This is a genomic window from Pseudogracilibacillus sp. SO10305 (assembly GCF_037072005.1).
GTDB classification, from domain to species: domain Bacteria; phylum Bacillota; class Bacilli; order Bacillales; family Amphibacillaceae; genus Pseudogracilibacillus; species Pseudogracilibacillus intestinigallinarum.
Genome location: NZ_JAXHDE010000008.1, coordinates 1 through 115,343, shown reverse-complemented (window position 1 = coordinate 115,343; position 115,343 = coordinate 1). Strand labels below are relative to the sequence as shown.

Annotated in this window: 104 protein-coding genes, 1 tRNA gene and 2 riboswitches (1 of these 107 running past the window's edge); of the genes, 27 read left to right on the top strand and 78 right to left on the bottom strand. The window is 35.4% G+C overall.

Going from position 1 to position 115,343, the window contains the following annotated elements; genetic code table 11:
• From SPD45_RS08340 to SPD45_RS08310, 7 genes are all read right to left on the bottom strand, one after another.
• On the bottom strand, positions 1-1,364 hold the 5' portion of the coding sequence (locus SPD45_RS08340) for a glycosyltransferase family 2 protein (protein WP_336267287.1). Its footprint begins 742 nt before the window's first position; 1,364 of the gene's 2,106 nt are visible here — the first part of the coding sequence; it begins with the start codon at positions 1,362-1,364; the stop codon falls past the left edge of the window.
• Positions 1,365-3,281 (bottom strand): glycosyltransferase family 2 protein, encoded by a 1,917-nt coding sequence (locus SPD45_RS08335; protein ID WP_336267286.1) that lies wholly within the window; start codon positions 3,279-3,281, stop codon positions 1,365-1,367.
• Positions 3,282-3,432: 151 nt separating this feature from the next.
• Entirely contained in the window at positions 3,433-5,001 is a 1,569-nt protein-coding gene (locus SPD45_RS08330) for an ABC transporter ATP-binding protein (protein WP_336267285.1), read from the bottom strand.
• A gap of 34 nt (positions 5,002-5,035) precedes the next feature.
• The gene (locus SPD45_RS08325; RefSeq protein WP_336267284.1) at positions 5,036-5,812 is read right to left on the bottom strand and encodes an ABC transporter permease; all 777 of its coding nucleotides are present in this window, start codon (positions 5,810-5,812) and stop codon (positions 5,036-5,038) included.
• Positions 5,813-5,844: 32 nt separating this feature from the next.
• Positions 5,845-6,615 carry a glycosyltransferase family 2 protein gene (locus SPD45_RS08320; protein ID WP_336267283.1) on the bottom strand — a complete coding sequence of 257 codons (771 nt, stop codon included), beginning with the start codon at positions 6,613-6,615 and terminating at the stop codon, positions 5,845-5,847.
• Positions 6,612-7,772, bottom strand: coding sequence for a glycosyltransferase (locus SPD45_RS08315; RefSeq protein WP_336267282.1), 1,161 nt, complete (start codon positions 7,770-7,772; stop codon positions 6,612-6,614). The genes SPD45_RS08320 and SPD45_RS08315 overlap by 4 nt, the downstream gene beginning before the upstream one ends.
• On the bottom strand, positions 7,765-8,892 hold the full coding sequence (locus SPD45_RS08310; protein ID WP_336267281.1) for a glycosyltransferase: 1,128 nt from the start codon (positions 8,890-8,892) through the stop codon (positions 7,765-7,767). The genes SPD45_RS08315 and SPD45_RS08310 overlap by 8 nt, the downstream gene beginning before the upstream one ends.
• A 258-nt stretch (positions 8,893-9,150) precedes the next feature.
• Here SPD45_RS08310 and SPD45_RS08305 point away from each other — a divergent pair, with 258 nt between their 5' ends.
• Complete coding sequence (locus SPD45_RS08305) at positions 9,151-10,464, top strand: nucleotide sugar dehydrogenase (protein WP_336267280.1); 1,314 nt, start codon at positions 9,151-9,153, stop codon at positions 10,462-10,464.
• Positions 10,465-10,506: 42 nt separating this feature from the next.
• Here the strand turns inward: SPD45_RS08305 and SPD45_RS08300 are convergent, their stop codons facing one another.
• On the bottom strand, positions 10,507-11,946 hold the full coding sequence (locus SPD45_RS08300) for an APC family permease (protein ID WP_336267279.1): 1,440 nt from the start codon (positions 11,944-11,946) through the stop codon (positions 10,507-10,509).
• A gap of 172 nt (positions 11,947-12,118) precedes the next feature.
• Positions 12,119-13,225, bottom strand: coding sequence for a glycosyltransferase family 4 protein (locus SPD45_RS08295; protein WP_336267278.1), 1,107 nt, complete (start codon positions 13,223-13,225; stop codon positions 12,119-12,121).
• Positions 13,226-13,400: 175 nt separating this feature from the next.
• Between SPD45_RS08295 and SPD45_RS08290 the strand changes: the two genes are divergently transcribed.
• The gene (locus SPD45_RS08290; RefSeq protein WP_336267277.1) at positions 13,401-13,667 is read left to right on the top strand and encodes a hypothetical protein; all 267 of its coding nucleotides are present in this window, start codon (positions 13,401-13,403) and stop codon (positions 13,665-13,667) included.
• Positions 13,668-13,747: 80 nt separating this feature from the next.
• On the opposite strand, the gene SPD45_RS08285 is transcribed toward SPD45_RS08290, so the two are convergent.
• The 30 genes from SPD45_RS08285 to SPD45_RS08140 all read right to left on the bottom strand — a co-directional run bounded on the left by SPD45_RS08285 (position 13,748) and on the right by SPD45_RS08140 (position 46,284).
• Positions 13,748-16,810 carry an efflux RND transporter permease subunit gene (locus tag SPD45_RS08285; RefSeq protein WP_336267276.1) on the bottom strand — a complete coding sequence of 1,021 codons (3,063 nt, stop codon included), beginning with the start codon at positions 16,808-16,810 and terminating at the stop codon, positions 13,748-13,750.
• Positions 16,807-17,670 carry an efflux RND transporter periplasmic adaptor subunit gene (locus SPD45_RS08280; RefSeq protein ID WP_336267275.1) on the bottom strand — a complete coding sequence of 288 codons (864 nt, stop codon included), beginning with the start codon at positions 17,668-17,670 and terminating at the stop codon, positions 16,807-16,809. The genes SPD45_RS08285 and SPD45_RS08280 overlap by 4 nt, the downstream gene beginning before the upstream one ends.
• A 125-nt stretch (positions 17,671-17,795) precedes the next feature.
• Complete coding sequence (locus SPD45_RS08275) at positions 17,796-18,242, bottom strand: competence protein ComK (RefSeq protein ID WP_336267274.1); 447 nt, start codon at positions 18,240-18,242, stop codon at positions 17,796-17,798.
• Between the two features lie 204 nt (positions 18,243-18,446).
• Positions 18,447-18,869, bottom strand: a complete 423-nt coding sequence (fabZ, locus tag SPD45_RS08270) for a 3-hydroxyacyl-ACP dehydratase FabZ (protein WP_336267273.1) — start codon at positions 18,867-18,869, stop codon at positions 18,447-18,449.
• 20 nt (positions 18,870-18,889) lie between these two features.
• Positions 18,890-19,141, bottom strand: coding sequence for a DNA-directed RNA polymerase subunit beta (locus SPD45_RS08265; RefSeq protein WP_336267272.1), 252 nt, complete (start codon positions 19,139-19,141; stop codon positions 18,890-18,892).
• Positions 19,142-19,187: 46 nt separating this feature from the next.
• The gene (locus SPD45_RS08260; RefSeq protein WP_336267271.1) at positions 19,188-20,009 is read right to left on the bottom strand and encodes a flagellar hook-basal body protein; all 822 of its coding nucleotides are present in this window, start codon (positions 20,007-20,009) and stop codon (positions 19,188-19,190) included.
• Positions 20,010-20,020: 11 nt separating this feature from the next.
• Positions 20,021-20,836 carry a flagellar hook-basal body protein gene (locus tag SPD45_RS08255; RefSeq protein ID WP_336267270.1) on the bottom strand — a complete coding sequence of 272 codons (816 nt, stop codon included), beginning with the start codon at positions 20,834-20,836 and terminating at the stop codon, positions 20,021-20,023.
• Between the two features lie 38 nt (positions 20,837-20,874).
• Positions 20,875-21,873 (bottom strand): rod shape-determining protein, encoded by a 999-nt coding sequence (locus SPD45_RS08250; protein ID WP_336267269.1) that lies wholly within the window; start codon positions 21,871-21,873, stop codon positions 20,875-20,877.
• Between the two features lie 295 nt (positions 21,874-22,168).
• Positions 22,169-22,450, bottom strand: coding sequence for a sporulation transcriptional regulator SpoIIID (gene spoIIID / locus SPD45_RS08245; protein WP_336267268.1), 282 nt, complete (start codon positions 22,448-22,450; stop codon positions 22,169-22,171).
• Between the two features lie 1,262 nt (positions 22,451-23,712).
• The gene (locus SPD45_RS08240) at positions 23,713-24,564 is read right to left on the bottom strand and encodes a M23 family metallopeptidase (protein WP_336267267.1); all 852 of its coding nucleotides are present in this window, start codon (positions 24,562-24,564) and stop codon (positions 23,713-23,715) included.
• A gap of 117 nt (positions 24,565-24,681) precedes the next feature.
• Positions 24,682-25,680 (bottom strand): stage II sporulation protein D, encoded by a 999-nt coding sequence (spoIID, locus tag SPD45_RS08235; protein ID WP_336267266.1) that lies wholly within the window; start codon positions 25,678-25,680, stop codon positions 24,682-24,684.
• A gap of 132 nt (positions 25,681-25,812) precedes the next feature.
• Entirely contained in the window at positions 25,813-27,138 is a 1,326-nt protein-coding gene (gene murA, locus SPD45_RS08230) for a UDP-N-acetylglucosamine 1-carboxyvinyltransferase (RefSeq protein ID WP_336267265.1), read from the bottom strand.
• Between the two features lie 344 nt (positions 27,139-27,482).
• Entirely contained in the window at positions 27,483-27,713 is a 231-nt protein-coding gene (locus tag SPD45_RS08225) for a DUF1146 family protein (protein WP_336267264.1), read from the bottom strand.
• 142 nt (positions 27,714-27,855) lie between these two features.
• Positions 27,856-28,257 carry a F0F1 ATP synthase subunit epsilon gene (locus tag SPD45_RS08220; protein ID WP_336267263.1) on the bottom strand — a complete coding sequence of 134 codons (402 nt, stop codon included), beginning with the start codon at positions 28,255-28,257 and terminating at the stop codon, positions 27,856-27,858.
• A gap of 119 nt (positions 28,258-28,376) precedes the next feature.
• A complete protein-coding gene (atpD, locus tag SPD45_RS08215; protein ID WP_336267262.1) occupies positions 28,377-29,786 on the bottom strand; it encodes a F0F1 ATP synthase subunit beta in 1,410 nt (469 codons plus the stop codon).
• 62 nt (positions 29,787-29,848) lie between these two features.
• A complete protein-coding gene (gene atpG / locus SPD45_RS08210; protein ID WP_336267261.1) occupies positions 29,849-30,706 on the bottom strand; it encodes an ATP synthase F1 subunit gamma in 858 nt (285 codons plus the stop codon).
• 98 nt (positions 30,707-30,804) lie between these two features.
• Positions 30,805-32,316, bottom strand: coding sequence for a F0F1 ATP synthase subunit alpha (gene atpA / locus SPD45_RS08205; RefSeq protein ID WP_336267260.1), 1,512 nt, complete (start codon positions 32,314-32,316; stop codon positions 30,805-30,807).
• An 18-nt stretch (positions 32,317-32,334) separates the two neighbouring features.
• Positions 32,335-32,880 (bottom strand): F0F1 ATP synthase subunit delta, encoded by a 546-nt coding sequence (locus SPD45_RS08200; RefSeq protein WP_336267259.1) that lies wholly within the window; start codon positions 32,878-32,880, stop codon positions 32,335-32,337.
• A complete protein-coding gene (gene atpF, locus SPD45_RS08195) occupies positions 32,877-33,341 on the bottom strand; it encodes a F0F1 ATP synthase subunit B (RefSeq protein ID WP_336267297.1) in 465 nt (154 codons plus the stop codon). The genes SPD45_RS08200 and atpF overlap by 4 nt, the downstream gene beginning before the upstream one ends.
• Positions 33,342-33,468: 127 nt before the next feature.
• A complete protein-coding gene (gene atpE, locus SPD45_RS08190) occupies positions 33,469-33,681 on the bottom strand; it encodes a F0F1 ATP synthase subunit C (protein ID WP_336267258.1) in 213 nt (70 codons plus the stop codon).
• 73 nt (positions 33,682-33,754) lie between these two features.
• Positions 33,755-34,477 (bottom strand): F0F1 ATP synthase subunit A, encoded by a 723-nt coding sequence (gene atpB / locus SPD45_RS08185; RefSeq protein WP_336267257.1) that lies wholly within the window; start codon positions 34,475-34,477, stop codon positions 33,755-33,757.
• A gap of 21 nt (positions 34,478-34,498) precedes the next feature.
• A complete protein-coding gene (locus tag SPD45_RS08180) occupies positions 34,499-34,861 on the bottom strand; it encodes an ATP synthase subunit I (RefSeq protein ID WP_336267256.1) in 363 nt (120 codons plus the stop codon).
• A 353-nt stretch (positions 34,862-35,214) separates the two neighbouring features.
• A complete protein-coding gene (locus SPD45_RS08175; protein ID WP_336267255.1) occupies positions 35,215-37,326 on the bottom strand; it encodes a S8 family peptidase in 2,112 nt (703 codons plus the stop codon).
• 57 nt (positions 37,327-37,383) lie between these two features.
• Positions 37,384-38,085 carry a zinc ribbon domain-containing protein gene (locus tag SPD45_RS08170; RefSeq protein ID WP_336267254.1) on the bottom strand — a complete coding sequence of 234 codons (702 nt, stop codon included), beginning with the start codon at positions 38,083-38,085 and terminating at the stop codon, positions 37,384-37,386.
• 350 nt (positions 38,086-38,435) lie between these two features.
• Positions 38,436-39,023, bottom strand: a complete 588-nt coding sequence (locus SPD45_RS08165) for a hypothetical protein (RefSeq protein WP_336267253.1) — start codon at positions 39,021-39,023, stop codon at positions 38,436-38,438.
• Between the two features lie 137 nt (positions 39,024-39,160).
• The gene (metE, locus tag SPD45_RS08160; protein ID WP_336267252.1) at positions 39,161-41,449 is read right to left on the bottom strand and encodes a 5-methyltetrahydropteroyltriglutamate--homocysteine S-methyltransferase; all 2,289 of its coding nucleotides are present in this window, start codon (positions 41,447-41,449) and stop codon (positions 39,161-39,163) included.
• A 49-nt stretch (positions 41,450-41,498) separates the two neighbouring features.
• Positions 41,499-43,343, bottom strand: coding sequence for a bifunctional homocysteine S-methyltransferase/methylenetetrahydrofolate reductase (locus tag SPD45_RS08155; protein WP_336267251.1), 1,845 nt, complete (start codon positions 43,341-43,343; stop codon positions 41,499-41,501).
• 16 nt (positions 43,344-43,359) lie between these two features.
• Entirely contained in the window at positions 43,360-44,469 is a 1,110-nt protein-coding gene (locus SPD45_RS08150) for a PLP-dependent transferase (protein WP_336267250.1), read from the bottom strand.
• Positions 44,470-44,518: 49 nt separating this feature from the next.
• Entirely contained in the window at positions 44,519-44,695 is a 177-nt protein-coding gene (locus SPD45_RS08145; RefSeq protein ID WP_336267249.1) for a DUF2292 domain-containing protein, read from the bottom strand.
• Between the two features lie 109 nt (positions 44,696-44,804).
• Positions 44,805-44,907: riboswitch (SAM riboswitch) on the bottom strand.
• Between the two features lie 87 nt (positions 44,908-44,994).
• Positions 44,995-46,284 carry an NCS2 family permease gene (locus tag SPD45_RS08140; RefSeq protein ID WP_336267248.1) on the bottom strand — a complete coding sequence of 430 codons (1,290 nt, stop codon included), beginning with the start codon at positions 46,282-46,284 and terminating at the stop codon, positions 44,995-44,997.
• A 479-nt stretch (positions 46,285-46,763) separates the two neighbouring features.
• Between SPD45_RS08140 and SPD45_RS08135 the strand changes: the two genes are divergently transcribed.
• Positions 46,764-47,333, top strand: coding sequence for a hypothetical protein (locus tag SPD45_RS08135; protein ID WP_336267247.1), 570 nt, complete (start codon positions 46,764-46,766; stop codon positions 47,331-47,333).
• A gap of 110 nt (positions 47,334-47,443) precedes the next feature.
• Here the strand turns inward: SPD45_RS08135 and SPD45_RS08130 are convergent, their stop codons facing one another.
• Positions 47,444-49,714: a transporter substrate-binding protein gene (locus tag SPD45_RS08130; protein WP_336267246.1), complete on the bottom strand. Its 2,271-nt coding sequence runs from the start codon at positions 49,712-49,714 to the stop codon at positions 47,444-47,446.
• Positions 49,715-49,978: 264 nt separating this feature from the next.
• Here SPD45_RS08130 and SPD45_RS08125 point away from each other — a divergent pair, with 264 nt between their 5' ends.
• Together SPD45_RS08125 and SPD45_RS08120 are read left to right on the top strand one after the other, a co-directional pair.
• Entirely contained in the window at positions 49,979-50,161 is a 183-nt protein-coding gene (locus SPD45_RS08125; RefSeq protein ID WP_442962008.1) for a hypothetical protein, read from the top strand.
• Positions 50,154-51,566, top strand: a complete 1,413-nt coding sequence (locus SPD45_RS08120; RefSeq protein ID WP_336267244.1) for an amidase — start codon at positions 50,154-50,156, stop codon at positions 51,564-51,566. The genes SPD45_RS08125 and SPD45_RS08120 overlap by 8 nt, the downstream gene beginning before the upstream one ends.
• Before the next feature lie 112 nt (positions 51,567-51,678).
• Here the strand turns inward: SPD45_RS08120 and SPD45_RS08115 are convergent, their stop codons facing one another.
• Positions 51,679-52,659, bottom strand: coding sequence for a diaminopimelate dehydrogenase (locus SPD45_RS08115; protein ID WP_336267243.1), 981 nt, complete (start codon positions 52,657-52,659; stop codon positions 51,679-51,681).
• A gap of 139 nt (positions 52,660-52,798) precedes the next feature.
• On the opposite strand from SPD45_RS08115, the gene SPD45_RS08110 reads away from it, so the two are divergent.
• Positions 52,799-53,320 carry a type 1 glutamine amidotransferase domain-containing protein gene (locus tag SPD45_RS08110; protein ID WP_336267242.1) on the top strand — a complete coding sequence of 174 codons (522 nt, stop codon included), beginning with the start codon at positions 52,799-52,801 and terminating at the stop codon, positions 53,318-53,320.
• A 42-nt stretch (positions 53,321-53,362) separates the two neighbouring features.
• On the opposite strand, the gene SPD45_RS08105 is transcribed toward SPD45_RS08110, so the two are convergent.
• The gene (locus SPD45_RS08105) at positions 53,363-54,028 is read right to left on the bottom strand and encodes a phosphatase PAP2 family protein (RefSeq protein ID WP_336267241.1); all 666 of its coding nucleotides are present in this window, start codon (positions 54,026-54,028) and stop codon (positions 53,363-53,365) included.
• A gap of 188 nt (positions 54,029-54,216) precedes the next feature.
• Positions 54,217-54,861, bottom strand: coding sequence for a PAQR family membrane homeostasis protein TrhA (gene trhA / locus SPD45_RS08100; RefSeq protein WP_336267240.1), 645 nt, complete (start codon positions 54,859-54,861; stop codon positions 54,217-54,219).
• A gap of 135 nt (positions 54,862-54,996) precedes the next feature.
• Here trhA and SPD45_RS08095 point away from each other — a divergent pair, with 135 nt between their 5' ends.
• On the top strand, positions 54,997-55,614 hold the full coding sequence (locus SPD45_RS08095; protein WP_336267239.1) for a hypothetical protein: 618 nt from the start codon (positions 54,997-54,999) through the stop codon (positions 55,612-55,614).
• Positions 55,615-55,625: 11 nt separating this feature from the next.
• Here the strand turns inward: SPD45_RS08095 and wrbA are convergent, their stop codons facing one another.
• Together wrbA and SPD45_RS08085 are read right to left on the bottom strand one after the other, a co-directional pair.
• Positions 55,626-56,234: an NAD(P)H:quinone oxidoreductase gene (gene wrbA / locus SPD45_RS08090; protein WP_336267238.1), complete on the bottom strand. Its 609-nt coding sequence runs from the start codon at positions 56,232-56,234 to the stop codon at positions 55,626-55,628.
• Positions 56,235-56,299: 65 nt separating this feature from the next.
• Positions 56,300-56,644: a DoxX family protein gene (locus SPD45_RS08085; protein ID WP_336267237.1), complete on the bottom strand. Its 345-nt coding sequence runs from the start codon at positions 56,642-56,644 to the stop codon at positions 56,300-56,302.
• A gap of 211 nt (positions 56,645-56,855) precedes the next feature.
• Here SPD45_RS08085 and SPD45_RS08080 point away from each other — a divergent pair, with 211 nt between their 5' ends.
• The 4 genes from SPD45_RS08080 to SPD45_RS08065 all read left to right on the top strand — a co-directional run bounded on the left by SPD45_RS08080 (position 56,856) and on the right by SPD45_RS08065 (position 60,681).
• Positions 56,856-59,183 carry a xanthine dehydrogenase family protein molybdopterin-binding subunit gene (locus SPD45_RS08080; RefSeq protein ID WP_336267236.1) on the top strand — a complete coding sequence of 776 codons (2,328 nt, stop codon included), beginning with the start codon at positions 56,856-56,858 and terminating at the stop codon, positions 59,181-59,183.
• Positions 59,170-60,018, top strand: a complete 849-nt coding sequence (locus SPD45_RS08075; RefSeq protein WP_336267235.1) for an FAD binding domain-containing protein — start codon at positions 59,170-59,172, stop codon at positions 60,016-60,018. The genes SPD45_RS08080 and SPD45_RS08075 overlap by 14 nt, the downstream gene beginning before the upstream one ends.
• 2 nt (positions 60,019-60,020) lie before the next feature.
• A complete protein-coding gene (locus SPD45_RS08070; RefSeq protein ID WP_336267234.1) occupies positions 60,021-60,494 on the top strand; it encodes a (2Fe-2S)-binding protein in 474 nt (157 codons plus the stop codon).
• 114 nt (positions 60,495-60,608) lie between these two features.
• Positions 60,609-60,681 (top strand) — tRNA-Ala (locus SPD45_RS08065).
• A 1,134-nt stretch (positions 60,682-61,815) separates the two neighbouring features.
• On the opposite strand, the gene SPD45_RS08060 is transcribed toward SPD45_RS08065, so the two are convergent.
• Positions 61,816-62,340, bottom strand: coding sequence for a YceI family protein (locus SPD45_RS08060; RefSeq protein WP_336267233.1), 525 nt, complete (start codon positions 62,338-62,340; stop codon positions 61,816-61,818).
• 232 nt (positions 62,341-62,572) lie between these two features.
• A complete protein-coding gene (locus tag SPD45_RS08055; RefSeq protein ID WP_336267232.1) occupies positions 62,573-63,697 on the bottom strand; it encodes a YeiH family protein in 1,125 nt (374 codons plus the stop codon).
• Between the two features lie 161 nt (positions 63,698-63,858).
• Between SPD45_RS08055 and SPD45_RS08050 the strand changes: the two genes are divergently transcribed.
• Entirely contained in the window at positions 63,859-64,572 is a 714-nt protein-coding gene (locus SPD45_RS08050) for a DsbA family oxidoreductase (RefSeq protein ID WP_336267231.1), read from the top strand.
• Positions 64,573-64,637: 65 nt separating this feature from the next.
• On the opposite strand, the gene SPD45_RS08045 is transcribed toward SPD45_RS08050, so the two are convergent.
• A complete protein-coding gene (locus SPD45_RS08045) occupies positions 64,638-65,789 on the bottom strand; it encodes an AI-2E family transporter (protein ID WP_336267230.1) in 1,152 nt (383 codons plus the stop codon).
• A 184-nt stretch (positions 65,790-65,973) separates the two neighbouring features.
• Between SPD45_RS08045 and SPD45_RS08040 the strand changes: the two genes are divergently transcribed.
• Positions 65,974-66,126 (top strand): hypothetical protein, encoded by a 153-nt coding sequence (locus tag SPD45_RS08040; RefSeq protein ID WP_336267229.1) that lies wholly within the window; start codon positions 65,974-65,976, stop codon positions 66,124-66,126.
• A 75-nt stretch (positions 66,127-66,201) separates the two neighbouring features.
• Here the strand turns inward: SPD45_RS08040 and SPD45_RS08035 are convergent, their stop codons facing one another.
• Positions 66,202-68,754, bottom strand: coding sequence for a CBS domain-containing protein (locus SPD45_RS08035; RefSeq protein ID WP_336267228.1), 2,553 nt, complete (start codon positions 68,752-68,754; stop codon positions 66,202-66,204).
• A 403-nt stretch (positions 68,755-69,157) separates the two neighbouring features.
• Here SPD45_RS08035 and SPD45_RS08030 point away from each other — a divergent pair, with 403 nt between their 5' ends.
• Positions 69,158-70,804, top strand: a complete 1,647-nt coding sequence (locus SPD45_RS08030; protein WP_336267227.1) for a glycerol-3-phosphate dehydrogenase/oxidase — start codon at positions 69,158-69,160, stop codon at positions 70,802-70,804.
• A gap of 447 nt (positions 70,805-71,251) precedes the next feature.
• Here SPD45_RS08030 and SPD45_RS08025 read toward each other — a convergent pair whose 3' ends face one another.
• On the bottom strand, positions 71,252-71,929 hold the full coding sequence (locus SPD45_RS08025) for an MgtC/SapB family protein (protein ID WP_336267226.1): 678 nt from the start codon (positions 71,927-71,929) through the stop codon (positions 71,252-71,254).
• Between the two features lie 117 nt (positions 71,930-72,046).
• Between SPD45_RS08025 and recQ the strand changes: the two genes are divergently transcribed.
• On the top strand, positions 72,047-74,194 hold the full coding sequence (recQ, locus tag SPD45_RS08020) for a DNA helicase RecQ (RefSeq protein WP_442962007.1): 2,148 nt from the start codon (positions 72,047-72,049) through the stop codon (positions 74,192-74,194).
• 104 nt (positions 74,195-74,298) lie between these two features.
• Here recQ and htpX read toward each other — a convergent pair whose 3' ends face one another.
• From htpX to SPD45_RS08000, 4 genes are all read right to left on the bottom strand, one after another.
• Complete coding sequence (gene htpX / locus SPD45_RS08015; protein WP_336267225.1) at positions 74,299-75,180, bottom strand: protease HtpX; 882 nt, start codon at positions 75,178-75,180, stop codon at positions 74,299-74,301.
• 90 nt (positions 75,181-75,270) lie between these two features.
• On the bottom strand, positions 75,271-75,663 hold the full coding sequence (spx, locus tag SPD45_RS08010; protein ID WP_336267224.1) for a transcriptional regulator Spx: 393 nt from the start codon (positions 75,661-75,663) through the stop codon (positions 75,271-75,273).
• Positions 75,664-75,688: 25 nt separating this feature from the next.
• A complete protein-coding gene (locus tag SPD45_RS08005) occupies positions 75,689-76,303 on the bottom strand; it encodes a TetR family transcriptional regulator (RefSeq protein WP_336267223.1) in 615 nt (204 codons plus the stop codon).
• Positions 76,304-76,484: 181 nt separating this feature from the next.
• Complete coding sequence (locus SPD45_RS08000; protein WP_336267222.1) at positions 76,485-77,060, bottom strand: YpjP family protein; 576 nt, start codon at positions 77,058-77,060, stop codon at positions 76,485-76,487.
• Positions 77,061-77,278: 218 nt separating this feature from the next.
• Positions 77,279-77,393: riboswitch (TPP riboswitch) on the top strand.
• 112 nt (positions 77,394-77,505) lie between these two features.
• Here SPD45_RS08000 and thiD point away from each other — a divergent pair.
• Genes thiD through thiE form a run of 3 tightly spaced genes read left to right on the top strand, consistent with a single transcriptional unit; the run spans position 77,506 to position 79,694 of the window.
• Positions 77,506-78,312 carry a bifunctional hydroxymethylpyrimidine kinase/phosphomethylpyrimidine kinase gene (gene thiD, locus SPD45_RS07995; protein ID WP_336267221.1) on the top strand — a complete coding sequence of 269 codons (807 nt, stop codon included), beginning with the start codon at positions 77,506-77,508 and terminating at the stop codon, positions 78,310-78,312.
• Entirely contained in the window at positions 78,309-79,061 is a 753-nt protein-coding gene (gene thiM / locus SPD45_RS07990) for a hydroxyethylthiazole kinase (RefSeq protein ID WP_336267220.1), read from the top strand. Before thiD ends, thiM begins: the two co-directional genes overlap by 4 nt.
• A gap of 12 nt (positions 79,062-79,073) precedes the next feature.
• On the top strand, positions 79,074-79,694 hold the full coding sequence (gene thiE / locus SPD45_RS07985) for a thiamine phosphate synthase (RefSeq protein ID WP_336267219.1): 621 nt from the start codon (positions 79,074-79,076) through the stop codon (positions 79,692-79,694).
• A gap of 211 nt (positions 79,695-79,905) precedes the next feature.
• Here the strand turns inward: thiE and bioB are convergent, their stop codons facing one another.
• From bioB to deoC, 3 genes are all read right to left on the bottom strand, one after another.
• Positions 79,906-80,907, bottom strand: a complete 1,002-nt coding sequence (bioB, locus tag SPD45_RS07980) for a biotin synthase BioB (protein WP_336267218.1) — start codon at positions 80,905-80,907, stop codon at positions 79,906-79,908.
• 18 nt (positions 80,908-80,925) lie between these two features.
• Positions 80,926-81,507, bottom strand: a complete 582-nt coding sequence (locus SPD45_RS07975) for a biotin transporter BioY (protein WP_336267217.1) — start codon at positions 81,505-81,507, stop codon at positions 80,926-80,928.
• A gap of 227 nt (positions 81,508-81,734) precedes the next feature.
• Positions 81,735-82,406, bottom strand: a complete 672-nt coding sequence (gene deoC / locus SPD45_RS07970) for a deoxyribose-phosphate aldolase (RefSeq protein ID WP_336267216.1) — start codon at positions 82,404-82,406, stop codon at positions 81,735-81,737.
• A gap of 109 nt (positions 82,407-82,515) precedes the next feature.
• On the opposite strand from deoC, the gene SPD45_RS07965 reads away from it, so the two are divergent.
• The 3 genes from SPD45_RS07965 to SPD45_RS07955 all read left to right on the top strand — a co-directional run bounded on the left by SPD45_RS07965 (position 82,516) and on the right by SPD45_RS07955 (position 85,031).
• The gene (locus tag SPD45_RS07965; RefSeq protein ID WP_336267215.1) at positions 82,516-83,187 is read left to right on the top strand and encodes a response regulator transcription factor; all 672 of its coding nucleotides are present in this window, start codon (positions 82,516-82,518) and stop codon (positions 83,185-83,187) included.
• Positions 83,184-84,560, top strand: coding sequence for a sensor histidine kinase (locus SPD45_RS07960; RefSeq protein WP_336267214.1), 1,377 nt, complete (start codon positions 83,184-83,186; stop codon positions 84,558-84,560). The genes SPD45_RS07965 and SPD45_RS07960 overlap by 4 nt, the downstream gene beginning before the upstream one ends.
• A 75-nt stretch (positions 84,561-84,635) precedes the next feature.
• Positions 84,636-85,031 carry a hypothetical protein gene (locus SPD45_RS07955; protein WP_336267213.1) on the top strand — a complete coding sequence of 132 codons (396 nt, stop codon included), beginning with the start codon at positions 84,636-84,638 and terminating at the stop codon, positions 85,029-85,031.
• Positions 85,032-85,071: 40 nt separating this feature from the next.
• On the opposite strand, the gene SPD45_RS07950 is transcribed toward SPD45_RS07955, so the two are convergent.
• From SPD45_RS07950 to SPD45_RS07940, 3 genes are all read right to left on the bottom strand, one after another.
• Complete coding sequence (locus tag SPD45_RS07950) at positions 85,072-86,394, bottom strand: anthrax toxin lethal factor-related metalloendopeptidase (RefSeq protein WP_336267212.1); 1,323 nt, start codon at positions 86,392-86,394, stop codon at positions 85,072-85,074.
• A 240-nt stretch (positions 86,395-86,634) separates the two neighbouring features.
• Positions 86,635-87,801, bottom strand: coding sequence for an SH3 domain-containing protein (locus tag SPD45_RS07945; protein WP_336267211.1), 1,167 nt, complete (start codon positions 87,799-87,801; stop codon positions 86,635-86,637).
• A 161-nt stretch (positions 87,802-87,962) separates the two neighbouring features.
• The gene (locus SPD45_RS07940; protein ID WP_442962006.1) at positions 87,963-88,790 is read right to left on the bottom strand and encodes a squalene/phytoene synthase family protein; all 828 of its coding nucleotides are present in this window, start codon (positions 88,788-88,790) and stop codon (positions 87,963-87,965) included.
• 142 nt (positions 88,791-88,932) lie between these two features.
• On the opposite strand from SPD45_RS07940, the gene SPD45_RS07935 reads away from it, so the two are divergent.
• On the top strand, positions 88,933-90,189 hold the full coding sequence (locus SPD45_RS07935; RefSeq protein ID WP_336267210.1) for an AAA family ATPase: 1,257 nt from the start codon (positions 88,933-88,935) through the stop codon (positions 90,187-90,189).
• Between the two features lie 6 nt (positions 90,190-90,195).
• Here the strand turns inward: SPD45_RS07935 and SPD45_RS07930 are convergent, their stop codons facing one another.
• Positions 90,196-90,687 carry a hypothetical protein gene (locus SPD45_RS07930; RefSeq protein WP_336267209.1) on the bottom strand — a complete coding sequence of 164 codons (492 nt, stop codon included), beginning with the start codon at positions 90,685-90,687 and terminating at the stop codon, positions 90,196-90,198.
• A 133-nt stretch (positions 90,688-90,820) separates the two neighbouring features.
• Between SPD45_RS07930 and SPD45_RS07925 the strand changes: the two genes are divergently transcribed.
• The 4 genes from SPD45_RS07925 (at position 90,821) to thrB (ending at position 94,640) form a co-directional block, all read left to right on the top strand.
• Positions 90,821-91,270 carry a YaiI/YqxD family protein gene (locus tag SPD45_RS07925; RefSeq protein ID WP_336267208.1) on the top strand — a complete coding sequence of 150 codons (450 nt, stop codon included), beginning with the start codon at positions 90,821-90,823 and terminating at the stop codon, positions 91,268-91,270.
• 112 nt (positions 91,271-91,382) lie between these two features.
• Positions 91,383-92,675 (top strand): homoserine dehydrogenase, encoded by a 1,293-nt coding sequence (locus SPD45_RS07920; RefSeq protein WP_336267207.1) that lies wholly within the window; start codon positions 91,383-91,385, stop codon positions 92,673-92,675.
• A gap of 2 nt (positions 92,676-92,677) precedes the next feature.
• Positions 92,678-93,742, top strand: a complete 1,065-nt coding sequence (gene thrC, locus SPD45_RS07915) for a threonine synthase (protein ID WP_336267206.1) — start codon at positions 92,678-92,680, stop codon at positions 93,740-93,742.
• A gap of 1 nt (position 93,743) precedes the next feature.
• Positions 93,744-94,640 (top strand): homoserine kinase, encoded by an 897-nt coding sequence (gene thrB, locus SPD45_RS07910; RefSeq protein WP_336267205.1) that lies wholly within the window; start codon positions 93,744-93,746, stop codon positions 94,638-94,640.
• Between the two features lie 90 nt (positions 94,641-94,730).
• Here thrB and SPD45_RS07905 read toward each other — a convergent pair whose 3' ends face one another.
• The 13 genes from SPD45_RS07905 to SPD45_RS07845 all read right to left on the bottom strand — a co-directional run bounded on the left by SPD45_RS07905 (position 94,731) and on the right by SPD45_RS07845 (position 109,316).
• Complete coding sequence (locus SPD45_RS07905; RefSeq protein WP_442962005.1) at positions 94,731-95,039, bottom strand: cupin domain-containing protein; 309 nt, start codon at positions 95,037-95,039, stop codon at positions 94,731-94,733.
• A gap of 44 nt (positions 95,040-95,083) precedes the next feature.
• A complete protein-coding gene (locus SPD45_RS07900) occupies positions 95,084-96,229 on the bottom strand; it encodes a Gfo/Idh/MocA family protein (RefSeq protein ID WP_336267203.1) in 1,146 nt (381 codons plus the stop codon).
• A 39-nt stretch (positions 96,230-96,268) separates the two neighbouring features.
• A complete protein-coding gene (locus SPD45_RS07895) occupies positions 96,269-97,288 on the bottom strand; it encodes a TRAP transporter substrate-binding protein (protein ID WP_336267202.1) in 1,020 nt (339 codons plus the stop codon).
• A 39-nt stretch (positions 97,289-97,327) separates the two neighbouring features.
• Complete coding sequence (locus SPD45_RS07890; RefSeq protein ID WP_336267201.1) at positions 97,328-98,608, bottom strand: TRAP transporter large permease; 1,281 nt, start codon at positions 98,606-98,608, stop codon at positions 97,328-97,330.
• Between the two features lies 1 nt (position 98,609).
• Complete coding sequence (locus SPD45_RS07885) at positions 98,610-99,113, bottom strand: TRAP transporter small permease (protein ID WP_336267200.1); 504 nt, start codon at positions 99,111-99,113, stop codon at positions 98,610-98,612.
• A gap of 113 nt (positions 99,114-99,226) precedes the next feature.
• Positions 99,227-100,246: a TRAP transporter substrate-binding protein gene (locus SPD45_RS07880; protein ID WP_336267199.1), complete on the bottom strand. Its 1,020-nt coding sequence runs from the start codon at positions 100,244-100,246 to the stop codon at positions 99,227-99,229.
• A 135-nt stretch (positions 100,247-100,381) separates the two neighbouring features.
• A complete protein-coding gene (locus SPD45_RS07875; RefSeq protein WP_336267198.1) occupies positions 100,382-101,170 on the bottom strand; it encodes an aspartate dehydrogenase domain-containing protein in 789 nt (262 codons plus the stop codon).
• Positions 101,171-101,174: 4 nt separating this feature from the next.
• Positions 101,175-102,881, bottom strand: a complete 1,707-nt coding sequence (locus SPD45_RS07870) for a dihydroxy-acid dehydratase (RefSeq protein ID WP_336267197.1) — start codon at positions 102,879-102,881, stop codon at positions 101,175-101,177.
• 46 nt (positions 102,882-102,927) lie between these two features.
• Positions 102,928-104,355, bottom strand: a complete 1,428-nt coding sequence (locus SPD45_RS07865; protein ID WP_336267196.1) for an NAD-dependent succinate-semialdehyde dehydrogenase — start codon at positions 104,353-104,355, stop codon at positions 102,928-102,930.
• 33 nt (positions 104,356-104,388) lie between these two features.
• Positions 104,389-106,056, bottom strand: a complete 1,668-nt coding sequence (locus SPD45_RS07860; protein WP_336267195.1) for a thiamine pyrophosphate-dependent enzyme — start codon at positions 106,054-106,056, stop codon at positions 104,389-104,391.
• 12 nt (positions 106,057-106,068) lie between these two features.
• Positions 106,069-107,253 (bottom strand): pyridoxal phosphate-dependent aminotransferase, encoded by a 1,185-nt coding sequence (locus tag SPD45_RS07855; protein WP_336267194.1) that lies wholly within the window; start codon positions 107,251-107,253, stop codon positions 106,069-106,071.
• Between the two features lie 254 nt (positions 107,254-107,507).
• Positions 107,508-108,293, bottom strand: a complete 786-nt coding sequence (locus tag SPD45_RS07850; RefSeq protein WP_336267193.1) for an SDR family NAD(P)-dependent oxidoreductase — start codon at positions 108,291-108,293, stop codon at positions 107,508-107,510.
• 33 nt (positions 108,294-108,326) lie between these two features.
• Positions 108,327-109,316 (bottom strand): aminopeptidase, encoded by a 990-nt coding sequence (locus SPD45_RS07845; protein WP_336267192.1) that lies wholly within the window; start codon positions 109,314-109,316, stop codon positions 108,327-108,329.
• A 210-nt stretch (positions 109,317-109,526) separates the two neighbouring features.
• On the opposite strand from SPD45_RS07845, the gene SPD45_RS07840 reads away from it, so the two are divergent.
• Entirely contained in the window at positions 109,527-110,219 is a 693-nt protein-coding gene (locus SPD45_RS07840; protein WP_336267191.1) for a FadR/GntR family transcriptional regulator, read from the top strand.
• A gap of 191 nt (positions 110,220-110,410) precedes the next feature.
• Here SPD45_RS07840 and SPD45_RS07835 read toward each other — a convergent pair whose 3' ends face one another.
• From SPD45_RS07835 to SPD45_RS07820, 4 genes are all read right to left on the bottom strand, one after another.
• The gene (locus tag SPD45_RS07835) at positions 110,411-111,841 is read right to left on the bottom strand and encodes a M81 family metallopeptidase (protein ID WP_336267190.1); all 1,431 of its coding nucleotides are present in this window, start codon (positions 111,839-111,841) and stop codon (positions 110,411-110,413) included.
• A 40-nt stretch (positions 111,842-111,881) separates the two neighbouring features.
• Positions 111,882-113,180 carry a TRAP transporter large permease gene (locus SPD45_RS07830; protein ID WP_336267189.1) on the bottom strand — a complete coding sequence of 433 codons (1,299 nt, stop codon included), beginning with the start codon at positions 113,178-113,180 and terminating at the stop codon, positions 111,882-111,884.
• Between the two features lie 167 nt (positions 113,181-113,347).
• Positions 113,348-113,857 (bottom strand): TRAP transporter small permease, encoded by a 510-nt coding sequence (locus SPD45_RS07825; RefSeq protein ID WP_336267188.1) that lies wholly within the window; start codon positions 113,855-113,857, stop codon positions 113,348-113,350.
• 33 nt (positions 113,858-113,890) lie between these two features.
• The gene (locus SPD45_RS07820) at positions 113,891-114,916 is read right to left on the bottom strand and encodes a TRAP transporter substrate-binding protein (RefSeq protein ID WP_336267187.1); all 1,026 of its coding nucleotides are present in this window, start codon (positions 114,914-114,916) and stop codon (positions 113,891-113,893) included.
• Positions 114,917-115,343: the final 427 nt, after the last annotated feature.

Here is a 115,343-nt window from a genome sequence, read left to right as displayed (position 1 = left end):
GATCCAGCTGCTTGCCTAGGTAATGACAAGGGCCCTGTTTCCAAATCAACTACAGCTTCATTTCCAAAAGCGAGCGTCATTCTTCTTTTATATTCTCCATCAGCTGCAAAACGAACACTGTCCCAATAACCAATAGTTTCTAGCACTTCCTTTCTTCGAAACATTAAAGAGGACATATTCGAAAACAAATAACGTCCTCTTGTTCCTCGTCGATAAAATAATAAATCTTCTGTTAATCTAGATAGTTGAGATGTGTTAGCGATTATAGTCGGATTTATTATTAAATGTTTTACTTGAATCTCCAACTTCTGTATATGAGACCAGTCATCCGCATCATTGACTGTTATATATTCACCATTCGCTATTTCTAATGCAAGATTCCTTGCTACATACGGTCCACTATTTTCAGGAGTTTGCAAGACCTTAATTCTCTTATCTTTTTGTTCATATTCTTTCGCTACATTGAAAGTGCCGTCTGTGCTACAATCGTCTACAATAAGCACTTCAATATTCTTCCATGTTTGATCTAACAAAGACTCAATTGCTGTCTTTATCTCATTTTCACAGTTATATGCAGGCAAAATAACCGATATCTTAGGGCCATTTAAAACTTGGTGATCCATATCTTTTGTTTGTAAATCATCATAAGATACGTTATCTCCTTGACCAAAAAAGATCGGTTGTAAGCTATATTGTTCATATACTTTGTTTACATGTATTAATTTTTCATTGATATCACTTATTGTATTCGCTAATGCTAAGGAAATGTCTGGGTGACTATCCTTGTTTTGTAATTTTGTTAGCAAGAGTTTAGCTTCATCTAACTTATTTAATTGTTCATAGCACTCAGCTTCTACTATGGTCATCTGTCTAAATAATTCCGTATTCGTAACGTTTTTCTTTGCTTGCTGAATATAAGTTAAAGCTGTGTTAGTATGATATATACTTTTCTTATTAGCGTAGTATAATCCTAACTCCCAAGCAATACTTGTTTTCAAATATTTATTTGTAGTTTTTTGATACATTACTGTTAGCTCTCTAACTACTTCTTCTACAAAACCATCATTATACAACAATTTTATATAAGGTTTTAAATCATTCATTGCTTGCTTCTGTTTATACACTTTACTATATAATTGCTTTCTGTTTCGTCTTCCTAATAGATACGAACCAATGGTACGTATTTTGCGCTTAAATAAGGATGGACGAAACAACTCCAGTAACGTACTTTTCTGTATCTTTTGAAATTCAAGTTCTTTTTTAGAGTGAAGTAGTTTTTCTCTCTTTAATTCGTCTTCAATTTCGTTCACTTTCCTAGAAATTTTCTCATATTCGTTTAAAAGTTCTTCGTTTTTCTTTTTCATTTATACACACCAATTTTCGTCAGAAATTATCCATTGTTTATCACGCATTTTATCCCTTACACTCTTGTCTAATGGGATAATCGATGGCTCCTTTTGATGTAATAATTGAATAGCGTTCAAACTTCTCTCTACCGAGTTATCCATTTGGAAAACTATAAGTGAAACTTGTTCTGCACGAACAGATGGAATATAAGTTTGCTTGTATAGCATGGGTTCATGTCCGATATATATTATTTCATTTGTATTAATTTTTTCTCCATAAACTAACATCTGTACATGGACACCATCGATATAAGGTCTAATCTCTTCTGATACATGTAATGGTATTTGTAAATTATATGTGTAAAGTTGAATAATCCCAATACGGTTTATTTCATTACTCTTTAAAGCTTTCTCAATAATTTTCTTGATTCTTGGTAATTCATTCGTGTCACGTAAGTCCGTGGCAATAACAAGATCGAACTGGCGCATCTGCTCTTGTTTTTCCTCCCTAATCGGCCACATTGGTTCTGGCACAGGAAAAGGTCGTACCGTTTGTGGATAAGAGTATTTCCATTCATTTGTATTTCTATGAAAGTATTCTAGACTTTCTACATATTCTTTTCTTACACCCATGAAAAATCCATTGTATCCAAATGCTGAATTACTTGTCAAAGATGATAAGGATTGTCTTGGTAAAGATAAGGGACCTGTTCTTAAATCTACATAACTTTTTTTACCGAATGCACGAATTAAACGGCGTTTAAATTCACCGTCCGCAGCAAATCGCACACTATCCCAATATCCTATTGTATTTAAGATAGGTTCTCTTCGAAACATAATAGAGCTCATGTTAGGAAAAATATATCTTCCTGGAGTACCACGACGATATAACATTAGATCTTCCGTTAGGCGGGCATGTTCTGATGTATTCGCTATAACATCTGCGTTCTGCATCAAATGTTTTACTTGTAATTCAAGTTTCCTTGCATGTGACCAGTCGTCCGCATCATTAATTGTCACAAACTCCCCTGTCGCGACTTGTAATCCTATATTACGCGCAATATATGGGCCACTATTAATAGAAGTTTGGAATACTCTCACCCGATCATCTTTAGCTTCATATTGCTTGGCAATTTCATAGGTTTTATCGGGGCTACAATCATCCACAATAAGTAATTCCAAGTTCCTCCACGATTGTGTTAGTATCGACTCTATTGCAACGTGTAATCCTTCTTCTGCACGGAATGCTGGCAATATAACGGATATCTTACCAGTGTTGCTATCTACACGCTTTGGAAGCGTCTGCATCTGCAAAGAATCATAATCTACCACAGAAAAGTCTGAAAGTGTAATATGTTCTAATTGATACATGGTGAATGCTTTATTGATTTGTTCAAAGCGCATTTCCAATCTTGTTTCTAAGTTAGCAAGTCCTAAGTATAAATCAGGATGCGCTTGTATACTAATTTGTTCCTGTAAGCTTGCTTTTGCTTTTTCTACTTCACCCAAATGCGCCAAACTTTCCGCTCTTATAATAGCTATGCGCTGTAATTTTTGAGCATCTTTTTCTCCAACTTCTGCTTTCTCCAAATAATCAAGAGCTTTTTTTGCATGATCCTTTGTATAATGGTTAGCATGCCACAGGGCTAATTCCCAAGCAATCAACCTTTTTACAAAAGAATCTTTGGAATCATTATATTCACGATGCAAATCACTTAATGCTTCCTCTGTAAAACCTAATGAATATAGATGATCTTTCAGATTTTTTATATGCAATTTTTGTTGATGTTTTTTACCAAATTGAGTAAGTTTTCGAATATTTTCTTTTTGTTTATCAGAAAACATATTCGACAACTTATTTTTTTGTTTTTCTGATAAGACAGTATATAGAATCCAATCTACGGCCCCTACTAATCGTTGTCGTATTTTCGCCAATTTATTTGCCACCTCTTTGACACTTGCTATTCAACATGTTTTCTTAGTATTTTCACAATAAATTATTTACTGCCTTTATCGATATTACTTTCTTCATCTCAGATCTTTTCTGTCTTTTGTTCAGTAGATTTCTTCTTCGTTATTTTTTGTGTTATTTTTTTGGTGCAGTCTTTTTCTTTAAGCCTGTTCTCTTCTTTCGTTTCGGAACATTAACACCCATCGCTTCACGGTATAATTTCACTGCTTCTTCGGCATCTCCATCAAAACGAAGTCGGCCCTTGTCAATCCATAATGCACGTGTACATACTTGTTCTACAAAATGCATACTATGAGTCACAATAATAACCGCTTTTGCACGTTCCATCATCTCTTGAATTCGTTCTGTCGCCTTTTGTCGAAATGCTAAATCCCCTGTAGATAATGCTTCATCGATGATAAAAATATCTGGTTTTAACACAGCTGCAATACTAAAGCCTAGGCGTGACTTCATACCACTTGAATAGTTCTTCATAGGTCTATCAATCATTCGCTTAATACCAGAGAATTCTACAATTTCATCGTATTTTGTTTCTATTTCCTCTTTTGGAATTCCTAATAACATTCCATTCAAATATATATTATCTGATCCGGTCAATTGGGGATTAAATCCTGTCCCATACCCTAACAGCGAAGATGTCTGTCCATTTATTTGCAAATCTCCTTCATCCGGCTTATAAATATTCGTCATCAACTTACATAACGTACTCTTCCCAGCACCATTATGTCCTATTATTCCAACAACTTCTCCTTCTTTTATTGTAAAGTTTAAGTTCCTTAATGCCCAATGTTTTTCTTTTCTATTTAAATCAAATGAAATTCCTAAGTTTTTAGCTTCCATAACTGTGTTATTCCGTACAATCGTTTTTGTTTTTTCTAATTCCAAGCTTCGTTTCTTTTTCGGCATTTTTGGTACAGATGCACGATAATTTGCAATAACTTCTTTAGGTTCGCCAACTTCTTTTATTTGTCCTTTATGCAACCAAATAAGACGATCACAATTACGTTGTGCATAACGTAAACTATGTGTCACTATAATAACCATTTTGGCGTTAGTTACTAACTCTTTTAATTTTTCTGCAGCTTTTTTACCAAATTTAATGTCTCCTGTGTTTAAAGCCTCATCTAAGATTAGAATTTCAGGTTGTAAATTAGCAGCAACACTAAAACCTAAACGAGCTTTCATTCCACTCGAGTAATATTTCATCGGTTGATCGATAAATTCTCCGATTTCCGAAAATGCATGGATTTCATCTATATATTCATCAATTAAATTTTTATTTATTCCTAGCATCATTCCATTTAAGTAAACATTTTCTCTACCCGTTAATTCTTTATTAAATCCCATACCTAAAGAAAACAATGCGGTTACTTTTCCGTCTACATGCAATGTCCCTTCATCATGCTGTAAAATACCTGTGATCACTTTACTGATTGTCGTTTTACCAGCACCGTTCGAACCTATAATCCCTAAAATCTCACCTTTATAACCTGTAAACGTCACATTGCGTAATGACCATATTTTTTCCTTTTGCTTATCTTCTTTATTTTTTTTAAAACTTAAAAGATCTAACAATCTTGATTTATAGTCATCAGTATTTACCTTTGGGTCATAAAACAGACCTATATCTTCTGCTTCAATGACATGTTCGCGCTCTGTTTCCTTTACATTATTATTTAACATATTTGAAAACCTCTTTTTCCTTAGTTTTCCCTCATTACAATGCTTTTATAATTTTATGTTCATTATTTTTAAAGTAGTTCAACATAAATATAATTGTAATAATCGATGCAACAAAGATAATACCTAACGATATAAAGTTAGGTAGTTGATGATACATCAAAACATCTCTAAATGATGTTACTAAATGCGCAATCGGGTTAATCGCAACCGCCCAACCATACTCGGGTGGTAAACGTCCACCTTCCCAAATAATAGGGGATGCGTAGAAGAATATTCGAATGATATGTGTTAATAAATTATCAATATCACGAATAAACACCGTAACGAAACCTAAAACAGAACCTACTGCCAGCAAAAATGTATACGTAATAATAATAATGAGTGGCAATAAAACAATATGCCATGTCGGTACTTCTGCATACAAAATTAACGCAAGTGCTACTACAATTAAACCGAATAAAAAATTCACCAGTTGTGTAATTGTAAACGACAACGGAAATATAAACTTCGGTAATGCTACCTGATTTATAATCGAACTATATCGTAAAATCGATTTGGCTGATGCATTAATAGTTGAACTAATCCATCTCCATACGATAAGTCCGATTATTAAAAATAGTGCATAATTTGGTCCACCACGATCTAAAATAATGACAACTAAGAAATAATATACAGCGATACTTAACAACGGATCAAGTAACCACCAAAAATAACCTAAATAACTATTTCGATGTTCTGCCTTTAATCCTGACTTGACTAAGTAAAGTAACAGGTCTTTTCTTTTCCTAACTTCATTAATATAATTCTTCAATTTTTTCCTACACCGCCTAATATAAAACGAGTTTACTTCACAATGCGAAACTTAATTACTTGTAAAACAGATCGAATGGCATAATGAGAAAAATACCAAGCTGCTTTTATAAATGTGTGTCCTTCAATATGACGATATAAATTCCAATTTTGTTTCGCTACTTTTAGTTTATTACTTGAAATTGAGTTTTCTACCAAACGATATTTTGATAGCACCTCATCTAACCCATATGCAGTATGGCCTTTTCTTAATAATGTTAACCAAAATGCATAATCTTGTCTTGTTCGTATATTCACCATTCTCTCGTTGCCAATCGCCTCACGATTCAACATTACTGTTAAACAGCCGATGACACAATGTTTCATTAATTTTTCATACGTAATTTTCTTAGGAACTTTCGAATAACCATTTGTTAATGTCCCGTCTTCATACATACGTACATATTTGGTAAATGAAAAAGTAAGATTATTTTCTTCCATAAATTGAACTTGCTTGGATAATTTTTCTGGTAACCATACATCATCGCTATCAAGAAAAGCAATATATTTACCTAACGCTTGATCGATTGCTGTATTCCTTGCTATTGCAGAACCACTATTTTCTTGTAAACGAATTATTCGAATACGAGCATCTTGATCAATAAATCTTTGTACAATTTTCACTGTATTATCTGTAGATTTATCATCTACAATTATCATTTCCCAATTATCGTATGTTTGATTGCGTACAGATTGAATGGACTCTGCAATAAATCTTTCTGCATTATAAGAAGGTGTAATAACAGAAACTAGTGGTTTCTTCATATTTTTACTTCCTTATTTAATAATTGATCATACCAATCTAATAGTTTACCTTCTTCTACTTCCCAATTCAACTCAGAAGCCACTGCCTTTTTTCCGTTTTTCCCCATTTCATAACCTATTTCTGGATTGTCTATCAACTTTTGTAGAGCTTCATTTATTTCTTGTTCATTATAAGGATCTACTACTATACCGCATTCATATTTTTCAATAAATTCCTTCCAAACTGGAAAGTTAGAACAAATAATTGGTAAACCCACATTCATATATTCGAAAAACTTCGTTAACTCTTTTTTCATATAATGTTCTGTAGGTGGGAACACAGCTATACCAGCTAACCAATTTTCTTTTGTATACATCTTTTCCATTTCTTCTTTTACAATGAATTGATCAACCCCCATGATTTGGATATTGTCTTTATTTTCTTTAGCCACATCCATAATTTGATGTGCAATAGATTTCACACATTTTCCAACATATTGTACTTTAATATTTTGATTTATGTTAGGAATATTTGCATGGATAAATGCTCCTCTATCTCCATTTACATTGCCTGTATATAGTACTTTATTCGATAATGGTTTGGCTGTACGATCATATTCAAAAAACTTCTTATCCATTAATGGGTAATTTAAGATACATGTCCCATTCGGGTATATATCTTTATAATATTTTTCAGCTAAACTCTTCTCCATATTTCTTGTGAAAAACTTTTCAATTAGTTTATAACCTCTTGCTGCCACTTTGCGTAATGTTGGTGTTAAATATTTTTTTTGTAAAATACTCGTTACGTAGTCTTCATGTATGTCATAAATAACGGTATTGTTCTTTCGTTTTAACCATGAAGCAGCTATGATTAATTCCGGATCATGAAATACATAAATATCTCCTTTTGCCTCTTTCGCTTTTTTGTATGCATCCCACACACCGAATAACATTCTTTTCAATCGACTTTTATACGTTTTTAATCGAATATGATTAATATTATTCACTTCTGTCTTATCTCTCGTATCCTGTGCAATTAATGTGACCTCATATCCATTTTCGGCCAAAGACATACATTGTTTATAATAAATTCTAGGATCATAAGGGTGATGCACTGTCGTTATATGAACGACTTTCTTTCTTGTTCCCTGATGATATATTTGTTTTTTATTCATTGTTAACTCCTTTTACCTGCTGAAACATCGTTTCATACTGTGAAACAACTTTAGCTGCATGAAATTCATTTGCACGTTGTACCCCTAACGTAATAACATATTGACGTTCTTCTTCACAATATCTCATTGCCTGCGCTATTTTTTCAGCTACATCGTTTACGTTACCTACTTCACATAACAGCCCATACTTACCATTGTCTAAAACCTCTTCCGCACCTGGTTTACAGTTTGTTGACACGACAAGTGTTTCTGTAGCGAGCGCCTCGACTAACACATGTCCAAAGCCTTCTGTTGTCGATGTCAAAACAAATAAATCAGCTTGTTTAAATATCGCATATGGATTTTCCTGAAAGCCAACAAAATAAACGTGATTATCTATTCGTAAATCCTTCGCCTCTTTTTTTAAGCTCATTTCTAACTCGCCTTCACCTAAGATGATTAAGCAACTATTATTTGTATCTTTCACTTTCGCAAATGCACGTAATAATGTAAGTTGATCTTTTTCTTTTACAAATCGTCCCGCCGTAACTAATACTTTATCATAGCTTTGAATAATCGTATTTATTTCATTTGTTAACGGTTGTTTCATTTCATGATTAATATGAACTAAATCAACAGGGTTATAAATAACATCTATTTTGTTCTCTCGTACTTTATATCGGTGTATTAAGTTATCTTTTACACCATAAGACAATGCAATAACCTTATTTGCAAATTTATACAATAGTCCGGCAACCACTAATTTGAAATTTTCCTTTTTGCTTGTATCACCTAATAAAGCTGCTTCTCTAACAACTACTTTCGTTTTAGTAAGGGAAAGTATTTTTGCTAAAATCGCTACGATATTATACGTTAATACTGTACTAAACAAAATATCTGGCTTTTCTTTTTTTAACAACTTAGCTAATTCAAAGATACTTGACCTTAATCGATTAGTACGTAATTTCACAAATCGAACATCTTCATGTACAAATTGGTCATAATCATAGTCGAAATTTAGCGTTACTAATGTGACATCAAATTTACTTTTATCTATATAATTAACGATATTTAATAATGTTCTTGCAGCTCCACCGCCACCAAGCCGGTAAATAAAAAAGAATATTTTAATTTTTTTCACGGATGACTACCTTCCTTCTACTCTACATCCATCTACATATTATATACTATTTTCATGTGAATTTATATTAAGACAACCAATGTTATCTAATTGTAATTGACGCTACATAATTTTTTCTTCTATTATTTTTTTGTGATAAAATCTAGATGAACACAAGTACTATTCATACAACTCTTATTCTTTTTCATTGTATAATAATGGAGTAAGAGTATAATGTTGTTTAACACTTTAATTAATATATAAAGGTTGGGATTTATTATGGTTCTTTTTGAAGAACTTCAACAAAGAAAAGAAAAAATATCTGTCATTGGTCTTGGTTATGTTGGATTGCCATTGGCAATTGAATTAGCCAAAAAATATGACGTAATCGGTTTGGATTTAAATAAAGAAAAGTTAAATATGTACAAGCAAGGCATAGACGTCACTGAAGAAGTTGGAGACAAAGAAATCAAAGAAACGGCGATGGAATTTACATATGATGAGAACGATCTACAAAGAAGTAAATTTCATATTGTTGCAGTACCTACACCAATCAATATTGATAAAACACCAAATCTAAAACCTATTATTGGTGCAAGTGAAATGATTGGACGCAATTTAACAAAAGGATCCATTGTTGTTTATGAATCAACTGTGTACCCTGGAACTACTGAAGAAGTATGTATCCCTATTCTAGAGAGAGAATCCGGCTTAATTTTCGGTAAGGACTTTAAAGTCGGTTATTCACCCGAACGAATTAATCCAGGTGATAAAGTAAATACATTAACAAAAATCACAAAAATTGTCTCTGGTTCAGATGCTGATGCATTACGTGAAATCTCAAAAGTGTATGATTACATTATTGAAGCAGGTGTGTATGAAGCAGAATCTATTAAGGTTGCTGAGGCTGCAAAAGTAATCGAAAACTCACAACGCGATATTAATATTGCTTTTATGAATGAATTATCGATTGTATTCGATAAAATGAACATCGACACGAAAGCAGTATTAGCTGCTGCAGGTACAAAATGGAATTTCTTGAACTTTACCCCTGGGCTAGTAGGCGGTCATTGTATCGGAGTAGACCCATATTATTTTACGTATAAAGCAGAGCAGTTAGGATACCATTCGCAAATTATTTTAGCTGGACGAAAAGTAAATGATAATATGGGAAAACACGTTGCAAATAGCGTTATCAAAAAAATGATCCAGGCAAATTTAGATGTAAAAAAGGCCAAAATTGCTGTATTAGGATTAACTTTTAAAGAAAATGTTCCTGATGTACGTAACACAAAAGTAATTGATATTATTAAGGAGTTAGATGATTATGGAGTTCACTATGTTGTCCATGATCCTCATGCTGAGCAAGAAGATGTTAAACAAGAATATAATATCGATTTAGTTGGCCAGGAAGTATTAAAGGATTTAGATTGCATCATCCTTGCTGTACCTCATGATGAATATAGGGATACTTATACAATTGAAAAATTAAACACTTTATATCAATCAGATAAGAAAGTCTTAGTAGACATTAAAGGTATTTTTGATCGTGAACAATGTGAAGAGTTAAATATCCATTATTGGAGTCTATAATAAAAAATCTACAAGTAAAATGTACTTGTAGATTTTTCTTTTTTATTCTTTTTTATCCAAAATTAAATAGTCTAATTCTTTCTTCGGAATGGCATTGTATTCTTTTCGCTTCATCACATAGAATATAATTCCAAGAACTACCCAAATCACTAGAGAAATAAAAGATTCTTTCCCCATAAATGCTGGAGATTGTGGAATTAATAAAAGTAAAATAAAAATAAAACTTACAACCATTCCGACAAAGGCTACCAACTTCTTCACAGGTCCAACTTCCGCTTCTTCCATTATGCTAGAACTTTGATTATTCCATTTGAATAGTCTGAAAGCTGTAAAGCAAGTATAAAAATATGCAATAGATACTCCAATAGATGACATATCAACAACCCAAGTTAATGCTTGACGCCCAAACCACGGAGCAATCGAGGCCAATATTACGGTAACGATAATCGCAATATAGGGTGTATCATATTTTTTATGTAATTTCTGAAATGGCGCTGGCAAAACTTTGGCACGTGCCATTGCAAATAGTAATCGACTTGATGTCATAATAAACCCATTTAATCCAGTAAAAATCCCCATCGTTAATGCAATTACTAAAATGAGTAAACCACCAACACCTAATAAGTCTTGAATAACAACTCCCGTACCCCATAAATGGTTAGCATTTGCCACTTCTTGCCAAGGAGCAGCCATACCTGTTGCTAATATCATTAAACTATAAATAATAGTCGCAAATACTAATGCCAAAATGATTAACATAAATGCTTTTTTAGCTGGAAACGCAAATTCCTCAGCCGCTTGTGGTACAGCATCAAATCCAACAAACGCCCATGGGGCAATCGCAACAATTGCAATTACAGCAGCAAAACTTGTCTTATTATCGACGAACAATGGTGCTATATTATCAATTGGTGTAGGTGATTTTATTCCAACAAATAATGTTAAAATAACTACTGCTGCTACCATTACCATCGCAAATACAAATTGCACTTGTCCGGTTAAGCCTGTACCACGTATATTTAAATAGCCAAAAATAATTAATGCACCTGTTGCGATAATTATTTCCATCAAATATACTTCCCAACCAGCAACAGTATATAAAAATACATTTTCAATGATTGCCGGAAATACATATTTAATCATTAAAGAAAATGCAGAAGCATTTAATGCAACAATACATAAATATCCTAACGTCAAAAACCAACCACTTATAAATGCTTGAGTTCGTCCAGCACTAATATAAGCATAGGCAAATTCTCCACCTGAAACAGGGAAACTACGAATTAGAAATCCATAACTGACTGCTATGAGCATCATCAATAATGCACCGATGGAAAAACCAATAATCACACCAAATGGACCAGCAGTTTCCATCCAATTAATTGGTTGAACAAATGCTCCCCAACCAATAGCAGATCCGAGGGCTATTGCCCATACCCAGTGTGCTTTTAATGACTTATTTAATGTTGTTCTCTTTTCCATAAACGCCTCCAAAAATAAACATATTTATTTTTTTACATATAATCGATAAGTATACAGGAATATTTAATGCAAAACTAGTACATCTTTTAAAATTTAATGTAAATTTAATACAAATAATGTTTGCATAGTAAAAAACCGAATCGAACAGGCTTATCCCATTCAATTCGGTCAATCAATTTTCACTATTGTCGTCTTGCTTCAATTTACTTTTTTCTTCATCCTTCCCTGCCATTTTCAATAACTTGTCCACGACAGGTCTTTTGCCACCCATCACTATTCCAGCAATTTCTGCTAATAAATGAACGAGAATAAAGACGATGATGGCAACAATTAAAGAAATTTGAAGTGGTGCTTGTTGGAATACGATTGCTAACACTCCGAAAACTAAACTGAACCCATACATAATAAGTACCGCTTGTCGGTGGGAAAATCCAGCACGAAGTAACTGATAATGAATATGTTTATTATCTGCTTGCATAATATGTTGTTTATTTAATGCACGACGAATGATAGAAAATGCTGTATCCAAAATCGGCACTGCAATTACAATAATTGGAATGATAAAACTAAATAAGGCAACATTTTTAAATAAACCTAACATAGAAATAACTGCAATCATATAGCCAAGAAAGTTCGATCCAGTGTCTCCCATATAAATTTTTGCCGGGTAAAAATTGTGATATAAAAAACCAAGATTTGCTCCAATTAAAACAACACAAAGATATGCAGCAAAAATTTGTAAATCAACGATTGCCATGATTAAAATACTTACAAGTCCTATCGTGGAAACACCAGTTGCAAGCCCGTCAAGGCCGTCAATTAGGTTAATCGCATTAGTTATCCCTACAACCCATAATATGGTAATCAACACACTAAATGGCCCTAATTCAATCATCCCAATAAATGGTAAGGTGATTTTTTCAATAACTAAACCAGATGACAGGAGAAAAGTCGTTGCAGTTAATTGACCTGTTAATTTAATGATTGGACGGACACTATATTTATCATCAATAATTCCTGTAACAACAATAACAATTGCCCCCATAAAGATGGCTTGTAAATGAATATGTTCAGGTTGTAAATATAATAAACCGAGGGCGGCACCGAGAAAAATTGCTAAACCTCCAATACGTGGGGTCGGATGAACATGGATTTTCCTTCGGTTTGGAAAATCAACTATATTAAATTTAAATGCTAACTTTTTTACAGCAAAAGTTAAAAAAAATGTAGATATAAGTGCGATAAATGAAGCTATCGCTAAATCAACAAAATTAATCATCGGTAATCCCTCTAATATATGCTTTTAATTTTACGTCTAGGTTAAATTATAGCTAATTTCTTACACTAGTTGCAAATATAAGTTGCATCTTCTCTTATTTGTAACATAACTGAGATAATCATCATATGTATATGTAGATAACTTCCATAGGAGGTGGCCTACTATTTTTTCGACAATGAAATTAACATTGCTTGCACTTGCCGCTAAATATCGTGTTCAAGTCCTTCAGTATACCCCTGGACATTTAATCATCCAAATTCATCAATGGCATTTATTAGAACAAAAACTTCCTGTTATTCAACAACTTATCGATCATGACCCTCATATTCTAGCTTATTCCATAGACGGCAAAACACTCGAAATAATGTTTGATGAAGATGCAATTTTTAAAGAAGAAATTGTACAAAAATGGTTTAGCTATATACGTACACTTGATTTATAAAAGTTGCACACATAAAAAGAAGGTTTGGACTTCTTTCTTGCTCAGCTAAACTTACTTATCGTCCAAACCTTCTCTAATAATCATTTTATATTGCTATCACGTCGCATAATTTTTTTCGTTAAATCATCAAAATACGTATATACGACTGGAATGAGCAATAATGTAAAAATACTTGAAATCGATAATCCAAATATAATAGTAATAGCTAATGGTTGTTGCATTTCTGCCCCTTCTCCTAATGCGAGCCCTAACGGTATCATTGCTAATACAGTTGTTAAAGTCGTCATTAGAATAGGCCGCAATCTACTTCTACCCGCTTCTATAATAGCTTCATATCGATCCATACCGCGTCTTCGTAAAATATTAATATAATCTACAAGGACGATGGAGTTGTTCACGACGATTCCGGCAAGCATAATTAACCCGATAAATGCCGGTATACTAAATGACAATCCACTTATGAGCAATCCTCCTACGACACCAATGACGGTTGCAGGCATCGAAAACATAATAATAAACGGGAATAAGAAATTTTCAAACTGAACTGCCATCACTGCATACACTAAAAAGATAGAGAAAATTAATGCTAAAGTTAAATCGGCAAAAGAATCTGCCATATCTTCCGCTTCTCCACCAATCGAATAGCTATATCCTTCTGATAGAGATAACCCATCTAAATAAGTTTCAATATCTTTCACTACACTGCTTAAATCACGATCCATAATTTCTGTTGTAACATTCATTTGCGCTTCTTGATTTTGTCTTATTAATGTTACAGGACCTTGGGTTTCTTCAAAGTTTGCTAATGATGTTAACGGTATTTGCGCTCCTTCATTCCCGATCACTTTCATATCTTCTAAATCATTGATTGTTTGTCGAGAATCTTCGGGATAAGTTAAAGAAACATTTATTTCACGACCATCATCCCGGTATACTGTTACTACTTGCCCGATAAAACGCATTTCGATTTGCGATTGAATATCTTCTACAGATAATCCGTATAATGCTGCTTTATCATCATCTACTTCTAATTGTAGTTGTGGGACCCCTAAATTCGCTTCTGATTCTGGATTATGCACGCCTTCAATCGATTGAATCCCTTCTACGACATCATCTGCTAATTCACGTAATACTTCATGTTCTGGTCCATTTAATTGAATTTCAATAGGTGCACCCATTCCAATTCCGGCACCCATCTCACTTACTGTAATTTCAGCACCAGGAATATCTTGTAAGTCTTTCTCTAATTGTTGTACGAATTTTTCGGTCGTTATGTCGCGTTCTTTCGGTGGTACGAGTTGCATCGTAAAGCTTGCTTCATTCTCACTTGATGAACTAGAAGCAAAATCTCCACCACCAGCCGACACATAACTAACATCAATAATGTCTTCATATTCGTTTAACTTTTCATTAACATGATCGATTACTTTTTCTGTCGCTTCTAAACTACTTCCAGGTCTTGTCTCAACAGTTATATCTAATTGCCCTTGGTCACCCGCAGGTATAAATTCTGCACCGATAAATGGGATGAGCCCAATACTCGCAGCAATAAGAACAATTGTCACGATGATTGATGACTTTCTAAATTTCAATACCTTTTTTAATGCACGTGTATAACCGTTGTTCACTTTTTCTAACAAGTTATCAAACCAATAACGTCTTCCGTCTTCCATCGCTTTGGACAGTAACTTGGAAGAAAGCATTGGTACAAGTGTAATAGCAACGATTAACGATGCTAATAATGAAAATGATACGGTTAAGGCGAGCGGTGTGAAAATATCGGATGCAATTCCTTCTACATAGACAATCGGCAAGAAAACAACTAATGTCGTCGTTGTCGAAGCTATAACTGCTGGTGTTAATTCAGCCGCCCCTTTAATAGCTGCATCTATTAAATTTTCGCCACGTTGACGGTACGTGTATATATTTTCTAATATAACGATAGAACTATCGACCATCATTCCAATTCCGAGCGCAAGTCCTCCAAGTGTAAGAATGTTCAACGTTTCCCCTGTGAAATACATTAAAGCGAATGTGGATATAATCGCAATTGGGATAGATAAGCCGATCACAATCGTCGCGCGAATACTTTTTAAAAAGAGTAATAAAATAAAAATCGAAATTGCTCCACCAATTAAAATGTTTTGGATAACAGAACTGACCGCTTCCTCAATGAAATCAGATGTGTCAATTACAACATTTAAATTGGCACCTTCCGGAAGTTCTGCTTCGATTTCTTCTAAGCCATTTTTTATATTTTGTGCAACTTCCACTGTATTTGCATCCGTCTTTTTTAAAATCGATAAAACGACAGACGGTTCTCCATTTATCATGGTGACACTATCTTCTTTTTCAAATGTATCTTTTATCGTAGCAACTTCAGATACTTTTACAGATGTATCTGCTTGCGTTTGAATAATCGTTTGTTCTATATCTTCAATGGAAGTAAATTCACCTGTAATTCTTACTTTTAAATCTTGGTCCCCTTTTTCAATCGTTCCAACCGAGGAAGATTGATTCGTCTCACTTAAAGCTTGCATCACTTCTTGTGGACTTACTTGATATTGAGTCATTTTTGCTTCGTTTAAAATGACTTGGATTTCCCGGGTTTTGGCTCCTTCTACCGATACAGATGCTACTCCCTCTTGTCTTTCAAAAAATGGGGATACTTCATTTTCTGCAAGTTCAGTTAATACTTCTGCATCTTTTCCGGTAATACTTACCCAAATAACAGGTAATTGATCTGGGTTAAACCGCATAATATTCGGATCACCCGCTCGATCTGGTAACATGCTTTTCACACGATCCACTCGTTCGCGCACATCTAATAATGCTTGGTCCAAATCCGTTCCATTTTTAAACATCATTACGATGACAGATGCGTCTGATTGTGATTGAGACTGAATTTCTTCAATCCCTTCTAACGAACTAATCGACTCTTCAATTGGTTTAGAGATTAAATTTTCTACTTCTTCTGGCGCGGCATCGTCATAAGTAGTGGCAATAACTGCAATTGGTAAATCAATTTTTGGAAATAAATCCACCGCTAAATTTTTAACAGATACAAATCCTAATGCAATAATCGCAAGGACAATCATTATAACACCGACAGGTCTTTTAACAGATAAAGAAACTAGTTTCATTTGTCATTCCCGTCCTTTATTACTTCAACCTCACTGCCATCTGTTAAGGTAAAATGCCCATTCACAATCACTTCATCTTTTGTGTTTACATCACCTTTAATCGCAGTATATTCTGTCTGTGTTTCTATGACTTCGACCATTATCTTTTTCGCTTTGCCGTCTTGAACGATATAAACGAAGTTTTCATCTGCTTCTTGTAAAACTGCCTCTGTCGGTACGAGCAGTCCTTTTTTCACTTTAGTTTCTTTCATTGCAATTTTTCCGGTAGTACCTGGTGAAATTTTTTCATCTTTATTGTCAATCTCGATTTCAATTGTAAATTGTCCACCTTCATTTGGTAATGGGTCCACTGGCAAAACTTTTCCTTTATACGTATCTTCATCTATATGAATCGTAACTTCTTTATCATCTTTAAATAAAGAACGGTCTGATTCGGATACTGCAACAATCATTTTTACTTTATCTACATCCGCTACAACCATTAATGGTTCTTCATTCGTCTGAAAATCGCCTTCTTGTGCACTTAACTTAGCTATTTTCCCTGCACGAGGGGCCGTTACTGACATCTCTCCCATTGGTGTCTTCACTTTTGCAATCGTATCGTCTTTTGAGACATGTTCACCGTTTTGTACGTGAAGTTCAGACACCTCTCCAGGTTGTTCGATCGTAACAGGCATTTGACTTTGCGGCATTATCATACCGTAAATTGTTTTCGTCACTTGTAAGTTGTCTTTTTTTATTTGTTCTACTTCAACAGACGTGACAGTAGTCTCTTCTTCGTCTGCATCATTATTTTGTCCACAGGCAGCTATAATCATCAATAATATTAATAAAGTCATCCATAATAAAACTTTACGCATGTAGCAACCTCCAATTAATATCACTTCTTTGTTTATCATACACTTTAATATTATGTTAGAAAAGTAATTAAATGTAATGTTCAAACTTCTTATTTAATATTAACTAACATGCGTAAAGATGTGCATCAAATAATTACTTTGTAATAAAAATACGCAATCAATTGACTCGTACGCTTTAATTGTAAATCGAATTGCTTCATCGTCATTGGTGCGATATAAGTTGTATCATCTTTAAATATAACTTTCACGTTTTTATCATACGGTTCAAAATCAGCTACATGATAATACGAAACATATGATAGTTGTGGACTTTTCACCGATCTAGTCGGAAACATAAAAACACAATGATCAGGGTCAATTGGAATTGGTATTTTATTGTTCGATTTTAGTATTTCTTTCGTAAAATCGCTTCGTCCTTCGAGAGAGGTTCCTTGTTTTAAACAAGCATTGTTCAACAACGCCTCAAGACTATGTATGGAATAATAAACTTGATCACTATCAATAATCTTTGAACGAAACTGTCCTTCTTTAATTCGCTCTATTACTTTCGTTTTGTTACTAATAGAAAACAATTTATGTACTCCTTCCCTTCGTATCATAGTGTAGGAAACATTTACAATTAGAGGTATACATTTATAATACTATTTAACTAGTGAAAGCGCTATAGATTTTAGGTAATTTAAACTATAATTATAGAAATTTTTGTCTATTCCCTTCTATTCAGATTATTTTAGGGCATAAAAAAAGAAGATATCCAAAGTGGATACCTTCTCTTGTTATTGAATCGCAAACATAATTTCCGCTTCACAAGCTACTTCGCCATCTACGGTTGCAATACCTTTTCCTTTTCCAATTGCACCTTTCATGCGTGTAATTTCAACTTCTAAACGCAATTGATCTCCAGGTTTTACTTGGCGTTTGAAACGACATTTGTCTATGCCAGCTAAGAAGCCAATTTTTCCTTTATTATCTTCCACGTTTAAAACCGCAATCGCTCCGACTTGAGCTAACGCTTCTAAAATTAATACACCTGGCATAACAGGATATTCTGGAAAATGTCCTTGGAAAAACGGTTCATTTACCGTTACATTTTTCAAACCAACGACACGCTTCGCTTCTTCGATTTCAAGCACTTTATCTACTAATAAAAAAGGATAACGGTGTGGAATAATTTCTTTAATTTGTTGCACATCTAACATATGACCACTCCTACTTTTACTTATTCTTTACTGACTATATCAATAATATGTTGCCAAGTCGATTTTTGAAAAACGTCCATCGCATTGCCGTCTCCCATAATGCTATAGCCAACAATTAAACCGAGCGCTAAAGAAATGGCAATCAATATAAACACGACAATGAGACGTAACCAAATTGGAAATTTGCGGATACGCTGTTTCTTTTTTTTCGTCGGTTTCGTTTCCTTTTCTTTTTGTTCTTCCGGTTGTTCTTTTAAAGAATTTGCTGTCATATTAATTTCACCTTAACTTCTAATCTCGTTCCTTCGCATATTATCACTATCTTAGTTGATTTACAAGACCTTGCATTTGATCTGCCATCGTAATCGAACGAGCATTTACTTGGTAAGCACGCTGAGCATTCATTAACTCAACCATTTGAAGACCTATATCTACGTTAGCCATTTCTAGCTTACCAGATTCCATGATGTTATTTTCATCTACTAATTGGGCAATTTCCGCTTCATTAAAACCTGTGTTTTGTACACGCAACTGGAATATATTATCTTCTGTTGCCTCTAACAATCTAGGTTTTGTTATATGACGAACTTGAATCGTTCCTGCATATTGTTCTGCACCATTTTCAGTTACGTATACACGTCCATCTGTCCCAATACGGATAGAATCAATGTTATTAGAAAAACGAATTGGTCCATTTTCTCCATTGATTGGATGACCATCCTTGGATACTAAAACTAAATCATTTCCTTCACTGCTTACATATAGAGATCCGTCTCTCGTATAATGTATTTCTTCTCTACCATTGACATTTGTTATTACTTGCATAAAATGTGTTGGCTGAGTAAGTGCAATATCTAATGGACGATCTGTATTTTGTAAAGAGCCTATAGAAAAATCATTATTTACTGCCCCTAGTTTAGCACCTGTTCCTATTCTAATTCCATCATTTGTACTTCTACCTACTTCATTACCAGGTTGTGTCATATTATGAATTTGCTGGAATAAAAGATCTGAGAACTCAGATGTTCTTTGTTTATATCCGGTTGTACTCGCATTAGCAATATTATGACCAATCACATCTAATTGTTGCTGCAATTGATTCATCGTTACTGCCGCCTGTCCCATCACTCGAAGTGACATCTTTCGTCCCCCTATCCTAATCTAGCAATATCGTTCACTGCTTTTCCCATACTCTCATCATACGCTTTTAAGACACGTTGGTTTTGTTCAAATACACGATATGCTGCAATCATTTCTGTCATCGATTGGCTAACATCCACATTTGAACTTTCTAATGTATGTTGTAATACGTTCACTTCTGCCTCTGTATTATTTATATTCACCGCATTACCATTTTCTAAACGGTGTAAATCATGTCCTTCTTTTACAAGATTTTGCACATTATCGATATATGCAATACCGATTGTTGTGGCGCCATCATTCGTTACAATGGACCCTTCCGGTGTGACATGAAAATCTCCGTCATTTGTCATAATGCGATTTCCGTTATTATCTAATACATACAAACCATCATTATTCGTTAAATACCCTTGACCATCTACTGTAAAATGGCCATTTCTTGTGTAACGCACATCTCCATCTGTTGCTTCCACCGTGAAAAAAGCTCCTCCCGCTTCATCCGGGAAATAACGATCTACTAATGCAAAATCAGTCGGCATTCCTGTTTCACGAATTGGTCCCTGTTCAAAATGTGGAATCGACTCTTGCGCATATACACCCGTTGTAAGTGACCCGATTGGCTCATTCGAACGTAATGTCAAACCGTTTTCCGTTGGGATATTTTTTGATTTCATTTGATGGATTAACATTTCTGGAAACGCACGTAAAGCTGCTTTATCTGCTTTATAACCAGGCGTTCTAGCGTTTGCTAAGTTATTCGAGATCATTTCTTGATTTCGTTGTTGCGCCATCATACCACTAGCAGCAGTATAATACCCACGTAACATAATCGTGCACGCCCTTTCCGAAAATTACTTCAACTTTACTAGCCGATTTTCTTATCTACTTTATCAATGTTCTGTAACATTAAACCAGTACCTTTAGCAACACAGTTCATCGGTTCTTCTGCTACTAATACTGGAACTTTTAATTCCTCTGCTAATAACTGATCAATACCGTGAATCATCGCTCCACCACCAGTTAAAATAATACCGCGGTCGATAATGTCTGCTGATAACTCAGGTGGTGTTCTTTCAAGTACAGATTTTGCAGCTTGCACGATTAATGCAACAGGCTCTCTTAATGCCTCTTCCACTTCATTCGAGCTAACTGTAATAGTACGTGGTAACCCACTTACCATGTCGCGCCCACGGATATCCATCGTTTCTGTACGACCATCTTTGAAAACTGTCCCGATATTAATTTTAATTTCTTCGGCAGTTCTCTCCCCGATTAATAATTTATATTTATGTTTAATATACTGTAAAATATCTTGGTTAAACGTATCACCAGCAACTTTAATAGACTCTGCTGTTACGATATCTCCCATAGATAATACTGCCACGTCTGTCGTTCCTCCACCGATATCAATTACCATATTACCGCTCGGTTGGAAAATTTCCATCCCTGCACCAATCGCCGCCACTTTTGGTTCTTCTTCTAAATACACACGACGACCACCAGATTTTTCTGCCGCTTCTTTAATTGCTTTTTGTTCTACCTTTGTAATGTTTGTAGGACAGCAAATAAGCATTCTCGGCTTTGATAAAAATCCTTTTACATTAATTTTGTTTATAAAGTGTTTTAACATTGCTTCTGTTATATCAAAGTCAGCGATAACACCGTCTTTTAATGGGCGAATTGCTTCAATATTCCCTGGTGTTCTACCTACCATCATATAAGCCTCTTCCCCAACTGCTAAAACTTTCCCTTGTGTACGGTCCATCGCAACTACTGCTGGCTCATTTAATACGATTCCTTTTCCCTTTACGTGAATTAGCACGTTAGCTGTACCTAAGTCAATTCCAATATCTCTTGAAAACATGAAATTTTTGTCCTCCTAACACAGATTATATATAAATTTCATAGCCTGTATATTTGTATTCTTCTAACATTACATTTTACCACAGTTTCCTACAATATACTTCTAAAATAGTACAATTTTATTGATTTATTTTAGAAATGTTGTAGTGGGAATTTTTTACATATAAGGAATCGCTTCATATCAGTACTTTCAATAGGTTTTCATAGTGTATTTTCGTATAAAATTTCACTCAATTTTCACAATAAAAAAGAAGGAACTCAAACGAGGCAGTCTGAACTCCTTTTCGAACGAAATATTACAAATATGAATCATCATGTGTATTTTGTTTTCTTTCTTTTAAGTACTTTTCTTTTGTTGCTTCTCCCCCTCTAATATGACGAATAGACTTATGATATTGCAATATTTCTTTTACCTCTTTTGCTAATGTGGCATTAATTTTTGGTAATCGTTCCGTTAAATCTTTATGAACCGTGCTCTTTGAAACACCAAACTCTCTCGCTATCACTCGAACCGTCTTTTTTGTCTCGATAATATACCTCCCGATTCGGATAGTCCTTTCTTTGATGTAATCATGCACACCGTTCGCCTCCCTATGCTCATTTCCGAGGTGTTAGATGAGACTTGATGCGGTGTTTACATGCTTTCGCTACTGCTTGTTCCATAAACGTTTCATGCACTTTTCACGCACCCCAGATATTTCATTTCGTCTTTATATATGTTTATTAATGAAACGTTTTCAATATGCTAAAAATATAAAGTTTTTACGGACAGGTTTTAGGGAGGGGTAGGTGCAACAAACAAAATTCGGATGCGATGAACGCGGAAGTGGATGCAATAAACGAAATTCGGATGCGGTGATCGCGGAAGTGGATGCAATAAATGAAAATCAGATGCGATGATCGCGGAAACAGGTGCAATAAACGAAAATCAGATGCGATGAACGCGGAAACAGATGCAATGAATGAAATTCGGATGCGATGATCACGAAAACAGATGCAATAAATGAAAATCAGATGCAATGATCGCGGAAGTGGATGCAATAAATGAAAATCAGATGCAATGATCGCGAAAACAGATGCAATAAACGAAATTCAGATGCGATGATCGCAGAAACAGATGCAATAAATGAAATTCGGATGCGATGATCGCGGAAGTGGATGCAATAAATGAAATTCAGATGCGATGAACGCGGGAGTGGATGCAATAAATGAAATTCAGATGCGATGATCGCAAAAACAGATGCAACAAACGATTTTCGGATGCGATGAACGCGGAAACAGATGCAATAAACGAAATTCGGATGCGATGAACGCGGGAGTGGATGCAATAAATGAAATTCAGATGCGATGATCGCGAAAACAGATGCAATGAATGAAATTCGGATGCGATGATCGCGGAAACAGATGCAATAAACGAAATTCGGATGCGATGAACGCGAAAACAGATGCAATAAACGAAATTCGGATGCGATGATCGCAGAAACAGATGCAATAAACGAAATTCGGATGCGATGATTGCGGAAACAGATGCAATGAATGAAATTCGGATGCGATGATCGCGGAAGTGGATGCAATAAATGAAATTCAGATGCGATGAACGCGGGAGTGGATGCAATAAATGAAATTCAGATGCGATGATCGCAAAAACAGATGCAACAAACGATTTTCGGATGCGATGATTGCGGAAACAGATGCAATAAACGAAATTCGGATGCGATGATCGCGATAACAGATGCAACAAATGAAATTCGGATGCGATGATCGCGGAAACAGATGCAACAAACACAAACGCAAACGCAAACGCAAAAAAAGACGATGCATCAGCATCGCCTTTATCATTTTATGCTAGGGAGATTAAATCGTCGTTGTTTTCCAATGATCCCTCATTTTCTTCTTCATTTTCCATAAGGGAGTCTTCTTCTTCCTCTTCATCTATTTCTGATTCCATCTCATCATTTCCCTCGACTTCTTTTTCCTCATCAAGCGACTCTAACGATAGTTCCACTAAATTTTGAAATGGTTCATCAAAAAACGATTCTGGATTCACTTCGATGCCATCTTTATGAATTTCAAAGTGGACATGAATACCACTATCCGCGTGAAATACATTCTTCCCAGCTTCACCTAATTTTTCCCCTTGTTTCACTTCAGCATTTTCTTCGACAGATGTTTCAGCTAAACTTGCATAATAAGTCTCAATCCCATTATCATGCTCCAAAATGACGATGTTTCCTAATAATGGATCTTCCTTAATTTCCTTTACCTTCCCTGAAATAGCTGCAACAACATCAAACGCTGTATCATCTTCTGCTTTCAGATGAACACCTTTACTTTCGTAATAGCGATTATTATAAAATGTAACCGACTGTTCAAGTTCATCTTCTGCACCATTCGCGTCGAAAAATTTTGTCACTGTTTTCCCTTTGACTCGTGGATCCATTGGCAGCTGAATCATTTCTTCCTCTTGCAATACTTCCTTTGCTTCTTCATTATCAAACCGCTCATTGTCATTACTGAAGATTTCATCCTTTGCAAAATCTTCATCCACGGTTGAACTTTCCTCTTTTTGAGAAAAGAATACAACAGTTAATATGATTGCAGCCAAACCAATGTATAGCGCGGGGAAAAATCCTTTCTTTTTCTTGTAACGATTCCAGCGAAATTTGAATCCATTTAAAAATTTTCCTTTCATTGTTCATCACCTCAGTCCCATTGTGAACAACAAAAGAAATATATATACCTACATTTTCCAAAAAAATGCTCGTCCTACTCTATTTACTTATAAAATGTGATGCAATAACGAAAAAAATTAATTAGATACTAAAGATGGAGCGGTATCTTGTAGCGCTTCAATATGAACATCTTTATAATAGTATGCCAAAATATCTTGATAATTTTTCCCTTCCTCCGCCATAAAATTGGCTCCATATTGGCTCATTCCAACACCGTGTCCGAATCCTTTTGTCGTAAAGATAAAATGATCACCTTTTTGTTTTACAGAAAAGTCATTTGAACGTAATTGCAATTTTTCTCGTATTTCTTTCCCTGAAAAAGCAACTTCCCCAATTTTTAATGTTTCTACCCGATTACTCTCTGTCCTTTTTACATAAATTGGAACTTCCCCGCCATTATGATTTAATTGCAATGCATTATTCATCTCTTCTAATGTAAATACTTTTTGTTCCGTGAAGTTTGGCAAGCTTTCCTCCCATTTACTTTCAACCACTTGTAAATATGGTAAATCATTCCCCCAATAATTTTTAGCAGCTTCTGTGTACCCATTACTCATCGAAAAAAATGTTGGAGTGATCGGTTCATTATTATATGTAATTACTTCGCCCGCTGTCGCTATCGCAGCTTGCTCGATTTTTTTCATTTTTTCTTCATAACTCCCACCAAAATGTTCTTTCAATTCCTCTCTATTTTTATACACTTGATGCGCGGTCGTATCTGTCATCACTGTGTCTTCTCCTTGTTGGATCATTTGTTGTACTACATACGTCCGTGCTGCGACAGCCTGTGCCTTTAATGCTTCTAAATTAAAATCGGCTGGCATTTCTGCGGCAACGACAGATATAACATATTCTTCAATCGGGACTGTTTCTATTTCTCCTGTAGCCTCTCGTTCTACTTGGACGAAAAATGAGGGTTCGCCTTCTTCTGTGTTTTCTGTTTCCTCTGTTATATTACTTTCTTTGTGCACTCCATTTTCTTTTGAAAAATTGACTACAATAGTCGGAATAAAAACGATAATAAATAAACTAAAAGCGATATAAACGATATATTTTTTCCATTTTGTTTGCTTCATAGATTCCCTCCTCTATGTATATATGTATGTACGTGATCATATTTAAGAACAAAATTTACAACGAGGAGTGTATTTTTTCCATAAAAAAACAGATAAACACTCAAAATATGAGTATTTATCTGTTTAACAAATTTATGGTAATTCGATTGCTTTATTTTCCGCGGTAAAATCAACTTCCGCAACTTGATCAGTTGACTCTTTTTCTGTAACACGTTTAACATCTGCACCAAGCTTTTGTAATTTTCCAGCGAAATCAACATAACCACGGTCTAAATGATGTAATTGTGTCACTTCTGTAATTCCTTCTGCACATAATCCAGCCAAAATTAATGCTGCTGCAGCACGTAAGTCTGTTGATTGAACTTGTGCCCCTTGAAGTGTATGTAACCCTTCAACAATGACACTACGCCCTTCAATCTTCATTTTAGCATTCATACGTCTAAATTCTTCAACATGCATAAAACGATTTTCGAAAACTGTTTCCGTTAAAACACTCGTACCTTCTGCTCCAAGCATAGCAACCATCATTTGAGATTGCATATCTGTTGGGAATCCAGGATGTGGCAATGTTTTAATATCTGTTGCCTTTAATTCTTTCGGTCCGATAACACGTAAACCTTCATCTTCTTCCGTAATTTCTACACCCATCTCACGTAGTTTAGCAATAACCGGACGTAAATGTTCTGATAAAACATTTTCGATTAATACATTTCCTTCTGTTACAGCTGCTGCTACCATAAATGTACCAGCTTCCACACGGTCAGGGATAATAGTATGTTCAGCACCACGTAATTTTTCCACACCAGTAATACGGATCGTTTCTGTACCCGCTCCGATAATTTTTGCACCCATTTTATTTAAATAATTTGCTAAGTCAATAATTTCAGGTTCTTTTGCCGCATTTTCAATAACTGTTTTTCCATCTGCTAATGCTGCTGCCATCACGATATTCTCTGTCGCACCAACACTCGGCATATCTAAATAGATTGTTGCTCCATGTAAACGTCCGTCTACACTAACTTCTACAAACCCGTTACCTACATTAACGTTTGCACCCATGGCTTCAAAGCCCTTTAAATGTAAATCAATTGGTCGCGAACCGATTGCACATCCTCCAGGTAATGCTACTTTTGCATGACCGAAACGTGCCAATAAAGGCCCTAACACTAAAACTGATGCACGCATTTTACGTACATATTCAAATGGCGCTTCTGTTTCAAGCTCTTTTGAAGCATCAATTGTTACTGTATTATTTTTAAATGTCACATCTGCATTAATATTTCGTAATACTTCATTAATTGTATACACATCATCTAATGTTGGTACATCATGTAAAATACATGTTCCTTCGCTCGCTAAAATTGTCGAAGTAATAACGGGTAAAACAGCGTTTTTTGCCCCTTCAACCCTAACATTACCTTGTAACTTATTTCCACCTTTTACAACGATTTTGTCCATCTGTCATTCTCCTTCAATATCTGTTCATACGTATTTTATGCCATTACGTACATAGTTGTTCATCACGAACGTTATATTTATTTTCAATCCATCTCAACCATTTGCTTTTTCAGTTACTATTTTTGTATATGTATTTTTTTATATATTTAAAGCAATTATATAGTAAAATTTATGCTTTAAAACTTTTTCCATCATAACTTCATACATATCTATCTATTAGTTTTCAAGAAAATCCATTATTCATTATAGCACTATTACATAACATTGTACACTAGAAGTTTGTGAATTTACTAGACGTAACAAAGTTGTTAATATTATGCAATCAACCTAAACGAATTATGAATTTAAAATAAATATAAGAGGTTTTGTGACCATTGTAAAATGTCTAACACAAAATTACTGACAGTGGCTCCAATTGCAATCGCAATAAAGATGAGTAGAATCCTTGCTTCGACAATATAATTTTTTCGTACGAGTGGTTCAAAATTAATTCCTTGCATTGCACGCCAAGTGATGGCAATAAAAACAATATGTGAAATCATACTTATAATCGAAAAGTACCCTATTTGCATCATACTTATCACCCACGTCTTTCAGAAAAATTATGAATTATTTCCCGGGAAATTGTAAAAAAGTAGAATATTTTGTCTTATGAAGATTATAACTTATGAGAAGAAAAAAATAAAAAACCTCAATACAATGTATGAGGTTTTATGTTTAGCGTTGTGCTACACTTAGTCGATTCATCGCTCTGCTTAATGCAAGTTTCGCACGTTCAACATCAACTTCTGGATTATTCGACTCAAGTAATTGTGCAGCTCTCTCTTTTGCTCGTTCTGCGCGTTCTACATCAATATCATTAGCAACTTCTGCAGATTGAGCTAAAATTGTTACTTTATCGGGACGTACTTCTAAAAATCCACCATTTACTGCTACTAAATCTTCACCATTATCTTCACGCTTCAATCTTACAGCATTAATCGTTAACGGTGCAACTAAAGGAATGTGACCAGGTAAAATACCTAACTCCCCACCTTCAGCTTTACAACTTAGCATTTGGTAATCATTTTCTAGTACTTGTCCATCAGGAGTTACAACACTTACTGTTAATGTGTTCATATCGAAACACCTCCTAAAATCAAATAGCTCCATACAGAGCCATATTGATACGTATAGATTGATAGCGCAGCTTGCTTTTTATATCGCAAACTGCGACCTATCATCTTATCTTTATATTATTACTGAGCCATTGTTTTAGCTTTTTCAACAACTTCCTCAATACGTCCAACTAAACGGAACGCATCTTCTGGAAGATCGTCATATTTACCTTCAAGGATTTCCTTGAATCCTGAAACTGTTTCATTCACCGGTACATATGATCCAGGTTGACCAGTAAACTGTTCAGCTACGTGGAAGTTTTGTGATAGGAAGAACTGAATACGGCGTGCACGTGCAACCGTTAATTTATCTTCATCACTTAACTCATCCATACCTAGAATTGCAATAATATCTTGTAATTCACGGTAGCGTTGTAATGTACGTTGAACTTCTGTCGCTACTGCATAGTGTTCTTCCCCAACAATTTCAGGGTCAAGTGCACGTGAAGTAGATGCAAGTGGATCTACCGCTGGGTAAATACCTTGCTCTGAAAGTCCACGGTCTAAGTTTGTTGTCGCATCTAAGTGTGCGAATGTTGTTGCTGGAGCCGGGTCCGTATAGTCATCCGCAGGTACATAAATCGCTTGGATTGATGTAACAGATCCTTTGTTAGTTGACGTAATACGTTCTTGTAACTGACCCATTTCCGTTGCAAGTGTTGGTTGGTAACCAACCGCTGAAGGCATACGACCAAGTAAAGCCGAAACCTCAGAACCTGCTTGTGTAAAGCGGAAAATGTTATCGATGAATAATAGAACGTCTTGTCCTTGTTCATCACGGAAGTGTTCTGCCATTGTAAGACCAGTTAGAGCTACACGCATACGTGCTCCAGGTGGTTCGTTCATTTGACCGAATACCATTGCAGTCTTTTCAATTACACCAGAATCCTTCATTTCAAAGTAAAGGTCATTTCCTTCACGTGTACGCTCTCCAACACCAGCGAATACCGAAATACCACCGTGCTCTTGAGCGATGTTGTTAATAAGTTCCTGGATTAAAACTGTTTTACCTACTCCCGCACCACCAAATAAACCGATTTTACCACCTTTGATGTACGGTGCTAATAAGTCTACAACTTTAATTCCTGTTTCTAAAATTTCTGTATCAGTTGTTAAATCATCATAATTAGGTGCTTCACGGTGGATTGGATCTCTTTGTGCGTCCTCTCCAATTTCTTCACCTAAATCGATCGTTTCTCCAAGAACGTTGAAAATACGTCCTAATGTATTATCACCAACTGGAACTGAAATAGGGTTACCTGTACTTTCTACTTCCATTCCACGTTGAACTCCGTCTGTACCAGCCATTGCAATTGTACGTACAGAGTTATCACCTAAATGTAAAGCAACTTCTAAAGCTAATGTTTTGTTTTCACCTTCATTAGAAGTCATGTTTACGTATAATGCCTCATAAATTTCAGGAAGTTGTCCGTCTTCAAACTTAACGTCTACAACTGGTCCCATAACTTGAGTTACATAACCTTTGCTCAATCGATTTCCCTCCTAACATCATTTCCATCTCATTTTGTATCATGAATGCCGATCATAAATGTTTATTCTAGTGCAGCTGCTCCACCAACGATTTCACTGATTTCTTGAGTAATAGCAGCTTGGCGCGCACGGTTATATGATAATGTTAGATCACCGATTAAATCGTCCGCATTATCTGTTGCAGCACTCATTGCCGTCATTCTCGCTGCGTGCTCACTAGCTTTTGCATCTAATAATGCACCGTACACTAAGCTCTCTGCATATTGTGGTAAAAGAACCTCTAGAATAGATTCTTCATTTGGCTCATATTCATACGTACTAGAAGATTCAGCCGCATCAATATTCGTAACAGGAATCAGTGTATCCATTTGTACTTCTTGTGAAATTGCACTTACAAAATGATTGTAAATGATTTTTAATTCGTCAATCTTTTCATCTGCGAACAATTGAACTGCACGAGAAGCAATTCCTTTAATTTCTGCATATTGTGGTTGGTCTGCTAATCCAATAACAGTGTCAGCAAGTTCGTAATCATTTTTACGACAGTAGTCTACTCCCATACGTCCAATACCGATGATTGTAAATTCATCTTGTGACTTATGACGTTCTGCGATTGTCGTATACAATTTACGAATAACATTACTGTTATACGCACCAGCTAATCCACTATCAGCAGTAACAAGAATATAACCCGTACGTTTTACTTCACGACGCTCTAACATTGGGTGAGAGACGTCAGAATTGTTACTAGCAATGTTTGCAATTACTTCTTGAATTTTCTCGCTATAAGAAGCATAACGTTTAGCGTTTTCCTCTGCACGAGCTAATTTAGAAGCAGAAACCATCTGCATTGCTCTTGTAATTTGTTGAGTTTTCTTCGTAGAATTAATTCTATCTTGGATATCTTTAAGTGATGCCAAGCTTTTCACCACCCTTCTAAAACAGAAGTGTTATTTGTATAGTTTATATTTCCATTTATTGCTGACGTTATCCAATGTACGATAACGTCAGATACTCATTACTTTTGTGTCGGTAAGAAAGTTTTCTTGAATGATTCGATTGCATTGTTCATCGCATCTGCATCTGCAAGTTGTCCTGATTCACGAATTGAATCTAGAACATCTTTAGCATTTGAATCCATCCAAACGTGGAATTCATCTTCAAAGCGTACGATATCTTCAACTGCAACATCATCTAAAAATCCTTTAGTTAATGCATATAAAATCATTACTTGTTTTTCAACAACTAATGGTTTGTGTAAACCTTGTTTTAGAACTTCAACTGTACGTTTTCCTCGTTCTAATTTAGCAGCCGTTGCCGCATCAAGGTCCGAACCAAATTGAGCAAATGCTTCTAATTCACGGAATGCTGCAAGGTCTAGACGTAATGTACCTGCAACTTTCTTCATCGCTTTAATTTGAGCATCTCCACCTACACGTGAAACAGAAAGTCCTGCGTTAATCGCTGGACGTACTCCTGAGTGGAATAAATCAGATTGTAAGAAAATCTGTCCATCCGTGATAGAGATAACGTTTGTTGGAATATATGCAGAAATATCTCCTGCTTGTGTTTCAACGAATGGTAATGCAGTTAATGAACCGCCACCTAATTCGTCATTTAATTTTGCTGCACGTTCTAATAAACGTGAGTGTAAATAGAATACATCCCCTGGGAATGCTTCACGACCTGGTGGACGACGTAATAATAGTGATAACTCACGGTAAGCTACTGCTTGTTTTGATAAGTCATCATATACTACTAATACGTGTTTACCGTTGTACATGAATTCTTCACCCATTGCTACCCCAGCATATGGTGCTAAGTATAATAATGGTGCCGGATCAGATGCTCCAGCTGAAACAACGATTGTATAATCTAATGCCCCGTAACGACGGAATGTTTCTACTGTTCCACGAACTGTAGAATCTTTTTGTCCGATTGCTACGTAAATACAAATCATATCTTGATCTGCTTGATTTAAAATTGTATCAACCGCTACAGTTGTTTTACCTGTTTGACGGTCACCAATGATAAGCTCACGCTGTCCTCGTCCAATTGGTACAAGTGCGTCGATCGCTTTAATACCTGTTTGTAATGGCTCATGAACTGATTTACGTGCCATTACTCCTGGTGCTTCAGATTCGATTGGGCGTGTTTTACCAGTTTCGATCGGACCATTTCCATCGATAGGTTGTCCTAATGGGTTCACAACGCGTCCAATTAATTCCTCTCCAACAGGTACTTGCATAATTCTTCCAGTACGACGAACTTCGTCGCCTTCTTTAATTTCTGTGTATGGCCCTAAAATAACGATACCTACGTTACTTTCCTCTAAGTTCTGTGCCATACCAACTACACCGTTCGAAAACTCAACTAACTCTCCAGCCATAACATTGTCAAGTCCGTGAGCACGTGCGATACCGTCCCCTACTTCAATAACAGTACCAACGTCAGAAATTTCAATTTCAGAGTCAAAGTTTTCAATTTGCTGCTTAATCAGCGTACTGATTTCTTCAGCTGTAATACTCATACCTTGTCACCCCTATCTCTATTTACTAGCGGAAACGATATTTTGTTTCAGACGATTTAGTTTATTACTAATCGACCCGTCATAAATTGTGTTTCCTACTCGTATTTTCATTCCACCGATTAAAGATGGATCAACTACATTATTAATTGAAACAGATTTTTTATTTAACTTTGTTGTAAATGATGATTCTAAATGTTCTTTTTCTGCATCTGTTAATGCTCTTACAGAATAAACAGTTGCATCCGCGATACCGTTTTCTTCATTATAGAAATGAGCAAAATGGTCAATTACCGCTGGAACTAAAGAAATACGATGGCGTTCAACTAATAGTTTGATTAAGTTTACGACATCTTTATCGAATTTCCCAAAAGCTTCCTCGATGATATTCATCTTGTCTGCTTGTTTAATTCTTGGATGATTTAAGAAATCAACCACTTCTTTATTATTTTGAATGACATCTTTTACAGTTGATAATGCATTTTGAATGTTTTCGACATTATTTTTTTCGCTTGCAAGTTGAAAAAGAGCATCTGCATAACGTTTTGCAACTACTGCCTCACTCATCGCTCTTCTCCTACTTCTTTAATGTATTCACTGATCAATTCATCTTGATCTTGTGCGCTAATTTCCTTTTCAATTACCTTGCTAGCAATTAAAACGGATAATGAAGCTACTTTGTCCTGAAGTGCTTGTAACGCCTTTTCTTTTTCATTCTCAATCTCTTGTTGAGCTTGAACTTTAATGCGTTCAGCTTCTTGCTTCGCAGATTCGATAATGTCTTGTTCTTGCTTTAATCCTGCATTTCTTGCATCTTCAATAATTTGCTGTGCTTCTTGCTTAGTTGTATTTAAACGTTCAACAGCTTCTTTGTTTGCCTTTTCTGCCTCAGCACGGCTTTTTTCTGCTGTCTCGATTTCATTCGCTACATAGTCTTCACGCTTTTTCATCATATCCATAACTGGTCCCCAAGCAAATTTGCTTACTAAGAACATAAGGATAAGGAAGAAAATAAGCATGACAATCATATCTACTAAATGGAATCCTCCTAGCACACGGTCCACTCCTTTCAGGTAAAAATCGTTATTTAAACATAAACGACGGCGAAGTATTTATGAGCAAATCGCTTCGCCTAATATTATTCTAACTATTAAATTATGAACCCATAACCATTAATGCAATAACTACCCCAATGATAGGAAGTGCCTCAACTAAACCGATACCGATGAACATGATTGTTTGTAACTGACCTCTTAATTCTGGTTGACGTGCAACACCTTCAACTGTTTTACTAACGATCATCCCGTTACCAATACCTGCTCCTAATGCTCCTAAACCTACTGCAATTGCTGCTGCTAAAGCTCCCATAATAATAATCCTCCTCAAGATATATATAATGTTTTTTTATAATTTCCAGTTTATATGGTATAAAGCTGGTTAATTAATGTTCTTCACTCACTTTATGTCCAATGTATACCATTGATAACATCGTGAAAATAAATGCTTGGATTCCTCCAATAAAGATACTGAATCCTGCCCAAGCTAAGTAAGGAATTGCTCCTCCAATAAATCCAATAATACTTCCACTTGTTAATCCAACAAGTAATGTAAGTAACACTCCACCTGCGAACATGTTACCAAATAAACGCAGACCTAATGTTAATGTGTTAGCAAACTCTTCGATTAGTTTGATTGGGAATAAAAACCAAACTGGTGTGAAATAACTTTTCACATAATGTCCTGAACCACGTAACTTGATCCCATAGTAGTGTGATAAAATAATTACCATTGCTGATAATGTTAATGCTACTCCTGGGTCGGCTGTTGGTGATGTCCACCATGTTACGCCGTCAATTTTAACTGTTGTAATTACCCCTAACACGTTTGCAATTAAAATGAATGTGAAGAGTGTAATTGCTAGTGGGAAAAATTGTTTCCCTGTTTTCCAATCCATCGTATCGGAAACTATACCTCTTACGAACTCTAAAAGCCATTCCATTACATTTTGTGCGCCTGTCGGTTTCATTTGAAGCTTTCTAGCTCCAACAACACATAAAACAAACACAATAACACAAGTAATGAAAATCATTAATACGTTAGCTAAGTTTACTGATAGCCACGGAATACCAAAAAGCTCGTAAACGACTGGTGCCTTATTATCCATCGTCTCACCCCTCTTTCATTTTCATTTCCTGTTGAACAATAAAAAATCTATTATAATGATAGGATATGCTATCATTAATCCAATTACAAAACCGACGATGCTCACGTCGAATCGAATAGCAAGCAATGTTCCGAGCGCGGCAGATGCCAATCTCGATATTGTTCCTATTCCTTTTCTTTTCCCATACTTTTCGGCTGATTCACCCAAAAGATCGGTCCTGCGTTGTAAAAGCCACAGATTGTAGAAACTAATTACAGCACCTAGAAGCAAACCATTCAGAAAGTATTCATAAGGTAAAAAAAGTGTCATTATAATAATGATACAAAAAAATAAATACATCCATTTTCGTTGCCTTCTTGCTACGATACGATATTCTTCTGGCATATTGTCTACTCTCTCTTCTTCAAAACGCTAAATTACGCATAAAAATAGAAGGTAAAATAAATTGTTATGTATATACTTTCACAAATCATTAGAAAAGAACATAGAAATTTTATTATACCTTAATGAATGCTACACGAAGCATTTTACAATAGCGCTATCCAGTTGTCAATTCATTCTGGACACTCTTTCTAGTATATTGTAAAAGATTTTCGATTTCTAGTTCTTTTTTGCCCGACCGTTACTATTTTTCATGAATAAGTGACAAAATTATGAACGTTTTTCACATTTTATTCGATAATTTTTGCAATCTATATAATCAGCCATTCCTAAATTTTGGAGTGGCTGATTATCCCTTATATATCAACGGTTTCGTAAACAACTTCACCATCTTGCAGTTGTATCACAAAAACAAATACAAAGCGATTTGTTAAAATTATTTCACCGTTTTGTAACTGAAATGTCCCTTCCCTTTTTCCGATTTGTAATTGATCAAAGTTAGCTATTTTTTCTTCAAGTATATAATTTTCCGTATCAAAGAGAAATATGTCTACTTTTTCTAATGTTTCTGTTGCGTAAAATTCAAATTCATATGTATCTTCTTCTGAAGTGGACGGTTGTTCTTTTATTTGAAATCCATCAATTTTTTTCTGTTGCGTTTCATTTAACATATACATATAAGGTAATTCAAATGTATCATTGTTATTCTGCAATGTTATATACCCTTCATATATGCCATCTCTTATTTGTGTTCGATTCATTTTTAGCTGAATAGGGATCGTCTTTTTCTCATTCGGTCCAACCGTAAAATTCATCGGTAGATGCCATGTCACTCCTTTTTCTTTCTTTGGCATATGAAATCGGAACGTTTCTGCTTCATCTCCAATGTTTTCGATTTCCAATTCTATTATACGCTCATCCATGAAGCGATGGATTTTCCCAAAAGATAACAATGGATTGTGAATAATAATACTCGTATGAATCGCTTCATCTATTTGAACGAGGCCTGCCCCTTGCTCGATCGGTCGTTTATCTGCTAATTTTCTAGCAGTCGTTTTTAATGCGCCAATAATTTGTTCGTTCGTCCAAGTCGGTTGTGCTTCTTTTAATATTGCCAACGCTCCTGCAATATGTGGTGCTGCCATACTCGTACCATTTAACATCTCATATCCGCCTGGAATAGTACTCAATATTTGTACTCCTGGAGCAAGTAGATCTGGTTTCATTTGCCAATTCATCGCTACGGGACCACGAGAACTAAAGGGGGCAACATCTTCTTTTGCTGTTTCTGTTTTCACGTGTAAAAACATTCGCTCTTTTTGTCGTAATTTGTCAGCATTTTCGACAATCGCAATTGGAATGTCGTAATTTGCAAAAAATGATTCTTCATATAACTGTGCTTCGATAATTATTCCTCTTGGCATTTTATTGGATGTTTCCATATCTTCTAATTCAGTTTTGTTCGTTTCATTAATCAACAGGAGATCTGTGTAGTTTAATGTTTCGGATATGTAATGAGTCGTTTCTTTTTGCCAAAATTCTAAGCCTGTCATCGGAAAAATGGCTGTTTTTTCCTTCGTCCGTTCATTCCAAAGGCTTACTTCTGTCATTGGGTGTTTATACGCTCCGACAGAGATTGCTGTTGGCGCTGTAGCAGGAGCGCCGATCGTCCAATCATTTGGCCCATCATTTCCATTAGCAACCACAACCATTACCCCATGCTCTGTCGCTTTGTTTACTGCCTTACTCGTCGGGAAATCGGGTACATTGATTGTATTTCCGAGTGATAAATTTAATATATCTACTCCATCTTCCAACGCTTTTTCCATCGCTGCAATTACTTGGACAGAAGTACCAAAGCCATTTGGTCCTAATGCACGATACGCGTAAATATCACTTTCAGGTGCTACTCCTTTTATTTCCCCATTCGCCCCTACAATGCCTGCAACATGTGTCCCATGTATCGTTTGGCCGAATCCTTCTTCTGTTTCTGCCGGTTCATCGTTATATTCGACGACATCTGATCCACCTTGAAAATTATCTTTCAATGCTTCGTGCTCCAAATCTATTCCCGTATCGATAATGCCAATTTTTATCCCTTTACCTGTATATTTCGTCTCATTAAATTGTGCTGGATTATATGCATTTTGAAATACCTCTTTATTAGGTACAGCTTCATATAACGCTTTATATTGTTGGTTCTGATGAGTAGCTTGGATGAAAGGTTCTTGTTGGAGCTTTTCTAACTCTTCCTTCGTACCTTTTACTGCTACAGCTTGCAATAAAATATCAAATGTTTCAATTACTTCCATTCTAGGGTGATGTCGTTTTATATAATGTGCTGCTTTTTTCGGTGATGTTGTAACTTCCATTATGTAAACTGTTTTTTCTTCTGCTGCTGTTGTTTCTAAATTATCTCCAAATGAAATGCAAAGCGTAATGATAAGAACTACAATTAATTTTCGCATGAAAAAACCTCCATTTCTTTTATTATGTTTACCAAGAAAATGGAGGTTATGTAATTTTTAATAAATGTCTACGATATACCATTTGCTTTTAATTTTTAATAATTCAAAATCAAAGTATATAGAATCTGATTCCCCTTCTGTTTTAGAAGAAATTCTCACATCTGCCTCGACATATGCAATGCTATCTGATTCAAAATCAACTTCACCAACCCCTAAAAACTCAAAACGAGTATCAGCAGGTAAATCAGTAAAGTCAACATCTTCCATCAATTCTTTACGATTTGATGGACGAATTAATGCTTCCATTTTTTCATTTTTATGTGCGTCCATTGCAGAAATAAAATTTTCCACCGTTTCTTCTGGTGTTCCTTGGGCATTATTGAATACAAAGAAATATAATGCTGCCGCTATAGCAATGACCGCAACAATACCTATTACCCATTTTACATTCAAGGATTTTTTAGCTGGTTGTTGTGCGTTCGCTTGATTTACTGGTACTGCACCATTAGATGACTGATTTACCGCCGTTGCACTAGATGCGTGTGCTACAGGCTGATTTTCATTATGTATTGATTGTTGTTCATTTAAACTATGTTCTTGTTGTTGCGCTTTTTTTCCTTTTTCTGTTCCACATTCACCGCAAAACTTACTATCTGTTTCAAATATATGATTACAATTTAAACATTTTTGCAATGCACCACAATGTAAACAGTATAAACTATCGCCTGTTTCATTATCACATGCATAACATTTTCGCATGAAAGTCCCCTCCTTACATTTTAACGTTACCGTAAATTATACCATTTTTCATCCATATTTTGTACAAAAGTTAAAAGTAATCAGGGGCTTTAGGCTCATTCATATCATGACTCATAATTAGAAATTTCCCTGATGTATATGGGAAGATATTGATTGAAGTTCTATATTTAAGGGATACTTATAAAAATCTCCAAAATCAAAACTCTAACTTATGGGGACACAACTGAACTGGTAGTTTACTTTGCGGCTGAAAGCCTTTGTTACCGATCTCAACCTTAAAGGCTCACTGAACTGTATCCCTTATGCATCATTACTTCCTATTTCCGCTTTGTAAGGAAGGAGATTGGGCTTTATGATTGCGTTCTTGCAGTTTTGGGGTTGTATTCTTGCAACTGCGAGCCGCATTCTTGCAACTTCAAGCCATATTCTTGCAACTTCGGGCCATATTCTTGCAACTTCGGGCCGCATTCTTGCAACTTCGGGCCATATTCTTGCAACTTTAAGCTGTATTCTCGCAACTTCGAACTGTATTCTTGCAACTTCGAACTGTATTCTTGCAACTTCGAGCCGTATTCTTGCAACTTTGGCCCGTATTCTTGCAACTTCAGGTCATATTCTTGCAACTGCGGGCCATATTCTTGCAACTTCGAGCCACATTCTTGCAACTGCGAACCGTATTCTTGCAACTGCGAGCCATATTCTTGCAACTTCGAGCCGCATTCTTGCAACTGCGAGCCATATTCTTGCAACTGCGAGCCATATTCTTGCAACTGCGAGCCACATTCTTGCAACTTCGAGCCGCATTCTTGCAACTGCGAGCCATATTCTTGCAACTGCGGGCCATATTCTTGCAACTTCGAGCCACATTCTTGCAACTTCAAGCCACATTCTTGCAACTTCAAGCCACATTCTTGCAACTTTATCCCGATAGGTGGCATTTTTAATACTACGAAAAAAGCTACTTAGAACCTCCGGCAAAACCAGTCATCTTCAAATGCATAAATGGCCATGTTTATTTTCAACATAAACATGACCATTTTCCTTAAGATTTGTTTAAACTACCTTCAGCACATTATTACTTCGGTACAGCGCTTAATTTTTCACGTGTATCTTTTGCCGCTTGAACCATTACTCTTAATGCATCAATCGTTTCTTGTTCTTTACGAGTTTTCAGTCCACAGTCAGGGTTTACCCAGAACTGTTTCGGTGAAATCGTCTGTAATGCACGATCGATATTTTGTTTTAATTCATCGACTGAAGGAATTCTCGGGCTATGAATATCATATACCCCTAAACCAATTTCCTTCGTGTATGTGTTGTCTTCAAAAGTAGAAACTAAGTTTCCGTGGCTTCGGGAAGTTTCAATGGAAATAACGTCTGCATCTAAATCATCGATACATTCAAAAATGTCTTCGAAGTTCGAATAACACATGTGCGTATGAATTTGTGTATCATTTTCGGCTTTTGCATTTGATAATCTAAATGCATATGCCGATTCCTCTAAATATTCCTCCCATTTAGCATGATCTAATGGTAATCCTTCACGTAATGCCGGTTCATCCACTTGAATAATTTTAATGCCCGCTTCTTCTAATGCTGTAATTTCTTTTTGTAGAGCTAAAGCAATTTGTTTCATAATTTCGTAACGAGGTGTTGTATCATGTACAAATGACCAGTTTAAAATTGTGACAGGTCCTGTTAACATTCCTTTGACGAAACGGTCTGATAAAGATTGTGCATACACACTTTCCTTTACAGTCATTGGACCAGCCCATGATACATCTCCAAAAATTAATGGCGGTTTTACACAACGTGAACCATACGACTGAACCCAACCATATTCTGTTACACTAAATCCATTTAACTTTTCACCGAAGTATTCCACCATGTCATTACGCTCAAACTCTCCATGAACGAGTACATCGATATCAAGATCTTCTTGGATTTCAATCCAACGTTTAATTTCTCCATTAACAAACGCTTCATATTGCGCATCTGTAATTTCACCTTTTCTCCATTTCGTACGTGTTCCCCTTACTTCTGGAGTTTGTGGCAAACTACCAATAGTTGTCGTCGGCAATAATGGCAATTGTAATTTTTCATCTTGTAATTTAATTCGCTCTGCAAAAGGTAAGTCACGGTCTGCATCAGCTTTTGATAATCCAGCAACAGCATCACGTACTTCATCATTTGAACGATATTCTGCCTGTAAACTATTCAGTTCTTCTGCCGCTTTTGCTAATGTATCCTGTACCGCTTCTCTGCCTTCTTTTAAGCCTTTCGTTAATGTAACGATCTCAAATAACTTTTCGTCCGCAAATGATAGTCCACCTAAAATCACTGGGTCAATTTTCTTCTCTAAAGTTTTCGTAACTGGTACGTGTAATAAAGAAGATGATGGTTGCACGATTAATTGCTCTTCATTTACGAATTGTTTAATCGTTTCTAATGTCGTTAATTTTTCCTCTAAATTTGCACGCCATACGTTACGTCCATCTACAATTCCTGCTGCTAACACTTTATCTTTTGGGAATCCATTCATCTTTAAAGCATTTAAGGAGTCACCATGCACAAAGTCTAACCCGATTGCTTTTACAGGTAAGTTAACGATACGCTCATAATGGAATACTTTCTCAAAATACGTTTGGAAAATTATTTGAATATTAGGTGCCTTTTCTGCAAACTGAGCATACACCTTTTCTGCTAAGGCAACTACTTCTTCCGCAACATCCGTAGAGAAAATCGGTTCGTCAATTTGTACCCAAGACGCTCCAGCTTCCTCTAACTCTTGTAAAATTTGCACGTACAATGGAACGAATTTTTCAACGATTGCTTCGAATTCATTCTCTTCATATCCTTTTGCAAGTTTTACATATGTGATCGGTCCTAATAATACAGGCTTTCCATCAATACCTAATTTTTCTTTCGCTTCATTGTAAAAACGTAATGCACGGTTATCAACTAATGTGGGCGTTGCTCCGTTTAATTCTGGAACGATGTAATGATAGTTTGTGTTAAACCATTTTGTCATTTCAGATGCCACAGCATTGTCTACCCCACGAGCAATCGCAAAGTATGTATCAACATCCACTTTTCCACCGTTATAATCGTAACGTTCAGGGACAATACCAAATGTCGCAGATGTATCTAACACATGGTCATATAATGAAAAATCACCTACTGGAATTAAGTCTACCCCTTGTTCTTTTTGCTTCTTTAAATTATTTAAGCGAATATCATCTGTTTTAGCTATTAATTCTTCTTGTGTACTTTCTCCATTCCAGTAACTTTCTAACGCTCTTTTCCATTCCCTGTTTTCTCCAATTCTCGGGTACCCTAAGTTCGAACTTTTAATGTTTGACATGTTTTTTTCCTCCAATTAATTTTATCCTATTTATATTTAATATAGTTTCCTATGAATCTACTACTGCTACATTTTGTTTTACACCAGTTTTTTCACGGATATATTGAACTAATTCAACTGTAATGTCATAACGCATAAACGGTGTAATTAAATAAATTCCGTTAAAATGTTTTAATGCTTCATCCACTAATTCTTTTGAAATCGCGATACTCTCTGCCGTCGAACGAGCCCGGTCATCTGCGACAGCTCTCATTCGTTCACGAACATCGTCAGTCAATTTAATCCCTGGTACTTCATTATGCAAAAATTCTGCATTTTTCGTAGAAGTAAGAGGCATAATACCTAAAAAAATAGGCGTATCAATATGATTCGTCGCTTCCTTTAATTCGGTAATCTTCTCTACATCGTATACCGGTTGCGTTAAAATATAATCGGCACCACTCGTAATTTTTCTTTCCATACGTTGTACAGCTTTCTCAACATTGGCAACGTTTGGATTAAATGCTGCCGCAACACTAAATGCCGTTTTTTCACGTAAAGAGTTTCCTGAAAAAGAAATACCGTTGTTTCCTTTTTTAATTAATTCAATCAATTTAAAAGAGTTCACATCGAAAACGGAAGTAGCTCCAGGAAAGTCACCAATCTTTGTCGGATCCCCTGTAATTGCAAGCATTTCATTAATCCCTAATGTATGAAGCCCTAATAAATGTGATTGTAATCCAATTAAATTGCGATCACGACATGTTAAATGTACGAGTGGTCGAATCCCTTGCTCTTTTAACTTTACTGCCATAGCTAGATTACTAATTCTCGGCGATGCTAATGAATTATCTGCTAAAGTAATTGCATCTGCACCAGCTTCATGCAATGCTTTTGCACCTTCGAAATATCCTTCCACATCTAAATGTTTTGGCGCATCTAGCTCAACGATAATCGTCGGTCTCTCCTTCGCTAATTCAGGAATCGTTTTTTCCGTCCGCTTTCTTTCTCGTAAAACTTCAATTTGTTCGACTTTACGAACTTCTTTTTCTGTAATTGGCGTTAAATCTTTGACCCCTTCCGCCAAGGCTCTTACATGTTCGGGTGTCGTTCCACAACATCCACCAATTAGCCGAACTCCTTGATCCCGTAACTGTGTTGCACATGTTTTGAAATAATCTGGTTCGTTTTCGTAAAATAAAATACCATCTCGATAAGCTGGCAAACTAGCATTCGGATATGCTGCTAAATATGCATGGTCTAATAATGGTACTGTTTCTAGTGAAGTTACCATTTGTGATGGACCTAGTCGACAGTTAATCCCAACGATATTGGCACCTAATCCCTCTAGCTGTCGTAATGCATCGTGTAAAGCTGTTCCATCTTCTAACACTCCCGGTTCATGCATCGAGACGTTTGTAATAATTGGTAAATCTGTCTCTTCCCGTGCAATTTGTAAAACCGTCCTTAACTCGTCTAGGCTATAATACGTTTCTAAAATTAATCCATCGACACCTTCTAGTAATAAGCAATATAACTGCTCCCGGAAGCTTCTTTTGATTTCATCTTCACTTTCATTCAATGTTTGGCCGCCATATATTCCACCAATATTTCCGAGAATATGTGCCCGACCATTACTCGCACGTTTCGCAATTTGGACTGCTTGCTCATTAATTTTTTTCACTTGTTCTTCCAGGCCATATCTTGCCAGCTTAATATAATTGGCTCCATATGTGTTCGTTTGAATCACTTCGGCCCCTGCTGCGATATATGTTTCATGAACATTCTGGATTTGATCTGGATGTGTTAAGTTCAATTCCTCAAAACAACGTCCAACACCATTCGCATATAAAATCGTCCCCATTGCTCCATCTGCAATTAACACTTTTTTCTCTAAATCTTTTAACAAACTCATCGGATCACTTCACCTCTCATGTACGAATTTGCTCAAATGCACGTGCTAAATCATTTACTAAATCTTCTTCATGTTCTACACCGACTGAAGCACGAAGTAGTCGATTTGATAAACCATAGCTTAACCTTACTTCTTCCGGTATATCCATATGTGTTTGCGTAACCGGGTATGTAAGGAAACTTTCTACGCCTCCAAGACTCTCCGCAAACGTGAAAACTTGTAATGCTTTTAAAAATGGTTCCACAAGATTTTCATTTATAATTTCAAAACTTAACATACCGCCCCTTCCTGGATAATACACATTTGTGACGAGTGGATGGTCTTGTAAAAAGTCGATAACATGTTTTGCATTTCGTTCATGTTGCCTCATTCTTAATGCTAAAGTTTTCATTCCACGAATCAGGCTCCAACAATCGTATGGAGCTAATACTGCTCCAATGGAATTATGTAAAAAGCTAAGCTCTTCACAAACTTCCTCCCCTTTTGCTATAACAAGTCCTGCCAACACATCATTATGTCCAGCCAAATACTTTGTTGCACTATGGATGACAATGTCTGCTCCCTCTTCAATCGGTCGTTGTATATACGGTGTATACAAAGTATTATCGACGATATGTAGAAGATCATTCTTATGTGAAAACTCGGATATTTTCGATAATTTAACTGTTTGCATTAAAGGATTTGTTGGTGTTTCAATAAATATTGCCTTCGTATTTTCTCGTTTTAATGTTTCTAATTCCTCGTAATCTTTTCCGTCCCAATAAGAGAATTCAAAACCATATTTTTTCTCGAAAATCTCGAAAAGTCGGAAGTTCCCACCATAAATATCTCTAGAAGAAATAATATGATCACCTTTTTCAAATAAAGAAAATACGAGTTGTACTGCCGACATTCCAGATGATGTCGCAAATGCTTTATCCCCCTTTTCTAATTCTGCTACAGCTTCTTCTAGTACTGTTCGGGTTGGATTCCCTGTACGGATATAGTCATATCCATCTTGCAGTCCGATTTCCTCGTGGCGAAATGCTGTTGAAAAATAAATCGGTGTACTTACTGCTCGAAAATGCTCATCACGATTATTTCCAATTTGCACTAAAAAAGTTTCTTGTCTACATCGGTCTGTCATTTTATTTCCCCCTAAAATAATTGAATAATATGATTTTTCTGAATAAAATTTATGTAGAAATAATTTCTTTTTCTGATAACTTCTCTTGTTCATCAAATAATGTGTTTTCTTGTTTTTCAATTCTAGCGACATATCCATCATGAACTGTTAATGTGATTGTTCCATTTTCTAAATCCGCTAAATGTCTCTCGAGAAACTTAATATGTGCTTCCTGTAAACGACTCATTTCTCCTCACACCTTTAACCATTTTTTCATGAAGACGAAGAATTTTTCCAATTAAAAAACCTCTTCCTGATTAAGAAGAGGTTCGAATATACATATATTGTCTCGACTCTTCTTATCTTTCAAACTAAAAGCTTGCTGGAATTGGCACAGTACTAGTCAAGTCTGTTGCCGAGGCTTCGTAGGGCCAGTCCCTCCACCTCTCTGGATAAGAAAATGTAAAACTTTTTATTTAATTTTTGATGTTGAATAATACTATACACAGATTTATTAGAACTGTCAAATAATTTCGTGAAACTTTTTTAATGAGCTGGGAAAAAGATCATTTGAATAATAAAGATAACCCCGAATATATAGAGCATTGGGTGCACTTCTTTCCCTTTACCAGTTACTAATTTTAATAAAGGATAAGTGATAAACCCTACTGCAATTCCTGTTGCGATACTCGATGTTAGAGGCATCATTAAAACGACAATAAATGTCGGAAATGCTTCATCAAATTCATTCCACTTAATATTAGAAAGTCCAAATAACATATAACTTCCAACGATAATAAGTGCTGGTGCTGTTACTGCTGATAAAGACGAAATCGCAGCAACTAATGGGGAAAATAAAAGTGAAACTAAAAATAGTAAAGCGACAACCAATGTCGTAAAACCTGTTCTTCCCCCAACTGCTACACCTGAAGATGACTCAACATAAGCGGATGATGGTGTAGAACCTAATGTCGAACCAACAGTTGTTGCAATCGCATCAGCTGTTAACGCCGCACGTGCACGCGGAAACTTACCATTTTTCATTAAACCTGCTTGTTCCGCTACTCCAATCATCGTTCCTGTCGTATCAAAAATAGTGACAAGTAAAAATGCAAAAATTACTCCGTACAATCCATGTTGAACAACACCACCGATATCTAAATCAAAAAAGATTGGAGCTGGTGGTGCAGATATAAAGCCATCAATCGTTAATAAGTTAAAAATATATCCCGTAATTGCTGTGATCGCCATCCCTATAAATAAAGCACCTTTTACATTTCTAGCAACTAAAATTAAAGTGATCACAATACCAAAAACCGCTAATTGTGTCTCTGGAATCGACAAGTCTCCAAATGACACTAATGTTTCCTCATTTGGAACAACAAGTCCTGCCATTTTCAATCCTAAAAATGCGATAAATAAGCCAATTCCTGCTGTTACCCCATATTTCAATGAATCTGGAATCGATTCAATTAGTACTTGGCGAAACTTTGTAAATGTTAATAATAAAAAGATAATCCCTGATACAAACACTGCACCAAAAACTGCTTGATAGGAAACGCCTTGTGTAGCTACAACACTTACAAAATAAGCGTTCATCCCCATTCCAGGTGCAATAGCAATCGGATAATTTCCGAAAAAAGCCATAATGAGCGTTCCAATTACCGCAGACGCAATTGTTGCAATAAACACTTGATCAAACGGCACACCCGCTGCAGATAAAATAGCAGGGTTTACTACAATTATATATGACATCGTTAAAAACGTTGTCATTCCCGCTAAAAACTCTGTTCGAATATTCGTGCCTAACTCTTTCATTTTAAAAAAGTTTTCCATGATAAACTCCCTTTGTGTCTTTAAATTTACAGAGGCATGCCCATATGTTGTAAGATGTTTTTTCATTTGAGACGGCTATGTCGTTTTCATCGAAAAATCGTCTTATATTTTGTTGATTCTTTAATGTCGGTCAAACCTTTGTATGTTCTTTTTCACACACGTAGAACATCATAATAAATGTCACCGTAAACTTCAATGATTTTGTCGCATTTTCCAATATTTTGTCATACTTTTACTTTTCCCAATTCTTCCTTAAAACATAAGGGAGAAAATTGTCGAAATTTGAATGTTGTTCGTTTAGGGTTTTCGCGGTTGATGGTTGAAGTGGAGGGGAAGGACTGAAGGGATTTGCGGGGACTTGCGGACCTTCTGCGAGGATAAGCTGGATATTCGCAAGTGTAACGGGATTTTCGCGGCAACTTGTGGAATTAAACCATATATTCGCAAGTGTAGCGGGGTTTCTCTGATAACTTGCGGAATTGCACCATATATTCGCAAGTGTGACGGGATTTTCACGAAAACTTGCGGAATTATACCAGATATTCGCAAGTGTAACGGGGTTTTCAAGACAACTTGCGGAATTAAACCATATATTCGCAAGTGTAACGGGATTTTCAAGAGAACTTGCGGAATTGCACCATATATTCGCAAGTGTAACGGGATTTTCAAGAGAACTTGCGGAATTAAACCATATATTCGCAAGTGTAACGGGATTTTCAAGAGAACTTGCGGAATTAAACCATATATTCGCAAGTGTAGCGGGGTTTCTCCGAGAACTTGCGGAATTATACCATATATTCGCAAGTGTAACGGGATTTTCACGACAACTTGCGGAATTAAACCATATATTCGCAAGTGTAACGGGATTTTCACGACAACTTGCGGAATTGCACCATATATTCGCAAGTGTAACGGGATTTTCACGACAACTTGCGGAATTAAACCATATATTCGCAAGTGTAACGGGATTTTCAAGAGAACTTGCGGAATTGCACCATATATCCGCAAGTGTAACGGGATTTTCACGACAATTTGCGGAATTAAACTAGATATCCGCAAGTGCACCCAGATTCCCCCGAGAACTTGCGGAATTATTTTTGACATAATGAAATCCAAGGTAATTCACATATTACCTTGGACCTCCCATCCCCTAATCCTCTTAGTTTGTCATTTTGAATTCTTTCATTTTACGATAGAGAGTGCTTCTACCAATTCCCAATTTTTCTGAAGCCTCTTTAATATTATTAGAGGTTTCCAATGCTTCGGCAATCATCTTTTTTTCTACATCTTTTAGTGATAGTGAGTGATGTTGTTTTCGTTGATAATAATGCATTAACTGTGCTGGTAAATGCTCGACTTGAATATTTGTCCCATCACTTTTCGCTAGTAAGTATGCGCGTTCCATCATATTGCGTAACTCCCGAATATTTCCAGGCCACGGATATTGTAAAATTTGCTGAATAACTTCACCAGTAATCGACTCTGGTCCATCTCCATATTCCTGGGCAAACAATTGTAGAAAATGATGTGCTAGCAATTCGATATCTTCTACCCTATCCCGCAATGCTGGAATATGAATTGATAAAACATTTAACCGATAAAATAAATCAGATCTGAACGCATCATTATAGGCGATTTCTTCCTCTAAATTACGATTAGTCGCTGCAATAATACGGATATCAACGTCACGTTCGGCTACATCCCCGACTCGTGTAATTTTTTTTGTTTCAATTGCCCGAAGTAATGTTGCTTGGAATTCAAATGGCATGTCCCCAATTTCATCTAAAAAAAGTGTCCCCTTATGTGCCGCTTCAAATTTACCGACAGCACCGCCACGTTTCGCTCCAGTAAAAGCTCCTTCCGCATATCCGAATAATTCACTTAATAATAACTCTTTCGGTAACGCTGCCATATTAATTGCGACAAATGGCTCATCTTTTCTCGCACTCATTTCATGGATTGCTCTAGCTAATACTTCTTTTCCAGTACCCGTTTCTCCTAAAATTAATACATTCGCAATAGAATTAGCGGCTATTTTTGCTGTTTTTAATTCATGTTGGAATGCTTCATTTTTCGTACGGATGAGTCCAAATTGTTGATATGGTGTCGTAATTTTCCGTTTTGCTTTCACTAACCATAGCTCTTTTTCCTTCGCCGCGTACGAATCAATATAAAATTGCTGCTGTAATTGTTGCAACACACTCGGTGTAATGGTGTCCCCTTTTCGTAAGTTTGTAAGTTCTTTCGCCTTGCGACTTAAAAATTGCACCTTCCGATCTCCGGATATCGCGACAATCGCCTCACTACTCACTTCGCCCCAAGCACGCAATATTAATTCATTTACAGGACGTTTTAATATCACTTCTTTAATATATGGCTTCGGACGGATGTTTTGTGCTGAATCCCAAACGATATCAAATTGTCCATCTTGCATCACTTTTCCAATACGCATCGGTCTTGTCAAGTGACTTCTTTGATCAATTTTTAATGCACCACATGCAGAATCCATCGTTTTCCCATGTAATGAAGTAAAAATGGCTTCCTTTGATACACTTTTTATTTCGATTATCGCATCCAAAATAATTTTCGTACCAATATATGTGTTAAACATAACAGACGAGATCGGTCTGTCGTCTTTAGTAAAAGAGTGAAATGCTTGAATAAAAGATGAATTCGCTGGATGATCGAGAGATTGAAAGTAACTAGCGGAACTATAATGCCCTGCCCCAACTACAGAACCCATCGCTTCTATTTCCGTTTCTTTCGTAATTGGACTAAAAATAGGCATTGTCTTCGGATTCAATTGCATGCGAGCATACGTCTCATAAAATGAAACGACACTTTGTCCAACAAGCGTGGAAAAAATGGCATCCGGTTTTTGTAAAATAATATCTTGTACAGTCTGATAAAACTCTTTATGGCCAAAAGGGACATAATTTTCTTGAACAATATTTCCACCTTTTTTTCGAACATATTCTCTTACTTGGTCATTCGTTTCTTTCGGATAAATATAGTCATTTCCAATTAAGTATATATTTTTACCGTAATGAGACATCAAATAATCAATCAATGTATGAACTTGCTGATTCGGAACTTCCCCTGTATAAAACACATGTTGGTGGTCTTCTTCTCCTTCATAAAGCGTTGGATACACGAGTAAACAATCGTATTTTTCTAAAATAGGTAAGATCGCCTTCCTACATGCAGACGTATAACAACCAATGAATATCTTCACACCTTGCTGTGCAAGTTTTTCAGCACATTCTTTTGCTCTATATGGGTCTGATGCAATATCTTCTGTCATCACTTCAACATCATATCCTGCCTCTTTAAACTGTTCCGTCGCAAATAATGCCGCATCGAACTGGCCCTTTTCAGTTAATGACGTTGTACCTGTTAACGAAAATAATAAACCTACCTTTATGTGCATTTCCTTTCCTCCTTATTCATTTTGCATACTTTCTTAAGATACAACATGGAGTGTCCCATTTTAAGAAAACGGTTTCATTTTGATACATATAAATAATCTACGTACATATAATTTTATCGTGAACATCTCACTGATGCAATAGTTGAAACAAATTTTCCCTTTTATCATAGTACTTTTCGCATTTGATTATTCATTTCGCAAACTTTGGCATGAAACTTGCATTACTATTTAGTGCAATAAAAAAATTATAAAGGAGTGGTTCAATTGGCTTTATCTGTAAAAGAACTATTAGAAAATAAAGGTATTAAGCCTCGAGATGAACATCTTGAAATTTTAGAACAAAGATGGAAAGGCATGAAGGAACTCCGCAGTGATTTAAAAGGCGCAAACATCGATGATGCAGATATTAGCTTACGAAATATTCCAGGGGGTGACCATGTTGAGTAAAGATTTAATTGGAAAACCAGTAGAAACTTTAGCACCACTTATCGAAAAGAAGGAAATATCACCTGTTGAATTAACAGAAGCAATTTTAGATCATACAGAAAAAACGGAAGGTACTATTAATGCATTTATGGAAGTGTATCGTGAAGATGCGTTAGAAAATGCGAAAAAAGCAGAAGAAGAAATTGCTAACGGTACATACCGTGGTATGTATCACGGAATTCCAATGGCGATTAAAGATAATGTCTATTTTAAAGACAAAGTATCGACGATGTCTTCAAAAATTCATAAAGATTTTGTTTCCAATCACGATGCGACAGTCATTACAAAACTACGTGAAGCCGGTGTCGTATTTACAGGGAAACTAAGTATGCATGAATATGCTTGGGGAATTACGAACAATAACCCACATTATGGAGCAGTTAAAAATCCGTGGAATTATGAAAAAATTCCTGGTGGTTCTAGTGGTGGATCTGGTGCTGCCGTTGCAGTAGGTTCAACTGTCGCTTCTTTAGGTACAGATACTGCTGGATCTATCCGAATCCCTTCGTCTGCTTGTGGAATAGTCGGGTTAAAACAAACACATGGGCTCGTTAGTAAGTATGGAGTATATCCATTAGCTTGGACGCTTGACCATGTTGGTCCAATGACACAAACAGTAAAGGATGCCGCAGGGCTTTTACAAGTTATTGCTGGATACGATAAAAAGGACCCGACATCTGTGAAAGTTCCGGAAGAAAATTATCTTGCAAAAGTTACTGGAGATGTAAAAGGGTTAGTTATCGGTATTAACGAAGACTATTTCTTTAATGAAGTAGATGATGAAATTGAAACATTAGTGCGCGGAGCAATTCAAACTCTTGTAGACCAAGGAGCAACAACGAAGGAAGTTAAAATTCCAATGTTGAAATATGCAGAATGGGCGGAACTTGTTACATCATTATCTGAGGCATCTGCCATTCATCATAGCGACATGCTAACGAGACCGGATGATTTCGGGCATGACATCCGAATGTTATTCGAACTAGGTGAATTGCCTTCTGCTGTTGATTACTTGCAAGCACAACAAGTTAGAAGACAATTAAAACACGAGTTTACGAAAGCATTTGAAGAAGTGGATATTATGATGATGCCGACATTGCCAGTTTTACCAAATGATATTGGGGATGATTGGGCAGATTTAAACGGTAAAAAGGTAGATTTAATTGATAATATTATCCGTTTCACTGGACCCGGAAATTTAACAGGATTGCCAGGATTATCAGTCCCATGCGGTTTCAGTAAAGGACTTCCTGTCGGCCTCCAAATTATGGGACCAGCTTTCGGCGAAGCAGCAATTTTGAATGCGGGATATGCATTTGAAAAAACGAATCCAATGGGCGGAAAAAAGCCTGCTCTCTTAAAATAAATGTTTAAAATAGCACGGCGAACCTTTATGTGGTTTGCCGTGCTGTTTTTTCGTTTACAATTTTTTAAAAAAAGTGACAAAGCATGAACACTTCGCCTTGTCCCTCTTAATATTATAAATATTTTTTACGTAAATCAGCCGGAGAATCTGGATGGATATATCCTGGCCCAATATCATAGACAGTTTTCGCCCCTGCCTGTCCTTCTTGTGAAAGCCTATGAGCAGCACGTGCATATGCAACAAGGACACTAGCTGTAAATTCAGGGTTACTATCTAACTTCAGACTGAATTCGACAATTTGATTAGAACCTGCGCCTGTTTTTCCACTGTGGATAACAAACCCACCATGTGGCATTGCGCTATGATCACGAAGTAATTCCTCTTCCGTTATAAAGTGTACTTCTGTTTCATATTCATCAAAATAGTTCGGCATTGTCTTAATTGTATGTGCAACCTCATCCGCGCTCGCACCATCTTCTAACACAACATAACATTCTCGTTTATGTTTTTCTGCAGTTGCTAAATCGGGATTTTCTCCATTTCTAACACGATCCATTGCCGTTTCAGAAGGGAGCGTGTATTGAACGCCATTTTTTACACCTTCCACACGACGAACGGCATCAGAGTGCCCTTGACTTAAACCTTTTCCCCAAAACGTATACGTATTTCCTTCCGCTAAAACCGCTTCCGCCATGACACGATTTATTGAAAATAAACCTGGATCCCAACCAACAGAAATAACACTTACTTTTCCGGCTTTTTCTGCGGCCTCATTTACTGCTGCAAAATGCTCCGGTATTTTTGCATGTGTATCATAACTATCTACCGTATTAAACATTGTCGAAAAATGTGGTGTTTGTTCTGGCAAGTCTGTCGCAGAACCCCCACATAAAATCATGACATCAATTTTATCAGTAAATTTTTCCACTTCATCAATATGATAGGATGGAATTTGTTCATCAAACGTATCAACTTTTCCTCTTCTCGAAAAGACTGCTACTAATTCCATGTCACGTTGTTGCTTAATCGCAAGCTCCGCACCACGTCCTAAATTTCCGTATCCAATAATTCCTACTTTTATTTTTTCTGTCACTATCTTCACCTCTGCAATCTATTTTTGTCTACTTCATCGTATCGCTTTTTTTTGAAAAGTGCAAAAATGTCTCCCCGTCTCTTGAGTGTTTGTCATAATTTGATACACTAGATGTATGAAAAGGAAAGGGTGACGATATTTGCGTTTACAAGATAAAAAAGTAATTGCACTAGTAGACAAAGACTTCGAAGACTTAGAACATTGGTATCCTGTATATCGTTTACGTGAAGAAGGAGCACAAGTTGATTTAGTTGGTCCAAAAGCAAACGAAACATATTATGGAAAATACGGTGTTCCGGCAGTAACAGATTACGCATTTTCTGATATTCATGCAGAAGATTATGATGCGATTTTAATTCCTGGTGGATGGGCTCCAGATTCGTTACGCCGTTTTCCAGAAGTGTTACAAATGGTACAGCATATGGACGAAGCAAAAAAGCCAATCGGCCATATTTGTCATGCTGGATGGGTATTAGTTTCAGCAGATGTTTTAAAAGGAAAAACTGTCACAAGTACACCAGGTATTAAAGATGATATGATTAATGCTGGTGCAACTTGGATAGATGAGCCTGCGATTGCCGATGGACATATCATTTCAAGCCGCCGCCCACCTGATTTACCAGACTATTTACGACTATTCATTGATACATTAGCGAAATAAAAAAAAATTCCCCTCTCCAAATATGTGGAGAGGGGGAATTTTTTATGAGAATAAGGAATAACTTGCTCGTTTCGGTTTATAAAATAAATAAAAACATAGGAGAAACCATGCAAAGGAAATAATGATAGCACCTAAAATATCTGTAAAGAAATGTGCCTCCAAAATCACTCTACTTAATGCAACAAACACAATTAAAATCGCATAAATAGCGTAAGCAATAATTTGCATGTACATTCGTTTTCCGAAATAAAAAGCAACATACATTAAAAATAGCAATAAAATCGTTGCGCGCATCGTATGACCACTTGGAAAACTGTATGATTGTAATTCAAAATTAAAATCAAATACTTCTATGTAACTTATTTCATCACCGGGTCTAGCACGACGTACTAACATTTTTAATCCTAAATTAACTAGCACCCCACCAACTGAGAGAACGAAAAAGAAAAAGAAATGACGCCAATTTCCTTTCACGATAAAAACAATCCCAATAATGACGGTAATTAATAAAATCATTTCACTTGAACCTAATACAGATGCTATTTCCATTAATTTTAAAAAGACAGCATTCGTTTGTTGGTCCGCCCAATATGCAACATTTTCATCTAATAAAAACCCTTGTGTTCCAGTCGTTAACAATGCTACAACGATAAATAGGAATAAAAAAACACCTGCTCCAATTAAAGGAATTTTGCTTTTTGTATTCATTGTCTTTCACCACACTTTATCTTCAAATCTTTCTACATTTTACAAGAACAATACAATATATACAATAGTTCTAGCCAACTTGAAATAAGATTGTAATAACATTGTCTAAAAGTGCCAGATTCTTAAGGGACTTTGTTCAGATAAAAAAAGGACAAAACAAACGTTTTGCCCATAAAATTTATATTTTCTTACAGTGGAAGTACGTATAAAAATATCGCAAAAAAGTGAAATACAGAGCCTCCCACTACAAATAAATGCCAAATCGCATGATGATATTTAAAACCACGCCATAGGAAGAAGATAGTTCCTACCGTATATAAAACACCACCGATAACGAGCAATGTAACACCATTTCCGTGTAAATTCGAAATGATTTGATCCCATCCAATAATGACGAGCCAACCTAATAATATATATAAAATGGTTGAAACGAATAAAAATTTTTTCACAAAAAATACTTTAAACACAATTCCAAAAACTGTTACTCCCCAAACGATACCAAATAGCACCCATCCAAGTGCACCATCCATTACAATTAATGTTATCGGTGTATATGTCCCTGCAATAAATAAGTAAATGGACGAATGGTCCAAAATCTCAAAGACATCTTTCGCTTTCCCTTTTGGAAGTGCGTGTAATAATGTCGATGAAACGTATAAATTTAACATCGTAACTCCAAAAATTGTAAACGAAACTACATGTGCAGCAGAACCATACATTGATGCATAAACGACCAACAACGTTAGTGCAACAACACTTAGTAATGCACCAATACCATGTGTAATAGCATTTGCTATTTCCTCTCTTTTCGAGAATATATTTATTTGCTCCATATGATCATCTCCTTACAATGAAATAGAGTATTTAAACTATTTTACCATAGATACTATATTCTATACAGGGTAAGAAGCCTTGTTTCAAATATAATAGTACGTAAAATTGTCCATTTTTTGAGAATGTATAATGGAGTGGCTGGGCGACTTGCGAAATTATTACGTATATTCGCAAGTGCAACCAGATTTGCACGGGAACTTGCGGAATTATCACGTATATTCGCAAGTGGAGCGGGATTTGAAGGAGAACTTGCGAAATTATTACGTATATTCGCAAGTGTGACGGGATTTGCACGGGAACTTGCGGAATTAACACGTATATTCGCAAGTGTGACAGGATTTACGGGAAAACTTGCGGAATTAACACGTATATTCGCAAGTGAAGCGGGATTTACACAGGAACTTGCGGAATTATCACGTATATTCGCAAGTGGAGCGGGATTTGCACGGGAACTTGCGGAATTATTACGTATATTCGCAAGTGGAGCGGGATTTGCACGGGAACTTGCGGAATTATCACGTATATTCGCAACTGCAACGGGATTTACGGGGGAACTTGCGAAATTAACACGTATATTCGCAAGTGCAACGGGATTTGCACGGGAACTTGCGGAATTATCACGTATATTCGCAAGTGTGACAGGATTTACGGGAAAACTTGCGGAATTATTACGTATATTCGCAACTGCAACCAGATTCCCTAGAGAACTTGCGAATATAAAAGCTAGGGCACTTCATAGCGCCCTAGCTTGATCACTTCAATATTATTTTCCATCTTTTACCCATTGTGCGACCTGTACTGTACGTTTTGCTTGGTATTTCACAGCACCTTCCACATCTTCTACCATCTTCCCATCTTGATCGACTGTCACACTTGTTCCGTAAGGGTTTCCTCCCGCAGCAAAAATTGACGGATCTGAATATCCTGGCGCTGCAATGATTGCTCCCCAATGCATCATCGCCGTATATAAGGATAAAATTGTCGCTTCTTGTCCACCGTGTGGATTTTGTGCTGAAGACATTGCACTAACTACTTTGTTAACTGTCTTACCTGAAGCCCATAGTCCACCTTGAGTATCTAAAAACTGTTTCATTTGTGATGCCATCACACCAAATCTTGTCGGTGTACTGAAAATAATTGCGTCTGCCCATTCGATATCTGCTGATGTCACTTCAGCAATATGTGATGTTTGATCAACAGTCGCCTTCCAAGCATCATTGCCATCAATAACAGATTGTGGTGCTAATTCAGGTACTTTTAACACCCTTACATCTGCCCCCAATTCCTTTGCACCTTCTTCTGCCCATTTTGCTAATTCATAGTTAGTTCCACCCATACTATAATAAACTACTGCTACATTTACTTTCGTCATAATTTCATTCTCCTTTTTTCAATAAAATTTTATATAAATTAAATTGTTCCCGATTCTAAATTAACTTATGCTGAAACATTCATGACAACGACAATAAGACTTAGCAATAATAGAACAATTGGCATCATCATATTTTTAACTGTATCTTTTATTTTTATATGTGTAAAAACCGCACCGACCATTGCTAAAACAAGCATTATTGCTCCAATAAGCGCCAAGTTTCCCATCCAAATTCCTACTAATAAAAAAATAGCCCCAATTATTTCAAATGCTCCTGTAAATATTCGAAAGCTATCACCATAACCAAAATACTTAAAACCTTCTTTCATATCTGGTGAAACAAATTTTTGATACCCAAACATAATGAAACCTACTCCTAATAAAACTTGTATAACAATAGAAATTACCAATCTAAAACCCTCCAACATAATTCAAATTAATATATATTTAATACGAGATAAAAAATAGAATATATCTCAACTTCGAACTATATTTCACTTTACACGTTTCAAAAGTATCTGTCAATAAGAATGTTTTAATTCGAGATATTTTCCGTCGTATACATTCCCTATTTTTGGAAACAATATTGCTACAAAACTTTCATAGGTGGTTGAATAAAACATGATACGACAAAGTGTGCCAAGAATCGAAGGGAACAACAAAGTAACTGGCGCCGCAAAATATACGGCAGACAATATACAAAATGGGATGCTACATGCAAGATTAGTGACGAGCTCTCATGTACATGCAAATATTATTTCTATTGATACGTCTAAAGCGTTGAAATGCTCTGGTGTTCGCGCAATATTAACAGGTAAAGATTGTCCTGTTTTGGTCGGATCAACAGTTGAAGATAGACCCATTTTGGCTCAGGAAAAAGTAAGATACTTCGGTGAACCTATTGCAGTTGTTGTTGCTGATAGTGAACATGAAGCACAGCACGCTTGTAATGTTGTTCATGTGAAATATGATCCCTTACCAAACCTATCCACTGTACATGAAGCAATGACTACAAAGCAAACACGCATACATGAAAATTTTGAACACTATACACAACTAAAAAATATTAGACCTAAACCGAAACAAAATATCGCCAATCATGTAAAAATCCGGAAAGGAAATATGAAAACTGGGGAAACCGAAAGCCATGTCGTCGTTGAAACAACGGTTTCTTTGCCACAATCTGATCACGCTGCAATGGAAACCCGCACAGCAAAAGTAGAAATTTTACCAAATGGGGTTGTACATGTTCATAGCTCTAGTCAGGCGCCGTTTGTAATCAAACAAATGATTAGTAAATATTTTATGATTGAACAAAATAAAGTAATCGTCCATACCCCATTTGTCGGTGGTGCGTTCGGGGGAAAGGCATCGATTCAATTGGAATTTATTGCATATATTGCCTCCAAAGCTGTTGGTGGGAGGATGGTGGCGATAAATAACCCGAGGGAAGTTGATATGGTAACATCTCCTGTCCATATCGGTATGGACGCAACTGTAAAACTTGGTGCAACAATTGACGGAAAATTAACGATGGCAAACATTCAACTTTTTTTTAATGCCGGTGCCTATGTCGATGAATCGTCCGATATTACAAATTCTGCTGCGCTAAACTGTACTGGTCCATACAATATTAAACATGTTACATGTGATTCATATTGTATTTACACAAACAATCCATATGCTACATCTTTTCGTGGCTATGGACATGGCGAGTTAATTTTTGCAATCGAAAGAGCGATAGACTTATTAGCTAAAAAATTACGTATAGATGCGATAACTTTACGATTAAAAAACACCATCAAACCAGGTGATACTACTCCAAGTCAAGCTCTTTTAACAAAGGGAAATATCGGAAATGTTACTTCCTGTCTAGAAAGGGTAAAAAAATTAATTCAATGGGAAGAGGGGCAAGTTACACAAATCAGCCAAAATATCGTTCGTGCCAAGGGAATCGCATGTCTTTGGAAGGCTTCTATGTCACCAACTAATGCTTCAGCTGGTGCAATTATTACATTCAATAAAGATGGCAGTATGAATTTAAATATCGGTGTCGTGGAAATAGGAAACGGTACGAAAACAGTATTAGCACAAATTTTAGCGGAAAGTCTCCAAGTTCACGAGAGTAAAATTAACGTGAACATGGAAATAAATACACAAACAAGTCCTAAACATTGGAAAACTGTTGCAAGTACTGCGACACATATGGTCGGAAATGCAGTATTAGAAGCTGCTGAAGATGTAAAAAAACAATTAAAATACAATGCATCATTCGCATTACATTCTAGGCCGGAGCATTTAGAAGTGAAAAACGCAAAAGTATACATAAAAAGTAATCCGAAGAAGTATGTCAATATTTCGGATGTATGTTTTGGCTATCAACTTACAAATGGGAATACGGTTGGCACTTTCGTCATCGGTCACGGCGGTTTTATTATGGAACATTTAACAAAAATGAACATGGTGAATGGACAAACAAAGCCAGCACCATTTTGGACGGTTGGAGCACAAGCGGTTGAGGTAGAACTTCAAACTGATACGTTCTACTATGATATCATTCGTGCTGTAACAGTGATGGATGCGGGAACAATTTTAAATCCGATGGGAGCAAAAGGACAAGTGATGGGTGCAATGAAAATGGGTTTAAGTATGGCTAGTCGTGAAGGTTTTATATACAATAATGTTGGCCAAGTATTGAACAACCAGTTCAGATCCTATCACATGTTACGCTTTGGCGAAAATCCCGTCTACACTGTCGAGTTTATTGAGACTCCACAAGCAGATGGTCCGTACGGCGCAAGAGGCCTCGCCGAGCACGGTATTGTCGGCATGTCAGGTGCCCTTGCAAATAGTTTATCTGCCGCAGTTGATACTCCATTAAATCAACTCCCATTATATCCTGAATATATTTGGCAACAAAAAAGGAGATACAAAAATGATTGCAACTGACTTTGACTATTATCGTCCCAACACTATAAAGGAAGCACTTGGCTTATTTCATACATTAAGTGAAAACAAAAAATCCCCTCTTTATTTTAACGGCGGAACAGAGTTTATTACTTTTAGACGAATTGAAACACTTTATACTGAGGTAAAAGCTGTCATCGATATTAAAAATATAAATATGTGCCACGAAATAAAAGAAGAAAACGACACTTTTATTATTGGCGCCTCTATTCCCTTAGCAACTATTGAAACAATACCTCACTTCCCGTTGTTGAGCAAAGTATGTAATAGAATCGCTGATCATACATCTCGTGAAAAAATAACATTAGGAGGCAATATTTGTAGCAATTTGAAATATAAAGAAGCCATTTTACCCCTTCTTTTAACAAATTGTGATGTAGTAATTGCTAGTCCAACGGGATTACACACAGTTCCTATACAACAAATATATAATATACAAACTGGAAAGATAATGTTAGAACACGGAGCATTTATTGTGCAATTTAAAATTGATAAGGTTTTTTTGAACATGCCTTTTACAAGTAAAAAAGTAACAGCAAATGGAAGAATTGGTTATCCACTAGTAACAATAAGTGCTATCCATATGCCACATATTGTTAGATTTGCTTTTAGCGGATTATGTCATGCTCCATTCCAACTAGACATGATTGATACGACGTTAAATGAGAGGAACGAACCTTTGAAAAATCGTATTCAAAAAACACTTGAACAACTACCCTCCCCTATTTTAGATGATATGAATGGTTCAAGTGAATTTCGAACCTTTATTTTTCATGGGCTTGTAAAAGAGATAATTTCTGAATTTGGAAAGGAATAACAATGAGACAAAAAATTACTTGTACTATAAATGGCGAAAAGAAAACTATCTATGTAAGACAAGCGACTATTTTATTAGATATGTTAAGGGATGAACTTGGGTTGACTGGTGCCAAACCTGGTTGTAAAAATGGCGATTGTGGAACATGTACAATTTTAAAAGGTAATAGACCAATGAAATCTTGTCTCATGTTAGCTGTTGAAGCAGATGGGGAGAACTTCACTACGATTGAAGGTTTAAAAGATACCCCGATACAAAAAGCTTTTCTTGAAAAATTTGCATTTCAATGTGGCTATTGTACATCCGGCTTTATTATGAATTGTCACGCTTTATCAATATGTCAGCCAAATGCGACCGCCTATGATATTAAAAATTGGCTACAATCTAATATTTGCCGTTGTACAGGTTATGAAGAAATTAAAGAAGCGATGTTGGAAGTATTACAAAATAGGCATTGCAATAGTAAAAAGATTTAAAACTATTAAGTGTCCAATTTTTGTGTATGTAGTCTATAAAATACATGCTTCCTTGATGAGTGCCATGATGTCCATTGATTATTCAGAGCCGTTATCTTATAATAAAATTGTTATGGGGCATTAGCTCAGTTGGGAGAGTATCTGCGTGGCACGCAGGAGGTCGTCGGTTCGAGCCCGACATGCTCCATTAATGGTAACGCTTGGTACGTAAAGTGCCGGGCGTTTTTGTTTATTACGTTTTTATATGTAACTTATAGAATCTATGCTATTAACCAGAGCATCCAATATTCTAAGTGAATTCTACGAAACTATTATATTTCGTTCATACTCACGTTGCTGAAAATTACTTTAATTTTGTGCTTTCTTAGTCTCCTTTTGTTTATAGTTTGTTTTTATCTTTAACGATCCAACTGATAGTCTCTCTACTTCAATCGTACCGTCTTCTAATTGATTCATTTTCATTTTTTCAGTTTACTTGTAGCTTATATGGGTTAATTCCGCAAGTTGAGGCATTTTTTTCCGTAAACTTGCGGATATATCAGTTAATTACGCAAGTTGAGGGCGATTTGCCGGTTTACTTGCGGATATATCAAGTAATTTCGCAAGTTGTGAGCGATTTGCCGGTTTACTTGCGGATATACCAAGTAATTTCGCAAGTTGTGAGCAATTTACCGGTTTACTTGCGGATATATCAAGTAATTTCGCAAGTTGTGAGCAATTTACCGGTTTACTTGCGGATATATCAAGTAATTTCGCAAGTTGTGAGCAATTTACCGGTTTACTTGCGGATATATCAGGTAATTTCGCAAGTTGTGAGCGATTTGCCAGTTTACTTGCGGATATATCAAGTAATTTCGCAAGTTGTGAGCGATTTGCCGGTTTACTTGCGAATATGTCAAGTAATTTCGCAAGTTGAGGGCGATTTACCGGTTTACTTGCGAATATATCAGGTAATTTCGCAAGTTGTGAGTAATTTGTCGGTTTACTTGCGGATATATCAAGTAATTTCGCAAGTTGTGAGCGATTTGCCGGTTTACTTGCGGATATACCAAGTAATTTCGCAAGTTTTCGTGAAAAAGCCGCCCCTCTTCCGAATATATAGATAGTATCTCAAGTTTTATCGTTTTTACATACGACATAAAACCAATTTTTATCACATCACGATTACCTCCCTTTGTATACATGCCAATTACTTATAAAACTACGATACTAATATTAACAGGACAATAAAATTAGTACATATTTTTCCCGTAACACTCCCACACCCTGCACATAAAAAAACGTGTTTCTTCAAAAAAGAAACACGCCAAAATTGCGAAACTTATGCTGGATTTACTTGTAATTCAATATCGATTGTGATGTCGTCGCCTACTAAGACGCCACCTGTTTCTAATGTTTGGTTCCACGTTAACCCGAATTCTTCACGTGAGATTTTTGTTCGGCCTTCAAATCCTACTACGGTTACGCCCCATGGATTAACACCTTCACCAGTACGCTCAACTTTGAAAGTATGTTCTTTCGTCGTTCCTTTCACTGATAAGTGACCAGTTACATCATATTCATCTTTTCCAGTTTCAACGATGTTTGTTGATTCAAATGCGATATTCGGATAATTTTCTACGTCGAAAAAATCTCCTGAGCGTAAATGATTATCACGGTCTTCGTTTTTTGTATCGATAGAGTTAACATCGATTTCAAAATTAATTTTTGCACCTGTTAATTCGTTGACATCTCCTTCAACAGATCCCTGTAAGTTACCAAAAGAGCCTCTAACTTTTGAAACCATCATATGTCTTACTGAAAACCCTACGTTTGTATGTGTTGTATCTACATTCCACTTTGTCATTGTTTCTATCCCCTTTTTTACATGTTATATATATCATACACAAAAATTATCTCTATTTCAATATATATGTTTTAAATATTTATCATCTTAATATAACCTAATTAAATATGTATGAATTGCATCTATGGACAAAAAAAGATTGAGACAAAACCGTCTGGATGTTGCACCCCAAACGCAAGCATTTCACTTTAACCTTAAGGGGGTACTACCCAAAACAATCTGTCCCAATCTTTTACATTTGCACGAATCCTCCGAATAAACTAATTAACAAAGCACTGACAAATCCGACCGTTAATGCTGCTGTTAATCCAATATAAAAAGGCTTCCAACCGATTCCTTTAAGCATCCAGAAATCAGTCGATAATCCGACACCAGCCATCGCCATTCCTAGTAAATATGTCGTTCCAAAATTACTTCCTTTCGTATATATCATTTCCCATAAAGACGTGTTTAACATTCCGAATGCAGCACCAGTACTATCTAATGTAGCATCTCCAATAGTACGAATGAGTGATAAACATAAAAAACCGATAACGAATAATGGAATAAATGTGTACCATTTTGGCACTTTTTCTCCTTTATTCGTCCCTTCTCCTTTAAAATATAAAAAGGAAACGAGAGGAATCATCACGATGATAAATAAATTACGGGTTAATTTTGTTACAGTAGCAACATCAATAACATCATCCATTTGAAACATCTGTGCATGAATCAATGCGGCACCAGTTACTTGTGCTGTATCGTGAATTGCTGTACCTAAAAACATTCCCGTTTTAATAGGGTCATCCCCAAATAAAAAATTAGCTAATAATGGATATAAGACCATTCCAGTTAACCCAAAAATAGTTATGTTAGCTACCGCATACGAAATTTCATTATCTTTCGCTTTCAAAACAGGGGCTGTTGCCATAATTGCTGTTACTCCACAAATACCTGTTCCAGTTGCAATTAACATTCCTAGACGGGTGGATTGTTGTAATTTTTTCGTTAAATAAATCGTTAAGAAAAATCCTGAAGCGATACAAGCAATAATAAGCGGAATACCTAATGCTCCCAATTTCACCGCTTCTACTAAACTAAGCCGCAAGCCTAACAAAATAATCCCGAAACGTAATAAACGTTTTACCGAAAAATTCATGCCGAATGTAAACATTTCCTTCAAACCAAATACATTTCGAACAATCATCCCGATAATAATTGCTACGAAAATTCCTGAAATTGGTGTATTACTTTCCGGTGCAATTACATTCATCTGCTTCATCATCACACCAATTAGTTCTGCTCCGTAAATACCGAGCATCATAACAACAAAGCAGAGGAGTAATCCTGGTAGTACTTTCATTATGTTCCTGTGCATTTTCTTCATCCCTCTACTATAAGTTCCAAACTCCCATTGTACATTTTAAGCGAAAAGTCCCTCTGATGTAAATGCCGTTCCGACATATTAAGCTAATATTTTTACGTCGTATAAAGATAAATGATATATTGAACGTATAAACGATAAAGGAGAATATACAAATGAAAATTGAAGTATGGTCTGATTATGTATGTCCTTTTTGCTATATAGGAAAGAGAAAATTAGAAGAAGCTATAGCCGACTTCCCTCATAAAGAGGATGTAGAAGTAATATTCAAAAGTTATCAACTGGATCCAAATACACCACGTTATAATGGACAAGATTATTATGAAACATTGGCAAAGAAATTCGGGTCGATGGAACAAGTGAAACAAATGACGAATCATGTAAAACAACAAGCCAACCTTGTTGGATTAGATTTTCAATTCGATACGATGAAACAGACGAATACATTTGATGCCCATCGTTTAGCAAAGTTTGCTGCATTAAAAGGAAAAGGTGCCGCTATTTCTGAAGCATTATTAAGTGCCCACTTTCTCGAGTCAAAAGATGTTGGCAATCTAGATGAATTAGCGGAAATTGCCGCTGCTGTTGGATTAGAAAAAGAAGAAGCATTAGCAACATTATGTAATGAACAAGCATTTCGCGAAGAAGTAGAAACGGATTTACAGGAAGCAACACAATTCCAAATAACGGGTGTACCATTTTTTATCATCAACCGGAAATATGCTATTTCAGGTGCACAACCGACAGAAACATTCACACAAGCATTACAACAAGTGTGGGAAGAAGAAAACAAAATGTCTCCATTACAAACAATTGGAAACAATGAAGACACTTGCGGTCCAGATGGGTGCGACATTCCAGAAAAATAAATACCTTAAAAAAGCTAGGAACAATTAGATGGAAATCTACTCTAATCGTTTCCTAGCTTTTAATTTTACTGTTCTATTTCTTCCCGTTCATAACCTTCTTCATAAAATTTATTATATCGAATTTTAAACTTTTGGAAAATGTACGTGATGAGTACTTTCAATAACGCATATCCTGGAATAGCTAAAATCATTCCGACCACTCCAAACAGTTTTCCAGCAACTAATAACACGAAAATAATTGTTAATGGATGAATTTGCATCGTCTTTCCCATCACATTCGGGGAAATAAAATGTCCTTCTAAAAATTGAACAACGGCCCATACAATTGCTAGTTTCACTAACAACCAAGGAGACGTTACGATCGCAATAATAATTGCTGGTGTAATCGCGATGATTGGTCCTAAGTACGGTACAACACTTGTCACCGCCGCAACGGAAGCTAAAATAATCGCATAGTCTAATCCGATGATTAAATATCCGATAAATAATAGTACTCCAATACAAAATGCGACGAGAATTTGTCCGCGAATATACGAACCAACTTGTGTATCCATTTGATTTAAAATTTCATGGATATCGTGGCGAAATTTTTTAGGGAATAAACGTAAACAATATTCTTTAAATTTCGTTGCATCTTTTAATAAAAAGAAAAGTACAAATGGGAATGTACCAATTGTAATCCCAATCGTCGTAATTGTTTGCGCAACACTCGCAACCCCATCAATCGCACTTCCTGCATTTGCCATAAGCTCTGCTGGTAAATCACCTAAGTTAGTATCAATCCAATCCATCGCCTCATCATAATACGGTTCTAAAATAGATTGATGTAGTAACCCTTGGATTGTCGCACTCAATGTATCCATATAATCAGGAAAATTAGCAGCAAATTCTTTCACTTGTCTAGTTATAATTGGAATGATAACAAATAATAGACCTGTGACGATTCCAGTAAAACCGATAATGATAATAATAATTCCCCACAACCGGTTAATTTTCACTTTTTCTAGTAAATTTACAATTGGGTTTAGTAAGTAGTACGCAATAAATGCAAGAATAACAGGTGGAACTATCGTTGATAATATAATAAAAATCGGCTGAAACACGAATGAAATTTTATTATATATCATGATGACAACACCTAATAACAATAATGTTAATAACCCGAAAAGTAGGTTTTTGCCACCGATAAACTTTATAAACCTTGAAGACATATTCATAAACATCTCTCCTAAAAAGTAAAAGATAAAGACAAAGCTATTATTCCCTTAATCTAATCTTTTAAACATGTAAACCCTATTGAGAATAGGGATTAGAGTAGTGGAAATTTTCAGTTAAAATGATATAATAATAGTAGAACCTATACTTAATACACTTCATTTTTCATTGAAAGGAGGAAATGAAATGGCACAAGACGATCGTAAAGTAGTCGAGAAAAAACAAGAAGTACGCCGTAAAGAAATTTCTAAAATGATTGGTGAAGGTGGTTTAGGCGCAGAAAAATATTACAAAATTAAAAAAGACGTAGAATCAGAAAGGAAAAAGGATAGTAACTAGTATGAAGAAACAGTATGTAGAATAAAGGGATGTACATGTACGAATATATCGTGTTGTATATCCCTTTATTTCTGTTTATTGTATATTTGCTTCAATCCATGCATATGCTTCTTCTTTTGTCGTTACTTCCTTGTTCAATGTAGCAATTTCTAATTGTAATAATAATTCTTTAAAATGTGCACCTGGTTTTAATCCTCTTAAAATTAAATCTGCTCCAGTAATGTATTGCTCCAGTTTTTTCCTGCTTTCAATATATTGCAAAATGACTTTCTCATTCTCAATGGAGGAAACAGATAGGATAAATAATAGTACGTCATCCTCAAATGGTTTAGCATAAGCGTGTATATCCCCGCTTCGTTCCGTTTGACGCCATCCATCCATGCGGAAAAACTCCTCCACAGCACGAACAAATTTCATTTCTTTTTTCGTCAAAGCAAACTCTTTTATTGCATCATGAAATGGAGGATTAAAAAATGGAATTGCGACATAATGGAACCAGTGAGGTTCCACATGCTCATACATATCAAATAATACTCGTAACTTCTTCACCCGTTCAATTACGTCAGATAGTGGGATGCCAACATTATATTGCTTCCAAAAATCTACGTCGTATAAGCGTATCATCGCTCGCGCAATATTATCTTCTTTAAAAATACGGATTAATTCATCGACAATTCGTTGGTTAGATAGATTACGCATCGTACTAATCGATTGTAAGGCTAATTGTTCTGTCTGTTTATCCATTAAAAATTCAAATCGCGTCTCGAAACGAACTGCACGTAAAATCCGCGTTGGATCCTCTACAAAACTTAAATTATGTAAGATTGTAATGTTTCCATCGCGTAAATCTTGTTGTCCATTATATGGATCCATGAGGTCTCCAAACTTCTCCCCAGTTAAACAAACTGCCATAGCATTAATCGTAAAGTCGCGTCGTTGTAAATCTTCCGCCACGTAAGATGATTCCACATCTGGTAATGAAGCTGGTCGATCATAATATTCTAATCTAGACGTCGTTACATCAATACTAAACCCATCCATTGTCTCCCATGTGGCCGTTCCAAAACTTTCATGAATGAGCACTTCTCCACCATGGTCCTCTGTCAGCTGTTTAGCAAAATCAATCCCGCTTCCTTCCACAACAATATCGATATCATCGTTTGGAACATGTAGAAATAAGTCGCGCACAATACCTCCGACTAAATAAACATCAATCTTTGCTTGTTCAGCAGTTTGGCGAATTTTTTCTAATAATGAGAACGCATCATGTTCCAGTTGTTCTTTCAGATCATTTTTCATATTCGTTTTTAACGGTTGATCCTTTCCACTTTCCTCCATTAAAGCTAATTCATGCATTTTTTCAATAATATTTGTTCGTGTAATAATTCCAACTAGCTTTCCATCACGAATCACAGGTAAACGTCCAATATTTCGTTCAATAATTAATTGCTGTATTTCCTCTAATGTCTTTTCTTCTGTTACGGTAATTAAATTCGTACTCATATATGCTTTTACAGGAGCATGTCCAAGTCCGTGATGATTTGCTTTATCCAAATCACGTCGAGTGACCATGCCAATTAATTTCCCTTCTTGTACAACAGGATATCCTGAATGGCCATATCGATACATTTTTCTTCCTGCTTCTTCAATAGTAGTATCAGGTGTCAATGTTTTAACAGGATATACCATCATATCTCGCACTGTTATTCCTGGTTTAGAAATCAAACCTAAGTCCTCTATTACTTTCGGCAAAATTTCCTCACAAGTCGAACGTTTTACCATCGCTGAACCGGCTTTTTCATGTCCACCACCTTCAAACTTCTTTAAAAGTGGCAATAAATTAATACGATCAGAACTTGCTCTTCCAACAATATGAACATGATTTTTCATCCCGACTACCGTAATGACTGCATCTGTATTTGTAATTTCTAATAAACGACTTGTAATCGTCGCCAACCCACTTTGGAAAAAGTCATAACTACTAGCCGCTACAACAATCTCTAACCCATCTATTGAACGGACATCCATTTTCGTAAATAAATCATTCAAAATGTGCTGCTGTTCTGGTAGTAAAACATGTTCAGAAAATTGATGGACCATTTCTAGGCTCATCCCATTATCCATTAAAAAACTAGCGGCCTTAAAATCACGTGCAGATGTAATATCATTCATAAACGCATTTGTATCCGTGTAAATACCAAGTCCAAATAATGTCGCCTCAAAAGAACTAATCGGAATATTTTGTTCGATCATTTTTTCAATCAATAATGTTACCGTTGCACCAACTGGCTCGATTTGGCGATCTGCATCATCGATATCTCCTTTTTTAGGTGGATGGTGATCAAATACAATGACATTTATTTTTGACATATCTAAGCTGTCCATATAAGAACCGATTCTTCTTCTATTTGCGACGTCGACAATAATCATATCTGTGACATTTTCCCAATTTACATCTTTTTCATCTGTAAACGTAAGTGTGTCACGATATATATTTAAAAACTGTCTCACTTTTGTCTCTTGTTTGTCAGATAAGACGACCGTTGCATCTGGGTATAACTTTTTTGCCGCATACAACGATGCTAACGCATCAAAATCCGTATTCATATGTGTTACGATAACTTGCAACATCCATCCCTACTTTCCTTCCAATTAATACTTTATATATTAAAATTCATATTTTTAGACATCGTTTAAATCCGTCCAATATACCTATCTCTATCATAGCATACGTTCCTTTTTTTGCTGCAAATAAGATCAATTATAATAAACAAAACACCCCGTCCTCCGTGCTTCATTTGGCTCCATTATCATAATTTGTCTAAATCGTTACACGACGTATAAATCTCCTATTATTTTCAAATAATAGTATGGACTTCATATCAATTTATGTTATACTTAAAGTACCAAATGAATAAAAAATGGTTAGAGTATACGAGAGAGACCAGAAATGACATTGCTTTGAATGAAGGCAATATTTTTCTGTGCTCTCTTTTTTTATGCATAAACTACATAAAGGAGCGAATCATACATGAGTTTTTCAAATTTAAGAAGAGCTGAAACAACAAGTAAATTAGCAAATGAAACGTTCGACATCGTTATTGTTGGTGGTGGCATTACGGGTGCTGGAATCGCATTAGATGCGGCAACACGTGGTTTAAAAGTGGCATTATTAGAAATGAATGACTTCGCAAGCGGTACATCCAGTCGTTCAACAAAATTAGTACATGGTGGATTACGTTATTTAAAACAATTTGAAATTAAAGAGGTTGCACAATTAGGGCGTGAGCGTGCAGTTGTATATGAAAATGGACCACACGTAACAACACCTGAGCGTATGTTACTTCCTTTCCATAAAGGCGGTACGTTTGGCCGTGTCATGACAAATGTTGCATTAACGATGTACGATAATTTAGCACAAGTAAAACGCAGTGAGCGTAAAGTGATGATTTCAAAAAATGCTGTCGTTGATAAAGTACCTTTTATTAAAGAAAAAGGATTAAAAGGTGGCGGTGTTTACGTTGAATATCGTACTGATGACGCTCGTTTAACATTAGAAGTCATGAAAAAGGCCGCTGAAAAAGGTGCGACGATTTTAAACTATGCACAAGTAACTGGGTTTGAATATGATAAAAAGAAAAAAGTGAACGGTGTACGCTTTTTAGATAAAGCAATTCATAAAGAAATAATCGTTCGTACAGATGTTGTCGTAAACGCAAGTGGACCTTGGGTTGATAAGCTACGTCATTTAGACTATGCAAAAGGGAAAAAGCATTTACAATTATCTAAAGGGGTTCATATTGTTTTTGATCAAGAAAAATTCCCATTAAAACAAGCAGTATATTTTGATACACATGACAAACGTATGGTTTTCGCTATTCCCCGTGACGGAAAAACATATGTAGGTACGACAGATGACTTCTATGATGGTAATGCGGAAGATATGCATGTGTTACAATCTGAGGTGGATTACTTATTAAAAGCAATTGCAGATATGTTCCCACATTTAACTTTACATGAAGCAGACGTTGAATCAAGCTGGGCTGGTGTCCGTCCGTTAATTTTTGAAGAAGGAAAAGATCCATCTGAAATTTCACGTAAAGACGAAATTTGGGAAGCTGAATCGAACATTATTACGATTGCTGGTGGAAAATTAACTGGATACCGTAAAATGGCAGAAACAATCGTTGACTTATTATATAAAAAATATGTACCGAAGAAAAAATTTGATCATGCAACATGTCAAACGAAACAATTACCAATTTCAGGTGGAGATGTTGGTGGATCAAAAGGTTTCACTACATTTAAAGAAACATGGATGCAAAAATTACAAGCTCTATCATTTACAAAAGATGAGGCTACTAATTTAATTGCTACCTTTGGATCAAATATTGATACAGCTATTTCCTATATTGATTACAATGATACAAATTTACCAAATGCATTATATGCAAAATTAATGTACAGTATTCACCATGAAATGGTCTTGCATCCAATTGATTTTATGTACCGTCGTACGGGAGATTTACTATTTAATATTGCAGAAGTGAAACGTCATAAAGCTGACATTATTGATGTTATGGCAAAAATTTTCGTTTGGTCTAACGATGTGAAGGTACTTTACACTAAAGAAGTCGATGCAGCTATCAAAAATGCGGAATCATTCCGTGCATCATAATTAATGAGACAAAAGCAATTAGGACAAAACATAATATGGAATTTTACGATTTTGAGAGGCTATACGTCTAAATTTAGATTTTAACTTCATCCGTTTTGGTTAATTAGTGGTTTCACTCGATATATAATCGTGTAAGAGGTTAGTGATTATATGCAAATATGTCCCATCGGAGATGTACTGTAGTTTTCAATAGTGTTGTAATACTAATTTTGGCTTTGCCAACCAGTGTTGTAAAATTATAACAATCATTCATAAAACAAGTGGTTTTCCCCCTTAGAGTTCGTTTTCACCGTTTTTACTTCTAAGGAGGAAATTCACTTGTTTTTTATTTATATGCAAAGATGGCACTAGTGAAGTGTGAAACTGTCCTCTTTACTTAGACAGTGTTTAAGTAGACTACCGTTCACCCTTATTTGCTTCAACTAGTTTAGCACACTTTATTACACACTATCTTCCGTGAATTTCAATTCCTTTAATTCCTTCAATCTCTTTTAAAGCATCATAATACGTGATAATGGAATGTTCCTTCGCCTCTATCAAACTTATAAAATCAATCCTTAGTTCTTTCTCCCGGTTATTAATTTTTATATTTCGTAGTTTCCCAATCACATTTTCTATTTCTAATAATGTTTGTTGAACATCTGTCGTTAATTCATCCATAAAAATCGTACACTTAACTTCTTGCTCACGTAATGTATGTGGTCCTAATTTTGTAACGATAAAAGGTAAAAAACGTATACTTATAACGATTAAAATTAAAGAAACCGCCACTTCTTTAAAGTAACCGGCACCAACTGCAATCCCGATTCCTGAAGCCGTCCAAACAATTGCGGCCGTCGTAAGCCCAGAAATTACATCATTATTTCTTCGTAAAATTACCCCTGCACCTAAAAAACCAATCCCACTTACAATTTGTGCAGATAATCGCATTGGGTCAGACCGAATAAATGGATTTTGTTCATTTAAAAAAGCCGTTTCAATCGATACTATCGTTAATAGACAACTTGTTACAGCAATTACGACACATGTTTTTAATCCAAGAGGTTTATGTTTTGCTTCTCGTTCAATCCCTAATACGACACCTGCTACTGTCGCAATGAGCAATTTTATGACCCAGTCACTCATTACACCCATCCTTTCTAATTCAATATATTCCTATATGATGCCATAAAAAAATGTTGTACAATAGAGATAGATAAAAAGATTACACGATTTTTATAATGTTAAAGGAGTCAATATACCGTGCAACAAATTACATCCATCATGGAACATTACTTCGGATATTCTACATTTCGCCCTGGTCAAGAGGCGACAATTTCACATATTATGGGTGATAACCATACATTAGCAATTATGCCCACTGGTAATGGAAAATCACTTTGTTTTCAGCTACCTGCGCTTGCCAAAGAAGGTACTGCCATCATTATTTCACCACTTATTTCTTTAATGAAGGATCAGGTAGACTCTTTAAATACTTTAGGCATTTCCGCTACATATATCAATAGTTCCCTAACATCGTTTGAACAACAAGAACGAATGGAACTTTTAAAACAACGTGCATTTAAATTTGTCTATATCGCACCAGAAAGAATTCAATCAGACTACTTTTTACGAACGATTAGTAACATAACTATTTCCTTAATTGCTTTTGATGAAGCACATTGTATTTCACAATGGGGGCACGATTTTAGACCGAGTTACCGTTCTGTCGTCCCAACATTGCAGCAACTAACGAATATCCCACTTTATGTTGCATTAACTGCTACAGCAACAAAAGATGTAAAAGAAGATATTCAAAAACTTTTACATATACACGATAATCATGTCGTTCAAACAGGATTCGAACGAAGTAATTTACACTTTCATCTCGTAAAAGGTCGGGATAAAACTTCTTACGTTGAGCAATTTTTAAGAGAGAGAAAAGATGAATCCGGCATTATATATGCAGCAACAAGAAAACAAGTAGACACCTTATATGAACGATTACATGGGAAAGGGTACAATGTTGCAAAATATCATGCTGGATTAGATGAACAAAGTCGGCAAAAAGCCCAGAACGCTTTTATACATGATGAATGCCAAGTAATTATTGCAACAAATGCATTCGGAATGGGTATAGATAAATCGAATGTTCGCTATGTTTTGCATTATGCTATGCCGATGAACATCGAATCTTATTATCAGGAAGCCGGACGTGCTGGGCGTGATGGTGAAAATAGCGATTGTGTTTTAATTTTTTCCAATCAAGATATTCAATTACAAAAGTTTCTCATTGAACAGTCTGAAATGGAAGAAGAAATGAAACAGCTAGAATATGAAAAGTTACAAGCGATGACGAATTATTGTTTTACTGGCCGTTGCTTAAGTACTTATATTGTCGACTATTTTACTAATATTCCCTCTAATACTCGTTGTGAAACGTGTAGTAACTGCCAAAAACACGGCGAAAAAGTAGATATAACCGAAGAAGCACAAATGATTTTATCTTGTGTAAAACGTATGAATGAAAAATTCGGTGTCAGCATGACCGCAAAAGTATTACGCGGTTCCAAAGATCGTAAGTTAATTCAATTCAATTTACATAAACTTACAACATATGGACTTTTATCTTCTTATACCGAAAAAGACATTACGGAAAAAATTCAATTTTTAATTGCTGAACAACTACTTTCGACGGAAGAAGGAATGTACCCAACTTTAAAACTAAACTATCAATCTGTCGCCGTTTTAAAAGGAGAAAAGACGGTAGAAATGTATACATTAAAAGTACCGACAGCTGACACAACTGATTTCGATGCAACATTATTTGGCGAATTAAGAGAACTTCGAAAAGTAATGGCGGATGAAAGGAACGTGCCACCATACGTACTATTTTCAGATGCGACATTACGTGATATGTGCCGTTACTTTCCAACAACAAAAGATGAAATGCTTGAAATTAAAGGGGTTGGAGAAAAGAAATATAGTCAATACGGAGAAACATTTTTACATGCGATTAATAAATGGAAAGAAAATAATCCGCATGTGAAAAAGAAAGTCCAAATTGGGACATCGATAAAGCGTCCAATTGCAAAACAAGTAGTTGACGATCCTGAAACACCGTCCCATATGCAAAGTTATCAATTGTTCCAGTCTGGTAAGTCAATCAAGGATATTGCAAAAATGCGGGATGTACAAGAACAAACAATTGAAAACCATTTATTTAAGGCATTTGACCAAGGACTTCCAATTGCTTGGGAAATTTTCTTTAACGATGAAGAAGAAAAAGAAGTATTACATGTATACGAAAATTTCGATGAGAAGAAATTGAAACCAATGAAAGAAGCATTACCAGATACATTCACATATACAAAAATTAAAGCTGTCTTAGCGAAAAATAAGCTTTTGTAAAAGGGAAAGAAACGACTACCACCCAAATGCTTCTCCCCTAGCGTTAGAACAAAAAAATCGTACGGCACATAAGCTCGTACGATTTTTTAGAATCATTATAATTATTATGCTAAACGGCTAATTCTCTCATCTAAATCTGGGTGTGTAGAGAATAACTGCATTGCCTTTTTAGCACCATTAATTTTCATTGTAGCTACTGCCGTATCGTCTTCGCCTGCTGTAGCACGATCTGCATATGCTTTTAAGCTTTCTAACGCATGACGCATTTTGTCACGTCCCGCTAAATCTGCTCCACCTTTATCTGCATGGAACTCACGATGGCGTGAATAGGCAAATACAACGATGCTTCCTAAAATGGAGAATAAAATTTGGAATACGATAATCGCGATGAAATGCACGACTGGTGCAATTTCTTCACGAACGAACTGTGATGCGATAAGCGCAACAATTCTAGATAAAAATACAACAAACGTGTTCACAACACCTTGTAACAATGTCATTGTTACCATATCACCATTTGTAATGTGTGCAACTTCGTGTGCGATAACACCTTCCACCGCATCATCATCCATTTCATCTAGTAATCCAGATGAAACGGCAACTAATGAACGTTTTTTCGATGGACCTGTTGCAAATGCGTTTACTTCTGGTGAGTTGTAAATTCCAACTTCAGGCATATATGTTAAACCAGCTGCTCTAGATAAGCGGTATACCTTTTCCACCACTATTTGTTCATACTCATTTTTGGGATTATTCGGATCAATAATCTCCACACCCATCATTCGCTTCGCAATCCAACGAGACATTGCTAATGAAATAAAGGAACCAGTAAAACCGATCACCGCACTAAATACTAGTAAAGAACCGTAGTTTATAGTCCCATTCTCTCCAATATAGTTCCCAATCGGTAAAACCGTGAAAATAATCGAGATTGTTAAAAGAACTAGTACGTTTGTTAATAAAAAGTAAAATATTCTTTTTGCCACGAACTTCTTCCTCTCTTTAATAATGTTTCTCTTATTCTACAACATTTCTATCATGAATAACATTACTTTCATGTAAAGTATCGTTAAATTTTACACGAATGCTAAAGAATCATGAATAAATCGTTTACGTTCTTCCCGTGGAATAAACTGACGAATATTGTACTCATCAAATCCTACTTGTAATTTATCATTCCCTAAAATAATCGGCTGACGTAATAATTTTGGATTTTTATTTACTAATGTATATAAATCATTTAATGAAATATTTTCTAAGTCTAAATCTAATTCTTTATATACGTTCGATCTTGTCGCGATTATATCTTTTGTACCTTCTTCTGTTAATCGTAAAATTTGTTGCATTTCTTTTTTCTTTAAAGGCTTCTTCAAAATATCGCGATATTCAAATGGAATATTATGTTCCTCAAACCACCTTCTCGCTTTTCTCGTTGATGCTGTTGATGAACCATATAGTTTGATTTTCATCATGAACCCTCTCTCTTTCCATTAATTAATTTGCTTTAAATCCTTTTTTCATTAAATTAATTTGTGTCGTAAAATTGTGTAGCACCTTTTCATTCGATATATCTACTGCATATTTACGTGCGATGTTCCCTAACATCATAGATAATAACATTTGAATCATATGAAATAATTCTTCATCATTTTCTGCATTTAACATTGTCGTATCGACGAGATCCCTTACTTCCTTATATTGTTCACTAAGTACGCTATAATTCATATCACTTAAAAAAGCACGTTCTGTCTCAAAATCTAAATGTAAAAACATATTTTTAAAAAACTGTTTGTCATTCGTCATATCAATACGAATAAGCAAATCCTCACATAAATCACTAACTGCATAAAATATATTCCCGTCATGCTTTTCTAATAAACGAATAAATCGTTTTCTTTTTTCATCTGCATACTGATTTAATATATAAAAATAAAAATCTTCTTTATCGTGAAAATATTGATAAAAACTACCGCGTGGAATACCCGCCTCTTTTACAATATTCGCAATGGAAGCTTCAAATAATGGAACTCGTGAAAATTCTTTTTCTCCCGCTTCAATTAATACTTCCTGTTTTTCTGTAGGTAAATTATAAAAAGTCTGTCTCGGCATCCAAGTTCCTCCTAAGTACAAAGTCAAAATGACACAATGTCACTTCCACTCTATTTCATTATAGATGACACGGTGTCATCTGTCAATAAAAAATGACCTTCTTTGACCAATATGTGGCGGAAAATTGACAAAAATAAAACACCTTATCATTTTTCTAACCAATGACAAAGTGTTTTTCGTTTTATTGCGCCATCCATTTCGGTGGCATGTTTTTATCCCAATAAATATTGCCTAGTTCATAATGTGTTTCAAACTGATCTTTCCCTAAATGATAATGGAAATTAAACCAGTATCCTTCTTGCGGTTTAAAATCTCGACGAACGTGAAACTTCGCAATTATCTTTTCGTCTTTTACATCATAAACATTAAATATTCTTTCGCCATATCCTTTTGCAGGGTTTTCCGTAATTTCATAAAACGGTAATCTATCTTCTCCCGCTTCTGTAAAGATAGATGTTAAAGTTTCTTCCATTTTCGGTAAAATTACTTCTTGAAACTCATTTTCTAGTTGATTTTCAATCTTCGGTCCAAATTTAACGCTCGTTTGTGCAATAGCTTTTTCCATTAATGTGGCAGCTACATCCTCTTCCTCAACATCATATGTAGTTATTTGCTCCGCAATAATATTCGCTTTAGACGAATCAAACGTCTTCTCTGCTTTTCCTACATGTGCATCTACATCAAATGACGGAACATATAAACCTAACGTTATGAAAGCGACGAATGCAACGGCAATTTTTCTCATCCAAATTTTCATCGTATCATCTCGCTTTTTATTTTATATATACTTAACTGTATCATTTCACAAGGAAAAATACATGATTTTTAGTCATATTTAATAAATTTTTAACATTCTATATAACTTTAGTAACTTTTCATAAACATAGCGAAATATATACGTGCGAATAAAATGATAATGTCCTCTCCCCCAACCTCATTATGACAACTACAACATAATCTGCTATACTAGAGTCAGAAATCTACTAGGGGTGCCTTTTTCGTTGAAGGCTGAGAAGAAGTACGTGATATTTCTAACCCTCGTGAACCTGATCTAGTTCGAACTAGCGGAGGGAAGTAGGAATCCATGACTTTTTTTGCAGTCGAACCAGATTCTTTCACGAGGAATCTGGTTTTTTTATGGGAAAATTTACGTATTATAACGTCATGTACATCCCTAAAAATAAAATAAAGGAGCAATTTTAATGAAAGATATTACATGCGCATTAACCATTGCAGGTACAGATCCTACAGGGGGTGCAGGAATACAAGCTGATTTAAAAACATTTCAAGAATTACAAACATATGGTATGAGCATTGTCACATCTGTCGTTGCACAAAACACAACAGGTGTTCAAGCAATCGAACATATATCTTTAGATATGATTGAACAACAACTAGATTCTGTGTTTTCAGACGTTCCTGTAGATGCTGTAAAAACAGGTATGATTGCGAACATTGATATGATGAAAATAATAAAGAAAAAACTCGACGGAAAAAATCTTCCACTCGTGATTGATCCTGTTATGGTTGCTACAAGTGGAGACCCTTTAATTAATGAAGAGGCCCGTGATTTTTTACGTGATGAATTACTAGCTTATGCGACCGTTGTTACACCGAACTTACCAGAAGCTGAATTTTTAACGAACATGACAATTTCGACATTCAACGATATGAAAAAAGCAGCCGAAAAAATTGTTCATACGTATGGAGCAAAAGCCGCGCTCGTAAAAGGAGGCCATTTAAGTAAAGATAACGATGCTACAGATTTCTTATATGATGGAAACGACATGCATGTCTTTACAAAGAAACGAATTGATACAAAAGATACACATGGGACTGGTTGTACGTATTCAGCAGCCATTACCGCCCATCTTGCACAAGGTCTTTCTTTATATGAAGCAGTGGAAAAGGGAAAAGAATTTATCCAAGCTGCCATTGAAGAATCTATTCCACTTGGCGCTGGTAGTGGGCCAACAAAACATTGGGCAATTAGAGGGAGACAAGTATGAACATTCATGAGAACATCATGAAAAAGGCCCCTCTCGTCCACTGTTTAACGAATAATGTCGTAAAAAACTTTACCGCTAACGGGTTACTCGCTATTGGTGCTTCACCTATTATGGCCGATAACCCGATGGAAGTTAGCGAAGTCGCTAAAAAAGCAGATGCTATTTTAATTAACACTGGTACATTAATGGATTCGGATATGGAAGCAATGCTTACTACTGGAACTGTTGCAAATAATCATCAAAAACCAATCGTATTAGATCCTGTAGCAGTCGGGTCCTCTTCTTTTCGAAAACAAGCTTGCCTCAAATTTCTAAATGCAATAAACTTCACTGTAATTAAAGGAAATGCAGGGGAAATGGCAGCATTAGTTGATGAAAAAGTGGCAATGAAAGGCGTTGATTCTGTCGATCCTCCAGTAGAAACAACAAAATTAATCGCTAATAAAGTAGCAACAACTTTCCAAACAATCGCTGTGATTACAGGTGAAAAAGATGTTATTTCAAATGGAAAAGAAACATATATAAATGAACACGGTAATGAAATGTTAACACGCATAACTGGTGCAGGTTGTTTATTAGGTGCTATTATTGGAGCGAATTTAGCTTGTGAGGTAGACCATTTTAAAGCAACCTATCAAATAATCGAATTTTATACAAAAGCAGCGGAGCGAGCAATTGCATCTTCAAATGTCCATGGTCCAGGGACTTTTCAAGTTCACTTTTTAGATGCATTACATCACATCGATTAGGAGCGAAAGAAGATGAACAAAAATGTATTACGAAAATACTTCATTATGGGAAGTCAAGATTGCCCCAAAGATAGAACACCAGAAGCGACTTTGCGAGAAGCAATTCAAGGTGGAATAACCATTTATCAATTTCGTGAAAAAGGAAGAGGCAGTTTACAAGGTGAAGAAAAAATTGCCCTTGGTAAAGCATTACGAGCAATTTGCAAGGAAGCAAATATCCCTTTTATAATAAATAATGATGTTGAATTAATGGATGTACTACAGGCTGACGGTATTCATGTTGGTCAATCAGATGAACCTGTTAAAAAAATCCGTGAAAAATACCCGCATAAATGGATCGGTTTATCCATTTCCAATATGGAGCAATATGAAAAAAGCTCGCTTGCATATATTGATTATATTGGTGCTGGACCTGTTTTTAGTACAACTTCGAAATCAGATGCACTGCAACCTGTTGGAATAGAGTGGATTCAAACATTAAGGAAACTAACCCCTCATATTCCCATCGTCGGAATTGGTGGTATCTCACCTGACAATGCCCTTCATGTGCTTCATGCTGGGGCGGACGGAGTATCAGTTATTTCTGCAATTACGAAGGCTGAAAACATTCAAAAAGCTGTACGTTCTTTATGAAAAAGTAAGAAGTTCGACCTCATTAAGTCATGTCTTTTAATCATATACAATGTATCATTTAAGCAAGATTTTAGTATATACTATAGCGTGTTTTGCAAAAGTAAACCTTTGACATGTGCATGATCATTGATCAAACAAGTCAAAGGTTTATTTCGCTATGTTTTATGTCGAACTCTCGTTTTCATGCTCATACATTCAAACAATAAAGTTTTTATACACTCGCTTTTTCATGACCATAATCAATCTCAAATCCTAAATCTTCTAACATTCGGTGGTCTGCTGTACTTAATTGTCCTTCAGTCGTTAAATAATCCCCGACAAAAATTGAATTTGCAGCGTACAATCCAAGTGGTTGTAAACTTCTTAAATTCACTTCTCGTCCACCAGATATACGAATTTCCTTCGTTGGACAGCAGTAACGGAACAATGCTAACACTTTTAAACAATATGTCGGTGTCAGTTCATTCGTTCCTTCTAATTTTGTTCCATCAATCGCATGTAAAAAGTTAACTGGAATGGAATCCGCATCGAGTTCTTTTAAAGAAAATGCCATATCTACTACATCTTCTTTCGTTTCTTTCATTCCGACAATGACACCAGAACATGGAGATATCCCAACATCTTTCACTTTATTTACAGTGGATACACGATCATCATACGTATGACTCGTCGTAATATAATCATGATGTTTTTTCGATGTATTTAAATTATGATTATAACGGTCGACACCAGCTGCTTTTAATTGTTCTGCTTGCCCTTCTTTTAAAATACCTAAACAAGCACATATTTTCATATCATAATTTTGCTTAATTTCCTTCACAGCATCGACGACAATATTCAATTCACGATTTGTCGGGCCACGTCCACTTGCCACGATACAATACGTTCCTGATTGTAATTTGTTCGCTTGTTCTGCTCCAGCTAAAATCGATTCCTTATCCATCATTTTATATCGTTGAATCGGTGCCTCAGAGTCAATAGATTGTGCGCAATACCCACAATTTTCACTACAAGCTCCTGATTTCGTATTTATAATCATATTTAATTTAACTTTATTGCCGTAATAATGGTGGCGAATTTGATATGCCCCATCTAATAATGCTAACACCTGTTCATCTGGACATTGCAAAAATTTCATCGCTTCGTCTCGCGTAATTTGATATCCTTGTATTACTTTATCTGCTAACTGAGCCCAATATTTTCTATTCTCCATCGTACATCTTCCTTTCTTTTATGATTGTGATCGAACTTTTTGCATCATTAAAATAGCATCTAATCGATATGCAAATACACCTGCAACAAGTGCTAAAGCAATATCTTTTGGCAATGGAACAATCATCCATAACCATGCAATTCCGTAGTGGAACCCTTCTGGCGCTTGAAACCAAAGTTTATACGCCATATATAGCCAGTTCGTTCCAAAAACATAAATAAATAACATTCCGAACAACGATGCAACTATATACATTGACTTTGTCTGCTTATATTCCACTAGTTTCCCACATATGTACGCAACGATAATAAATGAAATGATAAAACCAAAAGTAGGACTTAATAAATTTGCGGCACCCCCACTAAACTGTGCAAATACAGGTGCACCTGCCAATCCAATTAACATATACCCGAACATCGTAAATGCTCCTAAACGACTCCCGAGAACAAGTCCAGCCAATACAGCAAAAAATGTTTGCAATGTAATAGGCACCCCTCCAACGACTAAAAACGGCATAATCGCTGTAATATTCGCTCCAATGGCAGTAAGTGCGATAAATAATCCACCGTACACAATTTTTACCGTTTGATTCGCTTTCATGATTCCACCCCTTTGTGTAAACCTAAATATTTTTAAGTTGACACAAATGAAGAATAGCATAATTTGAAAATTATGTACAGTATTTTTTTAAAATTTCAGATAAATTTTATGTCGTTATTTACTTGGAATACACTACTTCCAATTAGAAAACTTCTAAATTCTGTCATATAAAAAAATGGTAATGTTCATCTTTTTGATAAACATTACCATTTATTCATACCTTTATATTAATAATCTGTGTCACTTGCTGTTCCTTCTACAATTGCAATACCAGCACTTGCTCCAATTCGATTTGCTCCTGCATCAATCATCGCCTTCGCTGATGCTGCATCACGTACCCCGCCCGAAGCTTTTACTCCGATGTTTGGTCCTACCGTTTGACGCATCAGTTCAATTGCCTCTACTGTTGCAGCTCCAGGTCCAAATCCTGTCGATGTTTTAACGAAGTCTACCCCTGCTTCTTTCGCGATATTACATGCACGTTCAATTTCATCAGGAGATAAAAAACCTGTTTCTAAAATTACTTTCACTACCTCTAAACCATTTGCCGCTTGAACCACTTCTTCCATATCTTGTAAAACAGCAACATCATCACCTGATTTAAATGCTCCGATATTCATCACCATGTCAACTTCGGTTGCACCATTTGCAATCGCATCACGTGTCTCAGCAACTTTTGTAAATGTACTCGTCGCACCTAACGGGAACCCAATTACTGTCGTCACTCCGACATCTGTTCCAGCTAATTGTTCAGCGGAAAATTTTACCCAATAAGGGTTCACACAAACTGTGGCAAAATTATATTCTTTCGCTTCTTTACATAGTTGCTCTACTTGTTCCTTCGTACTTTCAGGTTTTAATAATGTATGATCAATATATTGCGCAATATTTTCTACCATCATTTTTCTCTCCCTTAAAAATCTATGTTATTGTTAGTATAAACAATAATAGAACAAGCAACAATCTTTTTAATAAAATGATGACAAAACCGTTGGAAAGGACGATTGTATGAATAAAATTTTAGTCGTTGACGATGACGAAAAAATTGTAAACCTTGTTAGCATTCATTTAAGTCGAGCAAATTACCGAATGATAAAAGCAAACAACGGTATAGATGCTTTGGAAAAAATTGAACAAGAATTTCCTGACCTTGCGATTGTCGATGTGATGATGCCAAAAATGGACGGATATGAATTAACGAAACAATTACGCACATACGATATTCCCGTCCTCTTATTAACAGCAAAAGGAGAATTGGAAGATAAAGAAAAAGGATTTTTAGCTGGATCAGATGATTATGTCGTAAAACCTTTCGAACCGAAGGAATTGCTATTTCGCGTGCAAGCAATTTTACGTCGGTATGACAAATCTGTCGATACACTGATCAACATTGGTCCTATGACCATTAACCAACAAAATTACGATGTTACAGTTGGCGATAAAACATTATTCCTTCCATTAAAAGAATTCGAATTATTATCTGTACTCGCTTCACGAACAGACCATGTGTTTGAAAGAGAGTTTTTAATTGAACGAGTTTGGGGAATCGATTATGAGGGAGACGATCAAACATTAAACGTCCATATTAAACGAATTCGCGAAAAACTACGTCCGATTACAGATGAAATTAAAATTGTTACGGTACGTGGAGTTGGTTATAAATTAGAGGTTGCACAATGATTCGATCTTTATATAGTAAGTTTTTCATTTTTACCGCAGTCATTATGATCGGTAGTATGATTATTGCCTTTTTAGCTGTCAACACTTTTTATCATCAATATTTAAAAGAAAATAATGATACAAAAAATGTCCATATTGCGCAAGAAATGGCCGAATATATGGCAACGACCGATCATATCGAGAATTATTTACGGACTACTGCTAATGTTGGCTATAAAATTTTACATATCGATCCAGATGGAGATACAGCATTTTATGGAGCTGATTTTCGGGAACATAATTTATCAGGTGATGCGATAGAACAAGTACTAAATGGCACTATTTATCATGGGATGCGTGATTTTCCAAAAGAAACATTCGTTACAGGTTTTTTCTCAGATGAAACAGCAAATACTGTCGGGGTACCTGTTGAAATAGATGGACAAAGACATGCCATTTTCATTCGTCCCGATATTAAATTACTATTTACGGAAGTTCATTACTTACTTGGTGGAATGTTTGTTGCAATGGGGATTGTTAGTATGGTTGCTATGTTATTTATCGCTAGGAAACTCGTCCGCCCTTTAACAGAATTAACAAAGGCGACAAAAGAAATTGGAAAAGAGCAATTTGCGGTTGAATTACCGACTAATCGTCATGATGAAATTGGTCAATTAGCAGAAAGTTTTCAGCAAATGACTGAAAGATTAGATGCATCTGATAAAATGAAAAAGCAATTCATTAGTGATGTATCTCATGATTTCCAAACACCATTACAAAATATTCAAGGATATGCGAGCCTTTTACATGAAGGGAATCTCACAAATGAAGAGGTACGTTTGTATACAGAAATTATTCAAAGTGAAACGGACCGCCTATCCGAATTGACAAAACAATTATTATTATTAACCTCGCTAGATACATTAGAAAATGATGTTCAAAAAGAGAACTTTCGTCTTGATACACAAATAAAAGAAGTCATTCAAAAGCATCGCTGGCAGTTAATGGAAAAGAATATTTCGTTAACGATGCACCTAAATGAAATGACAATGTATGGTCATCAAGCATATATGGAAAAGGTTTGGGAAAATTTACTTTCGAATGCGTTAAAATATACGAAGGAAAATGGAGCAATCAATATTGATGTCATTGAAAATGACCAAGAAATTATCGCTGTAATAAAAGATAATGGCATCGGTATAGAACAGGAAAAAATCCCATTTTTATTTGATCGATTTTATCGAGTCGATAGTGCAAGACATGCAAGCATTGAAGGGACAGGATTAGGATTATCTATCGTCAAACAGATAGTAGACTTGCACGATGGGACGATCCGTGTAACAAGTAATATTGATCAAGGAACAACTTTTTCGATTACCTTTCCTAAATTGTAATATGCCGTTCATGTTGCGTTCATATTCAACCTTTAATATAACATATAACAGTTATATGAGAGGAAGATATGAAATATGGAAACAGTATGGAGTAAAAGACTTATTCGCTTTGCAGCGATTTTTGGATTAATTGGAGCGTTTTTAGGTTCCCATATGGCAGGTGCTGGTTCTTTAGCATTCCGTCCAGTACACGCACATATTTTAGTTGTTGGTTGGTTATCTCTATTCGCATGGGGTGTGTATTATAAAGCATTTCGTATTCAAGCATCAAAATTAGTATCTGCCCAAGCCATAACAGGCATCATCGGAGCTGCAGGTTTATCTATCGGACTATGGTTACAATATTTACAACCATTTGGCGATTCGAAGGCTATTATTTTACCAATTTATATTGGTGGAGGAACTATTTTACTTATTAGCTTTTTATTATTCGTCATTGTGACATTCGTGAGCAAAGAACAAAAGGCATAAAAAATAGGCGCCGGATGACTAGCAAAGGTCATACCGACGCTTATTTTCTTTTTCTAAAGATAAGTAATAAAATGGTCACTGTAATGATTGGCATTAAAATTTGTATAATAAAAAAGTTAGACCAAATGGATTTAATTTGATTAATAAATGTTGTCATTCGAGAATCTGTTTCAACAGTTATGTCGTTAAATGATACAAACCGCTTCGCACTGTTGACTGCTCGTACTTTATATTCGTAAGTTTTATTCGGTTCCACATTTTTATCTGTATAACTATTTACAACAGATGAACCAAGAAGTTTTCCATCGCGAACTACTTCATAATAAATGGCATTATCAATATTTTCCCATTTGAGCGTAATATCGTCTTTACTATTATTAACGACAGCGATATTATCTGGATCTTCAATCGAAAAGAACGTGTTGTCTTCTGTTTTCACTTTTCTACTAAACGTCTTATTCAGTACATTGTTTTCTTCGTCTATAATTTCCACGGCATATTCATGTGTAGTGAAAATATCAAAATTCACATCTTCATACGTTGTTTCATCAGTTGTGTGTATTCTCTCTCCATCCCGATAAATATGATATTTTTCAGCCTTCGGGTGTGCATCCCATGATAGCTTGATACCTTTATCATTATTTTCATCGACACTTAAAATTCTTTCTGTAAAAGTATCCATAAACTTAAATGTTTTCGGGGCAGTATCTTTCAATGTTTCTCTGTACCAACCACCAAGAAAATAATGTGTCATCGCTTCAGCAAAATATTCGTCTGCATATGAATAATATGAACTTCCTGGAAATAGTTTCGCATATTCTTTTTTATGTATTTTCTTAAATTCATCCATATCAGATACTTTTTCATCTAATACATTAAAATCAACCATATGTGCAAACTCATGGAATTCTAACAATGCATTGTAATGCATATCTCCTGGATAACTTTGGCCAATTTTTGCAACACTCACATTATCCCGCGCTAGTCCTGCTATGTCATCATAAATAACATCATTTTTACCAGATAACTCCCCTTGCAAATCTTGGAATTCTTCTAATTTCACTGCCGGTATATCTGATAAAATAAACAGTACGTCTTTTTTGACTGCTTCTTGGAGAATTCTTCTCGGAAATGCTGCCATTCGATCAAGCATCTCTTGTGTTGTTTCATGATCATAATTATTATCTAACGCACGAATTTCTATTAGTTCTCTTAGTTCGTCATTAGCAAAATAATGATTCCTTGAATATTCTCTAGGCTCTTTCTCTTCAGCTTGTCCACTATCAACAAACAGAAAAAGCATGGCAAATAGTATGCTAACTATGAATAAAGATGGTAGTTTCATGATGTCCTTATTTACCATTGTAACGAGCCTCCTTTACAATCCAATATCAAAAATATCATACAACAATTTCTGAACAATGTATATATGAGTGAATACCTATACTATTTTATTCCTTTTCTTTCATATAAACAAACCTCTATTCCAATAAATCGTGACGAACTTCTAACATTTTTAACTTTTTACGAAAAAACAGTAATACGAAGCAATCAACTTGTACTACTGTTGTTTTATAAGTAGGCCATTATGTTATTTTTTATTTTAATGCATTTTGATACTTTCTTGAGCGATCAGTCCAACTGCTTTGTTTTTCCCATCTATTTTAACTGTCACTCGATACCAATTTTTCGTACTATTTTGGACAGTAACGACAGCACCTTTGGAAAATTTCTTTAATACTTTTCCGTTGCGATTTCGTTTATCATACACTTTGGTTGGATTTTTTATGGCATGTCGTGTCACTTTCGGGGCAGTCATCGCAACATCTTTTGTATGCACATATCCTGTTACATTTTTTCCATTTATTTTCGTCGTAACTTTAAACCAATTTTTACTACTGTACGTATATGTAATTATTGCGCTTTTTTTATAAGTCTTTAAAACTTTGCTCTTTTTACTTTTTGATTTATATAATTTCGTATCATTCGTTAACGCATATCCAGTAATAATCGGTTGTTCTATTGTGACATCTTTTGCCTTTATATAACCTACTACTTCTTTATTGTTTATTTTCACTTTTGTCTGTACCCATTGGTCATTGTATGTTGAATATGTAATAGGCTGACCAATACTTTTAGTCATCCATTTTTTCGCATTGTTATTCGCCGCTTCATAAATGATTGTTTTCTTTTTAGCTGCATATCCTTTTATCATTTTTGGTGCAGCTTTTTGGACAGCTCTTTTCTTTGGAGAAACGGGAGGAATCGCTTCATTTTCTTTTGCAATAAACGTTTCGTCCTCTTCGTTTATAATCTCTTCTTCCGTTTCTATCGTTGGCTCTTCTTCACCGCTTACAATTTCATCTTCAACTTCATCTGTTTCTTTTTCCTCGGTTTGTTTCAATGTGGACAGGTCTTCTTCTGTAAAAATATATTGTTCTTCTACGTAGCCTTCATACATTTCTAGTTCATTTTCATCGTTTTCTTGTTCTACTTTCACAAACACGAATGGGTGATGTAGCGAATCCTCTTGTTCATGTAGTTCATGTGATTCCTCCACCAGTTCTACAATCGTTTCATTGTCTAACTCTAATAGTGCTTCTTCATCTGTTATATTTTCATATAGGTAAATCGGATCTGTATCATCTGTCGTATAGACGATACGAATTTCTTTTTCTTCTTGTCCTTTATGTTCTTCCGCAATTACATCGAACGGAATCGAAGAAAAGAATAATAAAATCGCTAATAAAACCATCATTACTTTATTCATAAACACCCCCCTCATTTTCATCATCACATATAGCAAATTAGGCATATTATACTAGTTCAAATGTTTTAGCGCACATAAAAAAACACCTTTACTTTTTGTGTAAAGGCGTTTGATACTTTTCTCTTACATTTTTTGTAAGGAAAACTTATCATTATTTAGATTTATTCACTTTTCACTTGTTCAACAACTTCCTCGACTTCTACTCGAGACATTTTTTCTTTTCCTTCTTCCATTGCTTTCAGCGTACGTTTAGCTAAAGCTAATGGAATTTTACAAAATAGCGTAATGGTTCTCGTTTTAATTGATTTTAAATATTCGTCTCCTTTCGCTAAATTCTCACGCGCATAGACGAATAAATCATCACGAGTCCATCCTTCAGGCATGAAGCTTACACCACGCTCTTCCATATCTTCTTCTTGGTTTCGCAAAATATTTACTGCTTGTAGCCCACGTCCAAAACCAATCGCTAAATCACGATCAGTTTCAGTTCCATCGTACCATTCCCAAATCTGTGAAAGCATTACTCCAACGAGTCCAGCTACATAGTATGTATAATCATCAAGATCTTCTTTTGTTTTTACAGCAAAGTCCTTTTCTACCCAGTCAGCCATTCCACCAGCCATTTCAGCTGTCGACTGCTTCACCTGTTCGACAATCCCTTCTGGGCAAACATCAATCCACTCCGCTAAACGTAATGTTACTTCAGGAAACGCATCTTCATATGGTCGAACGAGATCCATATATGCTTCTTTATCGAAAGAGCCTTCTTTTAGTAACAATGTTTTTGTCTTACGTAATAGATTTGCTTTAATATCCTTTTCCATCGTTTCATGGTCTTCAATTTCATCAATTGCACGCATACATAAATAAGCGGAACCGACTGTTAAACGCAATTCCTTTTTCAACAATGTAATCGGAATATAAAATGTTCTACTCGTTTCTTTTAAGACGCGCATTGCCTCTTTTTCTAATTTCACATTATGTTTCAATCTCGTTTCCTCCTTAAAAAGGTTATTTTAAGTATAACAAAGAAAACGGTTTTTTTCCTTTATATGCATTTCGATTAAATATTTACGAATCGGTGAAGAAAAGTTATAATACTATCATCACAAAGAGATGGAGATTATATACATGAAACAACCTTTAGTTCGTTTTTCAGAAATAACGCGAGAACATTATCCACATTATTATGATTTTGCATACACGACTGACAAAATCGCAAATTTATTAAGAGAAAAAACAGGCCATACATACGTTATTTATACGTACGAGGAAACGATCGGTATGTCCGATATCATTCTTACACAATTAATCGAAAGTGACACACCAGAAATGGAAGTGATTGCACCGATTCATGAACATGATCCTCAAAAACAAATTATAGATAAAGATGGGGCGAAAACAATTCAAGTATCTGAAGAAAATCATGTTTTCTATTTTCCTAGATTTGATGTAGCTATTGCAAATATCCATATATTTCAAAGCCATGTCGATTATCCACACGAATTTATTTTCGGGTCTGATGATGCACAAGTTATTGCATTTTTAAATTTTATGGAAGAACAATACCGTACATCTATGTTAGATGGCATTACGATTATGACCGATACCGAGGATGGTCTAATCGATGAACAAGAAGAGATTACCAATCAAATTTCTCGAGAAGAAGTATTGCTTGAAAAAAGTATCAAGCGAGATATTTTCCGCTCGATTGATGAATTTTTCACAAATGAAGGTACATTTTATAAAACTTATCACATTCCATATCGTCGCGGAATTTTATTGTACGGAAATCCTGGAAACGGAAAGACGACACTCGTAAAGTCAATTGCTGGTAGTGTCGATGCGCCTGTTATTTATTGGCAAATTACAGAATATACTTCAAGTTATTCGATTAGTGAAGTGTTTGAAAAAGCGACAAAAATGGCTCCCGTCATTTTAATTATCGAAGACATTGATTCCATGCCAGCGGAGGCACGTTCTGTTTTCTTAAATGCATTAGATGGCGCAACAACTAAGGAAGGAATTTTCCTAATCGGGACGACAAACTATCCAGAGCGAATTGATCCTGCATTAATTAACCGCGCCGGGCGATTTGATCGTGCATATGAAGTGAAACAACCAAATACTGAAATGCGCAAACTCTATATTGAGAAGAAAAATTTAACCCAATTCGTTCCACACGAAAAGTTAGATGCTATTGCGAAGAAAACGAAAGGATTATCTATTGCTCAATTAAATGAACTATATATGTCAATGGCATTGCAATGGCATTATGAAAATGAAGTTGACGTCGATACAATCATTGAAGAATTAAAAGAAAACCATAAACGTGCAATGAAACAAGAGTGGGAAATGGAAGATTATGAAGACGGGATTGGATTTTAATATTATCTAAAAGTGCTTTAAGTGTGGGGATTTGATGGAGTTTGGAGCTTTGGAGTATTGCGAGCCTAGCGTCCTTGAGTTTTGGATTTTCGCGATTTCAAGGACGGTAGAGAGACTCAGCGCCCCTGAGATTTGGATTTTTGCGATTTCAAGGACGGTAGAATGGTCCAGCGTCCTTGAGATTTGGATTTTCGCGATTTCAAGGACGGTAGAATGGTCCAGCGTCCTCGAGTTTTGGATTTTCGCGATTTCGAGGACGATAGAGCGGTCCAGCGTCCCTGAGTTTTCATTTTTCGCAATTTCAAGGACGATAGAATGGTCCAGCGTCCTCGAGTTTTGGATTTTCGCGATTTCGAGGACGGTAGAGCGGTCCAGCGTCCTTGAGTTTTGGATTTTCGCGATTTCAAGGACGATAGAATGGTCCAGCATCCTTGAGATTTGGATTTTCGCGATTTCAAGGACGATAGAGAGACCCAGCGTCCTTAAGTTAAGTTCCACTCCCCCTCTATTTTCAAGATCTATAGAACTCCTCCACTCCACTCACTCTTCTTTCCCGATTATTTTGTCAATCCATTTTTATGCGTGATATGATAGAGCCACGGAAACAAGAGGAAAAGAAGGAGAAAGATAGATGAGAATTTTTGTTGATGCAGATGCATCCCCCGTGCAAAATGAAGTAATTGACGTGGCAAAAGCACATGATCTACAAGTCGTCTTCGTGAAAAATTATGCTCATTTTTCACAAACGGAATATCCATCATTTGTCGAAGTCATTCATGTAGATAAAGGGGCTGACATGGCAGACTATGAAATCGCCCGAAACATCCAAGCAAACGACATCGTCATTACACAAGATTATGGTCTTGCTGCACTATGTTTAGGAAAACAAGCACATGTGCTCCACCATAAAGGGTTCCAATATACAGATGAAAATATTGATCAATTACTTACTCAACGACATATCGGGGCACAAATGCGACGAGCCGGGAAGAAAACGAAAGGACCGAAGCCTTTTACAAACGAAGAACGAGAAAAATTCGCCCGAAAATTACATGACGTGATACAAACATACATTAAATAATTATATAAATTCAAAATCATATATATAAATGGTATAATAGTTCTTGTTCTATATGAAATACGATTAATTAAAATATTCAAAATTATCTATACATAACAAATGAGGTGACGATTTGAAAAAGGAAATTTCTATTGGTTTATTAGGATTAGGTGTGGTCGGTTCTGGTGTCATCAAAATTGTGGAAGACCATCAAGAAGACTTACAGCATCAATTAGGTTGCGGTGTAAAAGTTGAAAAAGTACTTGTTCGCGACATGGAAAAAGCTCGAAAAATCGCGGTGGATGAAACATTATTAACGACAAATAGTGCAGACGTATTAGACAATCCGAACATCGACGTAATTATCGAAGTTATGGGTGGAGTAGATACGGCTCGTGAATATATTTTAACAGCATTAAAAGCGAAAAAGCATGTTGTAACGGCAAATAAAGATTTAATTGCATTACACGGACCAGAATTAGAAGAAACGGCGCGTGAAAATGGCTGTGATTTATTCTATGAAGCAAGTGTTGGTGGAGGAATCCCTCTATTACGCCCATTATCTGATGGACTTGTTTCGGATCGTATTAACCAAGTAATGGGAATCATTAATGGTACAACGAACTATATCTTAACGAAAATGGATAAAGAAGGTCAGAGCTATGAAGATGCTTTACAAAAAGCACAAGAACTAGGCTTTGCAGAATCTGATCCGACTGCAGATGTGGAAGGGCTAGATGCCGCAAGAAAAATGGTTATTTTAGCTCGTCTATCGTTTTTCACAGATGTGGAACTAGATGATGTGGAAGTAAGTGGTATTTCTACGTTAGCATTAGAAGATATCGAATATGGTAATAAATTAAATTTAACGATGAAATTAATCGGTTTTGCAAATCGACATGATAATAAAATTGAAGTAAGTGTTCAACCGACATTTCTATCCAAAGATCACCCATTAGCATCTGTAAATGATGAATTTAACGCAGTATATGTTAGTGGCGAACAAGTTGGAGAAACAATGTTCTATGGACCTGGTGCTGGTAGTTTACCAACAGCAACAGCTGTTATGTCAGACGTTGTTGCAACGATTAAAAATATGCTATTAGGTGTGAACGGGAAAAAATTTGTTAAAACTCGTTTCGAGAAACAATTAGCACCTGCGGAGGAACGCTTCGGGCAGTTTTACTTACGTTTACGCGTAAAAGACGAAACGGGAGCATTTGCTTCTATCTCTGATTTATTCAATAAATTAGGAATTAGCTTTGAGCGAATTTTACAAACACCTGTCGATAAAGGGGCAGCTGAAATTGTTGTCGTAACACATAAAACATCACTAGCAAACTTCCAGAATGCGATGGAACAATTAAAAGATTTACATGTCATTGAAACGGTTGAAAGTAGTTACCGTGTTGAAGGGGATGCTTAATTATGAAAAATTGGCAAGGACTAATTAAAGAATATGCAGAGTTTCTACCGGTTTCTGAGGAAACTCCTGCATTAACATTACACGAAGGAAATACACCGCTCGTTTATTTTCCTCACCTATCAGAAGAGTTAGGGATTGAATTATACGGAAAATATGAAGGTTTAAACCCGACTGGTTCTTTCAAAGACCGTGGTATGGTTATGGCGGTTGCAAAAGCGAAAGAAGATGGTAGTGCATCTGTTATTTGTGCTTCTACTGGAAACACTTCGGCAGCGGCTGCAGCATATGCAGCAAAAGCGGGAATGAAGGCTGTTGTTGTCATTCCTGAAGGGAAAGTAGCGATGGGAAAACTAGCACAAGCAGTTATGTATGGTGCTGAAATCGTTCAAATCGCTGGGAACTTCGATGATGCATTAACGATGGTACAAAATATTAGTAAAAACTATCCAGTAACACTTGTTAACTCTGTCAATCCATATCGTTTAGAAGGACAAAAAACAGCAGCTTTTGAAATTATTGACCAATTAGGGGAAGCGCCAGAAATTTTAGCTATTCCAGTCGGGAATGCTGGAAATATTAGTGCATATTGGAAAGGTTTCAAAGAATATGCCGAGAAAAAAGGTTCCACATTACCAAAAATTTATGGGTTTGAAGCAGAAGGTGCTGCAGCAATTACAAAAGGGGAACCTATTACAACTCCTGAAACAGTTGCAACTGCTATACGTATTGGAAACCCTGCAAGCTGGCAATTAGCTGAAAATGCTCGTGACGAATCAAAAGGAATGATTACTTCGGTTTCCGACGAAGAAATATTACAAGCATTTAAAACATTACCTGCGAAAGAAGGTATTTTTGCTGAACCAGGATCATGTGCTTCTATCGCTGGTGTGTACCAACAAGTAAAAGCCGGAACGATTGCAAAAGGTACAAAAGTTGTTGCTATTTTAACTGGTAACGGCTTAAAAGATCCACAAACTGCCATCGAACAAGTAACAATTGACCCTGTTTCATTGCCGAATGATGAAGCAGCTGTAACAGAATATATTGAAAAATTGGTAGGGAAATAAAATGTTTACAATCACTGTTCCTGCAAGTTCAGCAAATATCGGACCTGGATTCGATTCAGCTGGAGTTGCGGTTAGCCGTTATTTAACATTAGATGTCGAACGTGCAACAAATTGGAAATTTACACATGCAACAGATACGATTCCTGAAGTTGCTAATTATGAAGATCACTATATTTACAAAGTAGCAAAAACTGTCGCTGATTGGCATGATGCCTTGCTCCCACCTTCCCATGTGAAGATGACGAGCGAAATCCCACTAGCACGTGGACTTGGTAGTAGTGCTTCGGCGATTGTCGCCGGAATCGAATTAGCAAATCAATTATGCCATTTACATTTAAGTGAGAAGGAAAAATTAGACTATGCTGTTCGAATTGAAGGTCATCCAGACAATGTTGCTGCTGCATTATTAGGCGGTTTCGTCGTAACAGTAAAAATGGGTGAAGAAGCAACATACAAAAAGTTACCTGCCATTCATACTGATTTAGTCGTCTATATACCGAACTTCGAACTAAAAACAGAAGATGCCCGTAAAGTATTACCGACAGAATTCGAAATGAAAGACGCTGCTACAGCTAGTGGGGTTAGTAATTTAATGATCTCAGCCCTTTTAACAGGTGATTATGAATTAGCTGGTAAAATGATGGAGAGTGATTTATTTCATGAAAGCTACCGCGCCAAATTAATTCCGAACTACTATGAAATCCGTTCTGAAGCGAGAAAACTTGGTGCGTATGGCACTGTAATTAGCGGTGCAGGTCCAACAATGATCTCCTTCGTCGCAAATGGACAAGGTGTGAATGTTGCACAAACAATGCAAGAAAAACTTCCAAACTATGAAGTTGTCGCTTTAAAATTAGATGAAACAGGCTTACGTACAAAGATACATGAACATAAATAAAAATGAACCCTTCAACCTATTAAGTGGCTTAATAGGTTGAAAGGCTAATTTTAGATAAATATAGTAATATCCGGCATTATTCTTTTAAAACTATTCCAATAAATCTTCTCTCAGCGGTGTGAATGTGTCTAATAAACGTCCCTCTACATGTGCTTCTACACCATGTTCTACATTTGAAGGAATGAAAATAGTCTCTCCCTCTTCAACAATATAATACTTATCATTTAAATTGAATTTAAACTTTCCTTCCAATACATACGTAAGTTGTTCATGCATATGCTTATGTTTTTTTCCAATCGCACCTTTTTCAAATCTCACCTCCATCATCATAATAGAAGTTCCTGGAGGAAAGATTTTCCTTTGTACACCCGGTTCTACATTAATCCATTTATTATCCAACACAAACCACATCCTTCACAGTGCACCTTACTTTTTTAATAACACTAATTCCTTCTTTCCATCTCAATTCGCTCTTGTAAAACTTTCTCAAAGTAATCCTCTTCAACAGGAAGTGTAACCTCATTTTCTGTCCACCCTGATAAATATGCTGCATTTAATATCTGTACACTATTAATTCCTTCTAAACCTGGAGCAATAAGAGGTTCTCGATATAAAATATTATTAGCGAAATTTTCAAACACTTCTACATGTTGCTCTCCCCAAATATCCTTGAAATACAACTCTTCTTCTTCATATATACTTGCTACATTGTTACTTTGTACAATTTTTGGGATATCTGCTATTTTCGTTTCAAAATTCATCTCCTTTTCAGGTTTATGCAAACTTTTAATGATAATACTCTTATTGTTTTCCACAAGTATCTTCCCTTTATCACCCAAAATTTCTAAACGATCAGTTCCTAACAAATCATGAGTACGTGTAACAAATATTCCTGTTGCTCCATTACCATATTCAAAGATTAATGTCGCATCATCTTCTACAGCAATTTTTCTCTGGTATCCAAATTTTAACTTTGCAAAAAGTTTTTTTGGAACGCCAAACAACCATTGTAATAAATCTATTTGATGTGCTGCTTGATTAATTAGAACTCCTCCACCTTCTCCATACCATGTTGCACGCCACGTATTTTGTTTGTAATAAACATCTGGGCGCCAATGCACCGTATTTAACCAATGTATATTACGAATATTTCCAATACGTTTTTCATCTATTACTTTTTTTAACTCTCTATATAAACGGTTTGTTCGTTGATTATAAATTAGACCATATGCTAAGTTTGAATACTGATCTGAAATATCATTTAATAAACGTACATCTTTTGCTGCAACACCCGCTGGTTTATCTACCAAAATATGGACACTTTTTTTCAACGCAGCTTTAGCAATTTTCGGGTGAGAATAATGTGGAGTACATATAATAACCGCATCAACATTACCACTATCAAACATTTCGTTATAATCTTTATAAAACTCAATGTTCTTAAACTTTTTTGAGAAATATGTTCTTTTTTCTTCGCTCCTACTACATAAAGTGGTTAACTCCATATTTTTCACTTTTCCACTTTGAATGACATCTGCATAAAAACTTCCCTGAGAACCCATCCCAATGATTCCTACTTTTATTTTCATTATATAATCCCACCAACTTTATAAATGGTCTCTAGAACATTAATGTCTAATCTTGTCTAAAATATCTTTATACTCCACCTCATATTTCTCATAAACAGGTTGAACAGCATTTTTCCATGCATCTAAATCATTTATTTCAATAATTTCATTTCCATTCTTTTCAATTTCTTCTAAAGATTCATCTACCAATGCATCCCAAGCTTCTCGTTGAACGTCAATTGATTCAATTGCAGCTTCTTTAAATAATTTTTTATCCTCATCACTCAGATTATTCCATACTTTCTGCGAACCAATCAAAACTTCCGGTACTGACTGATATCCAGGGATTGTTAAATATTCTGCAACTTCATAATGTTTAGCTGTATAAACACTAGGTAAACTGTTTTCTCCACCATCAATAACACCTGTTTGAATAGCGGAATATACTTCATCATATGACATCGGGGTTGCTGATCCCCCTAATGCTTCTACTGTATCAATAGCCATTTCCGATTCCATAACACGTAATTTTTGTCCTTTTATATCTTTTAAATTTTTAATAGGTTTTGCATCACTATAGAAAAATCGGTCTCCATTATCATAAAACGCTAAACCAACCATATTACTATCCTCAAAAGAGGATAAAATTTCTTCTCCAACATCTCCCAACCAAACGTCCCATTTTTCATTAGCATCTTCAAATAAAAATGGTAAATTTAGTGCTCCAATTTTATCGTTAAATTCTGTCAAAGGTACCCCATTTACACGAGCAAAGTCCATCGAACCTAATTGAATCTCTTCTATAATACTTTTCTCATCGCCAAGTTGCCCACCTGGAAAAACATCAATTTTATAACGACCTTCTGTTTTTTCTTCTACTAGTCTAGCAAATTCTTGTGCACCTAAAACTGTTGGATATCCTTCTGGTTGGATATCAGCTAACTTAAAAATAACTGTTTCATTCGATCTATTATCATTCCCTCCATTATTTGCTTCTTTTGTCGAGGCCTTATTACCACATGCTGACAATACTAATAATCCAATTAACATTATAACCTTCAGTACCATACGATTTTTCATGAATGATATACCTCCATTTTATAAATGTTCATATAGTAGTTACTTAAAAAAAACGCTCGGTAAATATAAAGAGACACTTGGTACATACGCAACGATTAAAACCGCTACTATCATTGCAGCATAAAAAGGAATTAATCCTTTACTAGTTTTTTCAATCGGTAATCTCCCTATAGCAGAACCAACAAATAAAACGGTTCCAACTGGTGGAGTAATTAATCCAATTGCTAAACATAAGATTAGTAAAACTCCAAAATGAACTGGATCCATTCCAACTTCCATTGCAACCGGCAATAAAATAGGAGTTGCAATTAAAATTAAAGGAGCCATATCCATTATCATTCCTAATAATAACAATATAATAATAATCATTAAGATAGTTACGGCTGGACTTGGTGATATACCAATAAGTAGTTCTGAAACTAATAATGGCACTTTTAATAATGCTAACATGTGCCCAAATGCTGCCGATGCTCCTACTAAAAACAAGACCATTGATAAAACTTTGAAAGTATTTTTCAAAATAATTCCCATTCTTGTAATTTTAATATCTCGATAAACAAAAAATGTAATAATAAAAGCATACAATGTTCCAATAGCAGCTGATTCTGTTACGGTAAACATACCTGTTAAAATACCACCCATAATAATCACTATTGTAAATAACCCCAATAAGCCATCGAATAATATTTTAGGAATTTCTTTTTTATCAATTGCCTCACCTTTTGGATATTTTCTCTTTACAGCAAGTACATATGTGATAATCATGAGTACAAAACCAAGTAATAATCCGGGTAATAATCCCCCCATAAAAAGTGCCCCTACAGAAACACCACCAGCTGCTGATGAAAAAATAATCATGTTGTGACTTGGAGGTATCATTACACCTTGGGCAGAACTAGATACAGTTACAGCAACAGAATAATCTGCATCATACCCTTGTTTTTTCATCATTGGAATCATAACTGAACCAATTGATGATGTATCTGCAAGTGCAGATCCTGAAATTCCGCCAAAAAAAGTACTAGCCAAAACATTTACCATTGCTAAACCCCCGCGGATCTTTCCAATAATGACATTAGCAAAGTTAATTAGTCTTCGAGAAATTCCTCCCTCATTCATTATCTCACCAGCTAAAATGAAAAATGGTATCGCTAATAATGAAAATGAATTAAGTCCACCAACAATCTTTTGAATTAACGAGGCTAGATGTACATCCATGTACAAACCTGTCAGTAAGGATGAAACAATTAATGTTAATGCAATTGGGAACCTTAATATTAACAACAACACAAAACTTCCTATTAAAATATATATTTCCATATCATTCATCCCCTTCCTGTTCATCATGATAGTCTTGATGGAGCCCTTTCACGAATAACAGTTCAATACCATATAAAAGGATATACATCCCTGTTATAGGGATTACAATATATAGTACACTTGAAGGCAGCCTTAATCCTGGTAAGGTTGAATCCATCATCAATACTGTAAAATTAATCCCATAATAAATCATTAAAATACCAAAAATAATAATAGTAACTTTTGCTAATATATCAAATATTGTTTGTATGAACTCAGGTAACATTTCCGCTAATAATCCAACACCTATATGTAATTTATGTTTAAAACCATAAGCAATACCAAAGAATGCTACCCAGACAAACAGAACTCTGGACAACTCTTCTGACCAGGCTGGAGTATAACTTAATAATTGCCTTGAAAACACTTGATAAAGTATGATGAGTGTCATACTAGCTAGCATCGTGAGCGCTATAATTAGTAATATCCTATCAAGTACATTCATTACCTTTTTAATTGCACCCATTACACTTCCCTCTCCTTCTGTTAAGAATATAAAAGAAGCTACGACAAAAGTATATATGGCACACGAAAATGTATCACCTTCAGAATATTTTATATTTGTCGTAGCTCCAGCTTCTAGTTTTCTTCTAAAATTTTATCTAAAAGATCTTTATACACTTCCCCATGCTTTTCATAAACTGATTGTACCGCTTCCCTTAATGGTTCAATATCGTTTATTTCAACGATTTCATTACCATTTGCTTCAATTTCTTCTTGGGATTCAATTACAAGTTCATCCCATGCCTCTCTTTGCGTATCAATCGATTCCATTGCTGCATCTTTGAAATGTTGTTTATCTTCATCACTCAAACTATCCCATAATTCTTTTGATCCTACTAACACTTCAGGTACCGATTGATAACCAGGCAATGTTGCATAATTAGCTACCTCATAATGTCCCGAGGTATAGAAACTAGGGAAGTTATTTTCCGCGCCATCAATTACACCAGTTTGAATTGCTGAATAGACCTCATCATACGCCATTGGTGTTGCAGAAGCACCAAGCGCTTCAACAATATCAATTGCTAATTCTGATTCTTGAACTCTGATTTTTTGCCCCTTAATTTCATCTAAACCTTTAATTGCCTTTTTATTACTATAGAAGAAACGTTCACCATTATCATAAAATGCCAATCCAATCATATTATTATCTAAAAAGGATTCTAAAATTTCTTCTCCTACTTCACCTGTCCATACATCCCACTTCTCTTCTTGTGTTTCAAATAAAAATGGTAAATTAAGAACTCCAATTTTGTCGTTAAATTCTGTTAACGGAACACCATTGACTCTAGCCAAATCCATTGATCCTAGTTGAAGCTCCTCAATAATACTTTTTTCGTCTCCTAATTGTCCTCCTGCATATACATCAATTTTATAACGTCCATCTGTTTTTTCTTCGACTAATTTAGCAAATTCCTCTGCTCCTACAACTGTTGGAAAACCATCCGGTTGAATATCCGCTAATTTTAATGTTATTGAATCCCTTGAAGAACCTTCTTTATTATTTGAATTTCCATTCCCTCCAGAGCTGTTACTTCCACAAGCCACTAATACCAACACTATCAACAATATAAAGCTAAAACATAGTTTTTTCATATGTTTCCCCCCATTTTTAATAGCAAATATAAATCATTCCACAACATGATGTAAGCGCTTCAAATACTCCTTACATAAATAACATTCACATTAAAGCATGACATATATGTATACTTTATAGAATGTTATTTTTTATCATATTACAAAAGTCGATTCAATATTCTTCAATATTGTAACAACACTCCATCCCGCAATTGCTGAGGTCTTTGAATATACATCTAATTCAATCCAAATTTCATCATCTAATTGAACTTCTACTTTATATTCATCTCCTTCAAAATTTGGTGTTGCTATAACTCTCATTTCCGTTTCATCAATTCCTGCGCTAGCCAATGCAGTGGCTATGGATAAATTCAATCCATTCGGCATAAAATCCATAATTTCTCTTGTTGTTCCCAAAAAAACTTCTTTTGGTTCTGTAATATGCTGTAACCTTGGATCATAATCTCTTGTCTTCTTTAAGGCGCGTGGCATTTTTTTAGAGGTCATTCTAGCTTTTATTTTACCCATCAATCCTGCCGTTTGTAAGACATCAAAACCACCTACAGCACCACTAGCAAGATAAATTTTCTTATTGTTTTCTTTTCCAATACGTTCAATCTTGTTATAAAATACTTCATCCGCAAGAGCGCCAATCGATAGAACGATTAAATGTGATTGAGCATTAAGTATCTCTTCTGCATACTGTTTTAATCCATCTGGGGTGGATGCCTCAATAGTGTAGTTTGGTTTCAAAGCCATTAATTCATCAATTTCATTACACGGCTCACAATCATATGTTGCGGCAAAATCTTTCACTTTTTCTTCTGTTCTACCAAGAACTCCAACAAGTTCGAATTCATTCAATGGGCCTTCTGTAATCGCTTTTGCAATAATATCACTTAAAAAACCATAGCCTATTAATGCAACTTTGTATTTCTTCATTAAATTAATCCCTCTCCTCTCTTTTATTAAATGTAGGTAACATAAAGTCAAAATCACATCCCTCATCTGCTTGTAAAACGTGATTACGATACAACCATGAATATCCACGATCTTTATATTCATTTCGCTCAAATGTGGCTAATCTTTCCCTAAGTTCATCATCTGAAATTAGTAACGACAACTCTCTTTCTTCTACATTTAATTCAATCCAATCTCCATCTTGTATAATACCTATCGGCCCTCCCACTGCCGCTTCAGGAGCTACATGTAAGACAACTGCACCAAATGCTGTACCGCTCATTCTACAATCAGATAGTCGTAACATATCCCTTACACCTTGTTTTAAAAGCTTCTGTGGTATGGGAATCATCCCTGCTTCTGGCATACCGGGAGCACCTATTGGACCAGCATTTTTTAAGACAAGTACATTATCTTCTGAAACTTGTAAATTTGGATCATTCACTCTTTCTTCCATATCTTCAATGGACTCAAATACAATTGCTTGCCCTTTATGTTTTAATAGCTTCTGGTTAATAACTGCTTTCGGTTTAATAATAGAACCATTTGGAGATAGGTTACCTTTTAAAACCGCTATTCCACCATCAGCATATACCGGATCGTCAACTGATTTTATAATATCTCGATACACTTCATCTATTTCAACATGTAATAGATTCTCTTCATGAGTTTTTCCAGTAACAGTTATTTGATTTGTATGAAGTTGATTCTGTAATTCTTTCAAAACGACCGGAATACCACCAGCACGATATAAATCTTCCATTTGGTAATTTCCCGCAGGTCTCATATTCGCAATTAATGGAGTTTCTTTACTTATTTCATCGAACAACTGTAAATCAAGATGAATATCTAATCTTTTGGCAATAGCGATTAGATGAATTACAGCATTTGTTGAACCACCAATTGCCATTAATACTTTTATTGCATTCTCAAAGTTCTCTTTTGTCATAATATCGGAGGGTTTTATATCCTGTTCCACTAGTCGTACAATTTGTTTTCCTGTCTCTCTTGCTAAATGCATTCTCTTATTTTCAGTTGCCGGAATTGTTGCTCCACCAGGCATCATCATACCTAACGCTTCAGAACATGAAGCAATAGTGCTTGCTGAGCCCATTACCATACAATGCCCAGCCGTTGGAGCTAATTCTTCATTAATTTCGTTCACCTCTTCTTCGGTAATCGTTCCGGCTTTAAATTCTTGCCAAAAGAATCTACAATCGGAACATGCTCCTAACGTTCGCCCCTTATATTCACCATTATTCATCGGTCCACCAGTAAATAAAATAGAAGGTTTATTCGCACTTGCTGCCCCCATCAATAATGCTGGTGTCATTTTGTCACAACCGCCGATTAAAACCACGCCATCAATCGGTTGAGCTTTAATCATCTCTTCAGCATCCATCGCTACTAAATTCCTATATAGCATTGTAGTTGGACTAATAAACATTTCTCCTAAGGAAATAATAGGGAATTCTAAAGGAGTTCCCCCAGCCATAATAACGCCTTGTTTTAATACTTCTATCATTGGTTTAACATGACTATGACAACGGTTTACTTCACTAAATGTATTAGCTATACCGATCACAGGCTTTTTATAATCTGATTCATCATGACCTAGATGACGTCTAAATGCCATTTTAATAAATTCACTAAATCCTGCATCTCCATATGCCGTACCACTCTTCTTACTCAACGTTTTCACCATCCTCTTATTATCGGGGGCTTTTACCATACTTATTTCAAATTTTTAACTGCATTGATATATATTTATAATCCAAGTAATCTTCAATGCCATGTCTTCCGCCTTCTCTTCCAACTCCAGATTCCTTGACACCGCCAAATGGTGCTTGTGCTACAGTCGGAAGTGGATCATTTACACCAATTATTCCATAGTCTAAATTCTCCATAACTCGATATACTCGATTTATATCATTACTAAAAATATACGATGCTAATCCATACACTGTATTATTTGCCTTTTGTATTACTTCTTCTTCTGTATCAAACGCAAAAACTGGCACAACCGGTCCAAATGTTTCTTCAAAAGAAATTTTCATTGAATGATTTGCATTAACAATTAATGTAGGTTCAAAAAAGCTCCCATTATTAAAATCATCATTATCTAATCGCTCACCACCAATTAAAACTTTACCTCCTTTTTCCTGTGCATCTTTTACATGAGTCTCAGCTTTATCAACCGCTTCTTGATCAATTAAAGGCCCAATAGTTACTCCTTCATTTAAACCGTTTCCAATTGTAAGTTTACTCATTTTATCCTTTAAAATGTCAGAGAAATCATTAACAACACTTTTTTGTACATAAATTCTATTTGTACAAACACACGTTTGACCAGCATTTCTAAATTTACTTGCAATCGCCGCTTCTGCCGCTTGCTCTAAATCTGCATCCTCAAATACAATGAAAGGCGCATGTCCTCCAAGCTCCATTGAGATTTTTTTCATCGTATCTGCAGATTGTTTCATTAAATGTTTCCCAACTTCTGTTGAACCAGTAAATGTTATTTTTCTAACAACAGGGGAGTCCATTAACACTCCCACAACTTTACTCGCAGATCCATGCAGTAAATTTACAACACCTTTTGGCAAACCCGCTTCGTGAAACGCCTTAAAAACTTCAATTGCTGTTAAAGGCGTTGCAGATGCTGGCTTTAAAACAACTGTACAACCTGCTGCTAAAGCAGGAGCAATTTTTCTTGTAATCATTGCAATTGGAAAATTCCAAGGTGTAATTGCCCCAACTACACCAACTGGCTGCCTTATAACCATTAATCTTTTATCTGATGCGGAAGCGGGAATTGTTTCTCCATAGATTCTTTTTCCTTCCTCTGCATACCACTCCAAATAATCTGTTGCTAACAATATTTCTCCTTTTGCCTCGTACAAAGGTTTACCCATCTCTTTTGTTATAACTTCAGCAATTTCATCTATTCTTGATTTAATAATTTCAGATGTTCTAATTAAATATTGAGAACGCTCTTTAGCAGTTTTTTTTGCCCAATGTTCCATTGCTTCTTCGGCAGAGTCAATTGCTAATTGAGCCTCTTCCGTACCACTTGTAAATACTTCATCAATTTTCTCTCCAGTAGCCGGATTACTAACTATTAAAGTCCCCTCTGTTTCCAACCATTCACCATTAATATATAACATACGAACATCTCACCTCTTATTTGTTATATTGATCTATTTTAATTCGCCTTTAACTCTAAGATCTTCCTCTACTTTGGCCGATAAAATTTTTGGATTAGTCGCTATTTCAATAATTGCAGGTTTATTCGATTGAATAGCTCGCTCTAATGCTGCAGGAAATTCTTCATTTCGTTCGATTCTTTCTCCATAGCCGCCGAATATATTTGCAAATTCACCATAGTTAGGATTCGATAAATTAGTAGCAATAACACGATCAGGAAATCTTCTTTCCTGGTGTGCTCTAATTGTTCCATACATATTATTGTTTGCAATAATATGTACAAAAGGGAGATTATATCTAACAGCTGTTTCAAATTCTTGTACTGTCATCATAAATCCACCATCACCTGATAATGAAACTACTGTTTTTTCAGGATAAGCTATTTTTGCTCCAATAGCGGAAGGTAAACCATAACCCATCGCTCCAGACGTAGGACCTAAATAAATATTTTTATCATTAAACCTATAGTACCTAGATATCCACGAGAAGAAGTTCCCTGCATCACTAGTAATAATTGCATCTTCAGGCAATGTTTTTATTAATGTGTTTACAACACTTTTTAAATCTGCAAAATTTTCTTGATTGGTTAAAATAGGTGTTGAAAATTGTTTATAAAGATTGTTAATATTACGTAAATTTTCTTTTCTTTCTTCACTTACATTTTCATTTACAATATTCAATAAATCTTTTAAAAATTCATTTACATCAGCAACAATAGGTAATGTCGCGTTGTATACTTTCCCTAATGTATCTGGTGAAATATCTACATGGATTAGTTTTCCTGTTTCATTTAATAAAGTGTAATCATTTGTAGTCATTTGTGAAAATTTTGTACCTAGGGCAATAACTAAATCACTTTCCTTTATATATGATGCCAAACCATCCATAGCACCCAAGCCTAGCGTACCTGCATAATGCTCGTGAGTATTTGGAAAAGCATGAAATCTTCTAAATGCGGTTGCAACTGGAATATGTAATCTTTCAGAAAGTTCAATTAAATTATCTGTTGCTTTGGATAATATAACTCCACCTCCTGCAATAATGATTGGTTTCTTCGCTTTATTGATTTCTTCAGCGGCTTGGACTATTAATTCATTTTCAGTCCTAGGCCTATTTACACGAATCGGTTTATATATTTCATGTCTAATATCTTCTACAATATCATCTTGCATATCTTCCGGTAATGATACAACAACTGGACCCGGACGTCCTGAACGCGCAACATGAAAAGCACGATGTAGAATTTCTGGTATTCTGTTAGCGTCATCAATTTCTACTGCCCATTTACATAAATGCTTAAAATATGAAGCAAAATCTACTTCTTGGAAAGCTTCCCTTTCTTTAAATGTACGTTCAACTTGGCCTAATAATGCCACAATTGGCGTAGAATCCTGTTGTGCGGTATGCAATCCTGCTGATAAATTTGTCGCACCAGGACCTCGTGTTGCCATACAAACTCCAACATCATTAGTCGCTTTAGCATAAGCTTCTGCCATAAAAGAAACGCCGCCCTCTTGCCGACCTGAAATAAACTCCATCGTTGGTTCCTCATAAATTGCGTCCAATACATTTAAGAAACTTTCACCCGGAACGCCAAAAATCTTCGTTACACCCTCAGCCCTCATTACTTCAACAATACTTTTTCCACCATGTCTCGTCATTTATCTACACCTCTATTTTATATTTTTAACGAATCGTTCTATTCTTTTTATTGCTTCTTTTAATTGTGCTTCCGATGCTGCATAAGATATTCTCACATATCCTTCACCAACATCAGAAAACACAGAACCCGGTACCGTTGCTACCCCTTCTTCCTCCAACAATCTTGTAGCAAAATCTTTTGAACTTAAACCAAATTTGCTGATATTAGGAAATGCATAAAAGGCTCCTTCTGGATTAGCTAATGTAATTCCATCGATTGAACGAAGACCTTCGTAAACTATGTTTTTCCTTATTTTATAAGCCTCTCGCATCTTACGAACTTCTTCTTCACTTAATTCATGCTGTTCATATACTGCTACCGCACCGTATTGTGTAAATGTTGGTACACATGTCACTACATATTGGTGAACTTTTAGCATACTTGTAATCAATGATTCATTTGCAACAATATATCCTAAACGCCAGCCAGTCATTGAGTATGCCTTAGAAAATCCATTGATAGTAATAGTCCGGTCTTCCATCCCACTGATAGACCCTATAGAAAAATGGCCTTCTGATGAATAAATAATTTTTTCATAAATTTCATCTGAAATAACAATTAAATCTTCTTCTATTGCTATTTTAGCGATTTCTTCTAATGTTTCTTTCGGATAGACAGCACCTGTCGGATTACTCGGACTATTTAATAAAACAACCTTCGTATCTGGTGTTATAACAGCACGAATATCATCTGGATTCACAATCCAATTATTACTTTCATAAGTTTTCACACTAACAGGTTTAGCATTTACTAGATGTGCTAGATTTTCATAAGATGTAAAGGATGGTTCAATAATAATTATTTCATCTCCTGGATTTAATGTTGCAAAAAAGGCAATTGCTAGTCCTTCTGCTGCACCTTGCGTCATAATTATATTTTTATCAGCATTAACAGTTAAATTATTTTCATTTAACAACTTGTTTGCAATTAACTTTCTCAAATTAGGTAACCCTCTATTCGGAGCGTAATGTACCTTCCCATCTGTAAGAGCCTTTTGCGCCGCTTCCACAATGTGATTTGGTGTATTAAAATCAGGCTCTCCTATTTCGAGATGAATTACATCCATACCATTCTCCTCAAGCGCTTTAGCTTTTTCGGAAACTATTCTTATTTGTCCTAAAACAACTTGACTTAACCTTTCAATTGAGCTTCCCACTTCTTATTCCTCCCTTTTATTAAAATATTCAGATTTTTCTTGTAATTATTATTGTAAGACAAATAAATTATAAGTCAATATGATTTTATCAAATAATTAAATTTTCGATTATTATCGAAACAAAAAGGTTAGTTACATTTATCTTGTTTTATTGATAAATATTACTAACCAATTTGAGTGGAAAATCAATGTCTTCCTTTAATTAAACAGAAATCAGAATTGATGTTTTACATCTTTATAACATCTTAACTTTCTTAATCAAATATTAATGGTCTTGCTACTTTTACATATGTACCACCATCAACACGCAATGAATGACCACTAACATATGCTGCCTCATCTGAAGCTAAAAATAACGCTGCATTCGCAATATCTTCCGCTGTTCCTAATCTTCCTAATGGTTGATAATCCAATGTTTCTTTTAATGCCTTTTCTGGATCTGGCAGTGCATCAAGTGTCACATAAAACATTGGCGTATCAACACTACTAGGTAATACTGCATTCACCCTAATATTATCTTTTCCACAATCTAATGCCATTTGTCTTGTCAACGCAGTAAGAGCCCCTTTTGAACTTGCATATGCCGCAAAGCGAGTAATTGTTTTATCTGCATGCCAAGAGGCAATATTTACAATTGCACCCCCACCACGTTTTCTCATTTCTGGAACAGCATATTTAGAACAAAGAAATGGCCCATCGATATTCACTCCGTAAACGTGTCTCCACTCATCAAACGAAGTTTCTTCAGCTGATTTACGAATATTTGCCGCAGCGTTATTAACTAAAATATCTATACCACCAAATCTTTCTATTGTTTGATTAATTAAATTTACCACAGCTTCCTCACTTGAAACATTTGTCTGTACAAAAATAGCTTCAATGTTTTTCTCTTTTAATTTTTTTATTGCATCTTGTCCTGATTCTTTATTAATGTCAGCGATTACAATTTTTGCCCCTTGTTCTCCAAATGTATGTCCAATTTGTTCACCAATACCTTGACTCCCACCTGTTATAATTGTTACCTTATCCTTTAAACGCATATATATTCCCTCTTTCATTTATAATAAATTATCTTAAACTTGTAGATTTCCTTCCTTCATAATAAGCCTTCCATCAATTTCAATCGTTACTGTCCGAATTAATAAATCTAAATGTAATGGCGAATCTACATGTCCACCAAAATTTAAATTTTTACCAATACCAATATGAATATTTCCATATGATCCTTCATCAGGAGCCATTCTGCCACAAATAACATTCTTTCTATTTAAACCTAAGCCTAATTCTGCAACATTATAAACAGTAGGATCATTATATCCAGCTAAAATTCCCTCTAAAATATTCGCTTCTTTTCCGCCAGTTATTTCAGTTATATTTCCATCTTCTACTTTACAAATAACAGGTTCTTTTAATACGTTAATCAGTGGATGTGGAATACTCCCATCAAATACTAAAATCCCATTTGCTGTACCTTCTACTGGACCTAAAGCAACTTCCGCATTTGGTGGAAATGATGCAGACCCTGGTTTTCTGGATGTACCATAATCAAACACTGGTGATCGACCTCTCACACTGCATGTCATATCTGTACCACCAACAGATGTTAAGCGGAATGTTTCTCCTTGAAAATGTTCGGCAACTCGATTAATTTCCGCTTCAATCTCATCAAAATTTGCAGTAAGTCCACCTTTCTCGAACATAGAAAATTCATAATCTTGCATTCCTACCCATCTCATACGTCCTAATTTGCTAGATTCTATTCTAGCTTTCGTATGAAACATTGACATTGTAGTAGCACCAAATGCAACATCACAATTTTGCATTGCTTTACTAACTGCTTCAGGTGGTTCTTCTCCATGATTTGTTCTCTGCTTCATGCAAATCATCGTTGTTTCAAAAAATCGACTTGCATGTTTGTATACAAATTCTCCAATATCTTTCGTATTATCATCGGTAATTACCAATACTTTTTCATTTTCTTTTAAATGTGTGATACTTGTAAGAAGCTGTTTCATCCCGAATGGCATATCTTCTGCTTCATGGATCTTTTTTTCAACACTCATTATTAAACTCCTCCCATTAATATAATTCTAATTAAACACAGAAAGAAATCGCAAAAAAATTAACATCCACCAAATATTATGGTATTATTGTAATACAAATAAACAATCCAGTCAATAAAGTTTTCAGATAATATTGATTATTTTGTTTTTAAAATTATAATTGTACTTCTTGTACACCCATTACAAACTTTTTTCGAAGGAGCGAGAAATATGGATGAATTTAAAATGGAAACAATCAATCGAGTTACTTTGTCACAACAAGTATTAGATAAGATTATTTACTTAATCGTTGAGGGACAATTACAACCTGGTGATAAATTACCTTCAGAAATTGATTTAATCAATCAATTTGATGTAAGTAGACCAGTTTTAAGAGAAGCATTTAGTTCATTAGAGTCTTTAGGAATTATTAATCGAAGACCGCGTGGGGGCACTTTTATTAATGATAAGGTGGATAGTGCTCCTTTTAAAGCAATGTTAGCTATTTCTATAAATAATATTCCAGCTATTATTGAAGCAAGAATGACACTTGAATTAGGATTAATTACATTGGCTGCTGAAAAAATTACAGATAAGGAACTAGATGAATTAAGAGAAACAATTAATCGAATTAAATATTCTGAGGATAACAATTACGGTATGTATGATAAAAAGTTCCACCGTATTATTGCATATAGTGCTGACAATCAGATAGTTGAAGGAATGATTGATCCCTTGTTATATGCACATGATAAAACCGATCGCTTAATAAAATATAGAGAACAAGAGAAGACCGTTAGACATCATGAAGCTATCTATGAAGCACTAAAAAAGAGGGATCCAATAGAAGCTTTCCATCAATTATATAAACATTTAAGTTATGTTAGAGAAAAAATTCTACATGATGAAAAAAATAGAAATTGATTCATATAAATCGTACTGTTAAGAGCTTATATTTATAAAACCCCTTCAATATTAATTCATACATTGCAATTGTTTTTTCACGGATTAAAAATTCCTTTATTTAAATTACTATAGCAAAAAGTGAGTTTCCATCTGAGATATAGATTTACATCAGAAATCTCAGATAGAAACTCACTTACATTTTAACATTATTATATGGAATCTAATGGATACATAGGTCTTCTTAAATATTTAAAATCTAACTTCTCTAATATCTGATAAGTTGCTCCAGGAGATAATGCCATAATTTCTAACTCTGCTATCTCACTTAACTCATCAAATAAATAGCCTTGCTTAACTATAATTACATCATATGAGTGAATATCCAAACCAGCACTTATAAAATGGTTAATTGTTGTAAAGGAATATCCAAGATTACCTATAACTATATCAATGTTGTTAGAAGCAATTGTAATTACTTTTCCAACTACATCATCTTTCGATGTGTAAAATCCCAATAAATCTCCATTTGCTTTTACTCTACCTTTTATTAGTACAGGTGCACTATCTTCATTATAGTTTACTCCTATATGGCAAGTTACATATTCACCAATATCATGTTCCTTGAGTGACATGTACGTTCTTTCATCAAAGATGGAGGCAACCAATACTCTTTTACTTTTTAAATCTAATTGTGTTAAAATCCTTAATAACACAGTATTTATTCCTGGAGCACCACCAGTAGTATTATCTCCTGAATCAGAAATAAAAACGGGCTTAACATCTGAATCTATTGCTTTTTTAATGGACTCTAACGGTTCTAAAGTAATATTCGGAAATTTAAATTCATTCCTTAAGTTAAATATAAAAGTGGCGAGTTCTGTTGCTGCTTCCTTTGCTAATTTTCTATATTTATCTGATTTTGGAATTATAACTACCGAAGCAGAAGTATGAGGTGCGTCGGTCCATGCATGTCCATTAAAGAAATTTGTAATTAAAATACCTTCCCTCTCGTCAATTTCCCATAATTTCTTCAAAATGGATTTCATCGGCTCAGTTTTCCCAGTTCCTTTTTCACCTGGAACAATTATTGGTATCCTTTTATAAATTGGAGTTATCAAATTTTTTGATTTAATACAATCAATAAGTGTATTGGCTGTGATTTCCTCTGTTTCTTGTTGATCTGTATGAGGAACTGTTCTATAAGATCGAATAATATTAGCCAAATATATGATTTCCTCATCAATATTCCCATGTAAATCTAATGTTAATGAAACAGGAATATCGTCACCAATAATTTCACGAATTTCTTTTAATAACGCAATTTCTCCAGACCCTAAACCTTCGACCTCAGTAGCTCCATGTAAATGCAACCATACACCATCAATTTTATCTTCTTTCCTTAGTACACTTATAATTTTTTCAGCAAAAAATGTATAAGCATCTAAAGAGAGACGCCCACCAGAGTTAGCAGTAGCATAAATAGTAGGGATCACCTCAACTCCTCTATCTTCAAATATCTTTGTGGCAGGACTTCTATATTTTGAATCTATCCCTTCCGAAAATACAAAGTCCCCTTTTTCCATTAAAAAAGGGTTAAAAGTGGTAGATTCCTGATAAAAACACCCTATTAAAACACGCATATAACTCCTCCAATTGTTTATATTCTCCTTTATACTTGCTTTACATCAAACCTATTAATTTCGGAATAAATAAACTTAATTGTGGTATAAAAGCTACAACTAAAAGAACTAAAATAATTATTGCATAAAAAGGAAGCATAGGTTTTATTAATTGTTCAATTTTGACTTTGGCAATACTAGACCCTACAAATAATATTGTTCCGACCGGAGGTGTGATACTCCCTATACACATCGCAAATACGATAACAATTCCAAAATGTACGACATCCATTCCAAAACTTTGGACAATAGGCAAAAATATAGGCGTAAAAATTAAAACTGCAGGCGCTACATCCATAAATGTTCCAACAAATAAAAGAATTGATAGGATAATTAGTATTATGATAATTTTATTATCTGTAATACTTAATATTGAATTTGTTATAGCTTTTGGAATTCCAGCTACAGTTAAAATATGAATAATCATTGATGACGCCCCTATTAAAAACATAATAACTCCTGTGACATTGATTGTTTCCTTCAAAATAGTAGGAATCTTTTTAAAGCTAAACGTTCTATAACAGAGCATTAAAATAAAAGAATATAGAACAGCAATTGCCGCTGCTTCTGTGGGTGTAAATATTCCAAAGATAATACCACCAATTACAATAACAATTAATAATAAGCTAGGTATTGCTTCAACAAAAACTTTTATCCCAGCCTTCAGACTTATCTTGCCTGACACAGGGTACTTTTTCTTTTTTGCTATAAAATACGCAACAAACATTACACCTAGTCCCCATAGAATACCAGGAATATATCCTGCAGCAAATAAAGCAGCAATCGATGTCCCACCACTAACAAGGGAAAATAAAATTAATGTATTACTCGGCGGAATTAATAAACCTGTTGGAGCAGATGAAATATTAACGGATGCAGAAAACTCTTTATCATAACCTTCATTTTCCTGTTGAGGATTCATTACTCCCCCTATTGAAGCTGCTGATGCCACAGCAGAGCCAGAAATAGCTCCAAATAACATATTTCCCACAACGTTTGCATGGGCTAAAGATCCAGGAAGTTGCATAATTAATACTTTCGCAAAATTAATTAATCGTTGAGAAATTCCCCCATGACTCATTATTACTCCTGACATAACAAAAAAAGGAATTGCAATTAGCGTAAAACTAGCAATTGAATTAAATAATGATTGAGTTGCGGTAAATGCAGTTACTTCAAAAGGATATAATGTTAACATCGTCACAATAGTTGGGATGGCTAAACTAATTGCAATTGGTACACCTAATATAAGCAAAAACAAAAATACAATTAATAAAATTAAACCAATTTCTAGTGCCAATTTTATCATCCTTTATTTATAATGTTATTTTCTCAAAAAACATTTATAGGGAATAAAAGAAAATATATTATCTGAGACACGAACTAGAAAAATTGAATATTTTCTTTTAAACAACTAGTTCGTGTTTCATCACACATGTCTTTATTTAATTCTATTCACTCTTAAAATTACATCGTTGTATTCTGGACTTTATTTTCTTTAGTTATTGTTTTATCAATCTTAAATAAATCTAGCAAATGAATTAAACAATATAATATAATAAATGTTCCCGATAAAGGGAATACTATATAAACGTATCCCATTTCAATGGGTAAGGTAGATGATTTTTCTGCCATACCTTGTATAACACCTTTTGATCCTCCATATATTAAAACTGTAAATGAAAAAAATAATATAATACTTTCTGTAAATAGATTTAATATCCTAAGTGTATTGCCGTTTAATTTGTCTTTCACAAACAATATTGATAAGTGGGCTTTTTTACCAAATGCATATGCCGCGGCTAACAAGGCTAACCAAAGTAGTGCATATCTTAAAAATTCAGTTGTGAAACTGGCGGGGTTTTTTAGTATTGCTCGAGATACTACCTGCCACAATGTTATTAGTACCATACTTATTAAAATTACATACATTAATGACTCTAATATTCTATCTAAAGTTTTCTTTATTATCTTCATTAGACTCATCCCTTTTTTAACTTTAAATTAACATCATTTTACTTTTTCCACTAAATCTAACATATCAGCAATCTCTTCATTATCAGAAACATACTTTTCTTTTATTGGATTTAGCACTTCAGCAAAAGGTTCTAAATCTGGATAATAAAAGGTAACACCCATATCTTCTGAAGCTTTTATCGCATCTTGCCTTTCTTGTTCCCATGTTTCATTATGAAATGCTGTTGACTCCTCAGCAGCAGATAATATGGCTTGTTGATGTTCATTCGAAAGCCCTTCAAATAATGTATTTTTAATAATTAAAATATCGGGAGAAAATACATGTTCTGTAAAGCTAAAATGCTTTGCTACCTCACCCAAGTTACTTTCTGTAAATGGTACGACGCCACTATCCGCACCATTTACTACTCCTTGTTGGATAGCGGTATAGAGTTCTCCCCAATCCAACGGAGTTGCACTACCACCTAAAGTTTCCACTGTTTCTATTAAAACTTCACTTGATAACACTCTCATTGTTAAACCTTTTAAATCCTCTGGTTTTTCAATAGACTTATCTTTTGTATAATAATTTCGAACGCCAGCATCGTACCAAGTAATACCTAGTAAGTCCAAACCTGTTGTCGACTTAAATAAAGATTCCGTATTAGAACTATTCATAAAATTCCTTCCATGTTCCATATCATCAAAAAAATAAGGGATACTAAAAATAGAATATATTTCTTCAAAATTTTCCAAAGAGTTTGAAGACACTTTTGTCATTTCAATAGCACCAGATTGTATTGATTCTATAAGCTGCCTTTCATCACCTAGCTGTCCATTTGGAAAAATTTCAATAACAACCTCACCATTAGTTTTTTCTTCTACTAAATCGGCAAATTCTTCCATAGAAGTATGAACAGGGTGTGTGTCCGCCTGAGTATGTGCTAACTTCAAGGAAACATTACCACTTTTTTCATCATTAGTTGATGAATTTTTTGATACACCAGAATTATTACTACAAGCGACCAACAAACCTATGAACACAGTTAACAGAAATAATACATTTTTGTTTTTTTTCATTTTATCCTCCCATTTTTATCGATATAGTAACTTATTCTTAACAAATAATTTTTATCAAACACCCCCTAATGAGTAATAGTTTGATTATTCTGACTTTTAAAACTACATTGAATCAAATTCTCATTTCATATTTCATTTTATTGTAATACAAATAATATAGTAAGTCAATATGGTAAATATTTTTAAACACTATAAAATAAATTTCTTTTCTATGTGAACATAAACACCATAAGCATAAGTTCTCCTTAGTTTTTATGAATTTTTAATTATACATAAATATTTATCTGGATTAAAATAAATATTCATCATTATATAATTTTTCTCTGCACAAAAGACACCTCAAAAATAAAAGGTGCCTTTTATAATTACTCTTTAGATTTTAGTGACATTACTGTAACTGATCTTTTAAAACATCAAACTAATGATG

What these genes read in the sequence shown, in the direction of transcription:
- SPD45_RS08005 (WP_336267223.1), bottom strand. Translation starts at nt 76,303, where the DNA reads ATGCCGAGACAGACTTTTTATAATTTACCTACAGAAAAACAGGAAGTA.
- SPD45_RS08180 (WP_336267256.1), bottom strand. Translation starts at nt 34,861, where the DNA reads ATGCCAGAAGAATATCGTATCGTAGCAAGAAGGCAACGAAAATGGATG.
- SPD45_RS07850 (WP_336267193.1), bottom strand. Translation starts at nt 108,293, where the DNA reads ATGCGTTTAAAGGATAAGGTAACAATTATAACAGGTGGGAGTCAAGGT.
- SPD45_RS07955 (WP_336267213.1), top strand. Translation starts at nt 84,636, where the DNA reads ATGGAAACAGTATGGAGTAAAAGACTTATTCGCTTTGCAGCGATTTTT.
- SPD45_RS08285 (WP_336267276.1), bottom strand. Translation starts at nt 16,810, where the DNA reads ATGAAACTAGTTTCTTTATCTGTTAAAAGACCTGTCGGTGTTATAATG.
- SPD45_RS07865 (WP_336267196.1), bottom strand. Translation starts at nt 104,355, where the DNA reads ATGTTATATATTAATGGTGAATGGTTGGAAACAGAGGGGACTTTAATA.
- SPD45_RS08045 (WP_336267230.1), bottom strand. Translation starts at nt 65,789, where the DNA reads ATGAATATGTCTTCAAGGTTTATAAAGTTTATCGGTGGCAAAAACCTA.
- SPD45_RS08050 (WP_336267231.1), top strand. Translation starts at nt 63,859, where the DNA reads ATGAAAATTGAAGTATGGTCTGATTATGTATGTCCTTTTTGCTATATA.
- SPD45_RS07880 (WP_336267199.1), bottom strand. Translation starts at nt 100,246, where the DNA reads ATGAAAAAACTATGTTTTAGCTTTATATTGTTGATAGTGTTGGTATTA.
- SPD45_RS08265 (WP_336267272.1), bottom strand. Translation starts at nt 19,141, where the DNA reads ATGACAGCAAATTCTTTAAAAGAACAACCGGAAGAACAAAAAGAAAAG.
- SPD45_RS08145 (WP_336267249.1), bottom strand. Translation starts at nt 44,695, where the DNA reads ATGAGTCGTTTACAGGAAGCACATATTAAGTTTCTCGAGAGACATTTA.
- spoIID (WP_336267266.1), bottom strand. Translation starts at nt 25,680, where the DNA reads ATGAAGCAAACAAAATGGAAAAAATATATCGTTTATATCGCTTTTAGT.
- SPD45_RS08260 (WP_336267271.1), bottom strand. Translation starts at nt 20,009, where the DNA reads ATGTCACTTCGAGTGATGGGACAGGCGGCAGTAACGATGAATCAATTG.
- atpE (WP_336267258.1), bottom strand. Translation starts at nt 33,681, where the DNA reads ATGGGAGCTTTAGCAGCAGCAATTGCAGTAGGTTTAGGAGCATTAGGA.
- SPD45_RS07860 (WP_336267195.1), bottom strand. Translation starts at nt 106,056, where the DNA reads ATGACGAGACATGGTGGAAAAAGTATTGTTGAAGTAATGAGGGCTGAG.
- SPD45_RS07975 (WP_336267217.1), bottom strand. Translation starts at nt 81,507, where the DNA reads ATGAAAGCGAATCAAACGGTAAAAATTGTGTACGGTGGATTATTTATC.
- SPD45_RS08140 (WP_336267248.1), bottom strand. Translation starts at nt 46,284, where the DNA reads ATGGAAAACTTTTTTAAAATGAAAGAGTTAGGCACGAATATTCGAACA.
- atpA (WP_336267260.1), bottom strand. Translation starts at nt 32,316, where the DNA reads ATGAGTATTACAGCTGAAGAAATCAGTACGCTGATTAAGCAGCAAATT.
- SPD45_RS07965 (WP_336267215.1), top strand. Translation starts at nt 82,516, where the DNA reads ATGAATAAAATTTTAGTCGTTGACGATGACGAAAAAATTGTAAACCTT.
- SPD45_RS08240 (WP_336267267.1), bottom strand. Translation starts at nt 24,564, where the DNA reads ATGAAAGGAAAATTTTTAAATGGATTCAAATTTCGCTGGAATCGTTAC.
- SPD45_RS08300 (WP_336267279.1), bottom strand. Translation starts at nt 11,946, where the DNA reads ATGGAAAAGAGAACAACATTAAATAAGTCATTAAAAGCACACTGGGTA.
- SPD45_RS08080 (WP_336267236.1), top strand. Translation starts at nt 56,856, where the DNA reads ATGATACGACAAAGTGTGCCAAGAATCGAAGGGAACAACAAAGTAACT.
- SPD45_RS07935 (WP_336267210.1), top strand. Translation starts at nt 88,933, where the DNA reads ATGAAACAACCTTTAGTTCGTTTTTCAGAAATAACGCGAGAACATTAT.
- thrC (WP_336267206.1), top strand. Translation starts at nt 92,678, where the DNA reads ATGAAAAATTGGCAAGGACTAATTAAAGAATATGCAGAGTTTCTACCG.
- SPD45_RS08175 (WP_336267255.1), bottom strand. Translation starts at nt 37,326, where the DNA reads ATGCGAAAATTAATTGTAGTTCTTATCATTACGCTTTGCATTTCATTT.
- atpF (WP_336267297.1), bottom strand. Translation starts at nt 33,341, where the DNA reads ATGATTGTCATGCTTATTTTCTTCCTTATCCTTATGTTCTTAGTAAGC.
- SPD45_RS07820 (WP_336267187.1), bottom strand. Translation starts at nt 114,916, where the DNA reads ATGAAAAAAAACAAAAATGTATTATTTCTGTTAACTGTGTTCATAGGT.
- thiE (WP_336267219.1), top strand. Translation starts at nt 79,074, where the DNA reads ATGAACAAAAATGTATTACGAAAATACTTCATTATGGGAAGTCAAGAT.
- bioB (WP_336267218.1), bottom strand. Translation starts at nt 80,907, where the DNA reads ATGGAGAATAGAAAATATTGGGCTCAGTTAGCAGATAAAGTAATACAA.
- atpB (WP_336267257.1), bottom strand. Translation starts at nt 34,477, where the DNA reads ATGGATAATAAGGCACCAGTCGTTTACGAGCTTTTTGGTATTCCGTGG.
- SPD45_RS08060 (WP_336267233.1), bottom strand. Translation starts at nt 62,340, where the DNA reads ATGACAAAGTGGAATGTAGATACAACACATACAAACGTAGGGTTTTCA.
- thiM (WP_336267220.1), top strand. Translation starts at nt 78,309, where the DNA reads ATGAACATTCATGAGAACATCATGAAAAAGGCCCCTCTCGTCCACTGT.
- SPD45_RS07945 (WP_336267211.1), bottom strand. Translation starts at nt 87,801, where the DNA reads ATGAATAAAGTAATGATGGTTTTATTAGCGATTTTATTATTCTTTTCT.
- SPD45_RS08305 (WP_336267280.1), top strand. Translation starts at nt 9,151, where the DNA reads ATGGTTCTTTTTGAAGAACTTCAACAAAGAAAAGAAAAAATATCTGTC.
- SPD45_RS07890 (WP_336267201.1), bottom strand. Translation starts at nt 98,608, where the DNA reads ATGGAAATATATATTTTAATAGGAAGTTTTGTGTTGTTGTTAATATTA.
- SPD45_RS08055 (WP_336267232.1), bottom strand. Translation starts at nt 63,697, where the DNA reads ATGCACAGGAACATAATGAAAGTACTACCAGGATTACTCCTCTGCTTT.
- SPD45_RS07825 (WP_336267188.1), bottom strand. Translation starts at nt 113,857, where the DNA reads ATGAAGATAATAAAGAAAACTTTAGATAGAATATTAGAGTCATTAATG.
- SPD45_RS08200 (WP_336267259.1), bottom strand. Translation starts at nt 32,880, where the DNA reads ATGAGTGAGGCAGTAGTTGCAAAACGTTATGCAGATGCTCTTTTTCAA.
- SPD45_RS08170 (WP_336267254.1), bottom strand. Translation starts at nt 38,085, where the DNA reads ATGCGAAAATGTTATGCATGTGATAATGAAACAGGCGATAGTTTATAC.
- SPD45_RS07960 (WP_336267214.1), top strand. Translation starts at nt 83,184, where the DNA reads ATGATTCGATCTTTATATAGTAAGTTTTTCATTTTTACCGCAGTCATT.
- SPD45_RS08255 (WP_336267270.1), bottom strand. Translation starts at nt 20,836, where the DNA reads ATGTTACGTGGGTATTATACTGCTGCTAGTGGTATGATGGCGCAACAA.
- SPD45_RS08295 (WP_336267278.1), bottom strand. Translation starts at nt 13,225, where the DNA reads ATGATTAATTTTGTTGATTTAGCGATAGCTTCATTTATCGCACTTATA.
- SPD45_RS07950 (WP_336267212.1), bottom strand. Translation starts at nt 86,394, where the DNA reads ATGGTAAATAAGGACATCATGAAACTACCATCTTTATTCATAGTTAGC.
- SPD45_RS08040 (WP_336267229.1), top strand. Translation starts at nt 65,974, where the DNA reads ATGGCACAAGACGATCGTAAAGTAGTCGAGAAAAAACAAGAAGTACGC.
- SPD45_RS08025 (WP_336267226.1), bottom strand. Translation starts at nt 71,929, where the DNA reads ATGAGTGACTGGGTCATAAAATTGCTCATTGCGACAGTAGCAGGTGTC.
- SPD45_RS07840 (WP_336267191.1), top strand. Translation starts at nt 109,527, where the DNA reads ATGGATGAATTTAAAATGGAAACAATCAATCGAGTTACTTTGTCACAA.
- SPD45_RS08280 (WP_336267275.1), bottom strand. Translation starts at nt 17,670, where the DNA reads ATGCGTAAAGTTTTATTATGGATGACTTTATTAATATTATTGATGATT.
- SPD45_RS08225 (WP_336267264.1), bottom strand. Translation starts at nt 27,713, where the DNA reads ATGATGCAAATAGGGTACTTTTCGATTATAAGTATGATTTCACATATT.
- thrB (WP_336267205.1), top strand. Translation starts at nt 93,744, where the DNA reads ATGTTTACAATCACTGTTCCTGCAAGTTCAGCAAATATCGGACCTGGA.
- deoC (WP_336267216.1), bottom strand. Translation starts at nt 82,406, where the DNA reads ATGGTAGAAAATATTGCGCAATATATTGATCATACATTATTAAAACCT.
- SPD45_RS08220 (WP_336267263.1), bottom strand. Translation starts at nt 28,257, where the DNA reads ATGAACACATTAACAGTAAGTGTTGTAACTCCTGATGGACAAGTACTA.
- SPD45_RS08105 (WP_336267241.1), bottom strand. Translation starts at nt 54,028, where the DNA reads ATGAATACAAAAAGCAAAATTCCTTTAATTGGAGCAGGTGTTTTTTTA.
- thiD (WP_336267221.1), top strand. Translation starts at nt 77,506, where the DNA reads ATGAAAGATATTACATGCGCATTAACCATTGCAGGTACAGATCCTACA.
- SPD45_RS07845 (WP_336267192.1), bottom strand. Translation starts at nt 109,316, where the DNA reads ATGAGTGTTGAAAAAAAGATCCATGAAGCAGAAGATATGCCATTCGGG.
- SPD45_RS07875 (WP_336267198.1), bottom strand. Translation starts at nt 101,170, where the DNA reads ATGAAGAAATACAAAGTTGCATTAATAGGCTATGGTTTTTTAAGTGAT.
- SPD45_RS08130 (WP_336267246.1), bottom strand. Translation starts at nt 49,714, where the DNA reads ATGCACATAAAGGTAGGTTTATTATTTTCGTTAACAGGTACAACGTCA.
- SPD45_RS08000 (WP_336267222.1), bottom strand. Translation starts at nt 77,060, where the DNA reads ATGAAAATTTGGATGAGAAAAATTGCCGTTGCATTCGTCGCTTTCATA.
- SPD45_RS08320 (WP_336267283.1), bottom strand. Translation starts at nt 6,615, where the DNA reads ATGAAGAAACCACTAGTTTCTGTTATTACACCTTCTTATAATGCAGAA.
- SPD45_RS08315 (WP_336267282.1), bottom strand. Translation starts at nt 7,772, where the DNA reads ATGAATAAAAAACAAATATATCATCAGGGAACAAGAAAGAAAGTCGTT.
- SPD45_RS08070 (WP_336267234.1), top strand. Translation starts at nt 60,021, where the DNA reads ATGAGACAAAAAATTACTTGTACTATAAATGGCGAAAAGAAAACTATC.
- SPD45_RS08250 (WP_336267269.1), bottom strand. Translation starts at nt 21,873, where the DNA reads ATGTTTTCAAGAGATATTGGAATTGACTTAGGTACAGCTAACGTGCTA.
- SPD45_RS08330 (WP_336267285.1), bottom strand. Translation starts at nt 5,001, where the DNA reads ATGTTAAATAATAATGTAAAGGAAACAGAGCGCGAACATGTCATTGAA.
- SPD45_RS08290 (WP_336267277.1), top strand. Translation starts at nt 13,401, where the DNA reads ATGAAATTAACATTGCTTGCACTTGCCGCTAAATATCGTGTTCAAGTC.
- murA (WP_336267265.1), bottom strand. Translation starts at nt 27,138, where the DNA reads ATGGACAAAATCGTTGTAAAAGGTGGAAATAAGTTACAAGGTAATGTT.
- SPD45_RS08075 (WP_336267235.1), top strand. Translation starts at nt 59,170, where the DNA reads ATGATTGCAACTGACTTTGACTATTATCGTCCCAACACTATAAAGGAA.
- SPD45_RS08165 (WP_336267253.1), bottom strand. Translation starts at nt 39,023, where the DNA reads ATGCCACCTATCGGGATAAAGTTGCAAGAATGTGGCTTGAAGTTGCAA.
- fabZ (WP_336267273.1), bottom strand. Translation starts at nt 18,869, where the DNA reads ATGTTAGATGTGCAACAAATTAAAGAAATTATTCCACACCGTTATCCT.
- metE (WP_336267252.1), bottom strand. Translation starts at nt 41,449, where the DNA reads ATGTCAAACATTAAAAGTTCGAACTTAGGGTACCCGAGAATTGGAGAA.
- trhA (WP_336267240.1), bottom strand. Translation starts at nt 54,861, where the DNA reads ATGGAGCAAATAAATATATTCTCGAAAAGAGAGGAAATAGCAAATGCT.
- SPD45_RS07900 (WP_336267203.1), bottom strand. Translation starts at nt 96,229, where the DNA reads ATGAAAATAAAAGTAGGAATCATTGGGATGGGTTCTCAGGGAAGTTTT.
- SPD45_RS08150 (WP_336267250.1), bottom strand. Translation starts at nt 44,469, where the DNA reads ATGACAGACCGATGTAGACAAGAAACTTTTTTAGTGCAAATTGGAAAT.
- spx (WP_336267224.1), bottom strand. Translation starts at nt 75,663, where the DNA reads ATGAAAATCAAACTATATGGTTCATCAACAGCATCAACGAGAAAAGCG.
- SPD45_RS07835 (WP_336267190.1), bottom strand. Translation starts at nt 111,841, where the DNA reads ATGCGTGTTTTAATAGGGTGTTTTTATCAGGAATCTACCACTTTTAAC.
- SPD45_RS08155 (WP_336267251.1), bottom strand. Translation starts at nt 43,343, where the DNA reads ATGAGTTTGTTAAAAGATTTAGAGAAAAAAGTGTTAATTGCAGATGGA.
- SPD45_RS07885 (WP_336267200.1), bottom strand. Translation starts at nt 99,113, where the DNA reads ATGGGTGCAATTAAAAAGGTAATGAATGTACTTGATAGGATATTACTA.
- wrbA (WP_336267238.1), bottom strand. Translation starts at nt 56,234, where the DNA reads ATGACGAAAGTAAATGTAGCAGTAGTTTATTATAGTATGGGTGGAACT.
- SPD45_RS07925 (WP_336267208.1), top strand. Translation starts at nt 90,821, where the DNA reads ATGAGAATTTTTGTTGATGCAGATGCATCCCCCGTGCAAAATGAAGTA.
- SPD45_RS08030 (WP_336267227.1), top strand. Translation starts at nt 69,158, where the DNA reads ATGAGTTTTTCAAATTTAAGAAGAGCTGAAACAACAAGTAAATTAGCA.
- SPD45_RS07895 (WP_336267202.1), bottom strand. Translation starts at nt 97,288, where the DNA reads ATGAAAAATCGTATGGTACTGAAGGTTATAATGTTAATTGGATTATTA.